Source organism: Azospirillum sp. A1-3 (genome assembly GCF_023806445.1).
Taxonomy (GTDB): Bacteria; Pseudomonadota; Alphaproteobacteria; order Azospirillales; family Azospirillaceae; genus Azospirillum.
The window spans coordinates 2298377-2408405 of record NZ_JAMSLU010000001.1 but is presented as its reverse complement, the minus strand read 5'-3'; the positions used below and the strand labels follow the sequence as shown (position 1 = coordinate 2408405).

Annotated in this window: 107 protein-coding genes and 3 tRNA genes (2 of these 110 cut by a window edge); 49 read left to right on the top strand and 61 right to left on the bottom strand. The window is 67.8% G+C overall.

From position 1 onward, the window contains the following. The 6 genes from M5E06_RS11570 to M5E06_RS11545 form a co-directional block, all read left to right on the top strand. A protein-coding gene (locus M5E06_RS11570) for a hypothetical protein (RefSeq protein ID WP_252138264.1) crosses the window boundary here: on the top strand, window positions 1–124 show its final stretch. The gene continues 293 nt to the left of window position 1, outside the view; 124 of the gene's 417 nt are visible here — the last part of the coding sequence; the start codon falls outside the window, past its left edge; it ends in the stop codon at window positions 122–124. Continuing rightward, window positions 121–519 (top strand): hypothetical protein, encoded by a 399-nt coding sequence (locus M5E06_RS11565; RefSeq protein WP_252138263.1) that lies wholly within the window; start codon window positions 121–123, stop codon window positions 517–519. The genes M5E06_RS11570 and M5E06_RS11565 overlap by 4 nt, the downstream gene beginning before the upstream one ends. Continuing rightward, on the top strand, window positions 498–2090 hold the full coding sequence (locus M5E06_RS11560) for a portal protein (protein ID WP_252138262.1): 1593 nt from the start codon (window positions 498–500) through the stop codon (window positions 2088–2090). The genes M5E06_RS11565 and M5E06_RS11560 overlap by 22 nt, the downstream gene beginning before the upstream one ends. Continuing rightward, a complete protein-coding gene (locus M5E06_RS11555; RefSeq protein WP_252138261.1) occupies window positions 2083–2367 on the top strand; it encodes a Bbp19 family protein in 285 nt (94 codons plus the stop codon). The genes M5E06_RS11560 and M5E06_RS11555 overlap by 8 nt, the downstream gene beginning before the upstream one ends. Window positions 2368–2412: 45 nt before the next feature. Beyond that, a complete protein-coding gene (locus M5E06_RS11550) occupies window positions 2413–3195 on the top strand; it encodes a capsid assembly protein (protein ID WP_252138260.1) in 783 nt (260 codons plus the stop codon). Window positions 3196–3428: 233 nt separating this feature from the next. Beyond that, window positions 3429–5810 carry a putative bifunctional diguanylate cyclase/phosphodiesterase gene (locus M5E06_RS11545; protein ID WP_252138259.1) on the top strand — a complete coding sequence of 794 codons (2382 nt, stop codon included), beginning with the start codon at window positions 3429–3431 and terminating at the stop codon, window positions 5808–5810. On the opposite strand, the gene M5E06_RS11540 is transcribed toward M5E06_RS11545, so the two are convergent. Both M5E06_RS11540 and M5E06_RS11535 read right to left on the bottom strand, forming a co-directional pair. Further along, window positions 5796–6350 (bottom strand): metallophosphoesterase family protein, encoded by a 555-nt coding sequence (locus M5E06_RS11540; RefSeq protein WP_252138258.1) that lies wholly within the window; start codon window positions 6348–6350, stop codon window positions 5796–5798. The genes M5E06_RS11545 and M5E06_RS11540 overlap by 15 nt on opposite strands. A 72-nt stretch (window positions 6351–6422) precedes the next feature. Beyond that, window positions 6423–6659, bottom strand: a complete 237-nt coding sequence (locus tag M5E06_RS11535) for a DUF4170 domain-containing protein (protein ID WP_085090438.1) — start codon at window positions 6657–6659, stop codon at window positions 6423–6425. A gap of 240 nt (window positions 6660–6899) precedes the next feature. Here M5E06_RS11535 and M5E06_RS11530 point away from each other — a divergent pair, with 240 nt between their 5' ends. Together M5E06_RS11530 and M5E06_RS11525 are read left to right on the top strand one after the other, a co-directional pair. Next, window positions 6900–7598, top strand: coding sequence for a cytochrome b/b6 domain-containing protein (locus tag M5E06_RS11530; protein WP_252138257.1), 699 nt, complete (start codon window positions 6900–6902; stop codon window positions 7596–7598). A gap of 228 nt (window positions 7599–7826) precedes the next feature. After that, window positions 7827–8969 (top strand): cytochrome-c peroxidase, encoded by a 1143-nt coding sequence (locus M5E06_RS11525; protein ID WP_252138256.1) that lies wholly within the window; start codon window positions 7827–7829, stop codon window positions 8967–8969. Between the two features lie 67 nt (window positions 8970–9036). On the opposite strand, the gene M5E06_RS11520 is transcribed toward M5E06_RS11525, so the two are convergent. After that, on the bottom strand, window positions 9037–9474 hold the full coding sequence (locus M5E06_RS11520) for a c-type cytochrome (protein ID WP_149197760.1): 438 nt from the start codon (window positions 9472–9474) through the stop codon (window positions 9037–9039). Between the two features lie 383 nt (window positions 9475–9857). Here M5E06_RS11520 and M5E06_RS11515 point away from each other — a divergent pair, with 383 nt between their 5' ends. After that, window positions 9858–11060 (top strand): aspartate transaminase, encoded by a 1203-nt coding sequence (locus M5E06_RS11515; RefSeq protein WP_109155111.1) that lies wholly within the window; start codon window positions 9858–9860, stop codon window positions 11058–11060. Between the two features lie 71 nt (window positions 11061–11131). Here the strand turns inward: M5E06_RS11515 and M5E06_RS11510 are convergent, their stop codons facing one another. Next, entirely contained in the window at window positions 11132–11680 is a 549-nt protein-coding gene (locus tag M5E06_RS11510) for an NADPH-dependent FMN reductase (protein ID WP_252138255.1), read from the bottom strand. 327 nt (window positions 11681–12007) lie between these two features. On the opposite strand from M5E06_RS11510, the gene M5E06_RS11505 reads away from it, so the two are divergent. Next, window positions 12008–12205 carry a hypothetical protein gene (locus tag M5E06_RS11505; protein ID WP_109076115.1) on the top strand — a complete coding sequence of 66 codons (198 nt, stop codon included), beginning with the start codon at window positions 12008–12010 and terminating at the stop codon, window positions 12203–12205. Between the two features lie 90 nt (window positions 12206–12295). Here M5E06_RS11505 and M5E06_RS11500 read toward each other — a convergent pair whose 3' ends face one another. Continuing rightward, entirely contained in the window at window positions 12296–13057 is a 762-nt protein-coding gene (locus M5E06_RS11500) for an SDR family NAD(P)-dependent oxidoreductase (protein WP_252138254.1), read from the bottom strand. A gap of 190 nt (window positions 13058–13247) precedes the next feature. Here M5E06_RS11500 and M5E06_RS11495 point away from each other — a divergent pair, with 190 nt between their 5' ends. Next, complete coding sequence (locus tag M5E06_RS11495; RefSeq protein WP_252138253.1) at window positions 13248–13664, top strand: YkvA family protein; 417 nt, start codon at window positions 13248–13250, stop codon at window positions 13662–13664. Here the strand turns inward: M5E06_RS11495 and M5E06_RS11490 are convergent. The 6 genes from M5E06_RS11490 to M5E06_RS11465 form a co-directional block, all read right to left on the bottom strand. Then, window positions 13661–14605, bottom strand: a complete 945-nt coding sequence (locus M5E06_RS11490; RefSeq protein WP_252138252.1) for a DMT family transporter — start codon at window positions 14603–14605, stop codon at window positions 13661–13663. The two genes, M5E06_RS11495 and M5E06_RS11490, sit on opposite strands and share 4 nt — an antisense overlap. Before the next feature lie 269 nt (window positions 14606–14874). Further along, window positions 14875–15834: a bifunctional Delta(1)-pyrroline-2-carboxylate/Delta(1)-piperideine-2-carboxylate reductase gene (lhpI, locus tag M5E06_RS11485; RefSeq protein WP_252138251.1), complete on the bottom strand. Its 960-nt coding sequence runs from the start codon at window positions 15832–15834 to the stop codon at window positions 14875–14877. A gap of 84 nt (window positions 15835–15918) precedes the next feature. Beyond that, complete coding sequence (locus M5E06_RS11480) at window positions 15919–16320, bottom strand: lipopolysaccharide assembly protein LapA domain-containing protein (RefSeq protein ID WP_252138250.1); 402 nt, start codon at window positions 16318–16320, stop codon at window positions 15919–15921. A gap of 49 nt (window positions 16321–16369) precedes the next feature. Next, window positions 16370–16651: an integration host factor subunit beta gene (gene ihfB / locus M5E06_RS11475; RefSeq protein ID WP_085090428.1), complete on the bottom strand. Its 282-nt coding sequence runs from the start codon at window positions 16649–16651 to the stop codon at window positions 16370–16372. A gap of 267 nt (window positions 16652–16918) precedes the next feature. After that, window positions 16919–18193: a pentapeptide repeat-containing protein gene (locus M5E06_RS11470; RefSeq protein ID WP_252138249.1), complete on the bottom strand. Its 1275-nt coding sequence runs from the start codon at window positions 18191–18193 to the stop codon at window positions 16919–16921. A gap of 6 nt (window positions 18194–18199) precedes the next feature. Beyond that, window positions 18200–19150: a hypothetical protein gene (locus M5E06_RS11465; protein WP_252138248.1), complete on the bottom strand. Its 951-nt coding sequence runs from the start codon at window positions 19148–19150 to the stop codon at window positions 18200–18202. A gap of 235 nt (window positions 19151–19385) precedes the next feature. Here M5E06_RS11465 and M5E06_RS11460 point away from each other — a divergent pair, with 235 nt between their 5' ends. Beyond that, complete coding sequence (locus M5E06_RS11460; protein WP_109155103.1) at window positions 19386–20528, top strand: Do family serine endopeptidase; 1143 nt, start codon at window positions 19386–19388, stop codon at window positions 20526–20528. Between the two features lie 26 nt (window positions 20529–20554). Then, complete coding sequence (locus M5E06_RS11455; RefSeq protein WP_252138247.1) at window positions 20555–21325, top strand: hypothetical protein; 771 nt, start codon at window positions 20555–20557, stop codon at window positions 21323–21325. A 53-nt stretch (window positions 21326–21378) separates the two neighbouring features. On the opposite strand, the gene M5E06_RS11450 is transcribed toward M5E06_RS11455, so the two are convergent. Further along, on the bottom strand, window positions 21379–21630 hold the full coding sequence (locus M5E06_RS11450) for a YMGG-like glycine zipper-containing protein (protein ID WP_109074618.1): 252 nt from the start codon (window positions 21628–21630) through the stop codon (window positions 21379–21381). Between the two features lie 459 nt (window positions 21631–22089). On the opposite strand from M5E06_RS11450, the gene M5E06_RS11445 reads away from it, so the two are divergent. Then, a complete protein-coding gene (locus M5E06_RS11445) occupies window positions 22090–22353 on the top strand; it encodes a hypothetical protein (RefSeq protein ID WP_252138246.1) in 264 nt (87 codons plus the stop codon). Between the two features lie 137 nt (window positions 22354–22490). After that, window positions 22491–22709 (top strand): hypothetical protein, encoded by a 219-nt coding sequence (locus tag M5E06_RS11440; protein WP_109074616.1) that lies wholly within the window; start codon window positions 22491–22493, stop codon window positions 22707–22709. A gap of 12 nt (window positions 22710–22721) precedes the next feature. Here M5E06_RS11440 and M5E06_RS35525 read toward each other — a convergent pair whose 3' ends face one another. Further along, a complete protein-coding gene (locus M5E06_RS35525) occupies window positions 22722–22853 on the bottom strand; it encodes a hypothetical protein (RefSeq protein ID WP_256379249.1) in 132 nt (43 codons plus the stop codon). A 183-nt stretch (window positions 22854–23036) separates the two neighbouring features. On the opposite strand from M5E06_RS35525, the gene M5E06_RS11435 reads away from it, so the two are divergent. Continuing rightward, entirely contained in the window at window positions 23037–24716 is a 1680-nt protein-coding gene (locus M5E06_RS11435) for a sensor histidine kinase (protein WP_252138245.1), read from the top strand. Window positions 24717–24793: 77 nt separating this feature from the next. On the opposite strand, the gene M5E06_RS11430 is transcribed toward M5E06_RS11435, so the two are convergent. From M5E06_RS11430 to M5E06_RS11420, 3 genes are all read right to left on the bottom strand, one after another. Further along, entirely contained in the window at window positions 24794–25261 is a 468-nt protein-coding gene (locus M5E06_RS11430) for a Dps family protein (RefSeq protein ID WP_109074614.1), read from the bottom strand. A gap of 180 nt (window positions 25262–25441) precedes the next feature. Beyond that, window positions 25442–27154 (bottom strand): methyl-accepting chemotaxis protein, encoded by a 1713-nt coding sequence (locus tag M5E06_RS11425; RefSeq protein WP_252138244.1) that lies wholly within the window; start codon window positions 27152–27154, stop codon window positions 25442–25444. Between the two features lie 50 nt (window positions 27155–27204). Then, window positions 27205–27687, bottom strand: coding sequence for a cache domain-containing protein (locus M5E06_RS11420; RefSeq protein ID WP_109155097.1), 483 nt, complete (start codon window positions 27685–27687; stop codon window positions 27205–27207). Window positions 27688–28337: 650 nt separating this feature from the next. Here M5E06_RS11420 and M5E06_RS11415 point away from each other — a divergent pair. Then, window positions 28338–30377, top strand: coding sequence for an elongation factor G (locus M5E06_RS11415; RefSeq protein ID WP_252138243.1), 2040 nt, complete (start codon window positions 28338–28340; stop codon window positions 30375–30377). A 51-nt stretch (window positions 30378–30428) separates the two neighbouring features. On the opposite strand, the gene M5E06_RS11410 is transcribed toward M5E06_RS11415, so the two are convergent. The 4 genes from M5E06_RS11410 to M5E06_RS11395 form a co-directional block, all read right to left on the bottom strand. Further along, window positions 30429–31664 (bottom strand): argininosuccinate synthase, encoded by a 1236-nt coding sequence (locus M5E06_RS11410; protein WP_252138242.1) that lies wholly within the window; start codon window positions 31662–31664, stop codon window positions 30429–30431. Window positions 31665–31725: 61 nt separating this feature from the next. After that, a complete protein-coding gene (locus tag M5E06_RS11405) occupies window positions 31726–32910 on the bottom strand; it encodes an MFS transporter (protein WP_252138241.1) in 1185 nt (394 codons plus the stop codon). Between the two features lie 34 nt (window positions 32911–32944). Next, window positions 32945–34321, bottom strand: a complete 1377-nt coding sequence (locus tag M5E06_RS11400; RefSeq protein WP_252138240.1) for a protease — start codon at window positions 34319–34321, stop codon at window positions 32945–32947. Window positions 34322–34456: 135 nt separating this feature from the next. Continuing rightward, on the bottom strand, window positions 34457–34948 hold the full coding sequence (locus M5E06_RS11395; RefSeq protein WP_252138239.1) for an SH3 domain-containing protein: 492 nt from the start codon (window positions 34946–34948) through the stop codon (window positions 34457–34459). 287 nt (window positions 34949–35235) lie between these two features. Here M5E06_RS11395 and M5E06_RS11390 point away from each other — a divergent pair, with 287 nt between their 5' ends. Next, the gene (locus tag M5E06_RS11390; RefSeq protein WP_109051890.1) at window positions 35236–36225 is read left to right on the top strand and encodes a 2-hydroxyacid dehydrogenase; all 990 of its coding nucleotides are present in this window, start codon (window positions 35236–35238) and stop codon (window positions 36223–36225) included. Window positions 36226–36277: 52 nt separating this feature from the next. Here M5E06_RS11390 and M5E06_RS11385 read toward each other — a convergent pair whose 3' ends face one another. The 4 genes from M5E06_RS11385 to M5E06_RS11370 form a co-directional block, all read right to left on the bottom strand. Next, a complete protein-coding gene (locus M5E06_RS11385) occupies window positions 36278–36736 on the bottom strand; it encodes a MarR family transcriptional regulator (protein WP_109075192.1) in 459 nt (152 codons plus the stop codon). Window positions 36737–36859: 123 nt separating this feature from the next. After that, a complete protein-coding gene (locus M5E06_RS11380) occupies window positions 36860–38386 on the bottom strand; it encodes a lysozyme inhibitor LprI family protein (protein ID WP_252138238.1) in 1527 nt (508 codons plus the stop codon). An 85-nt stretch (window positions 38387–38471) separates the two neighbouring features. Then, window positions 38472–39116: a PAQR family membrane homeostasis protein TrhA gene (gene trhA / locus M5E06_RS11375; RefSeq protein WP_252138237.1), complete on the bottom strand. Its 645-nt coding sequence runs from the start codon at window positions 39114–39116 to the stop codon at window positions 38472–38474. A 176-nt stretch (window positions 39117–39292) separates the two neighbouring features. Next, entirely contained in the window at window positions 39293–39562 is a 270-nt protein-coding gene (locus M5E06_RS11370; protein WP_085090410.1) for a ribbon-helix-helix domain-containing protein, read from the bottom strand. Between the two features lie 143 nt (window positions 39563–39705). On the opposite strand from M5E06_RS11370, the gene M5E06_RS11365 reads away from it, so the two are divergent. Continuing rightward, window positions 39706–39903, top strand: coding sequence for a hypothetical protein (locus M5E06_RS11365; protein WP_252138236.1), 198 nt, complete (start codon window positions 39706–39708; stop codon window positions 39901–39903). Window positions 39904–40040: 137 nt separating this feature from the next. Next, window positions 40041–40655 (top strand): Hint domain-containing protein, encoded by a 615-nt coding sequence (locus M5E06_RS11360; protein WP_252138235.1) that lies wholly within the window; start codon window positions 40041–40043, stop codon window positions 40653–40655. Window positions 40656–41140: 485 nt separating this feature from the next. Here the strand turns inward: M5E06_RS11360 and M5E06_RS11355 are convergent, their stop codons facing one another. The 3 genes from M5E06_RS11355 to M5E06_RS11345 form a co-directional block, all read right to left on the bottom strand. Then, window positions 41141–42031, bottom strand: coding sequence for a LysR family transcriptional regulator (locus tag M5E06_RS11355; RefSeq protein ID WP_109075197.1), 891 nt, complete (start codon window positions 42029–42031; stop codon window positions 41141–41143). Window positions 42032–42287: 256 nt separating this feature from the next. After that, window positions 42288–43754, bottom strand: coding sequence for a DHA2 family efflux MFS transporter permease subunit (locus M5E06_RS11350; RefSeq protein WP_252138234.1), 1467 nt, complete (start codon window positions 43752–43754; stop codon window positions 42288–42290). Window positions 43755–43875: 121 nt separating this feature from the next. Continuing rightward, window positions 43876–44667: an enoyl-CoA hydratase/isomerase family protein gene (locus M5E06_RS11345; RefSeq protein ID WP_252138233.1), complete on the bottom strand. Its 792-nt coding sequence runs from the start codon at window positions 44665–44667 to the stop codon at window positions 43876–43878. A 188-nt stretch (window positions 44668–44855) separates the two neighbouring features. Here M5E06_RS11345 and M5E06_RS11340 point away from each other — a divergent pair. The 4 genes from M5E06_RS11340 (at window position 44856) to purH (ending at window position 50069) form a co-directional block, all read left to right on the top strand. Continuing rightward, window positions 44856–44930: transfer RNA gene (locus tag M5E06_RS11340), tRNA-Gly, on the top strand. Between the two features lie 135 nt (window positions 44931–45065). Continuing rightward, a complete protein-coding gene (locus M5E06_RS11335; protein WP_252138232.1) occupies window positions 45066–46361 on the top strand; it encodes an RsmB/NOP family class I SAM-dependent RNA methyltransferase in 1296 nt (431 codons plus the stop codon). 165 nt (window positions 46362–46526) lie between these two features. Continuing rightward, entirely contained in the window at window positions 46527–48194 is a 1668-nt protein-coding gene (locus M5E06_RS11330; RefSeq protein WP_252138231.1) for a heparinase II/III family protein, read from the top strand. A gap of 270 nt (window positions 48195–48464) precedes the next feature. Continuing rightward, on the top strand, window positions 48465–50069 hold the full coding sequence (gene purH / locus M5E06_RS11325) for a bifunctional phosphoribosylaminoimidazolecarboxamide formyltransferase/IMP cyclohydrolase (protein ID WP_109155175.1): 1605 nt from the start codon (window positions 48465–48467) through the stop codon (window positions 50067–50069). A 149-nt stretch (window positions 50070–50218) separates the two neighbouring features. On the opposite strand, the gene M5E06_RS11320 is transcribed toward purH, so the two are convergent. The 5 genes from M5E06_RS11320 to M5E06_RS11300 all read right to left on the bottom strand — a co-directional run bounded on the left by M5E06_RS11320 (window position 50219) and on the right by M5E06_RS11300 (window position 54786). After that, on the bottom strand, window positions 50219–51115 hold the full coding sequence (locus tag M5E06_RS11320) for an RNA polymerase factor sigma-32 (RefSeq protein WP_109152257.1): 897 nt from the start codon (window positions 51113–51115) through the stop codon (window positions 50219–50221). A 282-nt stretch (window positions 51116–51397) separates the two neighbouring features. Then, on the bottom strand, window positions 51398–52381 hold the full coding sequence (locus M5E06_RS11315) for a metallophosphoesterase family protein (protein WP_252138230.1): 984 nt from the start codon (window positions 52379–52381) through the stop codon (window positions 51398–51400). A 189-nt stretch (window positions 52382–52570) separates the two neighbouring features. Next, entirely contained in the window at window positions 52571–53071 is a 501-nt protein-coding gene (locus tag M5E06_RS11310; protein WP_014248912.1) for a CarD family transcriptional regulator, read from the bottom strand. 352 nt (window positions 53072–53423) lie between these two features. Continuing rightward, window positions 53424–53756: a ferredoxin FdxA gene (gene fdxA, locus M5E06_RS11305; protein ID WP_085090756.1), complete on the bottom strand. Its 333-nt coding sequence runs from the start codon at window positions 53754–53756 to the stop codon at window positions 53424–53426. A gap of 85 nt (window positions 53757–53841) precedes the next feature. Next, window positions 53842–54786 carry a LysR family transcriptional regulator gene (locus M5E06_RS11300; protein ID WP_252138229.1) on the bottom strand — a complete coding sequence of 315 codons (945 nt, stop codon included), beginning with the start codon at window positions 54784–54786 and terminating at the stop codon, window positions 53842–53844. Between the two features lie 193 nt (window positions 54787–54979). Here M5E06_RS11300 and M5E06_RS11295 point away from each other — a divergent pair, with 193 nt between their 5' ends. Further along, on the top strand, window positions 54980–56209 hold the full coding sequence (locus M5E06_RS11295; RefSeq protein WP_252138228.1) for a YbfB/YjiJ family MFS transporter: 1230 nt from the start codon (window positions 54980–54982) through the stop codon (window positions 56207–56209). 118 nt (window positions 56210–56327) lie between these two features. Further along, window positions 56328–56738: a CBS domain-containing protein gene (locus M5E06_RS11290; RefSeq protein WP_252138227.1), complete on the top strand. Its 411-nt coding sequence runs from the start codon at window positions 56328–56330 to the stop codon at window positions 56736–56738. Between the two features lie 55 nt (window positions 56739–56793). Here the strand turns inward: M5E06_RS11290 and M5E06_RS11285 are convergent, their stop codons facing one another. Continuing rightward, complete coding sequence (locus M5E06_RS11285; RefSeq protein WP_252138226.1) at window positions 56794–57513, bottom strand: TerC family protein; 720 nt, start codon at window positions 57511–57513, stop codon at window positions 56794–56796. A 188-nt stretch (window positions 57514–57701) separates the two neighbouring features. After that, window positions 57702–57938 (bottom strand): hypothetical protein, encoded by a 237-nt coding sequence (locus M5E06_RS11280; protein ID WP_252138225.1) that lies wholly within the window; start codon window positions 57936–57938, stop codon window positions 57702–57704. Between the two features lie 344 nt (window positions 57939–58282). Here M5E06_RS11280 and nhaA point away from each other — a divergent pair, with 344 nt between their 5' ends. The 4 genes from nhaA to M5E06_RS11260 all read left to right on the top strand — a co-directional run bounded on the left by nhaA (window position 58283) and on the right by M5E06_RS11260 (window position 62347). Beyond that, window positions 58283–59485 carry a Na+/H+ antiporter NhaA gene (nhaA, locus tag M5E06_RS11275; protein ID WP_252138224.1) on the top strand — a complete coding sequence of 401 codons (1203 nt, stop codon included), beginning with the start codon at window positions 58283–58285 and terminating at the stop codon, window positions 59483–59485. 162 nt (window positions 59486–59647) lie between these two features. Then, the gene (locus M5E06_RS11270) at window positions 59648–60085 is read left to right on the top strand and encodes a DUF4112 domain-containing protein (RefSeq protein WP_252138223.1); all 438 of its coding nucleotides are present in this window, start codon (window positions 59648–59650) and stop codon (window positions 60083–60085) included. Between the two features lie 68 nt (window positions 60086–60153). Next, window positions 60154–61566 (top strand): oxygen-independent coproporphyrinogen III oxidase, encoded by a 1413-nt coding sequence (gene hemN, locus M5E06_RS11265; RefSeq protein WP_109075212.1) that lies wholly within the window; start codon window positions 60154–60156, stop codon window positions 61564–61566. Window positions 61567–61906: 340 nt separating this feature from the next. Further along, window positions 61907–62347 (top strand): SH3 domain-containing protein, encoded by a 441-nt coding sequence (locus M5E06_RS11260; RefSeq protein ID WP_252138222.1) that lies wholly within the window; start codon window positions 61907–61909, stop codon window positions 62345–62347. 30 nt (window positions 62348–62377) lie between these two features. Here the strand turns inward: M5E06_RS11260 and M5E06_RS11255 are convergent, their stop codons facing one another. Then, a complete protein-coding gene (locus tag M5E06_RS11255) occupies window positions 62378–63502 on the bottom strand; it encodes an ISAs1 family transposase (protein WP_252138221.1) in 1125 nt (374 codons plus the stop codon). Window positions 63503–63718: 216 nt separating this feature from the next. Between M5E06_RS11255 and M5E06_RS11250 the strand changes: the two genes are divergently transcribed. Beyond that, a complete protein-coding gene (locus M5E06_RS11250) occupies window positions 63719–64663 on the top strand; it encodes an ImuA family protein (RefSeq protein WP_252138220.1) in 945 nt (314 codons plus the stop codon). Between the two features lie 7 nt (window positions 64664–64670). On the opposite strand, the gene M5E06_RS11245 is transcribed toward M5E06_RS11250, so the two are convergent. Continuing rightward, entirely contained in the window at window positions 64671–64853 is a 183-nt protein-coding gene (locus tag M5E06_RS11245) for a hypothetical protein (RefSeq protein WP_149197804.1), read from the bottom strand. Window positions 64854–65274: 421 nt separating this feature from the next. Between M5E06_RS11245 and M5E06_RS11240 the strand changes: the two genes are divergently transcribed. Further along, window positions 65275–65910 (top strand): DTW domain-containing protein, encoded by a 636-nt coding sequence (locus M5E06_RS11240; protein WP_252138219.1) that lies wholly within the window; start codon window positions 65275–65277, stop codon window positions 65908–65910. Window positions 65911–66187: 277 nt separating this feature from the next. Beyond that, window positions 66188–66769: a tyrosine phosphatase family protein gene (locus M5E06_RS11235; RefSeq protein WP_252138218.1), complete on the top strand. Its 582-nt coding sequence runs from the start codon at window positions 66188–66190 to the stop codon at window positions 66767–66769. A 97-nt stretch (window positions 66770–66866) separates the two neighbouring features. On the opposite strand, the gene M5E06_RS11230 is transcribed toward M5E06_RS11235, so the two are convergent. The 3 genes from M5E06_RS11230 to M5E06_RS11220 form a co-directional block, all read right to left on the bottom strand. Further along, a complete protein-coding gene (locus tag M5E06_RS11230) occupies window positions 66867–67502 on the bottom strand; it encodes a 2OG-Fe(II) oxygenase (RefSeq protein ID WP_109152268.1) in 636 nt (211 codons plus the stop codon). A gap of 78 nt (window positions 67503–67580) precedes the next feature. Further along, window positions 67581–68237, bottom strand: a complete 657-nt coding sequence (locus tag M5E06_RS11225; RefSeq protein ID WP_252138217.1) for a 2OG-Fe(II) oxygenase — start codon at window positions 68235–68237, stop codon at window positions 67581–67583. A 160-nt stretch (window positions 68238–68397) separates the two neighbouring features. After that, window positions 68398–69387: a mitochondrial fission ELM1 family protein gene (locus M5E06_RS11220; protein ID WP_252138216.1), complete on the bottom strand. Its 990-nt coding sequence runs from the start codon at window positions 69385–69387 to the stop codon at window positions 68398–68400. A 152-nt stretch (window positions 69388–69539) separates the two neighbouring features. On the opposite strand from M5E06_RS11220, the gene M5E06_RS11215 reads away from it, so the two are divergent. Continuing rightward, on the top strand, window positions 69540–70106 hold the full coding sequence (locus M5E06_RS11215) for an Lrp/AsnC family transcriptional regulator (RefSeq protein ID WP_085090385.1): 567 nt from the start codon (window positions 69540–69542) through the stop codon (window positions 70104–70106). Between the two features lie 33 nt (window positions 70107–70139). Here M5E06_RS11215 and chrA read toward each other — a convergent pair whose 3' ends face one another. Next, window positions 70140–71441, bottom strand: a complete 1302-nt coding sequence (chrA, locus tag M5E06_RS11210) for a chromate efflux transporter (RefSeq protein ID WP_252138215.1) — start codon at window positions 71439–71441, stop codon at window positions 70140–70142. 167 nt (window positions 71442–71608) lie between these two features. Here chrA and M5E06_RS11205 point away from each other — a divergent pair, with 167 nt between their 5' ends. Then, window positions 71609–72538 (top strand): dienelactone hydrolase family protein, encoded by a 930-nt coding sequence (locus M5E06_RS11205; protein WP_252138214.1) that lies wholly within the window; start codon window positions 71609–71611, stop codon window positions 72536–72538. A gap of 101 nt (window positions 72539–72639) precedes the next feature. Here M5E06_RS11205 and greA read toward each other — a convergent pair whose 3' ends face one another. Together greA and carB are read right to left on the bottom strand one after the other, a co-directional pair. Further along, on the bottom strand, window positions 72640–73113 hold the full coding sequence (gene greA / locus M5E06_RS11200; protein WP_085090382.1) for a transcription elongation factor GreA: 474 nt from the start codon (window positions 73111–73113) through the stop codon (window positions 72640–72642). A 96-nt stretch (window positions 73114–73209) separates the two neighbouring features. After that, window positions 73210–76458, bottom strand: coding sequence for a carbamoyl-phosphate synthase large subunit (gene carB / locus M5E06_RS11195; RefSeq protein WP_252138213.1), 3249 nt, complete (start codon window positions 76456–76458; stop codon window positions 73210–73212). A 262-nt stretch (window positions 76459–76720) separates the two neighbouring features. Here carB and M5E06_RS11190 point away from each other — a divergent pair, with 262 nt between their 5' ends. From M5E06_RS11190 to M5E06_RS11175, 4 genes are all read left to right on the top strand, one after another. Continuing rightward, the gene (locus tag M5E06_RS11190) at window positions 76721–77563 is read left to right on the top strand and encodes a PAS domain-containing protein (RefSeq protein ID WP_252138212.1); all 843 of its coding nucleotides are present in this window, start codon (window positions 76721–76723) and stop codon (window positions 77561–77563) included. Continuing rightward, window positions 77547–77954, top strand: a complete 408-nt coding sequence (locus M5E06_RS11185; RefSeq protein ID WP_252138552.1) for a hypothetical protein — start codon at window positions 77547–77549, stop codon at window positions 77952–77954. The genes M5E06_RS11190 and M5E06_RS11185 overlap by 17 nt, the downstream gene beginning before the upstream one ends. A 122-nt stretch (window positions 77955–78076) precedes the next feature. Continuing rightward, complete coding sequence (locus M5E06_RS11180) at window positions 78077–78331, top strand: type II toxin-antitoxin system Phd/YefM family antitoxin (protein ID WP_252138211.1); 255 nt, start codon at window positions 78077–78079, stop codon at window positions 78329–78331. Next, window positions 78331–78747 (top strand): type II toxin-antitoxin system VapC family toxin, encoded by a 417-nt coding sequence (locus M5E06_RS11175; protein ID WP_252138210.1) that lies wholly within the window; start codon window positions 78331–78333, stop codon window positions 78745–78747. The genes M5E06_RS11180 and M5E06_RS11175 overlap by 1 nt, the downstream gene beginning before the upstream one ends. Window positions 78748–78815: 68 nt before the next feature. On the opposite strand, the gene M5E06_RS11170 is transcribed toward M5E06_RS11175, so the two are convergent. From M5E06_RS11170 to M5E06_RS11150, 5 genes are all read right to left on the bottom strand, one after another. After that, window positions 78816–79433: a cytochrome c3 family protein gene (locus M5E06_RS11170; protein ID WP_109152276.1), complete on the bottom strand. Its 618-nt coding sequence runs from the start codon at window positions 79431–79433 to the stop codon at window positions 78816–78818. Then, window positions 79430–79951 carry a nitrate reductase cytochrome c-type subunit gene (locus tag M5E06_RS11165; RefSeq protein WP_252138209.1) on the bottom strand — a complete coding sequence of 174 codons (522 nt, stop codon included), beginning with the start codon at window positions 79949–79951 and terminating at the stop codon, window positions 79430–79432. Before M5E06_RS11165 ends, M5E06_RS11170 begins: the two co-directional genes overlap by 4 nt. Window positions 79952–79965: 14 nt before the next feature. Next, window positions 79966–82467, bottom strand: coding sequence for a nitrate reductase catalytic subunit NapA (gene napA / locus M5E06_RS11160; RefSeq protein ID WP_252138208.1), 2502 nt, complete (start codon window positions 82465–82467; stop codon window positions 79966–79968). 72 nt (window positions 82468–82539) lie between these two features. Next, window positions 82540–82806 (bottom strand): chaperone NapD, encoded by a 267-nt coding sequence (locus tag M5E06_RS11155; RefSeq protein ID WP_109075228.1) that lies wholly within the window; start codon window positions 82804–82806, stop codon window positions 82540–82542. A 9-nt stretch (window positions 82807–82815) separates the two neighbouring features. Further along, window positions 82816–83010: a periplasmic nitrate reductase, NapE protein gene (locus M5E06_RS11150; protein WP_109075229.1), complete on the bottom strand. Its 195-nt coding sequence runs from the start codon at window positions 83008–83010 to the stop codon at window positions 82816–82818. Between the two features lie 256 nt (window positions 83011–83266). Here M5E06_RS11150 and M5E06_RS11145 point away from each other — a divergent pair, with 256 nt between their 5' ends. Both M5E06_RS11145 and M5E06_RS11140 read left to right on the top strand, forming a co-directional pair. After that, the gene (locus M5E06_RS11145) at window positions 83267–84010 is read left to right on the top strand and encodes an MgtC/SapB family protein (RefSeq protein WP_252138207.1); all 744 of its coding nucleotides are present in this window, start codon (window positions 83267–83269) and stop codon (window positions 84008–84010) included. A 196-nt stretch (window positions 84011–84206) separates the two neighbouring features. After that, window positions 84207–86222 carry a sensor histidine kinase gene (locus M5E06_RS11140; RefSeq protein ID WP_252138206.1) on the top strand — a complete coding sequence of 672 codons (2016 nt, stop codon included), beginning with the start codon at window positions 84207–84209 and terminating at the stop codon, window positions 86220–86222. Window positions 86223–86232: 10 nt separating this feature from the next. On the opposite strand, the gene M5E06_RS11135 is transcribed toward M5E06_RS11140, so the two are convergent. From M5E06_RS11135 to msrA, 5 genes are all read right to left on the bottom strand, one after another. Further along, on the bottom strand, window positions 86233–86847 hold the full coding sequence (locus M5E06_RS11135; RefSeq protein WP_252138205.1) for a pyridoxamine 5'-phosphate oxidase family protein: 615 nt from the start codon (window positions 86845–86847) through the stop codon (window positions 86233–86235). Beyond that, window positions 86844–87344 carry a DinB family protein gene (locus M5E06_RS11130; RefSeq protein WP_136704635.1) on the bottom strand — a complete coding sequence of 167 codons (501 nt, stop codon included), beginning with the start codon at window positions 87342–87344 and terminating at the stop codon, window positions 86844–86846. Before M5E06_RS11130 ends, M5E06_RS11135 begins: the two co-directional genes overlap by 4 nt. A gap of 26 nt (window positions 87345–87370) precedes the next feature. Then, window positions 87371–89296 carry a DNA translocase FtsK gene (locus tag M5E06_RS11125; RefSeq protein WP_252138204.1) on the bottom strand — a complete coding sequence of 642 codons (1926 nt, stop codon included), beginning with the start codon at window positions 89294–89296 and terminating at the stop codon, window positions 87371–87373. Continuing rightward, complete coding sequence (locus tag M5E06_RS11120) at window positions 89293–89826, bottom strand: PAS domain-containing protein (protein WP_109154671.1); 534 nt, start codon at window positions 89824–89826, stop codon at window positions 89293–89295. Before M5E06_RS11120 ends, M5E06_RS11125 begins: the two co-directional genes overlap by 4 nt. A 196-nt stretch (window positions 89827–90022) precedes the next feature. Next, on the bottom strand, window positions 90023–90664 hold the full coding sequence (gene msrA, locus M5E06_RS11115; RefSeq protein ID WP_109073319.1) for a peptide-methionine (S)-S-oxide reductase MsrA: 642 nt from the start codon (window positions 90662–90664) through the stop codon (window positions 90023–90025). Between the two features lie 196 nt (window positions 90665–90860). On the opposite strand from msrA, the gene M5E06_RS11110 reads away from it, so the two are divergent. Next, window positions 90861–91322: an RNA polymerase sigma factor region1.1 domain-containing protein gene (locus M5E06_RS11110; RefSeq protein WP_109073320.1), complete on the top strand. Its 462-nt coding sequence runs from the start codon at window positions 90861–90863 to the stop codon at window positions 91320–91322. A 6-nt stretch (window positions 91323–91328) separates the two neighbouring features. Here the strand turns inward: M5E06_RS11110 and M5E06_RS11105 are convergent, their stop codons facing one another. The 6 genes from M5E06_RS11105 to M5E06_RS11080 all read right to left on the bottom strand — a co-directional run bounded on the left by M5E06_RS11105 (window position 91329) and on the right by M5E06_RS11080 (window position 97375). Continuing rightward, window positions 91329–92171 (bottom strand): TrmH family RNA methyltransferase, encoded by an 843-nt coding sequence (locus M5E06_RS11105; protein ID WP_252138203.1) that lies wholly within the window; start codon window positions 92169–92171, stop codon window positions 91329–91331. Between the two features lie 33 nt (window positions 92172–92204). Next, entirely contained in the window at window positions 92205–92783 is a 579-nt protein-coding gene (locus tag M5E06_RS11100; RefSeq protein ID WP_109073322.1) for a YqaA family protein, read from the bottom strand. A 120-nt stretch (window positions 92784–92903) separates the two neighbouring features. Beyond that, window positions 92904–93287 (bottom strand): winged helix-turn-helix domain-containing protein, encoded by a 384-nt coding sequence (locus M5E06_RS11095; RefSeq protein WP_252138202.1) that lies wholly within the window; start codon window positions 93285–93287, stop codon window positions 92904–92906. Between the two features lie 135 nt (window positions 93288–93422). Then, entirely contained in the window at window positions 93423–94406 is a 984-nt protein-coding gene (locus M5E06_RS11090) for a glucokinase (protein ID WP_252138201.1), read from the bottom strand. Between the two features lie 38 nt (window positions 94407–94444). Next, on the bottom strand, window positions 94445–95854 hold the full coding sequence (gene otsA / locus M5E06_RS11085) for an alpha,alpha-trehalose-phosphate synthase (UDP-forming) (protein ID WP_109154677.1): 1410 nt from the start codon (window positions 95852–95854) through the stop codon (window positions 94445–94447). 582 nt (window positions 95855–96436) lie between these two features. Then, window positions 96437–97375 (bottom strand): N-formylglutamate amidohydrolase, encoded by a 939-nt coding sequence (locus M5E06_RS11080; protein ID WP_252138200.1) that lies wholly within the window; start codon window positions 97373–97375, stop codon window positions 96437–96439. Between the two features lie 194 nt (window positions 97376–97569). Here M5E06_RS11080 and M5E06_RS11075 point away from each other — a divergent pair. Continuing rightward, a tRNA-Val gene (locus M5E06_RS11075) sits at window positions 97570–97644 on the top strand. 170 nt (window positions 97645–97814) lie between these two features. Next, window positions 97815–98669, top strand: a complete 855-nt coding sequence (locus M5E06_RS11070) for a transporter substrate-binding domain-containing protein (RefSeq protein WP_286208647.1) — start codon at window positions 97815–97817, stop codon at window positions 98667–98669. Between the two features lie 159 nt (window positions 98670–98828). On the opposite strand, the gene M5E06_RS11065 is transcribed toward M5E06_RS11070, so the two are convergent. Beyond that, a tRNA-Ala gene (locus M5E06_RS11065) sits at window positions 98829–98904 on the bottom strand. A 163-nt stretch (window positions 98905–99067) separates the two neighbouring features. Then, the gene (locus M5E06_RS11060; protein WP_109073328.1) at window positions 99068–99457 is read right to left on the bottom strand and encodes a TIGR02300 family protein; all 390 of its coding nucleotides are present in this window, start codon (window positions 99455–99457) and stop codon (window positions 99068–99070) included. Between the two features lie 382 nt (window positions 99458–99839). Here M5E06_RS11060 and aroA point away from each other — a divergent pair, with 382 nt between their 5' ends. The 3 genes from aroA to rpsA all read left to right on the top strand — a co-directional run bounded on the left by aroA (window position 99840) and on the right by rpsA (window position 103789). Then, window positions 99840–101189, top strand: coding sequence for a 3-phosphoshikimate 1-carboxyvinyltransferase (aroA, locus tag M5E06_RS11055; protein ID WP_252138199.1), 1350 nt, complete (start codon window positions 99840–99842; stop codon window positions 101187–101189). A 4-nt stretch (window positions 101190–101193) separates the two neighbouring features. Continuing rightward, window positions 101194–101892: a (d)CMP kinase gene (gene cmk, locus M5E06_RS11050; protein ID WP_252138198.1), complete on the top strand. Its 699-nt coding sequence runs from the start codon at window positions 101194–101196 to the stop codon at window positions 101890–101892. A gap of 190 nt (window positions 101893–102082) precedes the next feature. Further along, window positions 102083–103789 (top strand): 30S ribosomal protein S1, encoded by a 1707-nt coding sequence (rpsA, locus tag M5E06_RS11045; RefSeq protein WP_042694362.1) that lies wholly within the window; start codon window positions 102083–102085, stop codon window positions 103787–103789. A gap of 380 nt (window positions 103790–104169) precedes the next feature. Here the strand turns inward: rpsA and M5E06_RS11040 are convergent, their stop codons facing one another. Then, window positions 104170–104622 carry a PRC-barrel domain-containing protein gene (locus tag M5E06_RS11040; RefSeq protein WP_252138197.1) on the bottom strand — a complete coding sequence of 151 codons (453 nt, stop codon included), beginning with the start codon at window positions 104620–104622 and terminating at the stop codon, window positions 104170–104172. Window positions 104623–105381: 759 nt separating this feature from the next. On the opposite strand from M5E06_RS11040, the gene M5E06_RS11035 reads away from it, so the two are divergent. After that, window positions 105382–109122, top strand: a complete 3741-nt coding sequence (locus tag M5E06_RS11035) for a vitamin B12-dependent ribonucleotide reductase (protein WP_252138196.1) — start codon at window positions 105382–105384, stop codon at window positions 109120–109122. 254 nt (window positions 109123–109376) lie between these two features. Continuing rightward, window positions 109377–110029, top strand: partial view of a putative bifunctional diguanylate cyclase/phosphodiesterase gene (locus M5E06_RS11030; RefSeq protein ID WP_252138195.1) — the beginning only. 1603 nt of this gene lie beyond the right edge of the window; 653 of the gene's 2256 nt are visible here — the first part of the coding sequence; it begins with the start codon at window positions 109377–109379; the stop codon falls past the right edge of the window.

Genomic DNA, 110029 nt, shown 5'->3' with positions numbered 1-110029 from the left:
CCAGAGTGCGCCGGAGCCGGATCGCTTCCGCGAACAGCGCGCCCATTCCCTGTGGACCGAGGCCTTCGCCGTCATCGCCCCCGCCCTGCGTGAGAAGGGCATTGTCCGGGGCATCGCCCGATGACCGCCACTCCCTGGACGGCGGCCTGGGTGGTCTACCGCGGGGAGGCGCCGCTGTGGTGGCTGCGTCTGCTGAAGCCGGGCTTCCGCCATTGCCTGGCGTTGCTGACCGACGGGCGGCGCTGGGTGGCGGTCGATCCGCTGGCGGGCTTCACCGACGTGGCCGTGCTGGACCTGCCGGCCGAGTTCGACCTGCCGGGCTGGTACCGCGCCCAGGGGCTGACGGTGGATTCCGCGCCGTTGCGCCGCCCGGCCGGCCCCGCCCCCTGGGGACCCTTCACCTGCGTCGAGGCGGTCAAGCGCCTGATCGGCCTGCGCGCCCGCCGGGTGCTGACCCCCTGGCAACTGCACCGCCACCTGACCGGAGGATACCGCGCATGCCCGCATCCGCAGCCGTGAAACCGCCCGCCCGCCGGAAGAGTGACCTGTCGGAGCCCGAGGCCCTGCTGGAGCGCTACCGTGCCGCCCGCGAACGGCGCACCGTGTGGGAAAGCCATTGGCAGGACTGCTACGACCATGCGCTGCCCAACGGCCGGCCCTTCCGTGGCGGAGGCACGCCGGGCGAACGCCGGGTCGACCGCCTGTTCGACGGCACCGCGCCCGACGCGGTGGAGCAATTGGCGGCCAGCCTGCTGTCGGAACTGACGCCGCCCTGGTCGCGCTGGTTCGGCTTCCAGCCCGGCCCCACCCTGACGGGAGCGGAGCGCGATCGCGTCGCCCCGCTGCTCGACCGTGCCGCCGGCATCGTCCAGGCCCATTTCGACCGCTCCAACTTCGCGGTGGAGATCCATCAGGCCTTCCTCGACCTCGTCACCGTCGGCACCGCCAGCCTGCTGATGGAGGAGGCGGCCCCCGGCGCGCCCTCCAGCCTGCGCTTCACCGCCGTGCCGCTGGCCGAAGCGGTTCTGGAGGAGGGACCGGACGGCCGGCTCGACGCCACCTTCCGCCGCAGCGAGGCGACGCTGGCCCAGATCCTCCAGCGCTTTCCCGGAGCCGACCTGCCCGACGAACTGCGCAAACAGGCCGCCGACGATCCCGACAGCCGCTTTCCGCTGGTCGAGGCGGTGCTGCCCGACGGTGCGGCCTATCGCTGGGGCGTGGTGCTGGACAGCGGGCTGGCCGAACCGTCCTGGCTGGCCCAGGGGCGCTTCGCCCAGTCCCCCTTCGTCAATTTCCGCTGGCTGAAGGCGCCGGGCGAGACCTATGGCCGCTCGCCGGTGATGAAGGCGCTGCCCGACATCAAGACCGCCAACAAGGTGGTGGAACTGGTGTTGAAGAACGCCTCCATCGCCGTCACCGGCATCTGGCAGGCCGACGACGACGGGGTGCTGAACCCCACCACCATCCGGCTGGTGCCCGGCACCATCATTCCGAAGGCGGTGGGATCGGCCGGGCTGACGCCGCTGGCCAACCCCGGCCGGTTCGACGTGTCGCAGCTGGTTCTGGACGATCTGCGCGGGCGCATCCGCCACGCGCTGCTGGTCGATCGGCTGGGGCCGGTGGAGTCGGCGCGGATGACCGCGACCGAGGTGCTGGAACGCTCCGTCGAGATGGCGCGGCTGCTTGGCGCCACCTATGGCCGGCTGCAGGCGGAGCTGATGACGCCGCTGGTGCTGCGGGCGGTGTCGATCCTGCGCCGGCGTGGCGAGATCCCCGATATCACCGTCGATGGCCGGCTGGTGGAGTTGCAGCACCGCTCCCCACTCGCCCAGGCGCAGGCCCAGCGCGACGTGCAGGCGGCGCTGCGCTGGCTGGACAGCGTCAAGGCGCTGGGACCGGAGGCGGAGGCGACGGTGGACGCGGCGGCGACCGCCCACTGGCTCGGCGAGGCCTTCGGCGTGCCGGCCAAGCTGATGCGGGCGGAGGTCGCCGCACCTGCGGCCGCTCCTGCGGCCACCTCCGTTGTCGTCCCTCAGCCTTCGCCGGCGCCTGCCGTGGCGACGGCCGATGCCGGAGTCGGCAATGGCTGAGCGTCCAACCGGCGAACAAGCCGGCTGGGACTGGCTGGAGGCTTCGCCCTCCGCCAGTCCGGACCCCGCCACGGCGACCGACGCCGATCCGGCGCCCAGCTTCGCCCGCTGCTTCGCCGGGGGTGACGGCTTGCGGGTTCTGGCGGTGCTGCGGGCGATGACGCTCGACCGCGCGCTCGGTCCCGACGCGCCGGAGGCGGCGCTGCGCCACCTCGAAGGACAGCGCCAGCTGGTCGCCACCATCCTCGCGCTGGTCGCGCGCGGGCGGGCGGGCTGACCGGCGGTGCTGCCGCTCTCCTCTTTCCCTTCCCTGCAGGAGTTGATGATGGCCGACACTCTGCTGACCGAATCCGCCGCGATCAATGGCGCTCCGCCGCTGCCGATCCCGGAGAAGTTCCGCGATCCCAAGACCGGCGCGCTGCGCGTCGAGGCTCTGCTGAAATCCTATCTGGAGCTGGAACGCCGCCTGTCGTCGCAGGGGCGGTTCGGGCAGGCGCCGCCGGACGCCGGGACCGAGTCGGCCCCCGAAGCGGCTCCCTTCGATCCGGCCAGCCTCGACCCGGTGCAGCTTCGCCGGCTGCTGGGTGCGCCGGAGACGCCGGACGGCTACAGCATCGCCTGCGACCATGGCCTGTTCCAGCCCGATCCGGAGATCAACGGCCGCCTGCACGAGGCCGGCTATACCCCGAACCAGGCGCAGTTTCTCTACGATCTCGCCGCCGAACGGATGATCCCGCTGATCCAGACCATGGCCGCCGAGTTCCAGGCGGAACGCGAGGTCGAGCGGCTGGTCGCCCGGTTCGGCGGCGAGGAGCGCTGGCGCGAGGTGTCGCGGCAACTGCTGGCCTGGGCCGGCAAGACCCTGCCGCCGGCCGCGGTGGAGGGGCTGGCGACCACCTACGAAGGTGTCATGGCGCTCTACGCGATGATGACCGGCAGCGAGCCCGCCGCCCTGTCGATGGCGGGCAACCGCCCGGCCGGTGGAGAGGGCGAGGCCGAACTGCGCACCCTGATGCGCGACCCGCGCTATTGGCGGGACCGCGATCCGGCGGTGATCGCCCGCGTCACCGAAGGGTTCCAGCGCCTCTACCCCGGCCAGCGCTGAGTTGAGCCGTTGTCGGCCGCCATCCCCGCCAGCACAAGGCGAGTGGCGGCCGACGCCAAGTGCGCGGACAGGGACAAAGCGCCGCAGCATGCAACCTTCGTATAGGTTGGACAGGTGTCTGTTGCGCGTGCGAAGAAAAATTGCATTGCACGACTGAAACGAAGTCGTCACTTTTCCCTGTGCATGACTAACCGTCCGTTTATCGAACGGATAAGAGAGCGACGCCAGGCCCGATGACGCTGCGCCGCAAGATTCGCTGGCTGACCTGGATCGGCCTGATCGGCTGCCTGATGGCGGCGATTCCCGCGCTCTACCTGCTGCGGCAGGGCATGATCGCCGAGCGGGGGCAGGTCGCTGCCGCCCTGGTGGAGTCGGCGGGCTTGCTGCTGCGCGATCTGGAACGGTCGGCCTCCTCCGGCGCGATCTCCGGCGACGAGGCGCGTGACCGCGCGCGGACGGCCCTGCAGGCGCTGTCCGCCAAGCCCTTTCATGTCAGGATTTTCACGGACGGCATCGTGCCGCCGGGCTGGCCGGCCATCGACCGCGCGGTGACGGCGCAGGGACGGTTCGAGCCCTGGGGCTGGGCCATCGCCACCGCCGGCGACATCGGCGACCTCGACCGCGATTTCCTGATCGAGGCGTCGGGTTTCCTGCTGTTCCTGGCGGCCTTGCTGGTGCTGAGCTGGCCGGGGTCGCGCTTCCTGTCGCAGCATGTCGTCGGGCCGTTGGAAGCGCTGTCCGACCGCATGCGCCTGCTGACGGAGGGGCGGACCGACATCGACATTCCCGGCTGCGACCGCCGCGACGAATTCGGCGCGATGGCCCGCGCCATGGAGTTCTTCCGCCGCGCCGCCATCGCCCTGATCGAGCGGGACGAGCGGCTGGCCGGCATCATGAACAATGTCGGCGAGGCGATCCTGCTGGTCGACGCCCGCGGCCGGATCGAGGAATACAACCCCGCCGCGGTGGCGCTGTTCGGCGTGCCCGCCGGGGATTTGCGCGGCCGGCCGCTGTCCGCGCTGTTCGCCGCCGCCGACCGCGCGCGGATCGATGCGCTGCTGGCCGGTATGGCGGCGGAGGCGGACGTTTCGGAGCCGGTGCGGGAAGAGGCACTGGGGATCGAGCGCGCGGGAAGCGGCGAACGGATCGACGCCTCGCTCAGCGTCTCGCCGCTGGTGGTGCAGGGGCGGCGCGGCTTCGTCTGCGCACTGGCCGACGTGACCGAACGGCTGCGCCATGAACGCGAGCTGATGCGTCTGGCCACCCGCGACCGGCTGACCGGCTTGCCCAACCGCGCGATGATCGAATCGCTGCTGGAGGCGGCGGTGGAGCGCAGCCGCCGTTACCGGCGCCCCTTCGCCGTGCTGTGCCTCGACCTGTCGCGCTTCAAGCTGATCACCGACACGCTGGGCCATCAGGCCGGCGACGCGCTGCTGCAGGAGGTGGCGCGGCGGATCGTTGCCTCCGTGCGCGCCGCCGATCTGGTCGGCCGCATCGGCACCGACGATTTCGCCGTCGTGCTGGAGGAGATCCGCGATGCCGACGAGGCGGCGGCGATCGCCGGGCGCATCCTGGACGCCTTCGACGCGCCGGTCACCCTGCCGGGCTGCGAGCATTACGTCCGCCCGGCGGTCGGCATCGCCGTCTATCCGACCGACCTCGCCGGCGAAGAGGCCGCCGAGGGACGGTGGGATGGCGACGACCCGCAGGCGCTTCTGCGCTCGGCCGAGACGGCGCTCTATGCCGCCAAGCGGATGGGCGGCCGCCGCCATGCCTTCTTCCGCCCCGAACTGGCCGAACAGGCGCGGCGCCAACTGGCGCTGGATGGCGATCTGCGGGCGGCGCTGGCGCTGAAGCAGTTCCGCCTGCATTACCAGCCCAAGGTGTCGCTGATCGACTACTCGCTGGAAGGCTTCGAGGCTCTGCTGCGCTGGGAGAAGCCGGGGGAGGCGTCAGAGCGGGGAATCATGATCCCGCCCGGCGAGTTCATTCCGGTGGCGGAGGAGACCGGCTTCATCGTGCCGCTGGGCGATTGGGTGCTGGACGAGGCCTGTCGCCAGATGCGCGAATGGCTGGATGCGGGGATGGAGCCGGTGCCGGTCGCCGTCAACATCTCGCCCAAGCATCTGCGCAACCGCAGCGCCGAGGATTTCCAGCGCATCATCGACCGCCACGGCCTGCCGCCCGGCCTGATCGAACTGGAGATCACCGAGGGCGCAGTGATGCAGGACATCGACCATGCGCTGGCCGTGCTGGCGGCGTTGAAGGCGATGGGCATCCGGGTGGCGGTGGACGATTTCGGCACCGGCCATTCCAGCTTGAGCTATCTGAAGCGGCTGCCGATCACCACGCTGAAGATCGACCGCTCCTTCATCAACGGCGTGCCGAACGAGCGCGAGGATGCCGGCATCGTCTCCACCATCATCGCCATGGCCGACATGCTGGGCCTGCATGTGGTGGCCGAAGGGGTGGAGAAGACGGAGCAGGCCAATTTCCTGCGCCACCACAACTGCACCCAGGTCCAGGGCTGGCTGACCGGCCGCCCGGTGCCGGCCGAGGCCGCCTGCCGCCTGTTGATGGAGCGGCTGCGTCAGGCGGCGCTAGGGGCTGCCTGACGCGCCGCCTGAAGCCGGGCCTGAAGCCGGGATCGCCTTCCGCCGCGGGCGGGGAACCATCAGTTCGGCCAGCGTGACCGGACGGAAATTCCAGACATCGACGCCGACGTCGATCTGCCGGGGCTGCGGCTTCAACTGGCCATGGCTGTGGCCGTGCAGGTTCAGCGCCCGCCGGTGCATGCCGTTCCAGGTGCGGAAGGCGTAATGGCACATGACCAGATCGACCCCGTCCAGCGTCAGTTCGGCGTAATGCCCGACGCTGGCCCAGCCGGGTAGCGTCAACGTTGCGGGGCCGTCGTTGTTGCCGGCGATCAGATGCTTGGTGCCGTTCAGCCGGCCGAGCAGGGCGGCCATGGCCTCGGGCTTCATGTGCAGGGCGAAGTCGCCGAGGTGCCAGACCACGTCGTCGGGGCCGACGGTGGCGTTCCAGTTCGCCTCCATCGCCGCATCCATCTCTGCGGTGGATTCGAAGGGGCGGCGGAAACGGCCGCGGGCGCCGCCATGGCCGAAATGGGTGTCGGAGGTGAAGTATACGGTCATCGACCGGTCAACGCCGGCGCGCCGGGGGCGGTTCCCGCACCGGGACCCCGCCGACGGCGCGCCGGGCGGTCCTCAATGCTTGTGGTCGTCCGCCGCCGGGTCGAGGAAGCGGTGCAGGTGGACGATGTAATAGCGGGTGTGGGCATCGTCGATGGTCTGACCGGTGGCACCGCGCCATGCCTTGTAGGCGTCCTCATAGCTCGGGAAGATGCCGACGATGTGCAGCTTCGACGGATCGACGAACTGGTCCGTGTCCGGACGCACGAGTTCGCCGCCGAACACGAGATGGAGGAGCTGTTTGTCGGGCATGACCTTTGTCCTTGTAGCCGGGAGTGATTGGGGAGTTATGGCTGTCTTTGCGCCGGTAAGCCGGCTGATGCGTCGCATTCTCATATCCGCCGTCCGGGCGGCGCTTCAAGCCTGTTGACAGGTCCACCGACCTTTGCCACCACGGAACCGCGGCGTTTTCAGGATCAGCATAAAGAATCCGTCCATTTGCCGCAGATGACGGACGCCGGAAACACGGCCGAACACTGCGAGGATCGAGCGATGCCAAGTGGTCATACCGCGACTCGGGAGAAACACGGGCGCGAGCTGCGTGTCTGGGACCTGCCGACCCGCCTGTTTCATTGGGCACTGGTCGCCGTGGTGGCGGTCGCGATTCTGTCGGCCGAGCTTGGTGTGCTTGATGTTCATATGTTGGCGGGTGAAACAGTTCTGATTCTCGTGCTGTTCCGGCTGGTCTGGGGCGTGGTGGGCAGCCAGACCGCGCGCTTCGCCGATTTCGTGAAGGGGCCGGGCGCCATCCGCGACTATCTGAGGCGGTCGCGTGCGGGCGGGGGGGCTGCCCTCACCCTGGGCCACAACCCGCTGGGCGCGCTGATGGTGGTGGCGCTGTTGCTGGTCCTGCTGGTCCAGGCGGGCAGCGGGCTGTTCACCAGCGACGACATTCTGGTTGACGGCCCGCTGGTGCCGATGGTCTCCGGCGCAACGGTGGCGCTGCTGAGTTCGCTGCACCGGCTGCTCGCCAACGGCATCTTCGTGCTGGTCGGTCTGCATGTGGTCGCGGTGTTCTTCTATCTGCTGGTCAAGCGCGACAACCTGATCCGTCCGATGGTCACCGGCCGCAAGGTCCTGCCGGCGCGGCTGGCGGCGACGGAGCCGCGGCGCGCCCCGGCGGCGCTGGCGTTGGCGGTTCTGGCTGCGACCGCCGGGCTGGTCTTCCTGGTGCTACGGGCCGCTGGTTGATCCTGCCGGCCGGCGGGGAGCCGTACCTCCGCGGCATATACCGATGGATCGTGCGACAATGCGCCGTCTGGGGCTTCACGTCTTCTAATCTAGAATAACTCCAGATTGATCCGCACGAAACGTCACGAAACCAATGAGGCCGGCCCGATTTCCGGGATCGATCGACCTTTGCCTGAATGAAGCTTCAGGTTGCGGTGAGAATGTAGGCCGGCCGGGAGACCGCCAGTCATGCACGCACAAACCGGACAAAGCCCGACCGCAGCGCTGAAGGGGCTGCTGGTCGCCACCGCCGCCGCTCTCGGCATCCTGTCCGCCACCGCAGGCGCGGCGCCGGCCGCCGAATCGACAGCATCCGGGGCCGCATCTGGGGCCGCAACTGGCGCCGCTGCCGGTGGTGACACCCTGATGGGCCGCGCGCGCGAGCTGTTCAAGCCGCTGCCCGCCACCTTGCCCGTGGTCCGCAACAATGCGGTCACTCATGAGAAGATCGAACTGGGCAAGATGCTGTTCTTCGACCCGCGCCTGTCGGCCAGCGGCGTTTTCTCGTGCAACAGCTGCCACAATCTGGGGCTCGGCGGTGTCGACGGGCTGGAGACGTCGGTCGGCCATGGCTGGCAGAAGGGGCCGCGCAACGCGCCGACCGTGTTGAACGCGGTGCTGAACGTCGCCCAGTTCTGGGACGGCCGGGCGGAAGACCTGAAGGCCCAGGCCAAGGGGCCGATCCAGGCTGGGGTGGAGATGAACAGCACGCCCGACCGCGTGATGGCGGTGCTGAACAGCATCCCCGCCTACAAGGCCAAGTTCGCCGACGCCTTCCCCAACGAGAAGACCCCGGTCAGCTTCGACAATGTCGCCATGGCGATCGAAGCATTCGAAGCGACGCTGACCACCCCCGCCGCTCCCTTCGACCAGTATCTGGAGGGCAAGGCCGATGCGCTGACCGACACGCAGAAGGCCGGTCTGGAGCTGTTCATCGACAAGGGCTGCGCCGGCTGCCACAACGGCGTCAATGTCGGCGGCCACGATTACTTCCCCTTCGGCGTCGTGACCAAGCCGGGGGCGGAGATCCTGCCGCCGGGCGACAAGGGCCGTTTCGCCGTCACCAAGACGGCCGACGACGAGTATGTCTTCCGCGCGCCCACCCTGCGCAACGTCGCGCTGACCGCGCCCTATTTCCATTCCGGCAAGGTGTGGGACCTGCGGCAGGCGGTTGCGGTGATGGGGTCGAGCCAGCTCGGCGCCACCCTGACCGACCAGGAGATCGACAAGATCACCGCCTTCCTGACCGCGCTGACCGGCCAGCAGCCGCGCGTCGACTACCCGCTGCTGCCGGCCAGCACGCCGGCCACGCCGCAGCCCGTCTTCAAGTAAGGGCTCGCCAAAGAAAAAGCCCCTCCCCACGCCGGTGGGGAAGGGCTTTTCGTGTCAGGCCAGCCGCTTATTCGGAGCGGTAGCGCTGGTGGCAGGCCTTGCAGCTGTCGGCCATGGCGCCGAACGCCTTGCCGGTGGCGGCCTTGTCGCCGGAAGCGGCAGCGACCTTCAGCGCGTTGGCTGACGCCTGCAGGTCATGCGCCTTGGCGGTGAAATCCGGGAAGTTGGCCCAGATCACTTCCTTGGCCGCCGTCTTGCCCTTGTCGGAACCCGGCGGGAACAGGGTCGGGATCTTGGCGGCGAAGGCATCGATGCGGTCGGTGACCGGGCCGATGGCGGCGAGGTCGCCCTTGCCCACCGCGTCCTTGATCTCGCCCATCGCCTTCTTGTAGTCCTCGAACCCGGCCTTGCGGGTCTGGATCACGTCCTGGGCCAGAGCAGCGCCGCCGGTCAGCATCAGCGCGGCCGACGCCGCAAGCACGATACGGGAAAACACGGTTCTCATCCCTTCTTTGAATTTTGTCCCCCACGCCAGACGTTACACACCGCCATGCTGAAGCTGTCAAGTGAAGTGGGGGTGACGATGCCGCTCCGTCATGGTGTTCATTTGTGTTGTAAGAAATAATGCTGCGACGGGTTGGATTCGGGATTTGCCGGTGGCGACACCTTGACCCTTGAATGGTTGGGAACGCCCATGACTGCGGCCCGGTACGGCGCCGCCACAGGGCGGAAAAACCGCTGAAGCGCGCGGTTTTCACCGCCCGACCGGCCTTGCAACCGGGGTGGAGCGGAAGTAAGGTCCCGCCTCGCGCCTTCCACCCGGAGGGGCAGACGTCTCAACGACGTCTCCGCCACACCGTCTCCATAGCCCTGAGGGGGCCCATCGCCATGTCGATCATCGCGTCCCGCCTGTCCCGCATCAAGCCGTCGCCGACCATCGCCGTGACCAACAAAGCCCGCGAGCTGAAAGCGGCCGGTCGCGACGTCATCGGCCTGGGTGCCGGCGAGCCGGATTTCGATACCCCCGACAACATCAAGGCCGCCGCTATCAAGGCGATCGAGGCCGGTGACACCAAGTACACCGCGGTGGACGGCACCCCCGCCCTGAAGAAGGCGATCTGCGCCAAGTTCGAGCGCGAGAACGGCCTGAAGTACACGCCGGAGCAGATCACCGTCGGCGTCGGCGGCAAGCAGGTGCTGTACAACGCCCTGATGGCGACGCTGAACCAGGGCGACGAGGTCATCATCCCGGCCCCCTACTGGGTCAGCTATCCGGACATGGTGGAACTGGCGGAAGGCACGCCGGTCTTCGTCTCCTGCCCGGCCGAGCAGGGCTTCAAGCTGCAGCCCGCCGACCTGGAAAAGGCGATCACGCCGAAGACCAAGTGGCTGATCCTGAACTCGCCGTCGAACCCGTCGGGCGCCGCCTATACCCGCGCCGAGATGAAGGCGCTGACCGACGTGCTGGTCAAGCACCCGCATGTCTGGGTGATGACCGACGACATGTACGAACACCTGCTGTATGACGGCCTGGAATTCGTCACTCCGGCCCAGGTCGAGCCGTCGCTGTACGACCGCACCCTGACCGTCAACGGCGTGTCGAAGTCCTACGCGATGACCGGCTGGCGCATCGGCTATGCCGGCGGCCCGAAGGAGCTGATCAAGGCCATCGGCGTCATCCAGAGCCAGTCGACCTCCAACCCGACCTCCATCGCCCAAGCCGCCGCCGTCGAGGCGCTGAACGGTCCGCAGGACTTCATCAAGGAGCGTGGCGAGGCCTTCCGCCAGCGCCGCGATCTGGTGGTGTCGATGCTGAACCAGGCCAACGGCATCAGCTGCCCGAAGCCGGAAGGCGCCTTCTACGTCTATCCGTCCTGCGCCGGCACCATCGGCAAGACCACCCCGGACGGCAAGGTGATCGAGACCGACGAGGATTTCGTCACCTACCTGCTGGAGTCGGAGGGCGTCGCCGTCGTCCAGGGTTCGGCCTTCGGCCTCGCCCCGCACTTCCGCATCTCCTACGCGACCTCGACGGAAGCGCTGGAAGAGGCGTGCAAGCGCATCCAGCGCGCCTGCGGCAACCTGCGCTGATCGCCGCGGTGACCGAGTAAGGAAAAGGACCGGTATCCCATGGGGTGCCGGCCCTTTTCCTTTGTGGCGCGCTACTTCGCGGTGAGCATCCTGTCGATGGCGCCCAGCGAGAATTTCAGCACCGCTTCGTCGGCCAGCTTGCCGTCCTTGATCTTGTCGGCGACACCGCCGATCACGACCTGCGGGCCGGCCGTCAGCTTGGCGGGAAGCGCCAGCAGCGTGTCGTTCACCTGCTGATGCGCCCGCACGCCGCCGGTGAAGGCGGGAGAGTTGGAAATGACCAGTACCGGCTTGCCGATCAGCGCCGACTTGCCATAGGGGCGCGAGGCCCAGTCGAGCGCGTTCTTCAGCACGCCCGGCATGCCGTAATTGTATTCCGGCGTGACGATGACGACGCCGTCGGCCTCGGCGATGGCCTGACGCAGGGCATGGACCTCCGCCGGGGCGTCGGGCTTGTCGATGTCCTGGTCGTAGAGCGGCAGGCGCAGGTCGCGGATGTCCATGCTGACACCGGCCGGCAGGGCGTCCTGCAAGCCGCGCAGCACCGCCAGCGAGTTGGAGTTGCTGCGCAGGCTGCCGGGCAGGCCCAGCAGTTTTGCACGCACCGTTGCATCGGTCATGAAGCGGTTGCCTTTCCTCAATTTTCGACGGGCAGTCCTGTAGGCCGCTGCCCACCCCGACCTGGGCAATGGATCCGATGGCGTTGACATGGTCGGTCCAAGTGCAGCTTTCCAATAGGTCTCGGCTTTCCAACAGCTCATGGCCGAATTTTCGATACGACAGGACCTATGTGAGCGTCCGGTCCGGCTGTGACCATCTTGGGATCCGACTGTTGACGGAGGGGACGGCTACCTAATTAGAGGGTACACAAAGGATGGTGCGCGCAACTGGGCGTGCCCATCGGTTTTGGCCGTTTGTGTGGTCGGAACGGACATAGGGGAGGCAACATGGCGACGCGGCGACTGGATCGGGATGACCACGTCCGTAAACATCTGGCGCTGATGCTGCAGGAATGGCAGGAGCAGACCGGCCGCGACATGGCGACCGCCACCGCCGACCAGCGGCTTCAACACTGCACCACTCTGCTGATCGACCTGCTGGGCGAGGCGGAACGGGCGGACGAAGCCGCCATGGCCCAGATCTGACGCCTGTTCTGAAGTTTGCTCTAAAGCCTGCTTTAAGACCGGGGGGGAGCGGCCCCGCGACCGGGCCGCTCCGTCACATGATCGACGCTCTTACTGCGGCGCCATGCGGATGGCGCCGTCCAGGCGGATGACGTCGCCGTTCAGCATCTCGTTCTCCAGGATGTGCTGGACGAGGCGGGCGTATTCCTCCGGCTTGCCGAAGCGCTTGGGGAAGGGGACCGTCGCGGCGAGGCTGTCCTGAACCTCCTGCGGCATGTTCAGCAGCATCGGCGTGCCGATCAGGCCGGGGGCCACGGTCATCACGCGGATGCCGTGGCGGGCGAGGTCGCGGGCGGCGCAGATGGTCAGAGCGACGATGCCGCCCTTCGACGCGGCATAGGCGGCCTGCCCGATCTGCCCCTCATAGGCGGCAACGGAGGCGGTGTTGACGATCACGCCGCGCTCGCCGCTGTCCAGCAGATCCAGCTTTGCCATGTCGGCCGCGGCCAGCCGCAGGATGTTGAAGCTGCCGATCAGGTTGACCTCGATCACCGAGCGGAAATTCTCCAGCGGCATCGGACCGTCGCGGCCGACGATGCGCTGGGCCGGGGCGATGCCGGCGCAATTCACCGCGATGCGGGCCGGGCCATGGGCGGAGCGCGCCTGATCGATCGCCCGCTCGGCGGAGGCGCTGTCGGTGACGTCGCAGACCAGACCCAGCCCGCCGATCTCGTGCGCGGTCTTCAGAACCGCGTCCTCATTGACGTCCAGCACGGTCACCTTGGCGCCGAGACCGGCCAGATGACGCGCCGTCGCCGCCCCCATGCCCGAGGCGCCGCCGGTGACGATGGCGGACAGACCCTGGATGTTCATGGCATCTCCTCCTTAATTGCGACCGGTCCGCGCATGGCGCCGGTCTTGTGTCCAACAGGATGCGATCGCACTTGTTGTTTACCAGATGGCTCGGTTACCAGATGGTCGACCAACCATACCACACCGTATGGTGGGAGGCATCATGCCGACGATGGCGCCGTCTGCCGTTTCCGAAAGGGTTTCAGCATCCATGACAGCATCGTCCGTCTCTCCGTCCCTTGGCACCGGCACCGCACTGACGGTTCCCGATCCCGATCGGGTCGAGCGCGACGAACGGCTGGTCCGCCGCCGTTTCTGGCAGAAGCTGCGCGCCAACCTGCACCGCATTCCTTTCCTGGAAGACCTGCTGGCCGCCTATTTCTGCGCGACCGATCCGGCGACGCCCTACCGGGCGAAGGCGATCCTGCTGGGGGCGCTGGCCTACTTCGTGCTGCCGGTGGATGCGGTGCCCGACTGGCTGCTGATTGCCGGCTTCACCGATGACGCGGCGGTGCTCGCCGCGGCCGTGCAGACGGTGCGCGCCAATCTGACCCCGGCCCATTGGGGGCGGGCGAAGGAGGTTCTACGTGCCGAAACCGGTGCTGACGACCCAGGGACGACCGGTTAGGCGCGCCGCGACTGCTCCTGCGCCATTCTGCGTCCGTCGGCCGCGTCTCGGTGCATGGTGTAGAGGGCGGAGCCGGCGATCACCAGGGCACCAACCCACCCCCACGGATCCATCGTCTGGCCGAAAGTGATCCAGGCGACGATGGCGGTGAAGGGCAGCCGGGCATAATCGTAGGGCATCATCGCCGAGGATTCGGCCAGCGACAGTGCCTTGGTCATTGCCAACTGTCCCAGCGTCAGCAGGCCACCGAGCAGTGCCAGCCCGCCCAGCACGCTCCAACTCGGCCATGTCCAGACGAACAGCGCCGGCACCAGTGCCATCGGGGTGACCAGCAGGCCCAGGAAGGTGACGATCACCGACGCGCTGTCCCTGCGGCTGAGCAGCCGCATCTGCAAGACGGCGGCGGCGGCGGCGACGCAATGGACGAACAGCGCCAGAAAGGCCAGATCGACCGGCGCCGCACCCGGCCTCAGCACGATCATCACTCCGGCAAAGCCGACGCAGACCGCGGCCCAGCGCCGTGGCCGCACCCGCTCGCGCAGGACCAGCGCAGCTCCGGCCGCGACGAACAGGGGGATGGCGAAGCTGACCGCCGTCGCGGTGGGCAGCGGAATCCGGGAGATCGCGTAGAACCATGCGGTCATGGCGCAGAGCGTGGTCACCGCCCGCGTCACGTAGGGCCCCAGCCGCCGTTCCGCCAGAACCGCCCGGCAGGCGGGCGCCCCGACCGTCAGCGCCCAGGGCAGCATCCACAGCAGGCTGAACAGGTTGCGGAAGAACACGACCTCCAGCGGGTTCATCACCGTCGCGGCCCAATGCACGGCCGTATTGCCGATCCCGAACAGCAGCGCCGACAGCAGCATGTATCCGGCACCGAGCAGAAGCTGGTTGGTCGGTACCCGCATGCGTGGGCCGGCGTCCATGGGGGAGGTGACGGTCACGATCAATCGTCCCTGACAAGCCGTTTGCGTATGATCCGGTCCAGCGCGTCGCTTGCGCAGTTAGCGCAAACATCGAGCCGTTCGGAATACCGGCAGCCGGCGCGGAGGCAGTGATGATCCTCTGGAGAAAATCACATGGACGCAAGTAAAATGTCGGGAAGGAACGCCGCATACTCCCTTATGACGTGTGTGAATCCGGCCGGCATGAAACCGTTCGAGGCGGGTCTGATCGGGCTTGATCGGGCCGGTTCGGCGGATCAGGTCCCGGCTCAGCGGATCGAGTCGTTGTGCAGCACCATCTCGGTCGCCAGACGGGCGGCGCACAGGTCGGCCAGGGCGGTGCCGACCGCCTTGAACAGGGTGATCTGGTCGTAGAAGCGCCGGCCGGCCCGTTCGCCGCGGCTCAGTTCGAACAGGTCGCCGGCGATGTCGTCGGGGTTCAGCGTGCCGGAAGACACCGGCTGTGCGATGTCGCCGGCCACGGTCGGCGTGCGGTCACGGCTGTCGACGAAGACGCGGGCGCGGCGGATGCAGTCGTCGTCGGCCTCGCGCATGTCCGGCGTCACGCCGCCCAGCAGGTCCAGATGCTGGCCGGGCTGCAGCCAGTCGCCGCGGATCAGCGGCTCGCGCGCCGTGGTGGCGCAGGCGACGATGTCGGCGCCGCGCACGGCCCCTTCCAGGTCGGCGGTCGCCTCGATGCGGAATTTCGGCCGGTGGAAGCGGGCGGCGAGCTTGCGCGCTTTCTGCGGATCCCGTCCCCAGACCAGCACATGGCGGATCGGCCGCACCGCGGTGTAAGCCTCCACCAGTTCCAGGGCGAGCGGGCCGGTGCCGACCACCAGCATCCGCTCCGCATCCGGCCGCGCCAGATAGGAGGCGGCGAGCGCCGAGGATGCTGCGCCGCTACGCCGGCCGAGCGTGGCGGAGGAGTCCATCAGCACCTGCGGCACGCCGGTCTTGCCGTCGACCAGCAGATAGACGCCCTGGGTCTGCGGCAGGTCGCTGCCGGCATTGTCGGGAAAGACGCTGTCGATCCGCACCCCGATCGCCTGATTGACCTCCCAGGCGGGGGTGATCAGCAGCGCGGCGTCACCGGTACCGTAGGTCTCGACGCGGTGCTGATGGGCCGGCGGGGACTCCACGCCGGCGCGGAAGGTCTGCCGCAGGCGCTCGATCAGCATGCGGTGGTGCAGAACGGATCGAAGCTCGGCGCCGCTGACGGTGCGCATGGAACCCCCTTCCGCCGACCGGCATCCTGTCCCGCCCCCGAACTGTACAAGCGCGGGGAGGGGGAGCCCTGCGACTGGCGACGCTCAGTGGACGGTCGGCGCGTTGTTCTCGGCGACCGGGGCCGGCAGGGCGGAGCCGGGCAGAGTGCCGGAGACCGGGCCGGAAACCGGGCGGGTGCTCTCGGCCAGACGCTTTTCGGCGGCGGCGGCGCGGGCCTGCGCCTCCTTCAACTCACGCTCCAGATACAGGACGCGGTTGCCCTCGCGGCGGGCGCGGCGGCGATGGCGGCGCTGGCTGTTCCAGACGACGAAGCCGCCGGCCAGGAAGCCCAGCACCAGCGCCACCAGCGTGGCCAGATAGACCGGCGTGGCGAGCGTGAAGGGCAGCGGCCACAGCGACAGCGTCACGATCCCGCGGTTGGAGATCGCGAACAGGATCGCGACGAGGGCCACGGGAATGGTGACGATCCAGGAAATATGGCGCAAGGCGAAGGTTCCTTGAGAGATACGGCAGGGAGAATGGCCGGGCCGGCGCTCACTCCGTGTTCAGACGCTCGCGAAGCTGCTTGCCGGTCTTGAAGAAAGGAATGCATTTCTCGCCGACGTCAACCGATTCTCCGGTCCGGGGGTTGCGACCCGTGCGCGCGTCCCGCTTCTTGATGGAGAAGGCGCCGAAGCCGCGCAACTCCACCCGGTCGCCGCGTGCCAGCGCTTCGGTGATTTCGTCGAAGATGGTGCCGACGATCTTCTCGATGTCGCGCTGGTACAGGTGCGGGTTCCGCTCCGCCAGCCGTTGGATCAGTTCCGACTTGGTCATGATCGTTGACGTTCCCCCATTCGATGCGGGCGCTTATGGTCGGGCCGCGCCGCGCTTGGACAGCAGCGTGCCACCGGCCGCATGAGGCGTCAAGCCCCACCCGCCGTGCTAAGCCGTTACGACACAATCGTTTTTCCGGACGGTGGCAGGCGTTCTGCCCCCAATGATCCGGTGTCGGCAGATGGTATGCGCAGCAATCTCCGGCATGGATCGTGACGGAAATTTGAAAGCAATCAACGGCTTCGCGAAAGAAAACCCGATGCAGGTTCAGGCGCCGCCCAGCCGCGTTCCCTCCAGGATGGCTCCCTCCAGCACCGCCGACGAGCGGTCGCAGCCGGTCAGGTCGGCCAGGGTCAGGTCGCTGCCCTTCAGGTTGGTCTGCATCAGCGAGGCGCCGGCAAGCCGTGCCCGCACCAGCGACGCACGCATCACCTTGGCCCCGGCGCTGACCAGCAGCATGCCCAGATTGGCGCCGTCCAGCCGGCTGTCGATCAGGATGGCGCGGTCCAGCTTCACCCCGCGCAGGTCGGCGCGGCTGAGATCGGCGGAGCGCAGGTCGGCGCCGTCGAACTGGGCGGCCTGCAACTGGGCGCCGTTCAGCCGGGCGTGGCGCAGCCGGGCGCCGCTGCCCTTGGCCAGCGTCAGGATCTTGCCGGTCAGGTCGGCTCCCTCCAGGTTCAGCCCGGTCAGGTCGAGCTGGCAGCCCTGCTTGCCGCTGGTGCCCAGCCAGATCATGTGCTGGCGCAGCATGCTGTCCAGCTGGTCGACCGGCAGGGCCGGCAGCTCGTCGGCCGTCGTCTCCTCGGGTTCGGGCTCGGGCGCCGGAGCCGGGGGCGGTGTCTGCCGGGCAGCAACGGCCTGCTCGTCGGTGCGGATCGCCTGTTCCAGCCCGTCCTGATCCAGGCTGGCCCCGTCGAGGATGGCGCCGCGCAGGTCGGACCCGTTGAGGTCGGCACCGCGCAGGTCGGCGCCGGAGAAGTTGGCGTCGCGCAGGTCGGTTCGGTCCAGCCGGGCGCCGGCCAGCCGGGTGTTGGTGAAGTCGGCCGCCCGCGCGAAGCTGCCCGACAGCTTGGCCCGCGCCATGTCGGCGTTGGTCAGCCGGGCCGACGCCATGTCGGCCGGACCGGGGTCGAAGCCCACCACCTTCAACTCGCCGGCGCTGTTGCGGTTGACCATGCTGCCGTCGCGCAGGTCGACCTCCACCATGGTGGCGCCGTCCAGCTTGGCGCCGCGCACGTTGGCGCCGCGCATGTCGGTGCGGAACAGCCGCGCTTCCGACAGGTCGGCCCCGCGCAGGTCGGCGCCATAGAGGTCGGCATGGTCCAGCACCGCGCCGCGCAGGTCGGCGTCACGCAGGATGGCGCCGGCCAGATGGGCGCCGGTCAGGTTGCGGCCCGCCAGCGACAGGCCGGACAGGTCGAAGAAGGGCAGGTTGGCGCGGGCGCCGTTCGGGCGTCCCTCGGCGAATCGGACATGGCGCTCGCACACGCGGTCGAGCTGGTCCTGGGTCAGGCGGATGCGGGATTTGCCGTCTTGCGCCATGGCCGGTCACGCGAACAGGGCGTCGATGTCGGCCTGGGAGATCCCGCCGCCGCCGTCACCGCCAGTCGGGGCGGCGGGCGGCGGCGGCGGGGGCGGCTTCGCGACGGGGGGGGGCGGAGGGGGAGGAGGCGGCGGAGGTGGGGAGGGCGCCACGTCGGCTGGCAGCGGCTCCGCCCGTTCCGCCACCTCCGGCACGCTGTCGAACAGCGCGTCGATGGCGTCCTGGCTGACCTCCGGCCCGCCCAGCTGCGGACCGTTCAGCAGATGGGCGTCGGGGCGGGTGTCGCCCAGCTTGCGGTGCGAGGCCACCTCGCCATGGTGCTGCTCGGGGGCGACGGCCAGCCGCTCGACGCCCCAGATTTCGATCATCGTGTTCACGCGCTCTTCGATGTAGCGCAGCGTGTTGACGACCTTGGTGGTGCGCTGACCGGTGATGTCCTGGAAGGAGCAGGCAGTCATGATCTCGATGCACCACGCCTCGATCGCGTCGATCCGTTCGGCCAGATCGGCGTCGTCGCGCGGGATCGACATGGTGATTTCCTGAATCTTCTCCGTCGCGTTCAGGATGTCGGTGGTGGCGCGTTCGGTGGCGGCGACGATCTCGTCCAGCTCGCCGGTCGCCGCCTCGATGCGGTTGGACCCGGTGTCGGTCGCCTTCAGGGCCGCGATGTCGCTGCGCGCCTCGCGCACCACCTGGGTGATGGCGGTCAGCTCCTGCTGGATGCGCGGGTCCTCGCCGGGGGCGAAGGACGTGAAGGCGCTGGACGAGGTGCCGCTCAGCCGGTCGACCTGACCTTCCAGCCTGTCGACCAGCCGGTGGAACTCGTCGGAGGCGACGACACGGCTGCGCCGGTCGCGCATGCGCAGGAAGGCCCGCCCCCGCGCCGTCTGCGACAGGGCCTCTTCCATCTGCAGATACTCTTGCTCGGTCAGTTCGAGCAGTGACCCGCCGCTCATAGCGCTCAACCCGTTTTCGACAGCCGCGCCTCCCCGGCATGTCCGGGGGCTGCGCCGACCTTGTCCTATACCACCCAATTTCTTTACCGGGAGTTTCCGCCGTCGCCGCGCTATCATCGCCGCAACGGGGCGGCCGGAGGGTGGACAACCTTGAACCGCCTTCCTTTTTGTCCCAAATCAGCCCGATCCAGCGACGATCTCGACAAGAAATTCCCAGGAAGAAAGGAATAAGGCCATGAAGAGGGCGGTGCGTCCGGTGGTGTTTGCTGCGGCGGTCGGACTGGCGGCGGTGACCGGCGGCGCGCTGGTCGCCCCGGCCGACTCGGCGCTGGGCCGGCTCGGTTCCGCCATTGGCCTCGGTGCCTCGCCCGCGGCGGCGGCACTGCCTCTGGGCGCGGTCGGCGGCGGCACCATCGCCCCGATGCTGGAGCAGGTGACGCCGGCCGTCGTGAACATCTCGGTGCTGAGCCAGGCGCCCCAGGCGGAAAATCCGCTGCTGCGCGACCCCTTCTTCCGCCGCTTCTTCAACATGCCGGACCAAATGCCGCAGTCCCGTCCGCAGGTCAGCGCCGGGTCGGGCGTGATCATCGACGCCCGCAACGGCTATGTCGTCACCAACAACCATGTGGTGGAGAACGCGCAGGAGATCGCCGTCACCCTGAAGGACCGCCGCCGCCTGCGCGCCAAGCTGATCGGCCGCGACGCCGCCACCGACATCGCCCTGCTGCAGATCAAGGCCGACGGGCTGACCGCGCTGCCGCTCGGCGACTCGGACCGCTCACAGGTCGGCGACTTCGTCGTCGCCATCGGCAACCCGTTCGGGCTGGGGCAGACGGTGACCTCCGGCATCGTCTCGGCGCTCGGCCGCAGCGGGCTGAAGATCGAGGGGTACGAGGACTTCATCCAGACCGACGCCTCGATCAATCCCGGCAATTCCGGCGGCGCGCTGGTCAATTTCCAGGGCGAGCTGATCGGCATCAACACCGCCATCATCGGCCCGGCCGGCGGCTCGGTCGGCATCGGCTTCGCCGTACCGGTCAGCATCGTGCGGTCGGTGATGGAACAGCTGCGCGAGTATGGCGAGGTGCGGCGCGGCCGGCTGGGCGTGGCCATCCAGGACCTGACGCCCGACCTTGCGGAAAGCATGAGCCTGAAGGGCGACGAAGGCGCGCTGATCGCCAAGATCGAACGGGGCTCGCCGGCCGACAGCGGCGGCTTGCGCAGCGGCGACGTGGTGATCGCGGTCGACGGCCGGCCGGTGCGCAGCGCCACCGACTTCCGCAACCGCATCGGTCTTCTGCGCGTCGGCACGCCGGTGCAGTTGACGGTGATGCGCGAGGGCGGGCAAAAGTCCGTCACCGTCCGCACCGCCCGCTGACCATCAAGGAGCCTCCCCGTACCGGCATGATGCGTTCCAATCCACCCCGCCGCCCGGCAGCCCCGCCGGCGCCCACGCCCGGCCGCAGCGCGGCCCAGAGGCAGCGCGAGATCGCGACGTTGCTGATGCGGCTCGACGCCATGCTGAAGCAGTCGGCGGAGTTGGCGCAGACGGCGCGCGAGCGGGTGTCGGTCGGCGGGCTCGCCCGCTATCGCCGCTTCAGCCGGCGGGTGCGCGACTTCTTCGCGCTGGCCGCCCTGACGCAGGAGCGGCTGGATGCGGCACCGGAGGAGATGGAGGATCTGATCGATCCCATGACCACAGCGCTGGAGCGTCTGCACGCCCGCATGGTGGTCCAGTTCGTGGAGGGCAGCGCCGGCTTCTTCGCCAGCTTCGCGCGGGTGAAGGCGCTGCCCATCGGCACCCACGAGATGTGCGGGTTGGAACTGCGCGGCGTGCTGGAGATCCGCAAGTTCCTCGACGATCCGCTCTATGAGGGGGAGCGGGGACAGGCGCTGCGCGCCGAGGCCGACCGCATCGCCGCCCTGATCCGCCGCGTGATGGATCGCATTCCGCCGCTGCCCGATTTCGGCGACGAACCCAGCATCGGCCCGCGCGGCACGCTGAACAGTCCGTTGAAGGGACCCAACGCCCATATGCCGCCCGGCCGCGCCGCCGCCCGACCGGCTGCGGCCCGGCCGGCCAACATGCCGCCGCCCGCTCCACCGGCGCCGAACCCCAGCACCGAAGTCCGTTCGCTGAGCCTCGACCAGTTCGAGGACGACGAGGAGGAATAGGAAGGGAAGGGGGCCGGATCGACGGTCCTGCCCCCTTCCCTAACGGCCCCTTTTTAACGGCGGTGCTTGCCCTCATCCGCCGTCAATGCGCCGACCGCGGCGCCGGCGGCACCGCCCAGCAGACCGCCATAGATCGCGCTGCCGCCGGTGACGGCGCCGATGGCCGCACCGCCCGCCGCACCGATGGCGCCGCCGGTCAGCGCGCGGTTCTCGCGATGATTCAGGTTCGAACAGCCGCCGAGCAGGGTCGCGCCGATCAGCAGCGCCGTCGCCCCGGTGGTGAATGTCCGCGTGGTGGTCTTCATCGGTCTCTTCCTTCAAGCATAGGCACGGCAACATGAGGGACCGCCGCCGATGCCGCGTCGTCGGGCAAGGCTGGACGGTCAAGCTTATGTTTGGTGCGCGCCGCCGTCCGGTGCTGTGACCATTTCGAGGTATTCGCCCTATCCGGCCGGAGCATCCCCCCGCCTTTGGAGTTCCAAAGTCGCGGAAGATGGCGGCGAAGTTCAGGTGGCCGGGACCGCCAAAGTATGCGGGCGTCAATTTCCTTTATTTTGCTATGGTTACCTAATTGTTTAACAAGACTGCCTCAATTGTGTGCGAGTCATTACAAAGAGACGCAAATTTCACGATGAAAAATCATTGTGGATTGTCTAGTACGTCCTTTCGGCTCCGAAACATGAGCATTTGGGACACAGAGATCGGCTGTAGGCGTGGGTGCATGGACACTCCGCAGCAAAAAGCCGGCACAGGGAAGACCAGAGATGACGATCAGCGACAGGGACTTGAACAGGGGCGGACCAGCTCGCCTGCCATCCGCAACGCCGCCCAATGCACAAATAGGGCGCATCATCGAAATGGCGTTCACCGGCTTGTGGGTGATCCGGCGGCAGGGCGCCTTGGCGGAAGTCGGCGGGCGGCTCTCCTGGCCCGACCGCGCTTCGTTGGAACGCGCGGCGGCGGAAGCCGGCATCCCGCTGTCCGGCGACATCATCCACACCGGCCGACTCAATGCCAACCATCGATAGGAGACGGTCCATTCTCCTTCCGGGGGATGGGAAAGCGACGAACGGACAGTTGCGCGGGTGACAGGCTTCTTCCAATATCCGAAGGATCGTCGGCCGTCAGAACTGGACGTTCCGCAATCTCCGCTTCATTGGGGCCTATGGAAGACATCGACCGCCAAAGAACGCTTGCCTATTTCGAAAGGCTGGGAAAAGAGCGGGTTCGACTCTACACCGCCATCGATTGCGAGCGTTATCTCGGTGACTGGCAGGTCCGTGAATTGGCCGACCAGTGGCTTGACGCCAAGAATGCGGAAGACAGGCCGCGCTTGCTGGGCCGGCCGTTGTGGCGGCGGCTGTTGGCCGACCGCCGTCCCTGACCGTTCTTCCCTTCAACCCCGCTTCGGAATTGGCTCCGGCCGTCCGGTCACCCGTCGGGCCGGCGTGACATCGAAGGCGTAGAGGGCGGCGATGCCTCCCCCGTCCGGCCGGATGGTGTGATAGGCCGTCCCGTCGATCCGCATAAAACCTACCCCTCCTCGCCGCTTCAAGCTCCGCCCCCGCCCTACCAAGGCGGGATGACTTTGTCGGCACCTCACAATAGGTGGTGGCCGCTGCCGCTTCAACACGGGTAGCGTTTGGCGGAACCGTCACCCGCCGGGCGGTGTTACCGTTTCCGGCTAAGCAAGAAGTGGCCGTATCCCCACATGGTTTCCGAAACGATGCCGTTGCGCGCGCTGCGTTCCCATTCCTCCCCGCTCTACCGGCTGCCCGGTTCGGCGCTGGTCCTGATTGCCTGCACCGCCGCGGTTCTGCTGACCATCGGGCTGTCGGCGGTCTTCGCCTGGCGTGACCGCGACGAGGCGGTCCAGCAGGCGACCGGCGTCGCCGGCAACATTGGCCTGCTGGCGGCGGAGCATGCCGCCCGGCTGATCGAGTCGGGGGACCTGCTGCTGACCCAGACGGCGACGCTGGCCGGTCCGGCCGGGACGCCGCTGCCCGACGATGCGGCGACGCGCGACCGCATGGCCCTGCTGGCGGCCAGCGCCCCCCATGTGGTCGGGCTGGAGATCCGCGACCCGTCGGGTGCGCTGCGGCTGTCGAGCCTGCCCGAGGCGGCGCCGGGCGGCGCCCGGCCGGCATTGAAGCCGGACGGCATGGCCATCGGTATCGGGCGGATGGGCGGGCAGATGGCCGGAGGTTCGGGCGGACGGTCGGTCATCACCCTGGCGCGCCCCCTGCCGGGTGCGGCAGGCGGCGCGCCGCGGGGCTGGGCGGTTGCCGGACTGGACGCGCGGGCCTTCCGCGACGTCTACCGCTCGCTTGACGTCGGCTATGGCCACAGCATCGCCATCCTGCAGCCGGACGGCACTCCGCTGCTGCGCGAGCCGGAGGGTGGCGGCATCATAGGCGGCAATGCGGGAGACGATACCGCCAGCCATGCCGACGACATCGTCGTCACCCGCCCGGTGGGCGACACCGGCCTGTCGGCCATGGTGACCATCGCCACCGGCAGCGTTCTGCGCCGCTGGAGCGAGCGGCTGTGGATCTACGCCGCCTTCGCCGCTGCGGCTTGCGCCACGGTCGCGGTGATCGGCGCCCTCGCCATCCAGCGAGCCCGGCGCGAGCGCGAGGCCGAGGACGCCCTGCAGCACGCCTACGACACGCTGGAGGAGCATGTCCACCAGCGCACCGCCCAGCTGGAGCGCGCCAACGCCCAGTTGGAGGCGGCGGTGACCGACAAGGAGGTCCTGCTGAAGGAGGTTCAGCACCGGGTGAAGAACAACCTTCAGGTCATCTGCAGCCTGTTGCGCCTGCAGGCGGCCCGTATCGACGAGCAGGCCCGCCGCGGCTTCGACGAAAGCCTGCGCCGCATCCAGACCATGAGCCTGCTGCACGAGCTGCTCCACCGCTCCGACGAGCCGGCGCACATCAACTTCGCCGACGCGCTGCGCCAGATGTGCGACGGGCTGGTCCGCTCCGACAATCCGACCGCCGCCCGGCTGGAGCTGGAGGCGCAAGACTGGATCGTCGACGCGGACCGCGCCACGCCGCTGGCCATCGCCACCAGCGAGCTGGTGTCGAACGCGCTGCTGCACGCTTTTCCGCACGGGCATCCCGGCACCGTCCGCGTGATGCTGGAGCGTGACGAGGCCGGCATGCGGCTGATCGTGCGCGACGACGGCGTCGGGCTACCCGCCGGCATGCCGAGCCAGCACAAGCGTCCCGGGCGCGGCGGTTCCAGCAGCGGCCTCGGCCTGAATCTGGTGCAGGCGCTGTCCCACCAAGCCGGCGCCACGCTGAAGATCGAGCGTGATGGCGGCACCATCTTCACCCTGACCATTCCCGAACAGCCGGCTCGCCAGCGCGCCAAGACGGCGGCGTAGGAGGGCACGTAAGGCTCCCTCTCCCGGGGCGGGAGAGGGCGATTCGGCCGCGATTTGTGCTGCGGCCGGTCCGGCGACTACTCCAGCATGCTGCGCAGCATCCAGGCGGTCTTGTCGTGGATCTGCAGGCGCTGGGTCAGCAGGTCGGCGGTCGGCTCGTCGCTGCCCTGCTCGGCCAGCGGGAAGACGCTGCGGATGGTGCGGGCGGCGGCCTCGTGGCCTTCGACCAGCTGGCGGATCATGTCGTTCGCCTTGGGAACGCCCGCCTCTTCCTTGATCGAGGCCAGCTGCGCGAACTGCGAGAAGCTGCCCGGCGCCGGATAGCCCAGGGCGCGGATGCGCTCCGCGATCTCGTCCAGCGCGGTCCACAGCTCCGTGTACTGGGTCATGAACATGGTGTGGAGCGTGTTGAACATCGGCCCGGTGACGTTCCAGTGGAACGAATGGGTTTTGATGTAGAGCGCAAAGGTGTCGGCCAGAACCTTGTTCAGCCCCTCGGCGATGGATTTGCGGTCTGCGTCCGAGATCCCGATGTCGATCTTCATTCTTCGATCCTTCTTGTTGGGTCCTGCATTATACCCCGGCATCGGCGCAGCCGTCAGCGGCCGCCGCCCCGCGGTCCCGGGACAACAGCTTGGGCGCAGGCGGATCGTTTCAAGTCTGATGCGACCAAACTTCACGCCCCATCGTCGAGGATGGGTGATGCGACTCCGGCCAGTTTCCCCTCAGCCCGCCCGCAGCCGGCCGATGAAGTGCGTCACCTCGCGGTTCAGCGTCGATGCCTGACCGTCCAGCAGTTCGGCGGCGCGCAGGACCTCGCCCGCCGCGGTCCCGGTCTCCCCGGCGCTGGTCGATACCGTCGCGATGGTCTGCGAGACCTCGGCGGTGCCGGCGGCGGCCTCCTGCACGTTGCGGGTGATCTCCTCCGTCGCGGCGGCCTGCTGTTCCATGGCACCGGCGATGGAGCCGACGATCTCGTCGATGCCGACCACCGTCTCGCCCACCCCCTTGATGGCGGCGACGGCGGCCCCGGTCACCTGCTGCATCGAGGTGATCTGGGTCCCGATCTCCTCGGTCGCCTTGGCGGTTTGGGTGGCGAGGCTCTTCACCTCGCTCGCCACCACGGCGAAGCCCTTGCCGGCCTCGCCCGCCCGCGCCGCCTCGATCGTCGCGTTCAGCGCCAGCAGGTTGGTCTGGGCGGCGATGGAATTGATCAGGCCGACGATCTCGCCGATGCGGTTGGCGGCGTCGGACAGGCCGACGACATGGGCGTTGGTCTCCTCCACCGCCCGCACGGCGCCGCGCACCATGTCGAAGGAGCGGCGGACCTGACCGCCGATCTCGGCGATGGAGGCCGACATCTCTTCCGTCGCGGCGGCAGCCGTCTGGACGCTGCTCCCCGCCTGGGCGCTGGCGGCGGCGACGGTGGCGGCCTGCCGGTTGGCGCTGTTGGCGCGTTCCAGCATGCCGGCGGCGTTGCTGCGCACCTGATGGGCGCCGGCCCCCACCTGCTGCACGACCTCCGCCACGCGGGCCTCGAACAGGTCGGCCAGTTCCCGGATGGCGCGGTGCTTTTCCGCCTCGGCCTCCGTCTTCTGGCGCTGCTGGTCGGCGGTCAGCCGCTCCACCTCGCGCGCGTTGGTCTGGAAAACCTCCAGCGCGCGGGCCATGGCGCCGATCTCGTTGCGCATCCAGCCGCCCTCGACTGCGGTGTCGAGCTTTCCGGCGGCCAGATCGGCCGTGTTGCTCGACAGCCGCTGCAGCGGCCGGGTGATGGACCGCGCCAGCAGCAGCCCGGCCGCCATCATCGCTGCCAGCAGACCGGCCATCACCAGCGCGAAGTCGCGGCGGGCGGAGGCCGCGGCATCGCGGGTGGCCTGGGTGGCGGCGGCGGTGGAGCGGCCGATGGCCTCCTGCGTCTCCATCACCTTGGCGGTCAGGGCGGCGAACTGGTCGTCGGTGTGGGCCATCATCGGGATGCCGATCAGGCGGTCGATGGCCGCCATCTGGTTCATCTCTTCGACCGCCTTGGCATAGGCGCCGACCCGCGCCGACACCTCGTCCAGCATCGCCCGCTCCGTCTCGGCCAGCGGCAATGCGCGCAGTTCCGCGATGCCTGTGCGCGCCTTGCCCAGGTTGGCGGCGATGGCGTCGCGCATGGCCTGCAACTTCGCCTCTTCGATGCCGGAGCCGGACAAGGCCAGATGCCGCGACACGTCGCTGTGGATGACGTAGGCGATGGCGACCAGCCGGTCGATCCGGCCCAACCGCTCCGCCGCCTCACGGTGGATGCCGTCCACGGCACCCAGCGCCTGCTCCGACTGGCGGTCGGCCAGCACCAGCGCCGCCACCGTCAGGACGATCCCCATCAGGGGAGCCGCGAAGACCCGGCCCGCCACCGACAGGCCCGACAGACGCGCAAAGACACCGCCGTTCATGCTCACCCCCAACAGCTCTGCCGGTCGATCACCGCCCTATGCGGCAGCATTCACTTGTAGATGCCGACATAGGCGACCAGATCCTGGCCGGGCACGCGCTTCACGTAAGTGATCTTCGGTTCGATCTTGTTGCTGGCGGGGTTCAGCCAGCGATACTCGACCCAGCCCTCGTCCTTCTCCTTGGCGACGGCCAGCACGTCCTGGACGATGAAGCGGCCGTCCGGGTCCTTGACGTTGATGACGCTCTGGCCGACACCGGCCGGGCGCGGCGGATACACCTTCCAGACGCCGGCGAAGTCGATGACGTTGACGTAGATCTCGCCGTGCTTGAACGGGCCTTCGGCGTTGAAGGTTTTGGCGGCCTCGTCCAGACCCTGTGCGGCGATCAGGTCCGCCGCCTTCAGGGTGATCGACTTGGCGTCCTCCTGCGTCGGCTTGGCATCCTGGGCGACGGCGGAAGTGGACAGAGGGACCGAAACGGCTGTCCCGACGGCAATCAGGACGACCGCCAGCAAACGAAACCACAGGCGCATGTGCTTTTTCCCCAAGGAGTGGGGGCGGACGGCGGACGCCGGGCGCCCCATCGATTGTTATCCGGCCGTCATCGCCTTAATCGCGCGGCCATTATCACCGGAGGCTACTAGCAGAAGGTTTCATGCGTTTGTCCGCTACATTTCGGCGCGCTCATATTGCGTTGCAACATAGCAATATTACGAACGATTTATCGTATGACGCAGCTGTAGGCCGTATTCCGTTCAGTTTGAACGCCTTAGACGGTCGGTTGGCGCTGTCGGAGGCGAGCGGATGGGCCGGGTGCCGTTCGTTGCGGCCAATCGACGCATTGGCCGAGCGGCCGCTTCGCGCGTGACGGTTTGCCGCCCCTTTTTTCCATCGACAGCCGCGCCGTTCGGGTGGAGCATCGGAGGTCCGATGCGGGCGCTCCGCCGGCCCCGGACCCGATGCGCGTTTCCGCCACGCGTCCGCCGCCCCCCGATCCGGACGTGCCTGTCTTCTGGAAGTGCCAGTTTCTGGAAGTGCGAGTTTTCAAACGGACTTGTCTGAAGAGCCACACGCGAACGGGCCGCCCCGGCGGCCGGCGCCGGCGGCCCAACTCCGGCCCAGATGGTGATCGGGGGGGCCCGTCCCCGGTCACGACAGCCCGAAGCTTCCACGGGAGGTGTGAATGCCGCATACGCAAATCCGGACGGCGCGCTGCGCGGCGCTGGTCGGCCCCTATCTCGCCGGCAAGACGACGCTGCTGGAAAGCCTGCTGTTCGCCGCCGGGGCCGTCACCCGCAAGGGCAGCGTGCGCGACGGCAACGCCGTGGGCGACAATTCGCCGGAGGCGAAGGCCCGGTCGATGAGCACCGAGCTGAACGTCGCCTCCTTCGACTACCTGGGAGAGCGCTGGTCGATCCTGGACTGCCCCGGCTCGGTGGAGCTGACGGGGGAGGCGCAGGCGGCGCTGATGGCCGCCGACATCGCCGTCGTGGTGGCGGAGGCCGCGCCGGAGAAGGCGGTGCTGCTGGCCCCGCTGTTCAAGATGCTGGACGACCACCGCATCCCGCATCTGCTGTTCATCAACAAGATCGACTCGCTGGGCGACCTGCGCGTGCGCGACGTCGTCGCCGCCTATCAGGAGGTCTCGGCCCGCAAGCTGGTGCTGCGCGAGGTGCCGCTGCGCGAGAACGGCCAGATCACCGGGTTGGTCGATCTGGTCAGCGAACGCGCCTGGCGTTTCAACCCGCACAAGCCGTCCGATCTGGTGGCCCTGCCCGACAGCGCCCGCGACTGGGAGGCGGAGGCGCGGCAGGCGATGCTGGAATCGGCCGCCGATTTCGACGACGGCCTGCTGGAAAAGCTGCTGGAGGACATGGCCCCCGACAGTGCCGAGTTGTACGAAACGCTGGCGCACGAACTGGCCGACGACCTGATCGTCCCCGTCTTCTTCGGATCGGCGGAGAATGACAACGGCATCCGCCGCCTGCTGAAGGCCCTGCGGCACGAGGGACCGGAGGTTGACACCACCGCGGCCCGCATCGACCTTCCCGCCAATATGGCGGTGGCGGCGCAGGTGGTGAAGACGATGATGGGCTCCCATGCCGGGAAGCTCAGCCTCGCCCGCGTCTGGCGCGGCACCGTCACCGACGGCATGACGCTGGGTGGCGAACGGGTGTCCGGCATCTTCCAGCTTTTCGGTCGCGACCAGACCAAGGTGCCGCAGGCGGTCGTCGGCGACCTCGTGGCGCTCGGCCGGCTGGAGAAGGCGGCGACCGGCGACCGGCTGACCGAAAAGGCCAATCTCGGCCCGCCCGCCGACTGGCCGGCCGCCGCCCCGCCGGTGCATGGTCTGGCGCTGCGCGCCGAGAACCGCAACGACGAGGTGAAGCTGTCCGCCGCCCTGCAGAAGCTGCAGGAGGAGGACCCGTCCCTGACTCTCGACCAGTCGGCCGAGACCGGCGAACTGGTGCTGTGGGGGCAGGGCGACGTCCATCTGAAGCTGGCGATGGACCGGCTGCGCAGCCGCTTCAATGTGGCGGTGAAGGGCCAGCCGCCGCAGGTCCCCTATAAGGAAACGATCCGCAAGGGCACCAGCCATCACGCCCGCTTCAAGCGCCAGACCGGCGGCCACGGCCAGTTCGCCGACATCCATGTCGAGGTCCGGCCGCTGCCGCGTGGGTCGGGCATCCAGTTCGAGGATGCGGTGGTCGGCGGCGCCGTGCCGCGCCAGTACATCCCGGCGGTGGAGGCCGGCGTGCGCGAGGCGGCGGTGCGCGGGCCGCTGGGCTTCCCGGTGGTGGATTTCGCGGTGGCGCTGACCGGCGGCCAGTTCCACGCCGTCGACAGCTCCGACATGGCCTTCAAGACGGTGGCGCGGCAGGCGATGGCCGACTCGCTGCCGGCTTGCGAGCCGGTGCTGCTGGAACCGATCCTGACCGTCACAATCGCGGTGCCCAGCGCCTTCACGCCGAAGGTGCAGCGTCTGGTCAGCGGCCGGCGCGGCCAGTTGCTGGGCTTCGACGCGCGGCCGGGCTGGCCCGGCTGGGACGAGGTGAAGGCGTGCATGCCGCAGGCCGACATGCAGGATCTGATCGTGGAACTGCGGTCGCTGACCTTCGGCGTCGGCAGCTACAGCGCCGAGTTCGAACGGCTTCAGGAGGTGGTCGGCAAGGCGGCCGACCGGGCCGTGGAAATCCGCCGCGACATGCTGGCGGCACAGTAAACGGAGGAACGCTCCACCGCCCAACCGGCGGGCGGTGGAGCAACTCCCCTATCAGCCGATCTTCTGCTTGGCCATCGCGCCCAGACGCAGGCGGAGCGCGTTCAGCTTGATGAAGCCTTCCGCGTCCTTCTGGTTGTAGACGCTGTCCTGCTCGAAGGTCACATAGTCCATGCGGTACAGCGAGTTCGGCGACTTGCGGCCGACGACCGTGACGTTGCCCTTGAACAGCTTCAGGCGGACCGTGCCGTTGACCAGCGACTGGGTCTGGTCGATCAGCGCCTGGATTGCCAGACGCTCCGGGCTCCACCAATAGCCGCAATAGATCAGTTCGGCGTAGCGCGGCATCAGCTCGTCCTTCAGGTGCCCGGCACCGCGGTCGAGGGTGATGCTCTCCATCGCGCGGTGGGCCACCAGCAGGATGCTGCCGCCCGGGGTCTCGTAGACGCCGCGCGACTTCATACCGACATAGCGGTTCTCGACCAGATCGAGGCGGCCGATGCCGTTCTCGCCGCCCAGGCGGTTCAGTTCGGTCAGCAGGGCCGCCGGGGACAGCGCCTTGCCGTCGATGGCGACCGCGTCACCGTTCTTGAACTCGACCTCGATGTAGGTCGGGGTGTCCGGCGCCTTTTCCGGGGCGACGGAGCGGGTGTACATGTCCTCGTCCGGCTCGACCCACGGATCCTCCAGCGCCTTGCCCTCGTACGAGATGTGCAGGAGGTTGGCGTCGGTGGAGTAGGGGGCCTCGCCGCGCTTGTCCTTCGCGATCGGAATCTGGTTCTTCTCGGCGTAGTCCAGCAGCGTGGTGCGGCTGTTCAGGTTCCACTCGCGCCACGGCGCGATGACCGTGATGTCGGGCTTGAGCGCGTAATAGCCCAGCTCGAAACGGACCTGATCGTTGCCCTTGCCGGTGGCGCCATGGGCGACGGCGTCCGCGCCGACCATGTTGGCGATCTCGATCTGGCGCTTGGCGATCAGCGGCCGGGCGATCGAGGTGCCGAGCAGGTAGGTGCCCTCATAGAGCGTGTTGGCGCGGAACATCGGGAAGACGAAGTCCCGCACGAATTCCTCGCGCAGGTCGTCGATGAAGATGTTTTCCGGCTTGATGCCCAGAAGCTCGGCCTTCTTGCGGGCGGGCTCCAACTCCTCGCCCTGGCCGAGGTCGGCGGTGAAGGTCACCACCTCGCAGGAATAGGTCTCCTGCAGCCACTTCAGGATGACCGAGGTGTCGAGGCCGCCCGAATAGGCGAGCACCACTTTCTTGATCTGTTTGCCGGACGCGCCGCTCATTGGACTGCTCTTGCAGTAGAGAAAGGTAAGGTGGCGACCGTACGGCCTTTCCCGCCCGCCTTCAAGCCCCCGTGCCCAGTTGGGTGCCATCCGGGCGGCCTTCCACCGTCCTATGGCGCACCGCCGTCGCGGCGAAGGCTAGACAGGCGCCGGCGGCGAAGAAGGCAAGCCCGTGCCGGGTCAGTTCCATCGCCGCCCCGGCCAGCACCGGCCCGGCCAGTGCGCCGACGCCCCACATCAGCCCCATGGCGGCATAGATCCCCACCAGTTCCGACCCCTGGAACCGGCTGCCGACGATGGCCAGCATGATGGTGTAGACGCCGACGAAGGCGCCGCCCCAGACGAACAGCAGCGCGTAGGTCGCGACCTCGCTCATCAGCGCGACCGGCCAGACCAGCGCCCCCAGCGCGGCGCAGACCGCCAGCGCGATCACCAGCGTCAGCCGGTCCATCTTGTCGCCCAGCCAGCCGATGGGAAGCTGCAGCAGGATGGCGCCGATCATCATGCAGGACATCAGGCTGGTCGCTCCCGTCTCCGACCAGCCGAGCTTGGTGGCGTAGATCGCCAGGAAGGACAGCCCGGCGGTCTCGATGGCGGCGTTCAGCACGATGGCGCCGATGGCGACCGGGGCCAGCCGGATGAAATGCAACGGCCCCTCGCGCGACGGCCGCTCGAACTCCGGCGCCCGGATGCGGGGGGAGGCGACCAGCAGCGCCGCGGCTGCGGCGACGCCGGCACCGGCCAGATAGGGCAGCGCCCCGCCGGACCCCAGCAGCGACAGCATCAGCGGACCCAGCGCGAAACCGGACGACAGCGCCGCGGTGTAGACCGCCATGGCACGGGCGCGGGTGCCCTCGCTGCTCAGGCTGTTGGTCCAGGTCTCCGACAGGACGAACAGGGTTTCCGACGCGGCCCCCAGCAGGATGCGCAGGGGAAACCAGATCCAGATCGGGGTGGCGGGGAACAGGGCCAGCAGAACCGCCGCCCCCGCCAGCGCCAGGATGACCAGCCGGCGGATGCCCAGCCGCGCCACGATCCGCGGCAGCAGCACCGCCATCGCCAGGACGCCGAGCGCATGCATCGCCGCGTTGGCGCCGATGGTCAGGTCGCTCAGATTCTGCCGTGACAGATCCAGCGCGATTAGGGCGGCGCTGAGGCTGTAGGTCAGCCCGAACATCATCGCCGTGGCGATCACCGCGGCGCGCGACAGCAGGCCGCCGTCATCCGCTGTCGGCTCCGATGTCATGCCTGCTCCTTTTCCAAAAGTGTTTGGGTATCGGTCATGACGGCTGCGTATCCGGCCGGCCATCCATGCTGCCGTCCATGCCGGCTTCCGGCGAACGGGCGGTGCCGCGCAGCTGTCCGAGAAAGCCGCCGAGCCGGCGGTGCCAGGATCGGTCGGGGCGGTCGACGACGCGGGCCAAGGCCGCCGCGTAATCCAATACGAAACCCGGCGTCCAGCTCATCGCATCGGCACGGCTGCGGATCAGGGAGGCGACCCAGATATCGGGATCCATCAGCAGGCGCAGCAGACGCACCCAAGGGAAGCGGCTGGCCAAGGCACCTTCCAGCGTCGCGTCCAATGCGGCGGCTACGACGACCGAACAATTCCGGTTGGACAGGTTGTAGGTGCTGTCCTGCCGGTATCCGGCCCAAAAGGCCCGCAGACGCCAGCGATCGTAGGTCCACAGCTCCACGGTCGAATCGGCGGGGCACCAGTCGGCGATCTCTTCCTCGTAGGACGGCAGGAAGCGTCCGGGCACGTCGTTTTCGGTTCCGCTGCGCAACGCGGTCACGAAGCTGACGCCGGACTGGTCGATCTCGTTGGCCGGATAGTGGCTGATATACAGGTCGGGCGCCAATTCCAATGCGGAGTGGCCGGTGGACACCACGCCGTTGCGGTCGATGGCGGCGATGTAGCGGTCGATCACCAGCCGCCTGTCCAGCGGCGCGGTGGCGGAGGCGACCGGGGTCCACACCCGCACCACCAGCGGCCGGTCGTGACGGCCGGCCGGCTCCGGACTGTCGCCCACCAGAACGGGGGCATTGTCGTACCAGCCCCGGCCGGAAAAGATCGGCAGGTTGAGGATTGCCGCCTCTTCCTCCAGGTTGCGCAGCATCACCCCCAGCCGCAGCAGAAGCCAGCCCGACAGGCCGATGAACAGTCCGATGCACAGAGGCGTGTTGCGGTCGGAGGGCAGCGGCCATTCCGTCATCATCATCGCCGCCAGCGCCAGTTCCGCCAGCCCGCAGAGGATCAGGAGCCGCCAGTTCCGCACGCGGAACACCGCTGCGGCAGCCGCCCGGTTCGCCCCGTCGAGCGCCAGGACGATGGAGAGCGGCAAGGCCAGCGCCCAGCCGTTCAACAGCGGCGAGGCCAGCAACAATCCGCCGGCAAGGATCGCCAGCACCGACCGTGCCAGGGCGAAACGCCGGTTTGCCCCCAAGGACGCGGACAGGGCCATCAGCAGGCTTACGACGCCGGCCGCCGTGAAGACCAGTCCCAGGAAGCTGTAGATCAGCTGGGTCAGTCCGAGGGAGGCATTCAGTGCCAACGCCAGCCCCAACCCCATCGACAGCAGGCCGAGCACGGCGATCACATACCAGTGGGACCGAAAGGCCCGAGGGCCGATCAGCAGAAACGCAAGCTTCAGCATCGCATTGCCGGAATCGCGAGAAGCACGGATCTGTGCATCTCTCGACTGGTGAGCCTGTAACCGGTTGCTGTCAACGCTGGTATCGGTGCCGGATACCGGTCTGTCGATGCGATGATTACCGAACGATGCGGTCCGCTACTCGATCTTCTCGCCGGGATAGGTGCCCCAGAAATCGGTGCGCTTCATCCAGCCGCGATAGCCCTTCACCTCGACCTCGCACCACTCGTCGCGGCACTTCTTCAGCGACCCGACGACGCCGGGTTCGGCGCGCGCCACCACGGCGCTGTCGCCGCGCGGCGACTCAAAGATCGCGCGGGTCTGGCCGACGATCAGGATGCCGCGGCGGCCGGACAGCGCGCTCTGGTGAACCCAGCCTTCAGCCCCCTCCCAGTCGCGGATGCGGCGCCAAGTGTCGAATTCCTGGATGATCTCAACCGGCATGTCCTTGCGCTTGAAGACCCATTCGATGGGATAGCTGCCGTTGGGGCCGGAGCGCAGGTTCACCTCGCCGACGCGCACGGTGACGAAGCGGGGGATCGGCAGGCCCGACGCATGGGTCGGATCCTTGCTCTCCGCGGCGAACGCCGCGCCCGCGCCCGGAATTGCGCCGCCCGCGACAAGCCCCATGCCCACCCCTAGAACGAGGGCCAGGGAGGCGAGGACGGAGCGGCGGACAGGCATGGCGGCACCGAAGCTGACGAGGGAAAAACCGGGCCGCACTATAGAGACCACCCGTTCGATTGGGCAAGCGCCGCCACCCCCGATCCAAAGTTGTAATCTCCCTCCCGCAGGCCGGCCTTTCGCGACGGACTTCTGGACAGTCCCACGACCGCTTGGTATGGCAACCATGGACCGGAGCAGCCCGTGCCGGGACCTCGATGCGGGCGGGCCGGGGCAAGGGAGGACCAGCACCGATGACCGACAAGAAGAAGCCGCTCGTTGTCGTCACCCGCAAGCTGCCGGACGTCATCGAGACGCGGATGATGGAGCTGTTCGACACCCGGCTCAATCCGGACGACGTGCCGCTCACCCCGGCCCAGATGCAGGATGCGATGAACATCGCCGAGGTGCTGGTGCCCACCGTCACCGACCGCATCGACCGCGCGCTGATCGAAGCCGCCGGACCGCAGCTGCGGCTGATCGCCTCCTTCGGCACCGGCGTCGACCACATCGACCTGAAGGCGGCGCGCGAGCGCGGCATCGTCGTGACCAACACCCCCGGCGTCCTGACCGAGGACACCGCCGACATGACCATGGCGCTGCTGCTGGCCACCGCGCGCCGCGTGGCGGAGGGCGAGCGGCTGGTCCGCTCCGGCCAATGGACCGGCTGGGGGCCGACCACCATGCTGGGTCACCGCATCAGCGGCAAGCGGCTGGGCATCCTGGGCATGGGCCGCATCGGCTCGGCGCTGGCCAAGCGGGCGCGCGCCTTCGGCATGTCGATCCACTACCACAACCGCCGCCGCGTCCATCCGGAGCTGGAGCAGGAGCTGGAGGCGACCTACTGGTCCAGCCTGGACCAGATGCTGGCGCGGATGGACATCGTGTCGATCAACTGCCCGCACACGCCGGCCACCTATCACCTGCTGTCGGAACGCCGGCTGAAGCTGCTGCGTCCGCACTGCTACATCGTCAACACCTCGCGCGGGGAGGTGATCGACGAGGTGGCGCTGACCCGCATGCTGTCGAAGGGCGAGATCGCCGGCGCCGGCCTGGACGTGTTCGAGCATGAGCCGGCGGTCAACCCGAAGCTCCTGCGGCTGGACAATGTCGTCCTGCTGCCGCACATGGGCTCCGCCACCATCGAGGGCCGCATCGACATGGGCGAGAAGGTGGTGATCAACATCAAGACCTTCACCGACGGCCACGCCCCGCCCGACCGCGTGCTGGAGGCGCTGCTGTAAGGGACGGATCCCTTCCCCTTTCGGGCGATATCCGGATCGGGGATGGGACCGCTCAGGATGCGGAGGCTTCCAGTGCGGCGGCCTCCCGCGTCGGTACATCCTGCAATGCCGCCTCCAGCCTTGCCTTGGCGGCGGCGGCCAGTTCCTCGTCGGCCTGGATGCGGGCCATGTCCTCCGGCGCGACGGCGCCGGCGGCGATCACCAGCTCGGCGAAATCGGACAGATAGACGCTGCCCTTCACGGTGCGCTGGACCAGCACGTTGCGCTTGTCCTCCGCATCGCGCTTGCGCTTGACGAAGCCCAGCACCGACAGGCGGTCGAGCGCGCGGGTCACCGCCGGCTTGGAAATGTTCAGCAGGGATGCCAGACCGCGCACCGTGTGCGGCGGGTCGGTCAGATAGACCTGGAGAAGGATCGCCAGCTGCCGCGCCGACAGGTCCGGCGCGTCCTTGCGGACGCTGGCGACCAGCGCGGTGCGCCACAACCCGAGCGCCTTGAGGTTCCGTGCCATGCCTCCCCCCGGAAAGCCGCGCCCGGTTCCGCAACCGCAGCACGCGCCGCGAAGTGTCGCCTACCCGAACGATGCAGGCAAGACTTTCGCGTTCCCGGGAGAAGGTACGGCGCCCGGATCGGTCTATTTCCCCTCGCGTTTCAGCACCACCGGCTTGGCCGTGCCGGTGACCAGCAGATTGCCGCCGGCGAGCGGGACGATGGTCAGGCTGCCGCCGGCCGACACCGGAGCAAGGCTGATCGCTTGGCGGGCTGCATTCGGGGCGGGCTTGACGTCCTTCGGCACCTCCTTGGGGTCGAAAGGCGCGTCCTCCCCCTGGCCGGCGACGTCATAGCCGCCGCACTCGCTACCGACGCAGATGGAGGTCTCGTCGATGCGCGCCTTTCCGGCGGGACCGGTGAAGGGCGTGTCCTCGGACCCGCCGCCGCTCCAGCTCCAGCTGCCGCGCAGCCAGTCGGGGAGGCGGGTGTCCTTCTGGAGTTCCAGATTGTCGGTGATCAGGCCGACGCTGCCGCTCAGCCCCTGCGCGGCCACCGCCTCGGCCACCCGGCGGGCCTCCGGCTTGGCCATGCCGTAGCGGGCGGCGATCTGCGGCGTCCAGGCGGTCACCGCCGCGTCCACCGCCTTGCGCAGGCGATCGCCCCAGCCGGGCGCGATCCAGCGCGGGTTGGACCAGCCGGCGGTGTCCTTGACCAGCGTTGCCAGTTCCGGCGCATCGGCGACGAACAGGCGCGGATCGACCGCCGACTTCATGCGGTCGATGCCCATCTGGCGGTAGGCCGCGAAGCGGATGGTGCCGGTGCGGTTGGAGGCCGCCTCCAGCATCGGCGCGAACAGCTCGTCCACCGCCTTCCAGTCCGGGGACGCGAGCAGGGCGTTGTCATCGGGGCAGGCGGGATAGGCGCCGAAATTGTCGCGGCTGCTGCCATAGAGCGGCTCCATCGCCTTCCAGGCCGCCGCCCCCCGCTTTTCCATCACCGAACAGGGCCAGGCCATCTCCACATCGTCGCTGACGACGCGGAGTGCGGTGAGAAAGCCGTCGTCGGTGGCGAGATCGACGCCGGAGGCGGTTTCACGGGCATAGGAATCATCGATGCCCGCGATGGCCTCCCGCAGCAGCGCCTCGGCCCTGGTGCGGTCGGGGGAAGGACCGAAGCGCAGCAGATAGGCGCTCCATCCCTTGCCCAGCCCGCCGCGGATCTCGGCCAGCCGCTTGGCGGCGCCGGCCGGGTCGGCGGCGATGCCGTCGATGATGGAGGTCAGCGCGGCGACCACCTTGGGCACCGACTCGGACAGGGCCGTGCGCCGGGCGTCCAGCACCGGGCCAAGGCAGGTGCCGGGGGAGGGCGCCGCCGCACACTGGTTGCGCTGGGCCAGCCATGCCCGCTGCTCCGTGCGCAGCCGCTCGCGGTCGGCGGTGCCCGACAGATCCTGCAAGGTTTTGTAGGCGTCGGCGATCTCGCGGTCGGCATCGGCCAGTTTGGGATCGGCACAGATCGCCTTTTCAACCGGCGTGGCGGCCGCCTTGCAATCGAAGGACGGCTCGGCCCGCGCGGTGCCGACCGTGCCGGTCATGAGAACCGCGGTCACTAAGGCCAGTGCCGCGCTGGCCGGCGACAGGTGGAAGGATGGTCCCATGTTGGCCATCATGTCTCCCTTGAATCGTGATCCGCGGAAGATACGGAATCGGCGGCCGCTTGTCCTCTGCGGCTCCGGCATTTCAGAGAAACGCCCGTCAAAGGAACGCCACTGTGATCGCGGCGAAGTGGCAACTGGCGGCGGTCAGCACCAGCAGGTGCCAGACCGCGTTGTTGTAGGGCATCCGCTCCATCAGGTGAAAGACGACGCCGACGGTGTAGACCAGCCCGCCAGCGATCAGCAGCCACAGGGCGGGGGCCGACAATGCCGTGCCCAAGGGTTCCAGCGCGGTGACGACCGCCCAGCCGAGCCCGAGATAGAGCGCCAGCCCCAGCCGGTTGAAGCGGCCCGGAAAGCGCAGCTTCAACGCGGCGCCGAAGGCGGCCCCGCCCCACACGGCGCCGCCCAGCCCGATCCCCTGGCCCAGCCCCAGCGTGAAGGGCGTGTAGGTGCCGGCGATCATCACGAAGATCATGGCATGGTCGATCCGCCGCAGCAGCGCCTTGCCCAGGCCGGGCGGGGCGAGGTTGTAGGCGGCGGACGCCGTCAGCATCCCCACCAGCCCCAATCCGTAGATAGTAAGCGCCAGCGCCGTGTGGACCGGAACCGCCCCGGAGAACACGCCGGCGTTCAGCAGCCAGACGAAGCCGGCGACACCCGCCGTTACCCCAATGGCATGAACGGCCGCATCCGCCCGCCGTTCGGCGGCGCTGTAGAAGGGAAACTGATCGGCATCCGGCATCGGCATACCATCTCGGTCGACGCAAGGAGGATGGCCGCCGGAATGGGGGCCTGCGTCGAACATGGTGTGCCGGCCGCGGCAGCGCCACCGGTCCTGTCCGATGGTCGGGCCCCGGCGGCCGGTGCTTCGGCGAACCGCTTATGCGGGATAGATCTTATGCGGGACGGACCGGGTGGTTATTCCGCCGCGAAGGCCACGGCTGCGGGCGCGCGGTGGCGGGGCATCGGCTCCGACAGGCTGGCGGCCTTGCGGAAATAGCACAGCGCATAGACGCGGACGCAGCCGGTGAGATTGTCGCAGTCCTGGCGTTCGGCATCGATCTTCGACACCAGTTCGCTCATCGTCATGTTCTCGCGGGCGCAGATTTCCTCGAGCGACTCCCACTCCACCGGCATAAGCTTCATGCTGGTCCGCTTGCCGTTCACCCTGATATTGCGCATGTGCATGGGGGAGCCCTCCGTTGCCGATGCATAAATGGGTATGTGAAACGGCGGGATGCGTGCTGTGAAGTTTTTCACAGGGAATGGGGGCCTGTCGGGTTGGAGTTCTATCAAACGGACAAGCGGGTACCACGGGATCGGAGGTCGACATGACACAAAGCGACGCCTTGCGGGCGATCATAAACGAAGCCGCATCAGCACGTTCAGCCCTGTGCGAGAACGAGCTGGTGATCCGGCTGGACAATATCCTCGCCCTTGCTCGGGCGGCGCTGGAGGAGCAGGAACCGGACGAAATGCCGCAGTCGTCCACCGGCGCATCTGCGACAATTGGTCACCGGCAGTCATAAATCCGCACAACTTCGCCGCCCCGCGGATTGCTTAACGGAGTAACCTTTTCGGAGTACGCCACCGCCGTGCCGGGCATCGTGAAGCTTGGCACGGCCGGTGGAGGACTCATCGAAATGACATGGGGCTTTTCAATACAATGACTCCCCCTCCCACTCCGACCTGCATTCTCCGCGGCACCTACGTCCGTTCCATGCTTGGCGACGTGCCAGTCGAAAGCCTGAAGATCGGCGATCTGATCCAATCGTCTGTGACCGGCGAGTTCCGTTCGATCCGCTGGATCGGCCGCCGCCTGCTGGCGGGGTCGTCCTTAGACACCGACCATTTGCGCAAGGTTCACCTGCCGGTCCGGATCGCCCGCGGCGCCATCGCCCGGGACCTGCCCGCCCGCGACCTCTACATCTCCCCCAGCCATGCGCTGCTGATCGGCGAGTATGGTGTATCGGCCCGCCTGCTGATCAACGGCTCGTCGATCCGGCAGGTCGATGCGATGGAGGAGATCGAATATTTCCACATCGAACTCGACAGCCATGACGGCATGTATGCCGAGGGGCTGCCGGTCGAGACCTATCTCGAAGCGGACAACCGCCAAGCCTACGACAATGCCGCCGAGTATGAGGCGCTGTATCCGGGAGACGATCCGCGCGTTCAGGAGCCCTGCGTGAAGATCGACATTCCGCTGGCTGCGCTGGAGCGGATCCGCACCAAGGTGAACGACCGGGCCGAGCAGATCGAGTTGGTCGAGACGGCTTGAGGGGCAGGCTGTCGAGCATGAACAGGGGGCCGTCCCATGGGGCGGCCCTTTGTGCGTCGACACCTTGGCCATGAGGTGTCCGTCGCCGTAGGGTAGTGGAAATGCGGTTTGACCGTTCCCCCGGTGTGGCCCAGACCCTACCCACATAAAAAAAACCGCCGCTAACCCATTGGATTAGCGGCGAGTTGAACAGGGAGGCTTCACGTCTGGGAGACGCTGGGTCCAAGGACCCAACCCCGGAGGGGAGACCTCCGGGACGAAACATCGGATGCTGCGTCGCAACATCCAACGATCAAAATTTGACCATTCTGCTGCCAACTTTCCAGGCACAAATATATAAATCTACCATGCAAGACTCGCATGGCTTCAAAATATCCTTAGGAAGCTAATAAAAATGCCGAAATCGACGATGCCGCTCCGCAAAGTCGGAAGGACATCGTCGATTTCGGCAATTCTCTTACGGGATCACTGAAAATTGTTTGAGGTCAGAACGGAGTTTCTGCCACTTTTTTAACCAGGAAGTCGCGGAAGACCGCGATGCGCTTGGAATGGCGCAATTCTTCGGCATAGACGAAGTAGGCGTCGACCTTCGGCCCGTCGACGTCCGGCAGGATCCGGGTCACGTCCTTGGAGAAGCTGTCGACCAGGAAGTCCGGCAGCGCGCCGATGCCTAGCCCGCTCTCCACCGCGCGATAGATGGCGTAGACGCTGTTGACCTGCAGGATCGGCTTCCGGTTGGGCGAGGGGTCGCCGACCTCCATGATCCAGTTGACGTTCGGAATCGGCGCCCGCACGTCGGGCGGATAGGTGATCAGGTCGTGATTGTCCAGCTCGGCCGCCGTCTTGGGCGTGCCCTTCTTCTTCAGGTAGCTCTGGCTGGCATAGAGGTGGAAGCGGATCGACATCAGGTGCCGCTGGATCAGGTCCGGCTGGCGCGGCGTGTTCATGCGGATGGCGATGTCCGCCTCGCGCATCGCCAGGTCCAGTTCGTCGTCGTCGATCAGCAGCGTCAGCTGGATGTCGGGGTAGATCGACATGAACTCGTTGATGCGCGGCGTCAGCCAGGTCGATCCGAAGGCGACGGTCGTCGTCACCCGCAGCGGTCCCTTGGGATGCTCCCGGCTTTCGGTCAGCATCGCCTCGGTCATCGACAGCTTGGCGAACACGTCGCGGGCGGTGCGGTGAAGCAACTCGCCCTGTTCGGTCAGGATCAGCCCGCGGGCGTGGCGGTGAAACAGCGGAACGCCCAGGCTTTCCTCGAGCGCGCTGATCTGGCGGCTGACCGCCGACTGGCTGAGGTTCAACGTCTCGCCGGCATGCGTGAAGCTGCCGGCTTCGGCCACCGCGTGGAATACCCGCAGCTTGTCCCAATCCATCATGCTGTCCCGCCCCGATGCGCAGCCGCCCGGAGCCTCCCGTTTATCTTGAGGACGGCGCATGGCCGCCATGCATGTTTATAGCGGGAACGCGCCCGGAACGCACGCGCTAGTAAAAGCGACTCGCACGAAAATTAATCATGATCGCCGGAATTATTCTCATCCGAAGTCACAGCGATCCGGGCATATCCGTATAATGGATGGGGGTGTTTGCGATGCTCGGAAATGGGACGGCGGCCATTCGCCCCCAACTTTGCTAATCCGCGGCGTCGGTCAGGGCGGCGGCCTTGACCGTCGCGTTGCGGGCGGCGTCACGCTGCGTTTCGGGGCGCGCTTCCGGGCGGTGGCCGCCGATGTGCCCGCTGATCTCGTCGCCGGCATCGGCGGGAAGGCGCCAGAAGGGCAGGCTGGAGGCGCAGGCCATCAACCCCACCGTCAGGAAGGCGGGAACGAAGGTGGCGGGGGTCAGGGCGCCGCCGCTCCACTGGGTGGTCAGGTGCAGCGCGGTGGCGCCGACGGCGACGCCCAGGCTCAGCGACAGCTGCTGCATCACGCTGGCCAACGTGTTGGCGCGGCTGGTCATCGGCTGCGGCACCTCGGCATAGCTCAGCGTGTTCATCCCGGTGAACTGCAGCGAGCGGAAGAAGCCGCCCACCAGCAGCGCGCCCAGGATCACCAGATGCGGCGTGTCGGGGCGGAAGGCGCCGTAGCTGGCCAGGATCGTGCCGCTGACCAGCGAATTGAGGGTCAGCACCAGACGGAAGCCGAAGCGCCGCAGGATCGGGCCGGCCAGCGCCTTCATGGTCAGCGCCCCCGCCGCACCGGCGAAGGTCAGCGCGCCCGACTCGAAGGCGGTCAGGCCGAAACCGATCTGCAGCATCACCGGCATTAGGAAGGGCACCGCGCCGTTGCCGATGCGGAACAGCGTACCGCCCAGGACCGAGGCGCGGTAGGTCGGCAGCCGGAACAGCGACGGGTCCAACACCGGCCGCACCACCCGGCGGGCATGGCGCAGATAGGCCAGCGTCGCCAGCAGCGCCACCGCCAGCAGGATCGCCACCGCGCTGGCCGGCAGCAGGTCGCGCCCGATATTCTCGAAGCCGAACATGAAGGCGGCCAGCGCGACGGCGCTCCACAGGAAACCGCGGGCGTCGAAGGGGTCGCGCTGCTCCTCCTTCAGGTTGGGGATCAGCGCCAGCACCAGCGCGATGCCGACCAGCCCGATCGGCACGTTGATGAAGAAGATCCAGCGCCAGGAGGCATAGGTGGTGATCGCGCCACCCACCAGCGGCCCCAGCGCCGGCCCGATCAGCGCCGGCAGGGTCATCCGCGCCATCGCCGTCACCAGCTGGTCCTTCGGCACCGTGCGCAGCAGGATCAACCGGCCGACCGGGACCATCATCGCGCCGCCGATGCCCTGGAGGATGCGGGCAGCCACCAGCTCCACCAGCCCGTTCGACAGGCCGCAGGCGATGGACCCCGCCATGAAGACGGCGATGGCGCTGGCGAAGACGGTGCGGGCGCCATAGCGGTCGGCCGCCCAGCCGCTGACCGGCAGGAACACCGCCAACGCCAGCATGTAGGAGGTCATCGCCAGACTGAGCCGCAGGGGATCCTCGCCCATCGACTGCGCGATCCCCGGCAACGCGGTGGCGATCACCGTCGAGTCGAGGTTCTCCATGAACAGGGCGCAGGCGATGATCAGCGGGGTGACGCGCGACATGACGGACCGTCAGGCAGGGAACGGAGCCCTACGAATGTGAGACGTTCCGCCGCATTGACCATCGCACATGCGAAAGCCCTGCCATGCGTAAGCGCGCTTTGCCCCACAAATCAACGAGGGATCAACGCCCGGTAAACACCGGCTTCCGCTTCTCCAGGAAGGCGCGGTAGCCCTCGCGGAAGTCTTCGGTGCCGAAGCAGCGGTAGCATTCGGCGATTTCGACCTCGGTTAGCGGCGCCGGGTCGGACAGGCGGCGGACATAGCGCTTGTGCAGGGTGGCGGCCAGCGGCGCGCCGGCGGCGATGCGCTGGACGGTGGCGGCGATTTCCGCCTCGAAGCCCTCATCCGCGACGACCCGGTGGACGAGGTTCTTGTCCTTGGCCTCCGCCGCGCCGAAGACGCGGCCTTCCAGCAGGATCTCCAGCGCGGCCGGGCCGCCGGCGACATCGGCGACCAGCTTCAGCTCCGTCGGCCCCATGGAGATGCCGAGCCGGCTGACCGGCACGCCGAAGCGACTGCTCTCCGAACAGACCCTGAGGTCGCAGGCCAGCGCCACTGCCAGACCGATGCCGCAGCAGGGACCGTCGATGGCGGCCAGAACCGGTTGGCGCAAGGCACGCAACCCATCCAGCCCCTCGTCCATCAGGTCGCCGTAGCTGGCTCCCTGTTCGGGGCTGTTGCGCTCGCTCTCGAACTCCGAGATGTCGGCGCCGGGGGAGAAGGTGCGCGACCCGTTGGAGCCGGGGCCGCCGCGCATCACGACGACGCGGGTTCCCTCGTCGGCCTCAAGCGCCGTCAGGTGGCCGATCATGGCGTGCCACATCGGCTTGTCGAAGGCGTTCAGCTTGTCCGGGTTGGACAGGGTCAGGGTCGCGACCGCTCCATCGCGGGTCAGGGTGATGGTGCCGGCCATGCCGCAATCTCCATCCGTTGCCGTATGGTTGCGTACCATAGCGCGCCTCCGCAGGGACGCAAGCCACCCGGTGCCGCAGCGCAGCAGGGGAGGGGAAAGCCGTCGCGAAAAAAGTGAGGGGAGGGTGAATTTTCCTCTTGCGGCGGAGGCCGCGTTTCCGTAGAAAGCGGCTCCCGGACGACGGGAGCGCGGGCGTAGCTCAGGGGTAGAGCACAACCTTGCCAAGGTTGGGGTCGAGGGTTCGAATCCCTTCGCCCGCTCCAGTTCTCCGGTAGAGAAGCGAAGACCTAAGGGCCGGGCGGCAACGCACCGGCCCTTCGCTTTTTCGGCCCCCACAGCCCGGAATCACCAGCCATCCCGTATCGACAGTGGCCGTCCGGCGCGCTAGATCCATAGACATGACCGACACTTCCCTCGCCGCCCGCGGCGTTGCGCTCGACTTGCTGCGCGACGTGCTGCGCAAGTCCGTTCCCTTCGACGACGCGTTCGACGCGCATCCCGAACTGGCGGCGCTGCAGCCGCGCGACCGCGGCTTCGTCCGCCTGCTGGTCGCCACCGTCCTGCGCCGGCTGGGCCAGATCGACGAGATGATCCAGGCCAGCCTCGCCAAGCCGGGCCTGCCCAAGGCGGCCATCCACGACATGCTGCGGCTGGGCACGGCGCAGCTGGTGTTCCTGAACACCCCCGCCCATGCCGCCGTCGACACCGCGGTGGAGCTGGCCGCCGCGCGTAACGCCGCTCCCTACAAGGGGTTGATCAACGCCGTGCTGCGCCGCATCGGGCGCGAAGGGGCGGAGATGGCGGCGCGGCAGGATGCCGGGCGGCTGAACACGCCGGACTGGCTGTGGCTGTCCTGGCGCTCCGCCTACGGCACCGCCCGCACCCGCGGCATCGTCGAGGCGCACCTGCACGAGGCGCCGCTCGACATCACGGTGAAGTCGGATCCGGAGGGCTGGGCCGAGCGGCTGGGTGCCACCCTGCTGCCAACCGGCTCGCTGCGTCGTCCGCCGGGCGGATCGGTGACCGAACTTCCCGGCTTCGAGGAGGGGGAATGGTGGATCCAGGACCTCGCCGCCTCGCTGCCGGCCAAGCTGTTCGGCGATCTGCGGGGCAAGCGGGTGTTCGACCTGTGCGCCGCCCCCGGTGGCAAGACGGCGCAGCTGGTGGTGCAGGGCGCGCAGGTCACCGCCATCGACCGCTCGGCCCGCCGGCTGGAGCGGGTGACGGAGAACCTGAAGCGCCTGCGTCTGGAGGCCGAGGTGCTGGCCGCCGACGCCGCCACCTGGGAGCCGGAGGAGCCGGCCGACGCCGTGCTGCTCGACGCGCCCTGTTCGGCTACGGGTGCGATCCGGCGCCATCCCGACATCCTGCGCGTCAAGACGCCGGACGACATCGCCAAGCTGGCCCGCGCCCAGTCGCGGCTGCTCGCCCGCTCGGTCGAGTTGGTCAGGCCCGGCGGCACGCTGATCTACTGCACCTGCTCGATCCAGCCGGAGGAAGGGGAGGCGCAGATCGCCCGCCTGCTGGAACAGGACAGGCGGGTGGAGCGTTGGCCTGTGACCGCCGACGAACTCGGCGGCCTGTCGGAGCCGATCAACGAGGTTGGGGAGGTGCGCAGCCTTCCGGGCATGCTGGCCGACCTCGGCGGAATCGACGGCTTCTTCGTGGCGCGCCTGCGCCGACGCCCGGACTGAGGCCCTATGCGGTCCGCACCGCGGGATAAATCCCAGGCCCGTCTTGCGGTGCGGGCGGCGAATTGATACGACACGACCTATGCTTTCGTCCGTGTTCTCCCGCACCGCATTATCACCCTCCGCCGGCCGCCGACGCCGCTCGCGGTCCTGAAGGAGTCGGCGCAGATGGGCGACGGGAACGGACGGTTTCGCAGCGGCATGGCGCGCCTTGCCTATGGGAATCCCCTCTACGCCCTGATGCTGGGCGGCAAGGCGCCGGGGGCGCTGGCGGTGATCCCGCCCGATCCCTGGCCCGGCGACACCGAGAACGGCAACGCCATGCTGGCCGGGCGGATGAACTTCGCCGGGCAGCCGATCATGGTTGATCCCAACGGTGCGCCCAATTGGCGGCCCCAGGGCGCCAGCGCCGGCTGGCTGCGCGCCGCCCATGGCTTCGAATGGCTGCGCGACCTGCGGGCGGTCGGCGGCGACACCGCGCGGCGCCGGGCGCGGGTGCTGGTGTGGTCGTGGCTGGACCAGAATGGCGGCTGGCACGGGCAGAGCTGGGCGCCTGACGTGCTGGGTGTGCGGCTGGCCAGCTGGATCGGCCTGCATGACTTCTACTGCGCGTCCGCCGACGACGAGTTCCGAGCCCGCGTGTTCGAGAGCATGGCCCGCCAGTTGCGCCACCTGCTGCGGGTGGCGCCGGCCAAGCTGGACGGCGAGCGTCTGATCGGCGCCATCAAGGGCCTGCTCTATGGCGGCTATTGCCTGCCCGACCAGGACAAGGCGGCGCGCGAGGCGCTGCGCCTGCTCGACAAGGAACTGCCGCGCCAGATCCTGCCCGACGGCGGCCATGTGGAGCGCAACCCGTCGATCCAGATGCGGGTTCTGCGCGAACTGATCGACATGCGCGCCGTGCTGCGCGTCGCCCGGGAGGAGGTGCCGGAAAGCCTCCAGCACGCCATCGACCGCATGACGCCGGCCCTGCGCTTCTTCCGTCATGTCGATGGCGGGCTTGCCCTGTTCAACGGCGGGCGGGAGGAGGAACCGGCGCTGATCGACACGGTGCTGGCCCAGGCCGACGCCCGCGGCCGTCCGCTGAAAAGCGCGCCGCACACCGGGTTCGAGCGGCTGCTCGCCGGGCGCACGCTGGTGCTGCTCGACACCGGCGCGCCGCCGCCGGCCGGGCTGGACCGCACCGCCCATGCCGGCACCCTGTCAATGGAGGTCTCCGTTAACAAGGAGCGGCTGATCGTCAATTGCGGCAGCCACCCGTCCCAGCGCGGCCCCTGGCGCGCGGCGCTGGCCGGGACGTCCGCCCATTCGACCATGGTGGTCGCCGACACCAACTCGTCGGAAGTGCTGGAGAAGGGCGGGCTGGGCCGCCGGCCGACGAATGTCAGCTGCGAGCGGCAGGAATCCGACGGCGCCATGCTGGTTGTCGCCAGCCACAACGGCTACAGCAAGGGCTTTGGCCTGCTGCACCGCCGCCGCGTCTATCTGGCCGACAATGGCGAGGACCTGCGCGGCGAGGACACGCTGGAGCCGGTGATCGGCGCCACGCCGCAGCCGCAGCCCTACGCCATCCGCTTCCACCTGCATCCCAACGTGCAGGTCGTTCCCGTTCAAGCACAGGGTAATGGGGGCAACGATCAGGTGCTTCTGCGCCTGCCCAGCGGCAATGCCTGGCGGATGCGGGTGACCGGCGCCGTGCTGGAGGTGGCGGAGAGCGTCTATCTCGGCAGCGGGGACGAGCCGCGCCGCACCCGGCAGATCATGATGCAGGGACAATGCGGCCCCGAAGGGCTGACGGTGAAATGGGCCTTGCGCCGCGAGCGCAAGGCGGCGTAAATCCCGCCCATCCGCGGTGGCCGGGCCTATTCCTTTCGGAAGGGGCGTGGAAACACGGATGAACACGGGATTTGGGGCACGGACGACCACGGGACTCGTCACGCCGTGCTTATCCATGTCCGGCCGGACCGGCAATGTGCGGGCGGACGGGGATAAGCACGGCTGAGCAGCATTTCCGTGGCCGTCCGTGCTTTTCTTCTTCCGTGCTTGTCCGGGTCTCCCCGGTTGCCTGCGGCCAAACGCACCACCCGCAGCGATCAGGATGACGCCATGAGCCCGCCCAAAGCCAACCATGCCCCCGCCCCCGACAAGGTCCGCATCACCCGCGCCCTGATCTCCGTGTCCGACAAGGCCGGTCTGGTGGAGCTGGGCAAGGCGCTCGCCGCCCGCGGCGTCGAGATCCTGTCGACCGGCGGTTCGGCCCAGCGTCTGGCCGAGGCCGGCGTCCCGGTCAAGGAGGTCTCCGACCACACCGGCTTCCCGGAGATCATGGACGGCCGCGTCAAGACGCTGCACCCGCGCGTCCATGGCGGCATCCTGGCCCGCCGCGACATCCATGCCGACGCGATGGCCCAGCACGACATCCCCGGCATCGATCTGGTGGTGGTCAACCTCTACCCGTTCGAGGCGACGGTCGCCAAGGGCGCGGCCTATGACGACTGCGTCGAGAACATCGACATCGGCGGGCCGGCGATGATCCGCGCCGCCGCCAAAAACCACGACTTCGTCGCCATCGTCACCGAGCCGTCCGACTACGAGGCGGTGCTGGACGAGCTGGCGACCCATGACGGCTGCGTCACGCTGGCCCTGCGCCGCCGGCTCGCCCAGCGTGCCTATGCCCGCACCGCCGCCTATGACGCCGCCATCTCCACCTGGCTGGCCGGCCAGTTGGGCGAGACCTTCCCGCCGCGCACCACCCTGTCGGGATCGCTGGCCCAGACCCTGCGCTATGGCGAGAACCCGCACCAGCAGGCGGCCTTCTACGTCACCGGCGAGAAGCGTCCGGGCGTCGCCACCGCCGTCCAGCTGCAGGGCAAGGAGCTGTCCTACAACAACCTGAACGACACCGATGCCGCCTTCGAGCTGGTGGCGGAGTTCGAGCAGCCGGCCGTCGCCATCATCAAGCACGCCAATCCCTGCGGCGTGGCGCAAGGCGCCAACCTGCTGGAGGCCTACAAGTCGGCCCTGCTGTGCGATCCGGTCAGCGCCTTCGGCGGCATCATCGCCGTCAACCGCAGCCTGGACGCCGAGACGGCCGAGGAGATCTCCAAGCTGTTCGCCGAGGTGGTGATCGCCCCGGATGCCGACGAGGCCGCCCGCGCGCTGCTGGCGACCAAGAAGAACCTGCGCGTGCTGCTGACCAAGGACGTGCCGAACCCGGCCGAGCCCGGCATGATGATCAAGCAGCTGTCGGGCGGCTTCCTGCTGCAGAACCGCGACAGCGGCCGCGTCAACCCGGCCGAGCTGAAGGTCGTGACCAAGCGCGCGCCGACCGAACAGGAACTGGCCGACCTGCTGTTCGCCTTCCGCGTCGCCAAGCACGTCAAGTCGAACGCCATCGTCTACGCCAAGAACGGCGCCACGGTCGGCGTCGGCGCCGGCCAGATGAGCCGTGTCGATTCGGCCCGCATCGCCGCCATCAAGTCGGCCGAAGCCGCCAAGGCCGCCGGCTTGTCGGAGCCGCTGACCAAGGGGTCGGTGGTTGCGTCGGATGCCTTCTTCCCGTTTGCCGACGGCCTGCTGGCCGCGGCGGAAGCGGGTGTGACCGCGGTGATCCAGCCGGGCGGCTCGATCCGCGACGCCGACGTGATCGCCGCCGCGGACGAGAAGGGTCTGGCGATGGTGCTGACCGGAATGCGGCACTTCCGGCATTGATGGTGTGACGGGGTGGGGACGTTAGACCCCCACCCTAACCCTCCCCCGCTGGGCGGGAGAGGGAACTCCGCCGCCCTTTAACAAGGGTCCTGGCTCCCTCCCCCGCCCAGCGGGGGAGGGCTGGGGTGGGGGCAAGCGACGCTTGAACCTCACGCCTCCGCCAGCAGGTCGTCGGAATCCTCGACCCGCTTCAGCATCGACTGCCGCAGCTTCAGCAGCGCCCGATGCTCCAGCTGGCGCACGCGCTCCTTGCTGACGCCCAGTTCGCGACCCAACTCCTCCAGCGTGGCGCCTTCTTCGCGCAGGCGGCGTTCGCGGATGATGGTGCGTTCGCGCGGGCTCAGTTCGCCCAACGCCTCCGCCAGCCATTGCGAACGGGTGTTGGCGTCGCGCATGCCGATCACCACGTCCTCGGGTGAGGGGCGCTGGTCGGCCAGGAAATCCTGCCAGTCGTCGTCGGAGCCGTCGGCCACCGGCGTGTTCAGCGACTGGTCGGAGCCGGACAGGCGCATCTCCATCGCCTCGACCTCCGACACCTCGACCTGCAGTTCGCCGGCGATCCACTCGCGGCCTTCCTTGGTCAGGCGCGCGCCGCTGCCGTTCTGGGTGGCGCTGTCGATCTTGGCGCGCAGGCGGCGCAGGTTGAAGAACAGGGATTTCTGCGCGGCGGTGGTGCCGGTCCGCACGATCGACCAGTTGCGCAGGATGTAGTCCTGCATGGCCGAGCGGATCCACCAGGCGGCGTAGGTGGAGAAACGCACCTCGCGGTCGGGTTCGAAGCGGCTGGCCGCCTGCATCAGGCCGACATTGCCTTCCTGGACGAGATCGCCCATCGGCAGGCCGTAATTGCGGAAGCGCGACGCGGTTGCCACCACCAGACGGGTATAGGCCCGGACCAGTTGATGCAGCGCCCGTTCGTCATGGCCCTCGCGCCATTTTCGGGCAAGGTCGAATTCATGGTCGCGCGACAGCAACGGTTCGCGCATGGATGCCTTGATGAAGCTCAGATTAGCACGCTGAGTCTCCGGATCGTCGATGTATGCCATCCGTCCCTTCCTTCCCGTCTGGGCGGCATCGTGTTCCTTCGCATATCCCCGTACTACCGGGTCTTCGCCGCTTGCCGCCTGCCCCCGGTCGATGCCGTCGGGTTAGACAACAAGCATGAGCGCGCCCTGTTGCGGAATCATACGCAGGTGTAGGGGGAACGGATCACAAGGGACGGAGGATTTTTGCCGGCGGCCCATGAGGCGGCTGCCGGAAGGACTGCCGGACCTGTACGAAGGAAAGGGGCGGGCGGGCTGAAGGGTCAGGCTGGACCTAAGGATGGGTCACGCTTGGAAAAGGTCCAGCATCTCGCCGAAAGAATCGAAACAGGCGCAAACGAGGTGACCACCACGGCCGCAGCCGCCGTCCAGCGTCACCGTCACCGGTCCGACATCCACACCGGGGCTTTCCGGCGTCCAGCCGGGATCGTAGCCGCGCACCAGACGATTGAAGCCGCCATAGGGTTGCTCCAGCCGCGCGAAGCCGGCGCTGCCCCACCAGAAGGCGTCGCCCTGGCCGGTCAGCGGGCGCCGGGGATCGATGCCGGAATTGACCAGCAGCAGGCTTCCGCCCCCCCGGCTGGTGCCGGTCCAGCCATCGCCGTCGGAGGCCCCATCAGGTGCCCCGTCATTCGCGGCCCCTTCATTCGCAGCAGTGTCATTCGCGGTCCCGCCGGTGTAGGCGGCGCGGCGCAGGGCGTTGAACAGCTGTTCATGCCCCGGCCTTGCGGCCACCGCCTGCCGCAGCTCGCGCGTCCAGCGGCCCAGCATCACCGCACCGCCGCGCGCCCCCGCCATGCCGGCATCCAGATTGCCGCCATAGGCGGCCAGCGTCGGCGCCACGCCCTGGCGCAGCATCCAGTCCAGCACGGTGCGGGGATCGGGAGCGAAATGGAGTTGCAGCAACTTCTGCCACATCTCCTCCTGCTGGCCGCGCAGATAGACGATGTCCGACGCGATCATGCCCGGCATCGCCAGCAGGGCGATGCGGAAGGCCAGCAGCCGGTCGATGGTCTCCACCACCCGGTCGCCGAAGCCGATCATGTTGCCGAGATAGACCAGCCGGTCGCCGGGGCGGAATCGCTGACCGATGGCGTGATGGATCAAATCCAGCCGGTCGGGTTGCGCATGGATGGCGCCAATGGCCCAGACGCGGCGCGGCCGGCCGAGCGAGGCGAAACGGCTGCCATCCTCGACGGCGCCGACGATGCTCGCGGCATGACGGCTGGCCTGACGGTTGGGAAGAGCAAGGCGCGGCGGCAGACCCAAACTGGATTCCCTTCGACATCGGTCGCGAAGTCGTTCCGGCGGCGTCTGCCGGAAGGCGGCGGGAGTTTAGGCGTGTCATGCCACGGAAACAAAGGCGAAAAACGAGACGGGCGCGCGGCGTGACGTAGCAGCCGCGCGCCCGTTCGTGTCACGGACGTATAGGAGGAGCCTGGAACCCAGGCCCTGGAATCAGGCCGCCTTGGACAGCACCGACTCCAGACGCTCCGTCGCCTTGGTCTCGTCGATCTTCTCGACGGCGGCCAGTTCGCGGGCCAGACGCTCCAGGGCGGCCTGATAGATCTGGCGCTCACTGTAGGACTGGTCGGACTGGTCGGCGCCGCGGTACAGGTCGCGCACCACCTCGGCGATGGACACCGGATCGCCGGAGTTGATCTTGGCCTCATACTCCTGGGCGCGGCGGCTCCACATGGTGCGGCGGACGCGCGACCGGCCCTGCAGCGTCTCCAGCGCGACCTTGATGCGGTCCTTGGAGGACAGGCGGCGCAGGCCGGCGTTGCGGGCCTTGGTGACGGGAACCTTGAGCGTCATGCGCTCTTTCTCGAACGTGATCGCGTAGAGTTGAACCTCGAGTCCGGCGATGCTGTGGGTCTCGATCCCTTCGACCCGACCGACGCCATGAGCCGGATAAACGACGAAGTCACCGGCTTCGAAGTCAAGCTTGTTCGACATTTGGATTGGCTCTCACTTCTCGCGATCACGCCATTTTGCCGTCCCGGTGGAAGGGACGAAAAAGGACCCCGGACAGTTATGGCGCCGTGGGGATGGGACCCATCCACGACGATCACAAAAGCCACAGGTCCTGGAACATAGGGAAAACCGGCAATGGCGCGGAGGCCGGCTCCGGTCGCGCATTATAGCGATGTTACGCCCGAGTTACAAAGGGAACGCGCAATCTACCGGGCGGAAATCGTTCATCGCCCGGCCATGGCCGCCCCGTCGATTTTGCATAGCAACATCGGCGGGATCAATCGGTTGATGCAGCCCGACTCGGAATGGCCGGGCCGCATCCGCTGGTCCGGCCTCAGCCGCCCGCCTTCGGGGAGAAGTACTTCTCGAACTTGCCGTCGACGCCCTTGAACTCGTCGGCGTCGGGCGGCGCGTCTTTCTTGCGGGTGATGTTCGGCCACTGGCCGGAATAGTCGCGGTTCATCTCCAGCCACTTGGTCGCGCGGTCGTCGGTATCGGGAACGATCGCTTCGGCCGGGCATTCCGGCTCGCACACGCCGCAGTCGATGCACTCGTCCGGGTGGATGACCAGCATGTTCTCACCCTCGTAGAAGCAATCCACGGGGCAGACTTCGACGCAGTCGGTGTACTTGCACTTGATGCAGCCGTCGGTGACGACGTAGGGCATGATTCTTCTCCGCTGTTCCGGCCGGCGGTGCCGGCAGGAATGGGCACGCGCATGGCAACGGGCCGGATGGCCAACCCGCGCCTGCCTAGCATGCCGCAGACGAGCCGTTCAACCCTGCGCGTGATGTGGGCGACCCTGTCGCACCCGTGGCGGCCTTTTTCGAATGGACAACGGAAGCGGTGTCCCCGGAGAAGGCGTCCAGGAAGGCGCGCAGGCTGGCGGTCTCGATGGCATCGGTGCGGCGCACGAACTGCGTCGGCATGCGGCCCAGCGCTTGCGGCAGCGGCCGGGCGACCAGCAACTCGCGCCAGGGATCGCGCTCCACGACGGAGCGCGGGATGACGGTCACCCCCATGCCGGCGCCGACGCAGCCCAGGATGGCGTCCAGCGCCCCGAACTCCATGACGCGGAAGGGCACGCGTCCGGCCTCGCGCATCGCCATCTCCGCCCGGCCGCGATAGGCGCAGGCCCGACCGAAGGCGATCAGGGTGCGGCGGGCGGAGTCGGTGGTCAGCCCGGCGGCCGGTTCGGCCAGCACCAGCTCCTCGTCGAAGATGCGCCGGGCGATCAGGTCGGGATGGGCCACCTCGCCGCCGACGAAGGCGCCGTCGAGCCGTCCGGCCAGCACGTCGCCCAGCAGGGTCTCGGTCGGGCCGGGAGTGATGGTCAGCTCCACGTCGGGATGGTCGCGGTGGAAACGGGCCAGGATCGGCGGCAACCGCACCGCGGCGGTCGATTCCATGCTGCCCACCGCCAGCCGGCCGCCGCGCCCGGCCGCCTCCGCCACCGCGTCGCGGGCCTGGGCGACCAGCCGCAGCACCCGGTCGGCATAGCCGCTGAGTACCCGGCCGGCCGGCGTCGGCTCCATCCCGCGGCTGAGGCGCAGGAACAGGTCGACGCCCAAATCCTCCTCCAGCCGCTTGATCCGCGCGGTGACGTTGGACTGCACGCAGTTCAGCGCCTCCGCCGCCCGGCTGACGCTGCCGGTGTCGGCCACCGCCTTCACCACCCGCAAACCGGCCAGATCCATCGCACCATCTCCCCAACCGCCAATGCATGGCACCCATCACTGAAAGTGGAGCTTATCATCAGAACAATTCATTGGAAATGAGGGCAGTGCCGCGGCCATGATGAACTGCAAATCAATCGGCCGGCCGAACGGTTCGTTTTTCCGAACAGTTCCTGTTTCAACGAGCCGGCCGAACACCGAGGGGGCGTGGATCATGGTTCGGGTGCTGGTTGGCGGCCTGATCGGGCTTGCCATCGCAATGGGTGTCGCGCGCTTCGCCTTCACCCCGATCCTGCCGGCGATGCAGGAGGCCACCGGGCTGAGGGCCGACGGGGCGGGTCTGCTCGCCTCGCTGAACTATCTGGGCTATTTCGTCGGGGCGCTGGGGGCCGGTCTGGTGCCGCACGGGGGCATCCGGACCGCCGTGTTCCGACTGTCGCTGCTGGTCAGCGTTGCCACCACCGCGGCGATGGGGCTCGATCTGGGGGATGCCGGGCAGGCGATGCCGGTCTGGCTGGTCCTGCGCTTCCTGTCGGGGGTGTCGAGCGCCGGCATCTTCATCCTGGGCATCGCCATGGTGCTGGACACGCTGACCCGCGGCGGCGGGGAGCGGCTGGCCGGCTGGCTCTATACCGGGATCGGGGTGGGCATCGCCTCCTCCGGCCTGTTCGTCGCGCTGTTCGGCGGACGGCTGGGCTGGGATGGCGACTGGCTGGCCTTGGGGGCGATCTGTGCCGTGCTGGGGCTGATGCCCGGCCTCTGGGTGCGCGATCCGGCGCCGCAAAGCCATGCGGCGGTCGCCAAGGCGGAGGGGGCCGCCCCGGCGCGGGCGGGCGGACTGTCGGCGCCGCTGCTGCTGCTGACGGTCGCCTACTTCCTGGAAGGTGGCGGCTACATCGTGTCGGCCACCTTCCTGGTGTCGATCCTGAAGACCGATCCCGGCACCGCCGCGGTGGGCGAGGCCGCCTGGATGGTCGTCGGCATTGGGGCGATGGGCGCCGGGGTGTTCTGGGCTGCGGTCGCCCGGCGCACCAACAGCTGGTGGTCGCTGATCCTGGCGCATCTGACGCAGACGGTGGCCATCCTGCTGCCGATGACCGGATCGCCCACCGCGTCGGTGGTCTCGGCCCTGCTGTTCGGCGGCACCTTCGTCGGGATCGTGTCGCAGGCCTTCGCGCTGGGGCGCCAGCTGTCGGCCGGGGCATCGGCGCGGGTGGTAGGGGCGCTGACCGCCGCCTATGGGCTGGGGCAGATCATCGGGCCGCTGCCGGCCGGGCTGGTGGTGACGCGCACCGGCAGCTTCAACGCCGCGCTGCTGGGGGCCGCCGCCGCGGTGGTGCTGGGCACGCTGCTGCTGGTGCTGGGCATGGTGATCGCCGGGCGGCAGGCATCGGCGGGATCGGCCATGGCGACGCCCAATGCTTCGGTTCCAAAAGCTTCGTAAGTATTCGTAAGGTATGCCTGCGACAATCGGCGCCGCTTCTGCTGCGATGCCGTTGTTCTCCCCGATCGTCCGCTTTGGCTACAGTCTGGTCCGCAACAACTAGATCCTCGGGGAAGTCATGAAACGCAAGCTGGTTCCGGACGTCGTGAAGTCGCAGGAGCTGATCCTGGTGCCGGAGGATACCTCCGTCGCCACCGTGTCGAAGATGATGGCCGAAAAGAACATCGGCGCGGTTCTGGTGGTCGATCACGGCGCCCTGATCGGCATCGTCACCGAACGCGACCTGAACAACAAGGTGCTGTCCAAGGATCTCGACCCGTCAGCGGTGGAGGTGGGGACGGTGATGACCCGCAACCCCGACAGCCTGCCGCCCGATGCCGACGCGGTCGACGCGCTGAAGCTGATGCACGACAAGCATTACCGCCACCTGCCCATCACCCAGGGCAAGCGCGCGGTCGGCATCGTGTCGATCCGCGACCTGTTCAAGGTCGCCTACGAGCACATGATGGCCGACCGCGCCGGGGCGTGAGCGGGAAGGGGGGCGCCGGGAAGGGCGCCCCCTCTTTGCCGCCCCCTCTTTGCCGTCAGTGCCCCGCGCTCTGCTTGCGCCGGGCCAACAGGTTCAGCGCCTCCACCAGGGCGGAGAAGGCGATGGCGAAGTACAGGTAGCCCTTGGGAATGTGGAAGCCCAGGCCGTCCGCCACCAGCGCCACGCCGACCAGCAGCAGGAAGGACAGCGCCAGCATCTTCACCGTGGTGTGACGGTTGACGAAGTCGCCGACCGGGCCGGAGGCGAACAGCATCACCGCCATGGCGATGACGACGGCGGCGATCATCACCGGCAGATGGTCGGACATGCCGACGGCGGTGATGACGCTGTCGAGCGAGAAGACGATGTCCAGGAACATGATCTGGACGACCACCGAGGTGAAGGTGGCGTGCTTGGGTGCCGACCCGCTCTCCTCATGGCCTTCGACGGTGTGGTGGATCTCCAGCGTGCCCTTGGCCAGCAGGAACAGGCCGCCCAGGATCAGGATCAGGTCGCGGCCCGACACGTCCCAGCCGGCGACGGTGAACAGCGGCTGGGTCAGCTGCGCCACCCAGGCGATGGAGGCCAGCAGCGCCAGGCGGGTCAGCAGCGCCAGCGCCAGGCCGACGCGGCGCGCGCTGTGCTGCCGTTCGGGCGGCAGCTTCGACGCCATGATCGAGATGAAGATGATGTTGTCGATGCCCAGCACGATCTCCAACGCGGTCAACGTCAGAAGGCTGGCCCAGACATTCGGGTCGGCGAGAAGGTCGAGCATGAAGGGGCGGGGCTCCGGCGGTCAAATGGGTGCAGTCGACAGGCTGCACGCCGGCACCGCAGGGCACCAGCGTGACCGCGACCACATGAGGTCGGCCGCGGTCCGCTGCAAGAGGGACCAGTTCCATTTTTCCGCCATTCTTCCCCCGTCTTGACGCCGCCTTGCCGCTGATCCGGGGGCGGTGCGTTTCACCTCCAGGAGGCTGCGGCCCGCGGTCCGCCCGCCGTGGCGGGGAGGCGGCCGAAGGGGGCCGGCTCCACCTCGTGCCGCTCGACGGTCTGCCGGGTGGCCGTCCTGCCGTTCCAGGCGCGCCGGCGGACCGCCATCTGAAGCCGGCAATCCTGGGAGCAATAGAAGGGCGCCGGACCGCGGGCGGACGTGCGGACGAAGGGCCTGCCGCAGCAGGCGCAATAAAGCGTGGTCATGGTCGTTTCCTCCGGAACGGGCGGCCGTTTGCCGGCCTGCCCCGAGCCTTGCGGTGATCGCCTTGCAGGTGATCGCCCTTCGGCTCTGCTGATGCTGTTGGGTGAATTGTGTCGGCTGCCCTCAGACATCGCCAGCGATCAAAAGACATAAGCCCGACCGGCCTCAAGTATTCGGCGTCAAAATTCGGAGCAGCAGCAGCAGCTTAGATGCACGTGCGCGTCAATTCGCCGCGATGCTCTGCCGATCGTTGGCGTACGCATTTTTTCGACATCCGTGTCTTCCAACGGAAGCCTGACGGTGCCATTTGTTCCTTTCGACCAACAGACCGGAAAGACGAGACGCGATGACGCTTGGACGCCTCGCCACCTTCCTGAAAACCGAAAGCGCCAGCGGCGTGGTCCTGATGATTGCGGCGGTGCTCGCCCTGTTGTGGGCGAACTCGCCGGCGGCCCCGCTGTACGACACGATCCTGGCAACGAAACTGGCGGTGACGGCAGGGGGCGTCGGTTTGGACAAGCCGCTGATCCTGTGGATCAACGACGGGCTGATGGCGATCTTCTTCCTGCTGGTCGGGCTGGAGATCAAGCGCGAGGTGCTGGAGGGCGAATTGTCCAGCCCGGCCAAGGCGATGCTGCCGGGCATCGCCGCGCTGGGCGGCATGGCGGTGCCGGCGCTGGTCTATTGCCTGTTCGCCCAGGCCGAACCGGGTGCCCTGCAGGGCTGGGCGATCCCGGCGGCCACCGACATCGCCTTCGCTCTCGGCGTGCTGGCCCTGCTGGGCAACCGCGTGCCGGGCAGCCTGCGCGTCTTCCTGCTGGCGCTGGCGATCATGGACGATCTGGGCGCCATCGTGATCATCGCCGTCTTCTACAGCCACGGGCTGGTGCCGATGGCGCTGGGGCTGGCGGCGGCATCGGCCGTCGGGCTGTGGCTGCTGAACCGGGCCGGGGTGCGTTCGCTGACGCCCTATCTGCTGCTGGGGCTGGTGCTGTGGGTGTGCGTGCTGAAATCGGGCATCCACGCCACGCTGGCCGGTGTGGTGCTGGCCTTCGCCATTCCGCTGCGGGTCAAGGGTCCCGACGGCAAGCGGGCGGAGGATGCGCCGCTCTATTGCCTGGAGCATGCGCTGCACCCGTGGGTCGCCTTCCTCATCATGCCGGTCTTCGCTCTGGCCAACGCCGGCGTGCCGCTGGACGGCATCACCCCCGCCAGCCTGCTGGAGCCGGTGCCGCTGGGCATCGCGCTCGGCCTGTTCGTGGGCAAGCAGGTGGGCGTGTTCCTCGCCGTGTGGATCGCCGTGCATATCGGCGTGGTCGAGCGGCCGGCGCGGGCCAGCTGGGGTCAGGTCTACGGCGTCGCCGTTCTGACCGGCATCGGTTTCACCATGAGCCTGTTCATCGGGACGCTGGCCTTCGCCGACCCGGAGCATGCGGTGGCGGTGCGGCTGGGCGTGCTGACCGGCTCGCTCGCCTCGGCGCTGGTCGGTTACGGGCTGCTCCATGTCGCCGGCACAAGGCGGGCGCGGGCGGCGGCGCGGGCGACCTGATGCCGATCGGCGAAGGTTATCGTCAAAGATAGTCGCTCATGGTATCTGTTGGGCGCGCGAACTTTGTTCCGGGAAGGCGGAACCCGCGGGCGTGCTGGCCGGTTCTTCCTTGGTGGGGAGTCGCGCGGCAGGCGCGGGACCGACAGATCGGGGGGACATGCGATGATCGACGCCATCCGCACACGCCGGCGCACCGTTGCCGAAGATCCCCCGCCGGGCGGGTCCGGCAGCTCGATCCCCATCGACTTCCAGCGGCTGGAGCGGCTGCGCCGCCTGTCCCGCCTGATGGACAGCCGCTGGCACATCCCCTTCACCCGCATCCCGGTCGGGCTGGATGGCATCGCCAGCCTGGTGCCGGTGGCGGGCGACACCGCGACCGCGCTGGTTTCCGCCTACATCATCATGGAGGCCGCCCGCTTCGACCTGCCCAAGACGCTGGTGGCCCGCATGGTCTTCAACGTCCTGCTGGACTGGGCCGGCGGGTCCGTCCCGGTGCTGGGCACGGTGTTCGACATCGCCTTCAAGGCCAACCGGATGAACCTGAACCTGCTGCACGAGCATCTGGAACAGCGTCTGGCCGCCGCCGCGGCGAAGCGCTGAAAAGGCGGTCCCTGCGATCTTGACGTGGATCAAGGCGGGGGTGGGGGGACTGCGGCACTCTGTCGCTCATGAACGCCATCACCGCCCTGGCCGTAAAGCCGGCCCCCGCCCCGTCCCGTTCCCACGGTGTCGATCCCGCGCTGCTCGCCAAGTATGACGGGTTGCGGGTGCCGCGTTACACCAGCTACCCGACCGCGCCGCACTTCACCCCCAAGGTGAACGGCGACGTCTATGGCGGCTGGCTGGAGGCGATCGATCCCGCCCGCTCGGGTTCGCTCTACCTGCACATTCCCTTCTGCCAGAAGATGTGCTGGTACTGCGGCTGCCACACCAAGATCGTCGCGCGCTACGAGCCGATCGCCGAGTATCTCGGCCATCTGCGGCGCGAGATCGCCATGGTGGCGGAGCGCGTTCCCGGCCGGCTGGCGGTGCGCCACATCCATTTCGGCGGCGGCACCCCGACCATGATGGCGCCGGACGATTTCGAGGCGATCATCGCGCTGCTGCGCACCCGCTTCGACGTCGCCGCCGATGCCGAACTGGCGGTGGAGATCGACCCGCGCACCTTGACGGCGGAGATGTCCGCGGCGCTGGGCCGCGCCGGTGTCAACCGCGCCTCGCTGGGCGTGCAGGATTTCGACGAGACGGTGCAGCAGGCGATCAACCGCGTCCAGCCGCGCGCCGTCACCGAACAGGCGCTGGCCTGGCTGAAGGAGGCCGGGATCACCAGCGTCAACCTCGACCTGATGTACGGCCTGCCGCATCAGTCGGTGGAGAGCGTCACCCGTTCCGCCGAGATCGCGCTGGAGATGGCGCCGGACCGGCTGTCGGTCTTCGGCTACGCCCATGTGCCGTGGATGAAGACCCACCAGAAGAAGATCGACGAGGCGGCGCTGGCCGGTTCGATTGGCCGGTGGGAGCAGTTCGCCGCCATCGGCGACACGCTGGCCGCCGCCGGCTACAGCGCCATCGGTCTCGACCATTTCGCCCGTCCCGGCGATGAACTGGCGGTGCAGCAGGAGGAGGGGCGGCTGGGCCGCAACTTCCAGGGCTACACCACCGACGACGCCGAGGTGCTGCTGGGCTTCGGTTCCTCCTCCATCGGCGCGCTGCCGCAGGGCTATGTGCAGAACGCCGTACCCTTCGACCATTACGCCACCGCCATCGAGGAAGGCCGCCTACCCACCGGCAAGGGCATCGCGCTGACCACGGACGACAAGGTGCGGCGCGACCTGATCATGCGGCTGATGTGCGACCTGTCGGTCGACACCGCCGCCATCGCCCAAGCTCACGGCTTGCCTGAGTCGGCCTTCGACGCGGAGTTGGAGGGGATGGCCGATCTGGTCGCCGACGGTGTCGCGGTGGTGGAGGGCCGGCGCGTCCATGTGCCGGAGAGCGCCCGCCCCCTGATGCGCATCGTCGCCGCCCGTTTCGACACCCACCTGTCCAAGGGCGCCGGGCGGCACAGCCGGGCAGTCTGAGGCGGATTCGACCTTCCCCAACCGCTCCGACTTTGTTCAAAGGAAAAGGCGACCGGCGCCACCCGCCGGTCGCCTTTCCCCGTGCCGCGCATCCGAACCCACAAGGCTGCGCGGCAACCCCGGTGATGCCGGGCGTCTGGGCCGGGCATCCCGATGGAAGATACGCAGGGCAGCTCCGGGTTCCTGCGCAGCCCGTCCCAAAAAGCGCATAGCGACGTTGGGTGCGCTGCGGTGGCGAAATGGCCCCCGCCTCCTGTATGGTCGCGCCGAAGGTCCACGGCTCCCCCGTACCCTTCCCGCAAATCACCGATCCATATCAAGGTGAGCGATGATCCGGCGTGTGCGTTCCCTTCCGCTGATGGTGGCCCTGGCCACGCTGATGGTTCCCGGCTGCATGCCGTACCAGCGGATTCCGAATCCGCCGACCGTGCGCACCGCGCCCGATACCGGGGCGGGGCTGGAACCGATCTATGGGGAATGGCAGGTGGACAAGCCGACTCCGCTCCGCGCCCAGCCGTCCGCCGGTGCGGGCGTCGTCGCCACGCTGGGGGCAGGGCAGGCGGTGACCACGCTGGGCCGGGTGCACAACAGCGATTGGGTGGCGGTGAAGGCCGGCGGGTCCACCGCCTATGTCCGGCTGCATCTGCTCAGCCTGAAGAGCAATACGCCGCGCGGCAGCCGCGGCACCTCCACCACCCTGGAGAAGCCGGTCGACAATGCCGGCCCGACCATCAAGGCCGCCCCGCGCAGCAAGATCGGCGTCACGCCCATCGGCAATTGACCTGAGAGCACGGGAATCGCTTGAAGACATTCATGTCTTTCCATGAATGAGAGCGCCGAGGTAATCGGTTGACCAAGCAGCCATTTTCCGACGCACCTTGAGGGAATTTCGATCCTGGGGGGCTTTGAGGAGGTTGATGGCCATCCGTTTGACCAGGGCCATATTCCTAGGGCCAAAGCGGCTGCGGACGCGGGCGTGATCGTCGCCGAACACCACGTCGAGCACCCAGTGCAGAGCGTTCTCGATGCCCCAGTGCCCGCGCACCACGGCACCGAATGCGGCGGCGTCGAGCGGGCGCGAACTGAGGTAATAGCGCCGCGACTGGCTGAGGGCGCCGTTGCACTCGACGCTGGCTTCAATCAGCGCCACCGCCGCCAACTGCGGCCAATCATGCCGGCCCTTCAGCCATGCCACATCGTGCAGCACGTAATGACGGCGCACTTCGATGCGCCCGTGGTCGCCGTCGGTGGTCTGCGCCACCACCAGTCCGAAGTCGCCGTGTAGCCGGCGCTCCTCGAAAGCACGCCGCACGCTGGCGTGCAGGCCACGCTGGTTGGCCTTGAGCGCCAGCACATAGTCTGCACCTTGTCCGACGATCTGCTCGGCCAACTCGCGCTGACAGCCGATGGCGTCGATGGTCACCAGACAGCCAGGCAGAGCCACCCGTTCGAGCAGGCGCGGCAACGCGGTGATCTCGTTCGATTTGTCGGCCACCGCTTCCTGCGCCAGAACCAGACGCTGCCGACTGGCCCAAGCCGAGACCACATGCAGCGGGCGCGCTCCGGTGCGCCGGCTGCCCGAGCGCCGCATGGTCTTGCCATCCAGCGCGACGATCTCCGGGGCGCCGCCACACACCTCATCCACCCAAGCGGCGAAACACTCTTCGAACAGATCGGCGTCGAGCGCGTTGATCACGTCGTTGAGCGTGTCATGGCTGGGAACCCCGCGGGTGAACGGTGCGAAGCCGCGCAGAAAGCCGAGATGCTGACGTCCCCAGGCAGCCATCTCGACGAAATCGTCACAGCCGCTCAACGTGCCGCACAGCACCACCAGCAATACCTCGCGCAACGGATACACCACTTTGCACGCTTGGCGAGGGTCCTCCAGACCGCTCAGATGCCACAGAACTCCACGAACCGCTTCTTCTCCCTCCATCCAAACCTCCCTCCATGCGGAGGTTCCTATGAATCACAACCGCGTCACCACGGGAATCCTACAAGCGATTTCTTCAAGCGATTGCCCTGGACCTGAGAGGTCGGCGAGCCTTCGGGCAATCGGTCACAGGACAAGACAGGAGTCGCAGACTCCCCCTCGACATGGCTCCATGATAGAGCATATCAGGAACATATGCCTGTCGAGCGGAGTCGAGTCATGCCTGTCCTGTCGTCCCCTTCCCCGTCCGCGGAGGCTGCGCCGCGTGATCGTGCCGGCGTGCTGGCCGACCTGCGCGCGCGCATCCGGCGGATCGAGGGGGCGGGCGGGGAGGGAGGGAAGATCCTGCCGTTCGGCATCGACGCGGTCGACGGGCATCTGCCCGACGGCGGGCTGCCGCTGGGCTGCCTGCATGCGGTGGCGGCGGAGCATCCGGGGGCGGGCACCGGTTTCGCCGCGGCGCTGCTGGCCCGGCTGGCGACGCCGAGAATGCCGGCGCTGTGGATCCTGCGCGGGCGCGACCTGTATGCCCCGGGGCTGGCGGCCTATGGGCTGACGCCGGACCGGCTGGTGGCGGTGCGGGCGGTGCGGCCGGTCGATGCGCTGTGGGCGATGGAGGAGGCGCTGCGCTGCTCCGCCCTGTCGGCGGTGCTGGGCGAGCTGGAGGGGCTGGACCTCACCGCCAGCCGGCGGCTGCAACTCGCCGCCGAGTCGTCGGGGGTGACCGGCTTCCTGCTGGACGTGGGCGCGGGTTTGGGTGCGTCGGGTGGACGCAACCGGCTGGCGGAGGGCCGGCGGGCGGAAGGGCTCAGCGCCGCGGTGACCCGCTGGCGCTTGGATGCGGCACCCAGCCTGGATGGGGAGGAGGATGCGGCCCCGCGCCCGGCCGGAGGCCCGCCGGGACTGGGAAAAGCGCGCTGGTCCGTCGCGCTGGAACGGTGCCGGGGCGGTCGCCCGGGCCACTGGACCCTCTCCTGGGACGGGGAGGGCTGGCGCGACGTGGGGCAAGAGGATGGAACCGGCCTTGGGCAGGCCGCGCGAAGCGACTCGGGGCTATGGCCGGTCCGGCACTCGATGGCCCTGCACTCGATGGCCTCGCACTCGATGTCCGACAACCGACAGGGTCGTTTGTCGGATCACCGCAAACCGGCTATCGCGCGCTAGTGCCGAATCAGTAGTTGGTGGCCCAATCGGGCTCGCGGCGGGCGGGTTGCTCCGATCCGTCCGGCTCGGTCATCCAGCGCGGGTCGTCGGCATCCAGCGGTGCGTAAAGCGGCAGCTGGCGGGCGAATTCCGCGCTGTCGGCATCGCGGCGCTGCTTCAGCAGGCGGTCGGCAAGGTGGGCGGGCAGCATGGCAGGTCTCCTTCTGAGCGCCGGATGGCACCGTGGATCAGCCTGACTAAGGCCGGTCCTGGCCCACCCGTCGTCCTGTTTGCCTGGATAATAACTACGCAAGTTCCAGGCCAGCTGTTAAGCGCGTCACACGAGTTCCATGACACACGACTAAGTCTCTACAAACGGTTTATACGAAGCCACTCGAACCCACATGAACCGGTATGACACGAGGGACACTGTCGTACACGCCGTGGCGGCCATCGCCCTTCGATCGGGCATCGCCGCCGTACCGTGTGAGATGTGTTCCCTTCCGTGCCGTTCCAACCCATATTCGGGGCCAATCCTCTTCAAGGAATGCGTACCTCCCATGCACAGCGCCCCCGTACCCGATTCTTGCCCGACCTGCCTAAAACCTAATCATCTGTGCGTTTGCGAGGCAGTGCAGCCGATCAAGAACGGCGTGTTCCTGCTGATCCTGCAGCACCCGCAGGAGAAGCGGGAAAATCTGGGCACCGCCCAGATCGCCCATCTGCAGTTCGCCAACTCGATGGTGAAGGTCGGGCTGAGCTGGCCGGGGCTGAAGCGCATCCTGGGGCGGGAGGTCGATCCCAAGCGCTGGGGCGTGCTGTATCTCGGCCCGGTGAAGGACGGCGGCGCTCCCCGGCCGGAGGTGGCGGTGGTCGACAAGGACGGCCAGCCGCTCCGCGACAGCGCCGACATCCTGGAGGATCTGGAGGGCGTCATCGTCCTGGACGGCACCTGGAGCCAGGCCAAGACCCTGTGGTGGCGCAATGCCTGGCTGCTGAAATGCCGCCGCATCGTGCTGAACCCGCAGTTCCGCTCACTCTATGGGCAGGCGCGCAAGGAGCCGCGGCGCGACAGCGTCTCCACCCTGGAGGCCGGCGCCTTCCTGCTGTCGCGGCTGGAGGGTGACCAGACCATCATGGACACCGCGCTGAAGCCCTTCTCGCTGCTGCTGAAGAAGCTGCGCACCCGCCGCCCGCGTCCGACGCCGCCGTCTGCTGAAGACGCCGGCCCGGCCGTTTCCGACGGCGAGGGGAGCGACGAGGCCTGAGGGTCTTATCCGCCGCTGCAACCAACCGGCGGCCGCACCGTTGTAACGGGTGAGAGGGCCGGCTCCGGCCGGTCGGATCGCCCGTTGCAACGACGGAAGGAGAGGCTTCGTGCGCGGTATTCTGCTGTGGCTGGTCGGCATTCCGATTCCCGTCATCCTCCTGCTCTATCTGTTCAACGTTCTTTGACCTGACCGCCGGGTTGACGGCGCTGCGGCACCGGGTGCCAAATGCGCTTCCCCAGCCCTCCGTTTCCTTCCTCCGCAATCGAACGAGAGAATGATGGCCAGCGATTTCGTGCCTTTCGGCCTGACCGTCTGCGGTCTCAGCGAGCTTTGCAATTTCGGCGGCGGCAAGGTCAGCCACGTGCTGTCCATCCTCGACCCCGAGATGACGGAGCCGAGCGAGTTCGGCGATTACGGCGAGCATGAGCGGCTGGAACTGCGCTTCCACGACATCATCGAACCGACCCGCGGCCAGATCGCACCGGAACGGTCGGATGTGGAACGCATCCTGGCCTTCGGCCGCGACCTGCTGGCCGAGCCGGTGGATTGCCGCCATCTGCTGGTCCACTGCCATGCCGGCGTATCGCGGTCCACCGCTGCGCTGACCATGATCCTGGCCCAGGCGCGCCCCGACCTTCCGGCGGCCGACGCGGTGGGGACGGTGGTGGGCATCCGCGCCCAGACCTGGCCCAACCTGCGCATGATCGAGTTCGCCGACGATATCCTCGGCCGCAACGGTGATCTGGTCGCCGCCGTCCGCCAGCGTCACCGCACGCTGGGCAAGCAGCGCCCGGAACTGGTCCAGTTCATGATCGACAATGGCCGCATCCGCGAGGTCGAGGATCTGATCGACTGAGAAGGGATGCGGTCCTTCGGAGTTTCACGTCTTTCGGCCGTCATCTCCGCCTTCGCGGGGATGACGGCGGATAATCGGCCCTAAAAACCCACCGTCCTCAATAGCCTGCCGACTGCTGGCCGCCGAAGACGCCCTTTGCCCAGGCGCCGATGCGGTGGCGCCACTGTTCGTGCCAGATATAGACGCTGCCCTTGACCCAGTTCATCTGGATCGCGCGGCGCTGGCCTTCGAAGGGATAGTGGCCGTGCCAGGAGGTGTCGCTGCGGCGGAAGCACATCAGGGTGCCTTCCTCCGGCGGGACCTCGGCGGCGTAATCCTCCAGGTTCTGGGAGCGCAGGATGCGCAGGCGGCCGCCGGTCGCCTCCCAGGGCGGGTTCATGTAGATCAGCACGGTGATGACCTTGCTGGCCGAATCCGGATGGATCTTGCCGTCGGTCGGCCGGCACATGCCGCGCGCCGTGAACATGGTCGGATACTTCGACAGATCCAGACCGAACTTGTCGGAGAAGGCCTTGCAGACCTCCGGCCCCTTCAGTTCGGCGATCATCCGGTCGAAGCTCGGCCCCTGCGGGAAGACGCCCAGCGGGATCGAACCGGGCTTGTCGACCTTGGGATAGTCGCGGTGCAGCTCTTCAAGAAACTCCCGCTTCACGAAACCCGGAACGCACAGAAAATCATAGGGATCGTGCTGCAGGGGGGTGGCGCGGAATTTGTCCAGATCAAGCATGGACATGGCTATGGAACTCCCAAAGAGCGTGCCGACGATGGCTTTGCCCCCCAAAACCGGCGTCACTTAACCACGACGGAAGTTTTATGCAACAGGTTTGTCTGGGAAGCACAACTCTTGCCGTGCCCGCCATTCGGGGCCGACATAGTTGACGATGATCGATTTGCGCACGCCGTCGATCGGACGTTTCTCGAACCCATGCCAAGTATTGCTTCCGGGGATGAAGATCAGCCCCTCGTTGAAGGCGTAGGGCGCGCGGGCGACGACCGTCCGGCTCTCGTCCAGCACGTCGGTGCCCCAATGCGAGCAGTTCGGCCCCTTCGAGAGATAGATCAGCATCGTGTATTTCTTGACGCCGATGTCGGTGTGCGGTTCCAGCCAGAAGCCGTCGGTGTCCTGGCAATATTCGATGCGCAGGCTGGTGCCGGTCAGGTCGACGTTGCAGGTCTTCTGGATGGCGTCCACGACCGGGCGGCTCTGGAAGGCCTGGGCCACCGTCTCGCACACGGCATATTTGGCGCGGTTTTCCTCACCGAAATAGGTGCGCGACGCATTGTTGGTCTCGCGCTTGCCATAGGTGTCGGACACCGGCGGCGGCCCCCAGGGCAGGTCGGCGATGGCGTCGGCGGACTCCTCCGGCAACGCCTCGGTCAGCAGCCAGTGATTGTACGGCTGGTCGAACGGCCGGCTATTTTCTAGGCAACGCAGGAAGGAGGCGGAAACGGCGTCGGGGGTGGTCATGGCGGCGGGTTCCGGATGGAAGGACGGCCCCGGACCGTGCTTTTCGGAGACGGCCGGTTCGCCAGCGCTTATGACATGGCCCACGGCGGAACTCTGCCCCCAAACCGGTCTTGCCAGCGGGGTGCGCGCATTGGTCGCGCCGCACCCCGCCGGCTTGTCGCTACAGACCGAATCGCTTGCGGTGGGCGGACAGGCGGCGGCGCACCTCGTCGGCCACCACCTCCGTCTCGTTCAGCGGCGGATAGCTCCACTGGTCCAGCGACCCGTCGAAGGGCCGCGTGATGCCGTCCTGGTACAGCCCGTCATGGAAGGCACGGAACTTGGGCGATCCGCCCTCCAGCTCGATCACATAGACCGGCTTGCCGGTGGAGCAGGCCTCCGACGTCATCGACACGCTGTCGCAGGTCACCACCACCGCATCCGCCAAGCCGAGATAGGCGAAGTAAGGATTCTCGCCGGTGCCGTCCCACACCTCCGCCGGCAGGCCGGACAGGCGGGCGCGCAGGATCGCCTCGTTGTCGGCGCCGGTCCGGCGCGACGGGGTGACCATCAGCCCGGCGCCGTGGGTGCGCGTCAGGTTGGCCAGCCTCTCGGCCACGTCGCCCATGATTGTGGGCGTCAGGCGGTAGACGCCGTTGTCGCCGCCGATCAGCACGGCGATGCGCGGGTGCGGCAGATGGGCCAGCTTTGGGGCGAATCGCTCTGCCGCGTCGGCCAGGATGGCGGGCGTCACCCGGTGCAGGGCGCCGCGGGTCACCAGCACATTGTCGCCGCGCAGCTTGTCGTGGCGCGGCACGACGACGAGGTCGAAATGCCGCGGGTTCATCACCGGATCCTGGATCTGGACGGTGAAGGTCCGGCCGCCCGACTGGCGGCGCACCGCCAGCGAGACGGCGATGGACTGCCGCCCGGTGCCGATCAGGATGTCGGGCCAGGGCGGCTCCACCGGATCGCCTTTCGGACCGGCGGCGAAGCGGTTGCCGATGCGCCAGTAGGGGGTCAGCTGGCGCCAGGGCGTGCGCAGGTGGACGCGCTTGACGACCGGCGTCAGGCCAAGCGACTCCGCCAGGCCGATGCACTGGTTTTCCATGCCGGCCTTGCCGTCCGACACGACCCAGCAGGTAAGGGGCCAGCAGGTCAAAGGTTGCATGAGAACTCGGATCGTTGTGGCTGCGAAGGGGATTGCGGCGAAAAGACCGTTATCCGGGTTGCTCGCCCTTGCGGGGGTTTCCGTCTTGGCGTAGACACCATGCCCGTGTAATATCCTTTCTCCAAATCACCCCCGGAGCGACCGAGTAAACCATGCGGCGGGTCAAACTCGACCGAATTGACCGTCGGATTCTGCGCGATCTGCAGAACGACGGCCGGATGACCAATGTGGAGCTTGCCCGACGTGCCGGCATCTCCGCTCCGCCCTGCCTGCGCCGCGTCCGCGCGCTGGAGGAGGCGGGATTCATCCGTGGCTACCACGCCGACGTCAACCCCGATGCACTCGGGTTCGGCGTCACGGTGTTCGCCCAGGTCGGCCTCAGCAGCCAGGCCGAAGCGGACCTAAAGAAATTCGAGGAGCTCGTCAACAGCTGGCCGCTGGTGCGTGAGTGCAACATGCTGGCCGGCGAATATGATTTCATCCTGAAGATCGTGGCGGAGGACTGGGACGACTACCAGCGCTTCCTGACGACCAAGCTGACGGCGGCCCCCAACGTCGCCCATGTGAAGTCGGCGCTGTCGATCCGCACCAGCAAGCATACCCCCGGCGTTCCCATCGACGTCGATTCGCCCGACATCCCGGAAGGGACCGAGGACGACGAGGACGAGGATTTCGTCGAGGACGAGGCCGAGACGCCCGCCCGCGCCACCCGGCGCTGAGCGGGGTCAGGGGCTCGCCTTACAAGGAAGATGCTATAGGGAAGATGCGGCGAGCGCCTGGAGCAGGCCCGCCGCGGCTCCCCCCAGCACCACCCAGTGGATCGCCATGTTGCGGCGGGTCAGCGCATAGAGCCCGGCCAGCATGATCGCCCAGGTCCAGATCATGTGCCCGTCCGTCCGGCCGTCCGGCAGCAGCACAGCCACCCCCAGATAGACGCCCAGGTTCAGGATCACCCCCACCACCGCCGCGGCGATGGCGGCCAGCGCCCCCGTGGCCAGACGGTTGTGGATCAGCCGCTCCACATAGGGCGCGCCGGCGAAGATGAACAGGAAGCAGGGCAGGAAGGTGACGTAGGTCGTCAGCGCCGCCCCCAGTGCTCCCGCCAGCGCCGGTGACAGCGCGCCCGGCCGGTTCCAGCCGGCGAAGAAGCCGACATATTGCGTCACCAGGATCAGCGGCCCCGGAGTCGTCTCGGCCAATGCCAAGCCGTCGACCATCTCGCGCGGGCTGAGCCAGCCATAGGCGTCCACCGCCTGCCCGGCGATGTAGGGCAGCACGGCATAGGCGCCGCCGAAGGTGACGAGGGCAGCCTTGGTGAACAGCGCCGCGACGCCGCGCCAGGGGTCGCTCCCGAAGGCCAGCAGGATTGCTCCGACCGGAACCAGCCACAGCAGGACGAACAGGCCCGCAAGGACCGCCAGCCGGCCGCGTCCCGGCGCCGCCTCCGCCGGGTCGGCATCGCTGTCGGTCAGCGGATGCGGGTGGGCGAACCAGTGGCGGCCGGCATGCGCGGCCACGCCGCCGATCACCGCTGCGGTGCCGATCACCAGCGGGAAGGGCAGGTGCAGCGCGAACAGCGCCAGGAAGGCGGCGCCGGCCATGGCGACGGCTGCCGGCCCCTTCAGCGTGCGGCGGCCCATCCGCCAGACCGCGGCGGCGATGATCGCCACCACCGCCGGTTTGATGCCGTCGAACAGCGCAGCGACCGGTCCGGCGTCGCCATGGGCGGCGGCGATCCAGGACAGGGCGAGCAAGACCAGCGCTCCCGGCAGCACGAACAGCCCGCCCGCCACCAACCCGCCGCGCACGCCATACATCCGCCAGCCGATGTAGGTGGCGAGCTGCTGGGCCTCCGGGCCCGGCAGCAGCATGCAGAAGTTCAGCGCGTGCAGAAAGCGGGTCTGGTCGATCCAGCGGCCGCGGTCGACCAGCTCGCTCTGCATCATCGCGATCTGCCCGGCCGGCCCGCCGAAGCTGGTCAGCCCCAGCCGCAGCCAATAGAGGCAGAAGGCGCCGAAGGGCGGGGTGGGGGAGCGGGATTCGGATTCGGTCATGGCCCCGCACCCTAGCGCAAACGTCGCCGCAAGGCAGCCGCCGACACCTAATCCCGGCGATGGAGACAATTGCGGGCCGCCCATGGTCTTCCGCATCGCAGAGGATTAATATTGCAACCGCGAGCGCCGCCGTCGTGGCTGGCGCCGGACGTCGGGGACGTTGCAGAATGAAGGCTTCCGCCCGCGGTCGCGCGGCTGTGTTGGGCGCGGCGCTGTGTGCCGGTGTCGGGGTGATGGTTCTCGGGCAATTGGCGCTGGCGGGGCCGGCGCAGGCCGCCGTCGGCGTCCATGCCGAGGAGATCGTGCGCTTTCCCTCCGCCGACGGGGATCTGACCGGCGGGGCGCCGACGATGCTGAGCGGCCGGCTGCTGCGGCCCGCTGGCAACGGTCCGCATCCGGCGGTGGTCATGCTGCATGGCTGCGGCGGTCTCTATGCCCGCAACGGCCGGGTGTCGCCGCGCCATGTCTGGTGGGCCACCCACCTGCAGCGGCAGGGCTTCGAGGTGCTGATGGTCGACAGCTTCGGGCCGCGCGATGTGGAGGAGGTCTGCACCACCGCGCTGAAGGACCGCACCGTCCGCGCCACAATGGAGCGCAAGCGCGACGCCTGGGGGGCGCTGGCCTTCCTGCGCAAGCGGCCGGACGTCGATCATGAGCGCATCGGCCTGATCGGCTGGTCGCAGGGCGCCAGCACCGTGCTGGCCGCCTATAGCGCCGGCGAGGATGGACCGGCCGGGACGGAGGAGGGCGGCTTCCGTGCCGCCGTGGCCTTCTACCCCGGCTGCAAGGCGCCGTTGAGCAACGAGGACTGGCAGCCCGACGGTCCGCTTCTGCTGCTGGCCGGCGGCAAGGACGATTGGACGCCGCCGCAGGCCTGCATTGATCTGGCCGGCCGCGACGGGGTCAAGGACAAGGTCGATCTGGTGGTCTACCCCGACGCCTATCACGGCTTCGATGCGCCGGACGCCCCGGTGCGCAAGCGCCAGGATCTTGCCACCGTCCCCGGCGGCACCGCCCACGTCGGCACCAACGAAGACGCCCGCTCGGATGCGATCCAGCGGGTGATGGAGTTTTTCAAAGAGAAGCTTGGGGGGTGAGGGGCGGCGGCCCCTTACCGAGAATCCACTCTGTGCATCCCCCTCACCCCGACCCTCTCCCCGAAGGGAGAGGGGGGATTTTGGGGGAGAGGGTTACACCCTCAACGGAACTCGACCGAAACGATCTCGTACAGCTTGGAGCCGCCGGGGGTGGAAACTTCCACGCTGTCGCCGACGGCCTTGTTGATCAGGGCGCGGGCCAGCGGCGCCTGGATCGACAGAAGGCGGTTCTTGATGTCGCTCTCGTCCTGGCCGACGATCTGATAGGTCGTCTCCTCGTCCGTGTCCTGGTCGGCCAGGGTCACGGTCGCACCGAACTTCACGGTGTTGCCGGTCAGCTTGGCCGGGTCGATGACCTCGGCCCGGCTGATCTTGTCCTCAAGCTCCAGCACGCGGCCTTCAATGAAGCTCTGACGTTCGCGCGCCGCGTGATACTCGGCGTTTTCCGAAAGGTCGCCATGTTCGCGGGCTTCCGCGATGGCTTTGATGACCGCCGGGCGTTCGGTGATCTTAAGGTGCTTCAATTCCTCCTGGAGGCGGTTGAAGCCCGCCGCTGTCATCGGAACTTTTTCCATGTTCGGTCCATCACCGCTTGCAGTCGTTCGACCTGTCCAAAGCGACATCAAGGACGAAGACGGCGCGGAGGAGGTCCGCCGCGCCGTCGTCCGTCCTTAATACGATCCGCTAAGGTACGACTGCAACGGGGCGACTTCAAGGCTGCCGTTCCGGAGTGCGGCAATCGCTTCCACTGCCGCGCGTGCTCCCGCTACGGTGGTGTAATACGGAATGTTGTAGGTCAGCGCGGTGCGACGCAGGCTGAAGCTGTCGGCCAGCGCCTGGGCGCCTTCCGTGGTGTTGATGACCAGATGCACGTCGCCGTTGATCATGGAGTCGACGATGTGCGGTTGGCCTTCCACCACCTTGTTGATGGTCTCCGCCGGCACGCCGGCATCGCTCAGCACCTTGGCGGTGCCGGAGGTGGCGAGAATGCGGAAGCCCATCTCGTGCAGCTTCTTGGAGATCACCGCCAGCGCCGGCTTGTCGTGGTCCTTGACCGAGACGAAGACGCTGCCCTTGACCGGCAGGGTGACGCCGGCGCCGAGCTGCGCCTTGGCGAAGGCCAGCGCGAAGTTGTGGTCGAGGCCCATGACCTCGCCCGTCGACTTCATCTCCGGACCCAGCACGATGTCGACGCCGGGGAAGCGGGCGAAGGGGAAGACCGCTTCCTTGACCGCGGTGTGCGGCGGGGTCGGGCCGTTCAGGGTGAAGGAGGACAGCTTCTCCCCCGCCATGACGCGGGCCGCAATCTTGGCGATGGCGGTGCCGGTGGCCTTGGCGACGAAGGGCACCGTGCGGCTGGCGCGCGGATTGACCTCCAGGATGTAGACGGTGCCGTCCTTGACCGCGAACTGCACGTTCATCAGACCGACCACCTTCAGCGCATGGGCGAGCGCGTCCGACTGGCGGTTGATCTCGGCGATGATGTCGGGGGGGAGCGTGTAGGGCGGCAGGGCGCAGGCGCTGTCGCCGGAGTGGATGCCGGCCTCTTCGATGTGCTCCATCACGCCGGCGACATAGACTTGCGCGCCATCGCAGACGACGTCGACGTCTACCTCGATGGCGTCCTGCAGGTAGCTGTCGATCAGCACCGGGTTCTTGCCCGACACCTGCACGGCAGTGCCCATGTAGCGCTGCAGACCGGCCATGTCGTGGACGATCTCCATCGCCCGGCCGCCCAGCACGTAGGACGGACGGATGACGACCGGGAAGCCGATGCGGGTGGCGACGGCCTCCGCCTCTTCCAGCGAGCGGGCGAGGCCGTTGGCCGGCTGCTTCAGGTTCAGTTCATGCAGCAGCTTCTGGAAGCGCTCGCGGTCCTCGGCCAGGTCGATGGCGTCGGGCGAGGTGCCCAGGATCGGGATGCCGGCGGCCTCCAGCGCGGCGGCGAGCTTCAGCGGGGTCTGGCCGCCGAACTGCACGATGCAGCCCAGGACGTTGCCCTTGCGCTGCTCGACCCGCACCAGCTCCACCACGTCCTCGGCCGTCAGCGGCTCGAAATACAGGCGGTCGGCGGTGTCGTAGTCGGTGGAGACGGTCTCCGGGTTGCAGTTGACCATGATGGTCTCGATGCCGGCCTCCTGCAGGGCGTAGACGGCATGGACGCAGCAATAGTCGAACTCAATGCCCTGGCCGATGCGGTTCGGACCGCCGCCGAGGATGACGACCTTCTTCGCTTCGGTCGGCTCGGACTCGCACTCCGCCTCGCCGGTCCCGTCGGTCTCGTAGGTCGAGTACATGTAGGGGGTGGCCGAGGCGAATTCGGCGGCGCAGGTGTCGATGCGCTTGTAGACCGGGGTGACGCCGGCCATGCGCCGCGCCGCGGCGACCGCCGCCTCGCTGGTCTTGGCCAGTTCGGCCAGGCGGGCGTCGGAGAAGCCCATCTGCTTCAGCTTCAGCCAGCCGGCCTTGTCGGTCGGCAGGCCGCCGTCGCGGATCGCCGCCTCACGGTCGGTGATCTCCTTGATCTGCTCAAGGAACCACGGGTCGTACTTGGAGACGGCCTGCACCTCGTCCACCGAGAAGCCGTGGCGGAAGGCCTGGGCGATGACCAGCAGGCGGTCGGGCGTCGGGGTGGCCAGCGCGCCGCGGATGGCGGTGCGGTCCGGGTTCTCCTCCCCGCCGATCTTCAGCTCGTTGAAGCCGGTCAGGCCGGTCTCCATCGAGCGCAGCGCCTTCTGCACCGACTCCTGGAAAGTGCGGCCGATCGACATCGCCTCGCCCACCGACTTCATCGAGGTGGTCAGCAGCGGCTCCGACCCCTTGAACTTCTCGAAGGTGAAGCGCGGCATCTTGGTGACGACATAGTCGATCGTCGGCTCGAAGCTCGCGGGCGTGGTGCCGGTGATGTCGTTGGTCAGCTCGTCCAGGCGATAGCCGACGGCCAGCTTGGCGGCGATCTTGGCGATCGGGAAGCCGGTGGCCTTCGACGCCAGCGCCGAGGAGCGCGACACGCGCGGGTTCATCTCGATCACGATCAGGCGGCCGTTGGCCGGGTTGACCGCGAACTGGACGTTCGAGCCGCCGGTGTCCACCCCGATCTCGCGCAGCACCGCGATCGAGGCGTTGCGCATGATCTGGTATTCTTTGTCCGTCAGCGTCAGCGCCGGGGCGACCGTGATCGAGTCGCCGGTGTGGACGCCCATCGGATCGATGTTCTCGATGGAGCAGACGATGATGCAGTTGTCGGCGCCGTCGCGCACGACCTCCATCTCATACTCCTTCCAGCCCAGCACCGACTCCTCGATCAGCACCTCGCCGACCGGGCTGGCGCGCAGGCCGCCGCGCACGATGTCCTCGAACTCCGCCCGGTTGTAGGCGATGCCGCCGCCGGTGCCGGCCAGCGTGAAGCTGGGACGGATGATGGCGGGCAGGCCCACCAGTTCCAGCGCCTCCATGCCCTCGTCCAGCGTGCGGACCATGCGCGACTTGGGCGATTCCAGGCCCAGCTTGTCCATGGCGTCGCGGAACAGGATGCGGTCCTCGGCCTTGGCGATGACGTCGCGCTTGGCGCCGATCATCTCAACGCCCAGACGCTCCAGCGTGCCGTCGTCGGACAGCGCCATCGCCGTGTTCAGCGCGGTCTGGCCGCCCATGGTCGGCAGCAGGGCGTCGGGACGCTCCTTCTCCAGGATCTTGGCGACGACGGCCGGGGTGATCGGCTCGATGTAGGTGGCGTCGGCCAGACCGGGGTCGGTCATGATGGTGGCCGGGTTGGAGTTGACGAGGATGACCCGATAGCCTTCCTCGCGCAGCGCCTTGCACGCCTGAACGCCGGAATAGTCGAACTCGCAAGCCTGTCCGATGACGATCGGACCCGCGCCGATGATGCAGATGGATTTGATGTCGGTGCGTTTGGGCATGGGTCCGCTTCTCTGAAGTGTGGTCAGCCGAAAACCCCCCGGCGCCGGAGGACCGGAGACGGAGAGCGGGGATGGGCATGTCGTGCAAGGCCCCCTTATAGGGGGTTCCGGGCCGGGGGGGAAGGGGTGGCATGGATGCCACCCTCGCATGACTGAATCTCGGGCAGGACAGTTCCGGCCCATGCGGCCCTTGAACCGATGGGGAAAGGGACGCATCAATTCCCATTCTCCCGTTTCGCATACCCTTTGGAGATACGCCCCGATGAGCCACGCATTCGCCAAGGACAGCCGCGCCTGCGCCGCCTGCGTCTCGTGGGGTGGGGAGCGCGCGCTGTCGGAGGACAACACGCTGGTGTACGTGGCCCGCCACGGGGTGGAGGGCGAATGCCGCACCGCCAGCAGCCAGGACTACCGCCGCATCACCAAGGGCTATCACACCTGCAGCGCCTGGGCGCCGCTGCCGATGCTGAAGAAGCATGGTGGGCGGATCGGCCACACGCCGGCGGGACAGGCGCACACGCTGGTCACCGCCGCGGCCTCGCGGCCGATGCCCCAACAGGTTTCGCAGGCGTCTTCCCAGTTGGTGCCGCCCGCCGCCGCCTTCGCCGCGGCCCCGGTCGTCACCCCGGTGATCGACGCACCGCCGCCGCCCTGCCGGGCCGACGTGATCGATGTGGAGCAGACGCCGCAGGTCCGCATTCTCTACACCCACTGGGTGAGGCTGAAGCGCAAGCGCCGCATGCCGCTGGCGACCGAGATCGACACCGCCCAGGTGCGGGAGAGCGTGCCGCGCATCGCCCTGATGGAGCCGACCGCCGATGGCAGCGACTTCGTCTACAAATCCTGCGGCCGCGCCCTGCAACGCCGGCTGGCCGAACGGCCGACGACGCGGCGGGTGAGCGACTGCCATCCGGAACAGGCGGCGCAGCGCTGGCTGTCCGACCTGCGCGCCTGCCTGGAAAGCGGTGAGCCGCGCTGCCTGCTGGTGCGTGACGACCCGATGCTGCCGGGGGCGAAGTTCGTCGAGCTGCTGCTGCCGCTGGCTGATGTCGAAGGCGGACCGGCGACCCGCGTGCTGGCCTACCGCCATGTGCCGGGTGGCTGAGGGGGCGGCGATGGGCGAGGAGAAGGATGGGGCGAAAGAGGGGCCGAAGGGAGAAGGACCAGGGCCGGAGATCGTCGGCGTCTGGCCGGCGGCGGTTTGGATCATCGTCGGCGCCGGGCATTACCTGAACGACCCCGACCATTTCGCCGGCTGGAAGGGAGCGCTGTACTTCGTGCTCGGCACCGGGGTGGTGGCGCTGGTCGGCGGCATCGCCAGCCTGTCGGCCCGCCGCACCGTCGCCGGTATCCAGGAACGCCTGCTGAAGGAGGTTCGCCACCGCCGTGACCTGACCACCTGGGCCATCGCGCTCGCGCTGCGCGGGCTGGTGGGTTTGGGCGAGGCGGTGCTGGTGACGCTGCTGGCGCTGTCGGTGGTGGCGATGCTGGGGTGAGTGAAGATTTGATGTAGGTATGTAGCTACATCGGACTTGTGCCGACTTGGGTCTACCTCTATCCTCTTCGCTACGGTCGTCTGTGTCGATGCGCGAACAGCGGTTGTCAGAAGGGGGACACCATGGGGCGCATGATTTCCAGCCGTGAGTTCAATCAGAACCCGAGCGAGGCCAAACGAGCGGCTGAGGACGGGCCTGTGATCGTTACCGATCGCGGCGAACCGGCCTTTGTCCTGTTGCGCTATGACACGTATCGCCGCCTGTCCGGTGAGGGGGGCTCGCTTTTGGACCTGCTGCGGCAGGATGGAGATGAAGCGGATTTTGATTTCGACCCGCCGAAGCTTCAGACCATAGCCCGCCCGGTGGATTTGGACTGATGTATCTGTTGGATACCAATGCGGTGACGGAGTTGCGGCGGCCGGCACGTGCCAATGCCGGCTTGGTGACCTGGGCTTCCAAAGTGATGCCGGCCGACCTGTTCATTTCGGCAATCACCCTGTTCGAGATCGAACGTGGCGCCGGTTTGGTGGCGCGAAAGGATCCCGCCCATGGCGCGGCGTTGCGCGGGTGGATCGATGGCCACATCGTGGTCGCGTTCCGGGGGCGGGTCCTGCCTGTCGATGCCGACGTGGCCCGACGTTGCGCCACATTGCATGTACCGACTCCGCGCCCCGAGCGTGACAGCATGGTTGCCGCAACGGCACTGGTTCATCGTCTGACGGTGGTGACGCGGAACACCAGGGATTTCGAGCCGATGGGTGTTGCGTTGCTCAATCCCTGGACTTTCGACTGACACGTTTCCCGTGAAACGCAAACAGCCCCGCTCCTTCCGGAGGCGGGGCTGTTTCCTTACTTAGACGCTTACTTCTGGCTGGTCTTCATGCTCCAGCCGGGCTCCACGCCATGCATGTCGGGCAGGCGGTGGGCGATGCCCTTGTGGCAGTCGATGCAGGTGTTCTCGCCGGTGAACAGATAGGTCTCGTGCATCTTCGCGGCGCGCGGGTTCTGCTTGGTGATGTCCATCGAATCGGCGCTGTGGCAGTTGCGGCATTCCAGCGAGTTGTTCGCCTTCAGCCGCGCCCATTCGTGCTCGGCCAGTTCGCGGCGCTTGTCGAGGAACTTCTCGCGCGTGTCGATGGTGCCGAAGATCTTGCCCCAGACCTCCTTCGACGCCTGCATCTTGCGGGCGATCTTGTCGGTCCACTGGTGCGGGACGTGGCAGTCCGGGCAGCTGGCGCGCACGCCCGACCGGTTGGTGAAGTGGATGGTCTGCTTCAGCTCCTCATAGGGATTGTCACGCATCTCGTGGCAGCTGATGCAGAAGGCTTCCTTATTGGTGGCCTCCAGGGCGGTGTTGAAGCCGCCCCAGAAGACGACGCCGGCGATGAAGCCGCCCAACGTGAGAAAGCCCAGGCTGAAATGGACGCTGGGACGGGCGAACAGCCGCCACAGGCACAGCACTGCGTCGCGGATTTTCATTTCTGGCCGCCTTGGGCATGGCCCAGGACCGAGTCAAAGTCTTGGAAGCTGTTGGGAACGATCGGCTGGGCGTCGGTCTGCGGCACATGGCACTGGGTGCAGAAGTAGCGGCGCGCCGCCACCGTGCCCAGCGTCTGGCCGTCACGGTCCTGGAAATGGGTGACCGACAGCATCGGCGCCTGCGAGCCCGCCGTGTTGCGGCGGTCGTGGCAGGTCAGGCACTTGTTGATGTTCAGGTCGATCTGATAGTCGCGGACGGCATGCGGGATCAGCGGCGGCTGGTCGGCGTAGTTGCGCACGCGCTTCTGGTCGTCGGTGATCTCGCGGTGGGTCGCCTCGGCCGGCACGTCCAACGTGATCGGGTGGTTGGTGGAGGGGACCTTGATCCCCCCCACCGTGCCGGTGCCGCTGGAAACCGCGGGCTTGTCGGCGGCCACGCCGCTGGTGGCGACGCCGATGGTCAGGGCCGGGATGCCGGCCAGCAGGGCCAGCGCGGCAATCAGGAAACGGGTCTTCATGATGCCGGCACTCCTCAGGCGTTCACGACGGGCGTGATCTTGACCGCGCATTTCTTGTAGTCGGTCTGCTTGCTGATGGGATCGGTGGCGTCGAGCGTCACCTTGTTGATGAGGACCGTCTGGTCGAAGAAGGGAACGAAGACCAGGCCGCGCGGCGGCTTGTTGCGTCCGCGCGTCTCGACCCGCACCCGCACCTCGCCACGGCGGGAGGTGACGCGCACCTCCTGGCCACGCCGGACGTTCAGCTCCTTGGCGTCGTCGGGGTGCATGAAGACCACGGCATTCGGGAAGGCCTTGCGCAGTTCGGGAACCCGCATGGTCATCGACCCGCTGTGCCAGTGCTCGATCACGCGGCCGGTGCTGAGCCAGAACGGATAGTCGGCATCGGGCGCCTCGGCCGGCGGCTCGTAGGGCAGGGCGAAGACGTTGGCCTTGCCGTCCTTGTTGCCGTAGAAGCGCATGCCCTCGCCCGCCTTCACATACGGGTCGGAGCCCTCGCGGTAGCGCCACTTGGTCTCCTTGCCGTCCACCACCGGCCAGCGCAGGCCGCGTTCCTGGTGGTACTGGTCGAAGGGCGCCAGATCGTGGCCATGGCCGCGGCCGAAGGCGGCATATTCCTCGAACAGGCCCTTCTGGACGTAGAAGCCGGCTTCCTTGGCCTCAAAGTTGTTGTAGTTCGAGTCGAGGTCGGACAGCGGGAAGCGGTCGACCTGACCGTTGCGGAACAGCACGTCGTAGAGGGTCTTACCGCGCAGCTCCGGCTTCTTGTTCAGCAGCTCTTCCGGCCAGACCTCTTCCACGGTGAAGCGCTTGGAGAACTGCATGATCTGCCACAGGTCGGAGCGTGCGCCGTCCGGCGCGTCGACCAGCTGGCGCCACAGCTGGGTGCGGCGCTCGGCGTTGCCGTAACCGCCCTCCTTCTCCACCCACATGGCGGTGGGCAGGATCAGGTCGGCGGCCAGCGCCGTGACGGTCGGGTAGGGATCGGAGACGACGATGAAGTTCTCCGGGTTGCGGTAGCCGGGGAAGGTCTCCTTCGCCGTGTTCGGGGCCGTCTGCATATTGTTGTTGCACATGACCCAGTAGGCGTTGAGCTTGCCGTCCTTGAGCATGCGGTCCTGCTGGACGGCGTGATAGCCGACCTTGTCGGGGATGGTCCCCTCCGGCAGCTTCCAGATCTCCTCGGCGTGCTTGCGGTGCTCGGGGTTGGTCACCACCATGTCGGCGGGCAGCCGGTGGGAGAAGGTGCCGACCTCGCGCGCGGTGCCGCAGGCCGACGGCTGGCCGGTCAGCGAGAAGGGACCGTTGCCGGGCTGCGAGATTTTGCCGGTCAGCAGGTGGATGTTGTAGCAGAGGTTGTTGGCCCAGACGCCGCGGACATGCTGATTGAAGCCCATGGTCCAGAAGGACACGACCTTCACCTTCGGGTCGGCGTACAGCTCGGCCAGCGCCTCCAGCCGGTTCTTCGGCACGCCCGACAGCTCGTGGGCCTTGTCCAGCGTGTAGGGTTCGACGAACTTGGCGAACTCCTCGAAGCTGATTGGGTCGGAGTCGTTGGCCTTGTCGGCGTTCTTCGCCTTCTTCTCCAAGGGATTGTCGGGACGCAGGCCATAGCCGATGTCGTCACGGCCGCGCTTGAAGTTGCAGTGCTTCTCGACGAATTCCTTGTTCACCCGGCCGGTCTTGATGATGTGGTTGGCGATGTAGTTCAGGATCGCCAGATCGGACCCGGGGGTGAAGACCAGGCCGATGTCGGCGAGGTCGAAGCTGCGGTGCTCGTAGGTCGACAGGACGGCAACCTTGCAGCCGGGGTGGCTGAGGCGGCGGTCGGTGACGCGCGTCCACAGGATGGGGTGCATCTCCGCCATGTTGGAGCCCCACAGCACGAAGGCGTCGGCCTGCTCCATGTCGTCGTAGCAGCCCATCGGCTCGTCCATGCCGAAGGTGCGCATGAAGCCGGCCACCGCCGACGCCATGCAGTGGCGGGCGTTCGGGTCCAGGTTGTTGGAGCGCAGGCCGGCCTTCATCAGCTTGGACGCGGCATAGCCCTCATAGATGGTCCACTGGCCGGAGCCGAACATGCCGACGGCGGTCGGACCCTTCTTCTTCAGGGTCTCCTTCCACTTCTGCGCCATGATGTCGAAGGCGGCGTCCCACGTGATCGGCTCGAACTCGCCGTCCTTGTCGAACTTGCCGTCCTTCATGCGCAGCAGCGGCTGGTTCAGCCGGTCCTCGCCATACATGATCTTCGAAAGGAAATAGCCCTTCACGCAGTTCAGGCCGCGGTTCACCTCGGCCTTCACGTCGCCGTGGGTGGCGACCACGCGGCCGTCCTTGACGCCGACCATCACGCTGCAGCCGGTGCCGCAGAAGCGGCAGGGGGCCTTGGACCAGTTCAGCTTGGCGCCTTCACCGGTCAGAATGTTGGCGGCGGATGCAGGCAGCGAGATTCCGGCCGCCGCGGCGGCGGCAGCGGCGGCTTGCGCCTTCAGGTATTCGCGGCGGGACAGGAACATGGCAAGGAGACTCCAGTCTTGGAGGAAATTCGGTCTGAAGAGCGGATGCGGCGCGCCCGGATGGCGGTGCCGTCAGGCGGCGTCGATCGCGTCCGCGGGTTCATAGTGGTGGTAGACCATGGTGGTGCTGTGCACGCCGGGGACGGCGTTCAGCACGGCGATGCGGTCGACGACCTCGGCCGCGCTGGCGGTGACCAGGGTCACCACCGCCTTGCCGTTCTCCGCCGCGCACCACTCCAGCCCGGCGACGGAGGCCGCCGCCTCGCGCACCGCGTCGGTGCGGTCGGGGCTGTGCTGGATGACGAGGCTGGAGATGTGGACTTCGGGGGCGCGGGGCATGTCGGGGACTCAGTGGGTGAGGAGCTGGTACATCCAGATCGAGAAGCCGTAGGCGGAGACGGTGCCGACGGCGATCACCGGCCAGACCAGGAATGCCAGCGACAGGAACATCAGCCCTTCGGCCCGGCGGGTCGGGGCCGGCGCGGAGTCGGTCGCCTTCCGGTCGGACGGATGGGACAGGACGGGGGAGGGGATGGGCCTCATGGCGGCACTCTCGGTCGGAGCGGGAACGGGTGGAGCCGGTCGCGGCAACCAGTCCTTCTGGTTGGTCCTTAGGTACCGGTTTTCGGCCCTGAGTATCGGTACTTTCCGGTGGGCTGGAATTGATACAGGTCAAGCGGAGCCGTACACGCCCTGTGACGGAATGGCGCCTTGCACCGCGCGGGCGCTCCGGCCCCGGCTGCGCTAGACTGGCGCCCTGGGCATGAACCGGAGGCTCCGGTTTGCGATAGGATGGACCATGGATTTGCTGCGCTCCTACTGGTCGTCGGCCGAACTGGTGACCAACGGGTTGATTCTCCTTCATCTTTTAGGGGCTTTGGCGGTCGGGCTGCTGCTGGGGTACGAGCGCAGCTATCACGGCCGGGCGGCCGGGATGCGGACCTATGGGCTGGTCTGCCTGGCGTCGGCCGCGCTGACGGTGGTCAACGCCTACCCGTCGATGTGGTATGGCGGCATCGGGACGCAGGGGGCGGCGCAGGGGGCGGCCCTGGCCGGGGATCCGACGCGGGTGATCCAGGGCATCGTCACCGGCATCGGCTTCCTCGGCGCCGGGGTCATCATGCGCGAAGGGCTGTCGATCCGCGGCCTGTCCACCGCCGCGTCGATCTGGGCGACCTCGGCCATCGGCGTCATCATCGGGCTCGGCTTCTATGCGGCGGCCGTCGCCGGAGCGGTGTTGTCCATTCTGGTGATGAGCCTGCTGCGGCCGATCGAGCGCCTGCTGCCCCACCAGTCGGTGGTCCATCTGACGCTGGTTTTCCCCCGCGACAAGGCGCCGCCGCCGGAGGCGTTGCGGGCGCAGGCCAAGGCGCACGGGTTCGAGGTGATCGACTGGGCCTTTCACCTCGCCAGCGGCAGCGGCCAGTTCGAATGCCAGCTGGTGCTGCAGGGAAAGGGCGACCCCGATCCGATGGCGCTGGTCGGCGCCCTCGCCTCGACCGACGCCGTCGTGGAGTTCAGGCTGTCCCCCTCGCGCATCTGAGCCGGTCTAAAAAAAGCACGGAAATTCAGGAAGACGAAATGCATACCAGCTTAATCTTTTCCTAAAACTTTAGCTTTATCGATGCCTTACGATGACGACGGACTTGAACAACGGCCGTGAGGACGGAAGCGGGAAAGGCTGTTTGCCGGCCCGGTGGACCGTCGGCGGCACACGCGACGAGGCTCCAGCGGCTTCGATGTCCGTTCGTCTTCGCCGGATCGCAAGGCTGTTCGTCCTGCTCTGGTCGGCCCTGTCGTGGTTCGCCGGTGCGGCGCATGCGGCGGGAGCGGCCGTGGAGCCATTGCTGCTTGGCCCCGCCACCACCAGCGCGACTCTGGCCAGCCATTTCGCCCGGCTGGTCGATCCCGACCGCAAGCTGGACTTTGCCGAGGTTCTGAAAGCCGATGCCGACGGCGGGATGGAGCCGCGGGAGGATTTCCGCGGCGCCGGCCAGACCCGCGATATCCATTGGTACCGCTTCGACCTGATGCGGGCACCCGGCGCCCCGGCGGACTGGCTGCTGGAGATGGGCGAAGCCTATATCGACCATCTCGACCTGTTCATTCCAAAGGCCATGGGGCCAAAGGCGACAGCAGCAGCAGGACGGCCGCAGGAGCCCGCCGCCTATCGGCTGGTCCGGCTGGGCGATTTCGTTCCCTTCAGCCAGCGGCCGATGAAGACCCGGCTGCACGCCCTGCCGCTGACCATGCCGGAAGGAAAGCCGGTCTCGCTCTATCTGCGCGTCGATTCGGTCAGCGCCATCCGCCTGTCGGCGCGGGTGTGGGCGCCCGCCGCCTATATCGGCCACCAGACGACCGATCTGCTGTTCCAGGGGCTTTTCCTGGGGGTGCTGGGCATTCTGGTCCTGGGCTATGTCGCGCTGGGCCTGCTTCTGCGCGACGGGGCGCTGCTGGCCTACACCGGCTATGTCGCCACCGTCTTCTGTTACTACCTGTTCGCCAACGGCATCGCCGCCACCCTGCTGCCGGACCTGCCGGGCTGGTTCATGAACATGATGGTGGGCAGCAGCGGTTTCCTGGGCTTTGCCGCGGCGCTGATCATGTGGGTGTACATCCTCGATCTGCGGACCCGAGCCCCCTGGCTGCGCCGCTGTTACCAGGGGCTGGCGCTGCTGGCCCTGCTGATGCTGCCGTCGACGGTTTCGCCGCTCTACGCCCTGACCAATCCGATCGTGACGGTGTCGGCGCTGATCGTGGTGGTGGTCGCGCTGGTGCTGACCGCGCGGATGGCCTGGCTGAACCGCGACGACCCGACTCCGCGCTTCTACCTCGCCAGCACTCTGGTGTCGCTGACCGGATTGACTATGGCGCAACTGATCCTGCGGGGCATCCTGCCTGCCGACTTCTTCATTGCCGATCCCTACCAAGTCGCTTCGATGCTGGCGGTGCTGGTGCTGGGCACCGGTCTGGCCCTGCGCATCGGTCGCCTGCAGACGGAGCGGCTGCGCGCCCGCGAGGAGTCGGCCTTCGCCACCAAGCGGGCGGAGGAGCAGCGCAGCTTCGTCGCCATGCTGTCGCACGAATTCCGTACCCCGCTGGCTTCCATCGACAGCGCCGCGCAGATGATCGAACTGTCGGGTGCGGTGGAGGCGCCATTGGCGCTGACCCGGCTGCTGCGCATCCGCAACACCACCCGCAAGATGGCCGAGCTGGTGGACCTGTTCCTGTCCGCCGACGCGCTGGACCAGGGGGCGCTGGCCCTGAAGCCGGAGCCGGTGGTGCTGGGCCAGCTGTTGGAGGAGGTTCGGGCCGGACTGACGGGGACGGAGGCGGAAGAGCGTCTGGAGTTGTCGGTGGAGGCCCCCGACCGCGCGCTTTTGGCCGACGCGCCGTTCCTGGGGGTGGCGATCGGCAATCTGGTACAGAACGCGCTGCGCTACTCGCCTCCGGAGACGCCCGTCCGGGTGAGCGCCGGCGATGATGGGGGCGGCATCGTCATCCGCGTCGCCGACCAGGGCCGCGGCATGAGCCCCGACGAGGTGGAGCGCATCGGTTCGATCTATTTCCGCGCCTCGTCCTCGCGTGGGACCAAGGGCTCGGGGCTGGGGCTCTACATGACGCAGAAGATCGTCGCCGCCCATGGCGGAACCCTGACGGTGGAGAGCGTGCGCGACGAGGGCTCGGTCTTCACCATCAGGCTGCCCGATGACGGCGGAAAGCTGCCGGCCGTCGACAGGCTCGCCGCGCAATAGCGGCGGCGGCTCAGTAGAGCGACTTCGAAATCCGCTCCGCCAGCGAGCGGTCATAGGCGTCGCCGCCCTCGCGCCCGGCACTGGCCTCCGCCAGCAAGGCCCCCACCGAGGGCAGGCTGCTCCGCGGCACCTGCGCTGCCGGATCCCAAAGGCGGGAGCGCAGCAGGGCGCGGGCGCACTGGAAGAACACCGTCTCGATGGTGACCACCAGCACCGACTTCGGCGCCTTGCCGTCGACGGCGAAGCTGTCGCAGAGCACCGGATCGGCATCGATCACGGCGCGGCCGTTGACTCGCAACGTCTCATTCAGGCCCGGCACCAGGAACAGCAGCCCGACTCGCGGATCGGCCAGGATGTTGCGCAGGCTGTCGATGCGGTTGTTGCCGCGGCGGTCGGGGATCAGCAGCGTGCGGTCGTCGGCAACCCGGACGAAGCCCGGCCCGTCGCCGCGCGGCGAGGCGTCAAGCCCGCTCGGCCCGCTGGTGGCGAGGACGAAGAAGGGCGATGCCTCGATCAGCGCGCGATAGCCGGGGGTCAGCGCCGGCACTTCTTTGGCGATGGAAGGGCCGGCCGGCTCGCCATAGAGGGCTTCAAGGGCGGCGAGATCGGTGATGAGGCGGCTCATTTCGACTCCAGCAGGAAATAGACGAAGTCGATCGACGGCGCGTCCAGCCCGAACTGGCTCAACAGCGTGTGCGCCTGCCCACGATGGTGGGTTTGGTGATTGAAGATATGGGTGACGATCTGAGCGAAGGGCAGCTCATAGGGCGTGCCGGCCATGCTGCGGTAGGAGAGGACCGACTCGAACCGCTCGGCCGGAGTCGCGGCGACCACGCGCAGGATGCGCTCGTCCTCCGCCTCGCGGGCGGCGCGCAGGCCGGCGAAGTCGTCGTAAAGGATTTCGTCGAGCGACGACGGCTTCGGCCCGCTGCCCTCGATCCGCTCCAGCCACACCCGGTCGGCGACCAGGATGTGGTTCAGCGTGCCGCGGAGCGAGCCGAAGAAGGCGCCGCGATCCTCGCGAAACTGGGCGTCGGACAGTTGGGCCGCCACCTCGTACAGGCGGCGGTTGGCCCAGCGGTTGTAGCGGGCGAGGGTCTCGAAATGGGGCTTGGGGTCCATGAGAAGCCTCTTACGGGGGGAGAGGATCAAACCCCCGCGCGCTTGGCCGACAGGCCGGCGTGGGACAGCAGAACCTCGCGCTTGCCCTGGTGGTTGGCGGGGCCGACCACACGCTCGGTCTCCATCCGCTCGACCAGACGGGCGGCGCGGTTGTAGCCGATCTGCAGCTGGCGCTGGATGAAGCTGACCGACACCTTGCCCTCGCGCACCACGAGGTTGACGGCCTGCATGTAGAGGTCGTCGCCGGTCGCGGCCGAACCGCCCTCCTCGTCCTCCACCGCGGCGGTTTCCTCCTCCTCCTCGGTGATGGCGGTGACGTAGTTGGGGGCGCCCTGGGCCTTGACGTACTGGACGATCTCCTCGACCTCCGAATCGGAGACGAAGGGGCCGTGGACGCGGGTGATGCGGCCGCCACCCTGCATGTACAGCATGTCGCCCTGGCCCAGCAGCTGCTCCGCCCCGGCTTCGCCCAGGATGGTGCGGCTGTCGATCTTGCTGGTGACCTGGAAGCTGATGCGGGTCGGGAAGTTGGCCTTGATGGTGCCGGTGATGACGTCGACCGAGGGACGCTGAGTCGCCATGATCAGGTGGATGCCGGCGGCGCGCGCCATCTGGGCGAGGCGCTGGATCGCCGCCTCGATCTCCTTGCCGGCGACCAGCATCAGGTCGGCCATCTCGTCGACGATGACGACGATGTAGGGCAGCGGCGTCGGTTCCGACGGCGTCAGGTCGAAGACATTCTCCGGCTCGCCCGGCGCCGGGGCGCGGCGCGGCATCTTCTCGCCGGCGGCGATCATCTCCGTCATGCGGGCGTTGTAGCCCTCGATGTTGCGCACGCCGAGCTTGGACATCGCCTCGTAGCGGCTTTCCATCTCGCGCACGGCCCAGCGCAATGCCACCACCGCCTTCTTGGGGTCGGTGACGACGGGGGTCAGCAGGTGCGGGATGCCGTCATAGACCGACAGCTCCAGCATCTTGGGATCGACCATGATGAAGCGGCAGCGCTCCGGCGGCAGCCGGTAGAGCAGCGACAGGATCATCGTGTTGATCGCCACCGACTTGCCCGAGCCGGTGGTGCCGGCGACCAGCAGGTGCGGCATGCGGGCGAGATCGGCCACCACCGGCTCGCCGCTGATGTCCTTGCCCAGCGCGATGGCGAGCTGCGCCGTGGTGTTGCGGAAGGCGTCGTGGTCGAAGCTTTCGCGCAAATAGACCATCTCGCGCACCGGGTTCGGCAGCTCGACGCCGATGACGCTGCGGCCGGGGACGATGGCGATGCGGGCGGTCACCACGCTCATTGAGCGGGCGATGTCGTCGGTCAGGTTGATGACGGTCGCCGACTTGGTGCCGGGGGCCGGCTCGAACTCGTACAGCGTCACCACCGGGCCGGGGCGGACGTCCATGATCTCGCCGCGGACGCGGAAGTTCTTCAGGACGGTTTCCAGCATCCGCGCGTTGCGGGCCAGCACCGATTCGTCATGCTGCTGGACCGGGCGCGGCGGCGGGTTCTGCAGCAGCGAGACGGCGGGCAGCGAGTAGACGGCGGGATACTCCACCGGCTCCGCCGGAGCGGCGGGCGCGCAGGGTGCCGCCGCCGGCATGGGGGCCGGAGCGGGGGCTGCGGCAGCCGGGGCGGCCTCGCACGGGGCGGCGGCGGGCGCTTCGGCCTCCGCCGGGTCGCGCGCCTCATAGGCCCATTCGACGCCGGACAGGAAGGCGAAGCCGGCGACCACCGCCAGCGCCTCGTCCGACAGGTTGGTGGAATAGACGGTGCCGGCGCGCGGCGTGCCGGGCAGAACCTCCACATCCCACATCACGCGGCCGTCGGGGCGCGGGTTGGGGACGAGGTTGAAGGGGCGGCCGTTCAGCGCGCACCACAGATTGAATTCGTCGGCGGTCACCACGCCCGCCTGGGTGGGCGGGGCGGCGAGATGCGGCATACGCGGGGTCATGCCGAGGCTCCCGGCTTCTGAACGGTGAGGGGGACTGGACCGGAGGAGGAGCCGCCCGGCAGGGGTGGGCGCGCCGCCAACTCGCGCGGCGTCATCTCGTAGGCGGCGACCAGCAGCTTGTCGATGCTGACCCCGTCGCTGGACATCGGCAGCACCAGCCGTTCGAAGCTGCGGGTGCGCCCGCCGAAGACGGCGGTGTGGACACGGGCGACGGGCAGCCGTTCGCGGCGCACCGTCTCGTATTCCGGCTGAAGCAATGCCCGCTGTTCGGGCGGCAGATCGTCCAGCGTGGCGCCCAGGCGCGACTGGCCGAAGGCGGCGGCCAGCGCCTTGCCGTAATAGGAATAGACGAAGGTGCCGGATTCCTCCCCGATCACCTCGAACACGGCGATGTTGTCCTTCCACGGCCGCAAATCGGCCGGGGCGATGCTGCTGGGGACCGGCGGACGGCCGGCGACGGATTTGGTGAGCCAGAATTCGAGCAGGCCGCTGAGATACGGCGTCGCCAGCTCGGTTCTTTCCTTGGTCATGACAATCGCAGCTGGACGGGCGGCGCCCCCGCGGGGTAACGCCGCCGGAGCTTTCAAGAGCCGCCCGAACCATACCCGCAAGGGCCGGTGTGGCGCAACCGCAAGGGCTAAGCCCGGCAGGGGCGCCGCACCCCGGCTTTTTACTGGCCGGCGTTTACCCGCGCTTCATCAGGCCGCGCCAATCACGCCGCGCCAATCACGCCGCGCAGGTGACGCCGGTGCCGCCCAGCCCGCAATAGCCGTTGGGATTCTTGGCGAGATACTGCTGGTGGTAGCCTTCGGCGAAGTAGAAGGGCGGGGCCTCGCGGATCTCGGTGGTGATCGGACCGTAGCCGGCCTGGGCCAGCCGCTCCTGATAGGCGGCCAGCGTCGACTCCGCCGCCGCTTGCTGGGCGGGGCTGTGGGTGTAGACGGCGGAGCGGTACTGGGTGCCGACATCATTGCCCTGGCGCATGCCCTGGGTCGGATCGTGCGATTCCCAGAAGACGCGCAGCAGATCCTCGACCTTCACCATCGCCGGGTCATAGACGACGCGCACCGCCTCGGTATGGCCGGTGCGGCCGGAGCAGACCTCTTCATAAGTCGGGTTCGGGGTGTGGCCGCCCTGATAGCCGACGGCGGTCACCCAGACGCCGGGAAGCTGCCAGAACTTGCGCTCCGCCCCCCAGAAGCAGCCGAGCCCGAGGTCGATGACCTCCAACCCCGGCGGATAGGGGCCGGTCAGGCGATGGCCGTTGACGTGATGCTGTTCGGGAACCGGAACGGGTTGGCTGCGGCCGGGCAGCGCCTCCTCCGGCGTCGGCAGCGTCGCCGGCTTGCGCAGAAAATGCCCCAGCATGGTCGAGTCTCCCATCAATGACGATCCTGTGGATCGATGACGATCCGTTGGAGGGACCACTTATGTCGGGTGGCGGGCCGACCGCGGCAAGGTGGCGCAGGGGGCGGAAGGCGGGAAGGGAGGTGTCGTGAACCTTCGGGCGTTTCCATGCGTTTGACCAGAGGACCCGCGAGGATCTTGAACAAGGAGAGCCATCATGGCCAGCAGCACAGACGACCGTCTCATCCAGTCGCTGATCGATCGTGGCCGCCGCAACGGCAACCGCCTGAGCGCCGAAGCGCTGGGCGAGATCCTGCCTGTCGATACCATGACCCCGGAGGAAACCGCCGCGGTGATCGAGCGGGTGGAGGCTGCCGGAGTCGAGGTCGAACTGGACGATTCCCGCCTGATGCGCGGCCGCCCCAATCCGGCATTGGCGCGCCAGCGCGGCGACTATCACCGCGGCGACGGCGTGGTGGATATGGCGAGCCCGGCGGCCCCGGCGGTGTCGGCTCCGGGTGCGGTTCCGTCGCGCCATGGCTGGGCCGACGACATCGCGGACGGCCATGCCGGCGGCCATCACGGCAATGCGCCGACCTGGAAGCGTGACGGCGTGGAACTGCTGCCGCTGGCTTCCATGGCCGTGGTTGCGGTGGTGCTGATCGCGGCGCTCGGTTGAGCCGGCTTACCCGGCGGCCAGCGCGTGGATGAGGATGGCGGCGGTGGCGGCGACGTTCAGCGACTGGACGCGCCCGCTGCCGGGAATGGTCAGCACCGCCTCGCAGGCCGCCAGAGTGGCCGGCGGGATGCCGTCCTCCTCGTTGCCCAGCACGACGGCCGGGGACTTCACACTCTGTTTGCCGCGCCAGCCGGTCAGCGCGTCGGCATCGACCGTCGGCCGGGTCTGGTCCAGCGCCGTCCCGAACACCCGGTGGCTGGCGCGCAGCCGCTTCAGCACGGCCGGCAGGGCGGGCGCCCGCTCCAGCGTCACCCACTCGAACCCGCCCTCCGCCACGCGATAGGCCGCTTCCGATGGCAGGGCCTGGCCGGGATGGTCGGAAACCAGGACGCGCGGCAGACCGAAGAAGGCGGCGGTGCGCAGGATGGCGCCCAGATTGTGCGGGTTGCCGACTCCGTCGAGGATCAGCAGCGGCTCCGCCGCCCGGCGCGCGGCCTCCGTATCGAACAGCGGCAGCGTCCGCGGCGCCATCAGCGCCACCACCCCGCCATGCAGGACCGTGCCGGCGACCTTCGCCAACTCGTCGGCCTCCACCATGCGGTAGGGCTTGCGGGCCGCCGCCATCGCCTTGCAGTAGGCGCCCACCGCCGGTTTCAGCCGCTCGTCGAAGAACAGGCGCTCCACCCGCTCCGGCTCATGGGCGAAGAGGGCGGAGACGGCGGCCAGCCCGGCGACGCGGAACAGCTTGCGCTGGTCGACGCTGTCGGGTGCCGGGACGGAGGGGGAGGGATGGGCGGCGGTCCGGGAACGGGCGCGGCTGGGTTGGGGCGGGCGCCCGCGCGGAGGCATGGAGGTCCTGTCTGTCTGGAAAGAGGTGGCGGCTTACAGCAGCTTCACCACCAGGAAGCCGCCGACCAGCGCCACGGCGAACACGCTGGTGACCAGGGTCAGTCGCTTTTCGATGAAGGCGCGGATCGGCGGACCGAAGAAATACAGCAGTGCCGCCACCAGATAGAAGCGGATCGACCGCGAGATGATTGAGGCGCCGATGAACACCCACAGCGGCAGATGCGCGACGCCGGCGGTGATGGTCAGCAGCTTGTACGGGATGGGCGTCATGCCCTTGATGATGAGGATCTCGGCCCCGTACTCGACGAAGGTGTGGCGCAGCTGCTCGAACTTGTCGGTCAGGTGATAGAAATCGATCACCCAGCGGCCGATCGTCTCGTACAGGAAATAGCCGATCATGTAGCCGGCGATGCCGCCGACGACGGAGGCCAGCGTGCAGATCGTCGCCAGCTTCCACGCCGCCTTGCGGTTGGCCATGACCATCGGCACCAGCAGCAGGTCCGGCGGCAGCGGGAAGAAGGAGCTTTCGGCAAAGGATACCCCGGCCAGCCAGGCGGTCGAATCCTTCGACGCGGCCTTGGCCATGGTCCAGTCGTAAAGACGCTTCATCATGAATGGTCCGCCCTTCGTCGCTGCCGTTGCGGTGCACAAGGCATCTTTTAGGCGCGACGGTCCCGGTGCGCCAGTGCCCAATTCGACCGCCCCCGGACAGGGTGAAGCCCTCCGGAGGCGTTAGCCCGTTCCGGCCGGACCTGTGCCGGGCTTTTCTTCGGGAGCTTCCTCCTTCAGCACCTCGTCCAGCCAGCGCAGGTGCGGCTCGGCGGCCTTGCGCGCCTGTTCCTGGGTCTGGCGGTAGCGGGCGACCACCTCCTGGCCCAGCGGGGTCAGGCCGGCGCCGCCGCCTTCCCGCCCGCCGACGCTGGTGCGGATCACCGGCTCGCGGAAGGCGGTGTTCATCGTCTCCACCAGGAACCAGGCGCGGCGAAAGGTCATGTCCAGCGAGCGCGCGGCGGCGGAGATCGAGCCGGTGCGGTCGATGGCCTCCAGCAGGGCGATCTTGCCGGGGCCGATGGCGCCCGACGGGTGCAGGAAGCGGACACGAAGGTCGGCGGGCATGGTGTTCCGTTGCGAATCCGAAAGAGATGGGAACAACCATGTGGGGTCCGCCCCACCGGTTCAAGCGGCAAGTGGGTCGATAGGGGAAGCCACCGATGGGGGGTACGATCCGCCGCACCCCCCGGCCGGTCGTTGCTACTCCGCCCCGGCGGCTTCGGCGAGGCCCAGGAAGGCGGGCAGATCGTGGGTGATGACGTAGGTGGGGATCGGGGCCAGGAAGTCGCGCATGCGGCCCTTTTCCGTGAAGCGCTTGCGGAAGCGGGAGTGGGTGAACAGCGTGCCCAGCTTCGGCACGATGCCGCCGGCGATATAGACGCCGCCGCGTGCGCCCAGCGTCAAAGCGAGGTTGCCGGCGACGGTGCCCAGCATGGCGCAGAACATCTCCACCGCCTCCACGCAATGGGGTTCGCTGCCGGTCAGGGCGTTGTCGGCCACCTGGGCGGGGGTGAGGGCGGCCGGTTCCCGCCCATCCAGGATCAATAGCGCGCCATAGAGGTTGACGAGGCCCGGCCCGGACAGCACCCGCTCGGCCGAGACATGGTCGAAGCTCTTGCGCAGCTGGCCCAGCACGGCGCTCTCGCGGTCGCTGATCGGCGCCATGCTGACATGGCCCCCTTCACCCGACAGCGCGGTCCAGCGGCCGTTGGCGCCCGGCACCAGACCGGACACGCCCAGCCCGCTGCCGGGCCCCAGCACCCCGACGACGGCCCCCGGCTGCGGCGCACCGTCGCCGATCGGGCGCCGGTCCTCGTCAGCCAGACGCGGCACCGACAGGGCGACGGCGGTGAAGTCGTTGATCACGACCAGCCCGTCCAGCCCCAGGGCGTCGCGCACCCGGTTGACGGAGAACTCCCAGACCAGATTGGTCATGGCGATGTGGTCGCCGGTGACCGGCCCAGCCACCGCGAAGGCGCCGCGCCGCGGCCGGCCGGGGGTGCCGACCGCCGCCAGCCCGACCGCCGACAGATAGGCGTTCGCCGCATCCTTGATCGAGGCGTAATCGGCGCAGCGCAGCACGCGGGTGTCGCGCACGATCCGGCCGTCGATCAGGCCGAAGCGGGCATTGGTGCCGCCGATGTCGGCGACAAGGATGGGAGCGGAGGAGAGGTCGGCGGCCATGGATCCGGATCTGCGCTGTTGATGGGCCAAGCGGATGCTCAGGTGACCGGAAAGTCATACGGTGCCCGGGTCAGCGCGTCCACATAGCTTTCACGCCACCAGCTGATGTCGTGCCGCCGCAAGGTCTGCATCAGGGCGGCATGGCGTTCCTTGCGCTCACCCAGCGGCATGGTCAGCGCCCGCTGCAGCGCGTCGCCGACGCCCTCGATGTCGAAGGGGTTGACGATCAGCGCCTCGCCCATCTCATGGGCGGCGCCGGCGAACTGGGACAGCACCAGCACGCCCGGATTGTCCGCGTCCTGGCAGGCGACATACTCCTTCGCGACGAGGTTCATGCCGTCGCGCAGCGGCGTCACCAGCCCGACATTGGCCAGCCGGTAGAAGCCCGCCAGTACGCGCTGTCCGAAGCTGCGGTTCAGGTAGCGGATCGGTTGCCAGTCGAACTCGGCGAATCGGCCGTTGATGCGGCCGGCCATCTCCGACAGCTCGCGGCGGATGGCGATGTATTCCGGCACATCCTCGCGCGAGGGCGGGGCGACCTGCAGGAAGGAGACGCGGTTGCAATGCTCCGGATAGCTTTCCAGCAGCTGTTCGAAGGCGGCGAAGCGCTGCGGCAGGCCCTTCGAATAGTCGAGCCGGTCGACGCCGATGATCAGGCGCCGGCCGACCAGACTTTCGCGCAGACGTTCGGCCTGCCGCGAGCGGCCGGCGGTGCGGGCCAGGCTTTCCAGCGCTTCGGTATCGATGCTGATGGGAAAGACCTTCGCCAGCAAGGTGCGGCCGAAGGCGCGGATCATCGCCGTCCCGTAGGCGCCGCGCTGTTCCACCGTGCCGTCGGTCTCGGTGCGGATATAGTCGCAGAAGCCGCGCAGGTCGGTGGCGGTGTGGAAGCCCACCAGATCATAGGCGCACAGTTCGCGGATCAGGTCGCGGTGGTTGGGCAGGGCGGTCAGCAGTTCCGGCGGCGGGAAGGGCGTGTGCAGGAAGAAGCCCATGCGCTGCGAACAGCCGCGGCGGCGCAGCTCGTCACCGAAGGGGATCAGGTGATAGTCGTGGACCCAGATCATGTCGTCCGGGCGCAGCAGCGGCTCCAGCTTGTCGGCGAAATAGGCGTTGACCCGCTCGTATCCTTCGCGCGTGCGCCGGTTTACCGAGATCAGGCCCAGCCGGTAATGGAACAGCGGCCATAAGGTCTGGTTGGCGAAGCCGTTGTAATATTCCTCGTGGTCGCGGCGGCCCAGATCCAGCGTGGCATAGGTCAGCTTGCCGGCCTCCGTCCGGGTCGGTTCCGCCTGGGACTCGCCATCGACGACCTTTCCGCTCCACCCGAACCAGATGCCGCCGGTCTTCTTCAAGGCCGCCAGGATGGCGACGGCGAGGCCGCCGGCCGCCTGTTTGCCCTCTTCCATCAGGGCCACCCGGTTGGATACGACGACGAGCCTGCTCACGATGTTCTTCTCCTTATTGGCCGCCGGCAGGGCGTTCCGCAGTCCGCGAAGTCCGGCTGTCCTGATGGACACCCTATGCGGGACCACTACGAAACGACCGTGAGCGGGCTTGGTTCCGAGCGCCGGCCGTCAAGCTCAAGACGCTGGTCCGAAGGTCCGGCGCTCCCTGTCCTTTGGGTCAGATCACTCCACGAAGGGTCATGGTGCGGCGCAACATGACTTGCTGAGGCGCTATCCGGTTCGCGATACCTCCAACTCCGGTTAACGCAATGTAATGAATAAGAAATTCTTTTTTGGGCTTGAAGCCGGGCGGCGCCGCGTTCATATTGTGCAGTGCGGCAACGGTCGCGCCTCGGCGTGGACGTTGGCGTAACGCACTTCTTGGGCGTTTCCTCCCTAGACTGAGGCCGCGGGTCCGCCCGCGGCCCTTTTTTTGTGCCAAATGCACCCGGAGCCGACGCGACAGCGCGCCGCCCCGGAAGAGGTCGCAGTGGTGCCAAGCCGAAGCTTGGCCCTGACGTGATAGGGCGAAACTGTGGCAGAGACGGGGCAATGGTCCCTTACGGGCGTCTCATCCGCGGATCAGCGCGGACCCAGCCCGTGGGGCGGCAGCAGGCCCAGCGTGTCGACCAATACCGTCATGTGGCGGGCGAGAACGTCCAGGTAGGGCAGGCGTGTCAGTGCCGCCTCGTCCATGTAGAGGTCGCGGGCGATTTCGATCTGAAGCGTGTGGATGCCCTGGCGCGGCCGGCCGTAATGGCGGGTGGTGTAGCCGCCGGCATACGGATTGTTGCGGCTGACGGCATAGCCCAGCCCGCACAGATACTCCTCCGCCGCGTCGATCACCGCCGGGGCGCAGGCGTTGCCGAAACAGTCGCCCAGCACGATGTCGGGATGGCTGGCGCCGCGCCCGCCGCCCCGCCGTCCATCGGTGGTGGCGCTGGCGGACGGCATGGAATGGCAGTCGATCAGCAGCACGTGGCCGAAGGCGTCGCGGGTTGCGTCCACCAACTGGCGCAGGGCGTTGTGATAGGGGGTGTAGCAGCGGCTGACCCGGTCCAGCGCCTCGGCGAAGCGCAGCTTGCCCTTGTAGATGTCCTCGCCGTTGGCGACCACGCGGGCGATGGTGCCCAGCCCCGCCGCCACCCGGGGCGAACGGGTGTTGACATAGGCCGGCAGCGGATCGGCGAACATCTCCGGGTCCAGCTCGTAGGCTTCGCGGTTGACGTCCAGATAGGCGCGCGGGAACAGGGCGCGGATCAGCGGCACGCCCAAGCCGGGAGCGAAGGCGAAGATCTCGTCGACGAAGCAGTCCTCCGACTTGCGCAGCGCGCGGGCATCCAGGCGGGATGAGGCGAGAAACGCGGCGGAATAAGCGTTTCCGCTGTGCGGCGACGCCAGCACGAGCGGCAGCCTCTGGCTCTGCGGGGCCAGGATTTCGAAGGCCGGGGCGTTTGGCGGCGAAGCGACGGCGGCCGGATCGGGGCCGGCGTCGCGCTGCGCGTCGAAGGAGGCGTCCATGGTCGAATGATGTAATGGACACCAGCCGCCGTGTCACGGGACCTCTGTCACGGGATCGGCCGCCGCTCTATCGCCGGCGGATAAAAAAAGCGGGTGGGGCCATGAAAGGGCTTGCGTGTCGGCAAGGAGGTCGGTATACACCCGCCCACGCCGGACGGAACGACGCAAAACGCTCCGCCACCGGCCGCTACAGTGGGCGGTTAGCTCAGCGGGAGAGCACTACGTTGACATCGTAGGGGTCACTGGTTCAATCCCAGTACCGCCCACCATTCTGAAGGCCGCGAACCGGAACGGGTTCGCGGCCTTCGCCGTTTTCGGGCTTCCGCGGCTTTTCGATTGTTGCATAGCTGAACTCTGCACATTCGGATCGCGGACTCTCGCCAGATCCTTCCCTGCACCGTACCATCCGGTCGGCAAACAAAGCATTGGGAGGATCTTCATGCCCGTCCATACCCTGCGCCGCAGCGGCCGGAGCCTTGCCGCCGCGGTCGGCGCGGTTCTGGTCTGTGCCGTCGCCGCCCTGTCGTCCACCGGAGCCGCAGCGCAGACCGCTCCCTCCGCCCAAGCGGCCGCCCACGCGACCGCCCAGGAGTCGCGGCTGGATGCGGTGATCTCGGCGGGCACGCTGCGCGTCGGCACCACCGGCGACTACAAGCCCTTCACCTACCTGAATCCGCAGACCCAGAAGTTCGAGGGCATGGACATCGACCTCGCCGAAGCCATGGGCAAGGCGCTGGGCGTCAAGGTTGAGTTCGTGAAGACGACGTGGGGCAACCTGCTGCCCGACCTGCTGGCCGACAAGTATGACATTGCCGTCGGCGGTGTTTCCGTGACGCTGGAGCGGCAGAAGAAGGCGCTGTTCTCCGATGCGCTGATGCGCGACGGCAAGACGCCGATCACCCGCTGCGAGAACAAGGACCGCTTCCAGACCGTTGCCGACATCGACAAGCCCGGCGTCCGCCTGATCGTCAACCCCGGCGGCACCAACGAGAAATTCGCCCGCGCCAACATCCACACTGCCCAGATCGAGGTGCATCCGGACAACGTCACCATCTTCGACCAGATCGTCGCCGGCAAGGCCGACCTGATGATCACCGATGCGGTGGAGACTCGGCTTCAGCAGAAGCTGCATCCGGAGCTGTGCGCCGTCCATCCCGACAAGCCCTTCGACTTTTCGGAAAAGGCCTTCCTGCTGCCGCGCGACATCGTGCTGAAGCTGTGGGTCGACCAGTGGCTGCACCAGGCCGTCGCCACCGGCCAGTATCAGGCGGTGTTCGACCGCTGGCTGAAGTAGCGGACGCTTGGGAATGCCGTCCCGCCGTCCGTAGGCGCGGCGGCATTCCCGTCCGGTCGGACAGCATTCGCAAGTACGGGAAAAACTGGCGGTTCAGCCGGGAGCATGGTCCAAAAGCATCAAGGGCCCGGCGATTGCTCGCCGAGCCCTTGATCGATTTGGTGGAGCCAAGGAGGATCGAACTCCTGACCTCTACAATGCCATTGTAGCGCTCTCCCAGCTGAGCTATGGCCCCTTTAACTCTGGGGGCCGGTCGTTTCCATCCGGCCTTGGTGGAGCGGGATAATAGTCAGGCGGTGGAGTGATGCAAGCGGAAAATTCGTCCCTTCGCGCTTTTTTTCACCACCCCGCATGACCTCCCGCACTCACCGGAAAGCAGTCTCCGGGAAGGGCGCCGGTCAGCGCTCCTCCTCGTCCTCGCCTTCGACATCGACGACCTCGTCCATGTCGTCCTCACCCAGTTCCGACGTGTCCTCGATCAGGACGTCGTCCTCATCCTCGGTGGTGTCGTCGGCTTCCTCGATGTCGTCGACGGACATGTCGTCCTCGACGTCCTCCAGTTCCGTGGTCTCGGTTTCAGCCTCGGCCTCTTCCTCGTCCTCCGCCACGGCCACCACCTTCTTGGTGTCGTCGGCCGGGGCCGGACGGGCCTTGCGGGACTTCAGCAGAGCCTCGGGATCGAACTGCGCGCCACAGCTCGGGCAGACCGGCGGGTCCTTGCGCATGTCATAGTAACGAGCGCCACAGCTCGGGCAGATGCGCTTGACGCCCCATTCGGGTTTGGCCACGCCACGTCCTCCGTCACAAAAATCAGGGGGTTCTCAAGAGGCGCCCTTTGCCATGCCCTGAGACGCTTGTCAAAAAAAAGATGAAGCGGCCGGGTGATCGCCGCGCCGCAGCGGCAGCGGGAAAGAGGTATCCCGCCCGGGCAGGGGTTGCCTTTACAGGGCGTTAACCATAACTGGCTAGAACGGACCTGCACAGTGTGCAACTCCTCCATTTGGTTTCCTCCTTGAACTCGGGGCCGCTTTCGGGCGGCCTCTTTTCATTTGTGCGCCGCACAAGCTCTGGTGGGGACGGAAAGGGGCCCATCCTCTCGCATCGGGGCGGGGGCTGTGATAGGAACGGCGGCCATAACCGCTTCCCGTTCCGATCCGAAGGACCCGTCCCATGACGCACGCAAGGCCGCTGCGCTCCACCACCACCGGCGCGATCCGGGGCAGCATCCGCGTGCCCGGCGACAAATCGATCTCGCACCGGTCGCTGATGCTGGGCGCCATCGCCGTGGGCGAGACGGTGATCCACGGCCTGCTGGAAGGGGAAGACGTCCTGCACACCGCGGCGGCCATGCGCCTGCTGGGGGCTCAGGCGGAGCGTGAGGACAACGGCCAGGGGGCCGGGGTCTGGCGCGTGCGCGGCGTCGGGCTGGGAGCGTTGCAGGAACCGGCGCAGGTTCTGGACATGGGCAACAGCGGCACCGCCGCCCGCCTGCTGATGGGGCTGGTCGCCGGCCACCCGATCACCTGCGTCTTCACGGGCGACGCCTCGCTGAACAAGCGGCCGATGGCCCGCGTCACCAAGCCGCTGGAGGAGATGGGCGCCCGCTTCGTCGGCCGTTCCGGCGGACGCCTGCCGCTGACCGTGGTCGGCAGCGGCGATCTGGTCCCGATCACCTATCGCCTGCCGGTGGCCTCCGCCCAGGTCAAGTCGGCGATCCTGCTGGCCGGCCTCAACACCGCCGGCGCCACCACGGTGATCGAGGCGGAGCCGACGCGCGACCATACAGAACTGATGCTGCGCCATTTCGGCGCAACCGTGACGACCGAACGCCTGGAGGACGGCGCGCTGGCCGTCACCGTCATCGGCCAGCCGGAACTGACCGGCCGGACCATCCATGTGCCGGCCGATCCCAGCAGCGCCGCCTTCCCGGCGGTCGCCGCCCTGCTGCGGCCGGGCTCGGAGTTGCTGCTGAACGACGTCGGCATGAACCCGCGCCGCACCGGCCTCTACGACACGCTGGTGGAGATGGGCGCAGATATCGCCTTCGAGAACCGCCGCGACCAGGCGGGCGAGCCGGTGGCCGACCTGCGGGTGAAGCACAGCGCCCTGAAGGGCATCGTGGTGCCGGCCGACCGCGCGCCGAGCATGATCGACGAATACCCGGTCCTGGCCGCCGCCGCCGCCTGTGCCGAGGGCACCACGGTGATGCTGGGCCTGAAGGAGCTGCGGGTGAAGGAGAGCGACCGCCTCGCCATGGTGGCGGAAGGCCTGACCCGTTGCGGCGTGTCGGTTGAGGTCGGTGCCGACGACAGCCTGACGGTGCACGGCACCGGCAAGCCGCCGAAGGGCGGCGCCACCGTCCTCACTGCCATGGATCACCGCATCGCCATGAGCTTCCTGGTGCTGGGCATGGCGACGGAAGAGCCGATTTCGGTCGACGACGGCGCCTTCATCGACACCAGCTTCCCCGACTTCGTCGGTCTGATGAACGGGCTCGGCGCGAAGATCAGTGAGGCGTGAGGCGATGACGCAGCCGCTTTCCAATCAGGAGACCCCGACCAGGGCGGTCGTCGTCGCCATCGACGGCCCGGCCGCCAGCGGCAAGGGCACCCTGTCGCAGCGCATCGCCGATGCCTTCGGCTTCGCCCATCTCGACACCGGCGTGCTGTACCGCGCGGTCGGCGTGTCGGTCCTCAGGGCCGGCGGCGATCCGGCCGACAATGCCGCGGCGGCGCGCGCCGCCTATGAGTTGCACCCCGAGCACCCGATCCTGCAGGAGGTGGCCCTGCGCACCGACGAGGCGGCGCAGGCGGCCAGCAAGGTGGCGGCGGTGCCGGAGGTGCGGGCGGCGCTTCTCGACTTCCAGCGGCGCTTCGCCTCCCATCCGCCGGGCGGCGCGCCGGGGGCGGTTCTGGACGGGCGCGACATCGGAACGGTGGTCTGTCCCGATGCCCAGGCCAAACTGTTCGTTACCGCTTCAGTGGAGGTCCGGGCCGAACGGCGACTCAAGGAGTTGCAGAGACGGGGGATTCCGGCTATATCCTCCGATGTCCTGGAGGACATGAAGGCTCGTGATGCGCGCGACAGCCAGAGAGCGGTGGCCCCGCTCCGTCCGGCTGTCGACGCTTTTGTGCTTGATACGTCCGCTCTCGATGCCGATCAGGTGTTCTCGATGGCGGTCGACCACATCGGTTCGAAAACCGGTCTGAAGCCCACGGCCTAAAGCCGCCGCTTCCGACTTCCGTTGACGGGCCGCCGGTGGCGGCGCGGGCGGGTCCGACGCCCTCCATGGAAAACCATCAACCAAGTCGCCGGGCGTGGTGCCCGGCGCGGCGGTTCGGTCGAGGTCCCACCCGTTTTGCCGCGGGAGGGACCGGAACGGGGCCGCTTTCGCGCCACCTTTAGGAGTTTCAATGGCACAGTCACTGGCCCGCACGGTCGAAAAGGAAAGCTTTGCGTCTCTGCTCGAAGAGTCGCTGGGCGCGGCCGAGTCGCTCGAAGGTACGGTCGTCAAGGGACGCGTCGTCGCCGTCGAGAACGACATGGTCACCATCGACGTCGGTCTGAAGTCGGAAGGCCGCGTCGCGCTGAAGGAATTCGCCGTTGCCGGCCAGCCGCCCGAGCTGAAGGCGGGCGACACCGTCGAGGTCTACCTCGAGCGGATGGAAGACAAGAACGGCGAGGCGATGCTGAGCCGTGAGAAGGCGAAGCGCGAAGAGGCCTGGGCCCTGCTGGAGAAGTCGTTCAACGACCAGACCCGCGTCACCGGCGTCATCTTCGGCCGCGTCAAGGGCGGCTTCACGGTCGACCTGTCGGGCGCCGTGGCCTTCCTGCCGGGCAGCCAGGTCGACATCCGTCCGGTCCGCGACATCTCCCCGCTGCTGGGCACCCCGCAGCCGTTCCAGATCCTGAAGATGGACCGCTCGCGCGGCAACATCGTCGTGTCGCGCCGCGCCGTGCTCGAAGAGAGCCGCGCCGAGGCCCGTTCGGAACTGGTGGCCAACCTCAAGGAAGGCCAGATCCTCCAGGGCGTCGTCAAGAACATCACCGACTACGGTGCGTTCGTCGACCTGGGCGGCGTCGATGGCCTGCTGCACGTCACCGACATCGCGTGGCGCCGCATCAACCATCCGTCGGAAGCCCTGCAGATCGGCCAGACCGTCACGGTCCAGGTCATCCGCTTCAACCCGGAAACCCAGCGCATCAGCCTGGGCATGAAGCAGCTCGAAGCCGACCCGTGGGAAGGCGTCGAGGCCAAGTATCCGGTCGGCGCGAAGTTCAAGGGCCGCGTCACCAACATCACCGACTACGGCGCCTTCGTGGAGCTGGAGCCGGGGATCGAGGGCCTGGTCCACGTGTCGGAAATGTCCTGGACCAAGAAGAACGTCCATCCGGGCAAGATCGTGTCGACTTCGCAGGAAGTCGAGGTCATGGTCCTGGACGTCGATCCGCAGAAGCGCCGCATCAGCCTCGGCCTGAAGCAGTGCCTGGACAACCCGTGGGAGACCTTCACCGACAAGTTCGGTCCTGGCACCGAGCTGGAAGGCGAAGTCAAGAACATCACCGAGTTCGGTCTGTTCGTCGGCCTGCCGGGCGATATCGACGGCATGGTCCACATGTCCGATCTCGACTGGAACAAGTCGGGTGAAGAGGCGATCGCCGAGTACAAGAAGGGCGACCGCGTCAAGGTCAAGGTTCTCGACGTCGACGTCGAGAAGGAGCGCATCAGCCTCGGCATCAAGCAGCTGGCCAGCGATCCGTTCGAGTCGGCCACCGCCGGCCTGAAGAAGAACGAGGTCGTGACCTGCACCGTGACGCAGGTGACGGACGGCGGCATCGAAGTGACCGTCGGCGAGGGCTACACCGGCTTCATCCGCAAGTCGGACCTGTCCCGCGACCGTTCCGAACAGCGCCCGGACCGTTTCGCCGTCGGCGAGAAGGTCGACGCCAAGGTCACCCAGATCGACCGCGCTTCCCGCCGCATCTCGCTGTCCATCAAGGCCCGCGAGATGGAGGAAGAGAAGCAGGCGATGGCCGAGTTCGGTTCGTCCGACTCGGGCGCCTCGCTGGGCGACATCCTGGGCGCCGCTCTGAAGCGCAAGCAGCAGAACGACGAGTGATCGGCTGATGCCGTCCTCCCCTGCGGCAACGTGGGGGAGGGGGCATAGCGATCTCCCGGAAGGGTAAGAGAAAGGCCGCGTCCCGGTTGGGGCGCGGCCTTTCTCTTTGTGGGCTGATGATGGACGGTTAGGTGCAGTGGTGTCGGGCAAGATCGACACGGATTTCACGGATTTGAGCACGGATTTCACGGATGTGGCGTTGCCGGTCCGTCTCTGGTCAAGCAGCGGTATCGTCGATGAACTAGGATCGAACTTGCATCATGGTCGCTGGTCGGCGGGGGACGCGTTTCCCAAGCCAAAGAAAAATCCGTGTAATCCGTGCCTAAATCCGCGAAATCCATGTCAAACCTTGCGTGCTCATCCTCGACTTTTCCAGCCGCTTACCGCCGCGGCTCCGGGCTGCGGGTCAGCGAAGTGATGCTGTCGTCGTAGCGGAATTCCGGCATGTCGCGGACACTGGCGGCGGTCACCTCGCGCAGACGGATCGCCTCGCTGCCGCTGCGCAGGTCGGCCAGGGTCAGGTCGGCCGCGATGTCCTTGCCGCCGAAGCCCAGAATGCCGCCCGAGTGGATGACGATGTATTGGGCCTCGCCCTTGTCGTCGAGAATCACGTCGGTGACGGTGCCGATCTTCGACCCGTCGGCACCGACGACACTGCGGTTCATCAGCTGGTCGACGCTGGGGCCGGTCTTGCGTTCCACCGCGGCGCCGACGGCCGGAGTCGAGCCGTCGATGATGACCGTCTGTCCGACGGCCCCTTGCGGAGTCGCCATGCCGACCAGCAGTGTCACCGCGGGCAATGCAAACCACATCTTGTGGGTGATCTTCAGCATGGACGCCTCTCCTCCCCCAGGATCGCGTGGGATCCACCTTGGCTCCATGCGCCTCAACCGGGATCGCATGAAATAGTTGCGGGGGCGCTGCCACTACCCCTCTTCCGTGCCGAACCTTTGGCGAGCCCGCGGCGACTCGGGGGTGGGAGAGGCGGGCCTTTTCGAGTCGCCCCTTGGATTCCGGCAGCTTGGTCCGAGTCGCCCCGTGGCGAATCGGTGGTGGGTACAACGGCATATTAGCAACAAGATGTTGATTTTCACCGCAAGGAAGCTCTGGCGGTCGGGCGCGTTTTGCGCTCTAATCGGGGAGTGCCGCGGTCATCTCCAGCCCCGGCGGCCATTTGAGTGCCTACAGTTGGTGCCTTCCGGCCGCGATGCGGCCCAGCCGCCGCCTCCTCAAAAATTTGCTTGGCGGGCGGGAACAGGATCCCCGGTAACGGGTTGAACACCACAAGATCAAGGTTTTGAGGGGTTCGGTCATGTCAACCACAATATCTAGCAGAGTGGGGCTTGCTTGGCCCCGTCGCGCTGGCTAGGATGCGGCCCACGTGACCCGGCCGGCCTCAAGCGGCGGCCCCGGTCCCGGCAGCACAGCGGCGACGGCGGACAGTCGGGCAAGAGGCCCCTGTTTGTACGGCGCCATCTGCATTGCCGGGCCGGACGGCGGATAGAACCGCCGGCCGCTTTCATCGGGACGGGTCGCACCACATTTCCATTCGAGCCCGCCGCGGCGTGCTCCAAGCAGGGGACAGTCTCATCATGCGGATCGAGCGTCGTTTCACGCACGAAGGTCAGGACGCCTACGCCAGCCTCGGTTTCCGCCAGGCGACCAGCGAGATCCGCAACCCGGATGGAACGATCGTCTTCCAGCAGACCGGCATCGAGGTGCCGGACAACTTCTCGCAGGTCGCCAGCGACATCCTGGCCCAGAAGTATTTCCGCAAGGCCGGCGTCCCCGCCGCGCTCCGCGCCGTGGAAGAGAACACCGTGCCGTCCTGGCTGTGGCGCAAGGAAGCCGACCAGGAAAAGCTGGCCGCGCTGCCCAAGGAAAAGCGTTTCGTCGGTGAGAACTCGGCCCGCCAGGTCTTCGACCGTCTGGCCGGCACCTGGACCTATTGGGGCTGGAAGGGCGGCTATTTCGACACCGAAGCCGACGCCCGCACCTTCTTCGACGAGATGCGCTTCATGCTGGCCGCCCAGATGGCGGCCCCGAACAGCCCGCAGTGGTTCAACACCGGCCTGCACTGGGCCTACGGCATCGACGGCCCGAGCCAGGGTCACTTCTACGTCGATTTCAAGACCGGCCTGCTGACCTCGTCCGCCTCGGCCTACGAGCATCCGCAGCCGCACGCCTGCTTCATCCAGTCCGTCGCCGACGACCTCGTCAACGAGGGCGGCATCATGGACCTGTGGGTGCGTGAGGCCCGCCTGTTTAAGTACGGTTCGGGCACCGGCTCCAACTTCTCCAAGCTGCGCGGCGAAGGCGAGAAGCTGGCCGGCGGCGGCAAGTCGTCGGGCCTGATGAGCTTCCTGAAGATCGGCGACCGCGCGGCCGGCGCCATCAAGTCGGGCGGCACCACCCGTCGTGCGGCCAAGATGGTCACGGTGGACATGGACCACCCGGACATCGAAGGCTACATCGACTGGAAGGTGAACGAGGAGCAGAAGGTCGCGGCGCTGGTGACCGGCTCCAAGATCTGCCAGAAGCACCTGACGGCGGTGATGGCCGCCGCCCAGTCGGGCCTGGACCCGAAGGAGAACAAGGAGCTCAAGAAGGCGATCCTCGCCGCCCGCAAGGATCAGGTGTCTGAGAACTACATCCAGCGCGTGATCCAGTTCGCCGGCCAGGGCTTCACCTCGATCGAGTTCAAGACCTACAACACTGACTGGGATTCGGAAGCCTACCTGACGGTCTCCGGCCAGAACTCCAACAACTCCGTGCGCGTCTCCAACGAGTTCGTGCAGGCGGTTCTGGACGATGCCGACTGGAACCTGATCGGTCGCACCAACGGCAAGGTGGTGAAGACCGTCCGCGCCCGCGACCTGTGGGACAAGGTCGGCTATGCCGCCTGGGCCTGCGCCGATCCGGGCGTGCAGTTCGACAGCACCATCAACGAGTGGCACACCTGCCCGGCCTCGGGGCGCATCAACGCCTCGAACCCGTGCTCGGAGTACATGTTCCTCGACGACACCGCCTGCAATCTGGCGTCGCTGAACCTGATGTCGTTCCGTCTGAAGGACGGCTCCTTCGACGTCGAGGCGTTCGAGCATGCCTGCCGGCTGTGGACCATCGTGCTGGAAATCTCCGTGCTGATGGCGCAGTTCCCGTCGAAGGAAATCGCCCAGCTCTCCTACGAGTTCCGCACGCTGGGCCTGGGCTTCGCCAATCTCGGCGGACTGCTGATGGCATCGGGCCTGTCCTACGACAGCGACGAGGGCCGCGCCTACTGCGCCGGCATCTCCGCCGTCATGACCGGCGTCGCCTATGCCACCTCGGCCGAGATGGCGCAGGAGCTGGGCACCTTCCCGGGCTTCGAGGCGAACCGCGACCACATGCTGCGGGTCATCCGCAACCATCGCCGCGCCGCCAACGGCGAGATGAACGGCTATGAGGGCTTGGCGGTCGAGCCGGTGCCCTTCGTCGCCGACCTCTGCCCGGACCAGGAGCTGGCTCTGGCCGCCGTCCGCGTGTGGGATGAGGCGCTGGAACTGGGCGAGGCCCACGGTTACCGCAACGCCCAGGCCACCGTGGTCGCCCCGACCGGCACCATCGGTCTGGTGATGGACTGCGACACCACCGGTATCGAGCCCGACTTCGCCCTGGTGAAGTTCAAGAAGCTGGCCGGCGGCGGCTACTTCAAGATCGTCAACCGGCTGGTGCCGGAAGCGCTGAAGACGCTCGGCTACACCCCGGACCAGATCGAAGAGATCGCGCTCTACGCCGTCGGCCACGGCACGCTGAAGAACGCCCCGGGCGTGAACCACGAGTCGCTGAAGGCCAAGGGCTTCACCGACGAACTGCTGGAGCGGCTCGAGGGCAACCTCGCCACCGCCTTCGACATCAAGTTCGTCTTCAACCGCTGGACCATCGGCGCCGACTTCTGCACCCAGACGCTGGGCATTCCGGCCGAGACGCTGGACGCTCCGGGCTTCGACCTGCTGAGCCACATCGGCTTCACCAAGGCGCAGATCGAGGCGGCCAACACCTTTTGCTGCGGCGCCATGACGCTGGAAGGGGCTCCCTTCCTGAAGGACGAGCATCTGTCGGTGTTCGACTGCGCCAACCCCTGCGGCCGCATCGGCAAGCGCTTCCTGTCCTGGGAATCGCACATCACGATGATGGCGGCGGCACAGCCCTTCATCTCCGGCGCCATCTCCAAGACCATCAACATGCCGAACACGGCGACGGTCGACGAGTGCAAGGACGCCTACCTGATGTCCTGGCGCCTGGGCCTGAAGGCGAACGCGCTGTACCGCGACGGCTCGAAGCTGAGCCAGCCGCTGCAGGCCGCCCTGCTCGACGACGAGGAGGATGGTGAGGCGGTCGAGGCGATGATCGAGGCGCCGGCCGCCGTCCGCGCCCAGATGGTCACCGAGCGCATCGTCGAGAAGGTGATCGAGCGGGTGGTGGAGCGGAAGAGCAGCTCGCGCGAGCGTCTGCCGCACCGCCGCAAGGGCTACACCCAGAAGGCCAATGTCGGCGGCCACAAGGTGTACCTGCGCACCGGCGAGTATGAGGACGGCCGCCTGGGCGAGATCTTCATCGACATGCACAAGGAAGGTGCCGCCTTCCGGTCGCTGATGAACAACTTCGCCATCGCGGTGTCGATCGGCCTGCAATATGGCGTGCCGCTGGAGGAGTTCGTGGAGGCCTTCACCTTCACGCGCTTCGAGCCGTCGGGCATGGTGACCGGCAACGACACCATCAAGATGGCGACCTCTGTCATCGACTACATCTTCCGCGAGATCGCCATCTCCTACCTGAACCGCACCGACTTGGCGCATGCCACGCCGGAGGATCTGGTGCCCTTCACCGTGGGCAGCGGCGACAAGCAGGGCGACCTGCCGGATACCCAGGTGCAGCCGTCCGACATCGTCCGCCGCATCGCGTCGACCGGCTATGTCCGCAACAACCTGCGCGTCTTGCATGGCGGCCAGACCCAGCGCGCCAGCGCCGCGGCGGCCTTCGCCGCCACCGGCACCGACACGGCGGCCGTGAGCGTCACCGCGTCGGCCGGCACCCAGGTTGCGGCCCAGGCAGCCATGTCCGCCAGCCCGGCGGTCGCCGCCGCCACCGTCCAGGGCCATGTCGCCGCCACCGCGGCCACCGGCACGGCCTATGGCGGCAGCACCAGCGACCAGCGCTTCGACCGCATCCGCGAGGCCCGCGCCCGCGGCTATGAGGGCGATCCCTGCGGCGAGTGCGGCAACATGACCCTGGTCCGCAACGGTACCTGCCTGAAGTGCGACAGCTGCGGGTCGACCACCGGCTGCAGCTGATCCTCCAGGGAGCGCTCCTCCGGGAGCCTAGCCGGACGATGAACGATGAAGGGGAGGGAGCGGGAAACCGCTTCCTCCCTTTTGCTTGTATACGAACAAAACCGCCGCGCGCTGTTTGGAACCATTCTCGTGTGGATGCAACAGGATGGCCGGATGATGAGGGGCCTTGACCGCGCCGCGTGTGTTCATGTTAGCTGACTCCCCCGGGGCGCCGGCGCGGCGTTCCCGAAGCATGTCCGGAGGGATCAGGGGTCATGGATTCGGCCGGGACCGCGCTGGACGACCGCCTGCCGTCCGATCGCTTGCTGCGAGCGACCGCTGCGCAATGGAGCGCGGCCTTGGTCTGGACATCGGCCGACGGCACCATCGTTGGCGCCAATCCCGGTTTCGCCCGGCTGGCCGGCATCCCCCTGGATGCGCTGATCGGCCGCCCGCTGCCCGGCCTGCTCGATTTCGGTGGCCGTGACTGGCAGGCGGTGTGGGATGGGGCGCAGGAAAACGACCATCCACCGCCCGGCACCGCTGCCTTGCGCGTTCCTCGCCGCGATCCGGTCCCGGTCGATCTGCACTGGCAGCATCTGACCGACGGCGACGACGTCCTGCTTCTGTGCGAGATGCGTGATTTCGACGAGCGCGAACGGGCGGAGGCGGTGGCACGCCTGCAGCAGAATGTCCTGGAACTGGTGGCCGCCGGCCGGTCGCTGAAGCAGGTCCTGGATTTCCTCTGCCGGCAGGTGGAGGCCTGCGCGCCGGAAGTCGCCTGTTCGGTGATGCTGCGTGACGACGAGAACCGCATGCGGGTCGCCGCGGCCCCATCGCTGCCCGTCGTCTATGCCAACGCCATCGACGGGCTGGCCATCGGTCCGGACGTCGGCTGCTGCGGCAGCGCGATGAGCCGGGGCGAGGC

Excerpts from the sequence above, each read along its gene's own strand:
- M5E06_RS11090 (WP_252138201.1), bottom strand. The coding sequence starts at position 94,406 with ATGGCCGCCGACCTCTCCTCCGCTCCCATCCTTGTCGCCGACATCGGC.
- M5E06_RS11400 (WP_252138240.1), bottom strand. The coding sequence starts at position 34,321 with ATGCTGAAGCTTGCGTTTCTGCTGATCGGCCCTCGGGCCTTTCGGTCC.
- M5E06_RS11225 (WP_252138217.1), bottom strand. The coding sequence starts at position 68,237 with ATGACCACCCCCGACGCCGTTTCCGCCTCCTTCCTGCGTTGCCTAGAA.
- M5E06_RS11280 (WP_252138225.1), bottom strand. The coding sequence starts at position 57,938 with ATGACCACGCTTTATTGCGCCTGCTGCGGCAGGCCCTTCGTCCGCACG.
- M5E06_RS11100 (WP_109073322.1), bottom strand. The coding sequence starts at position 92,783 with ATGATGAAGCGTCTTTACGACTGGACCATGGCCAAGGCCGCGTCGAAG.
- M5E06_RS11415 (WP_252138243.1), top strand. The coding sequence starts at position 28,338 with ATGCCGCATACGCAAATCCGGACGGCGCGCTGCGCGGCGCTGGTCGGC.
- lhpI (WP_252138251.1), bottom strand. The coding sequence starts at position 15,834 with ATGCGCACCGTCAGCGGCGCCGAGCTTCGATCCGTTCTGCACCACCGC.
- M5E06_RS11550 (WP_252138260.1), top strand. The coding sequence starts at position 2,413 with ATGATGGCCGACACTCTGCTGACCGAATCCGCCGCGATCAATGGCGCT.
- M5E06_RS11525 (WP_252138256.1), top strand. The coding sequence starts at position 7,827 with ATGCACGCACAAACCGGACAAAGCCCGACCGCAGCGCTGAAGGGGCTG.
- M5E06_RS11345 (WP_252138233.1), bottom strand. The coding sequence starts at position 44,667 with ATGGCCGGCACCATCACCCTGACCCGCGATGGAGCGGTCGCGACCCTG.
- M5E06_RS11540 (WP_252138258.1), bottom strand. The coding sequence starts at position 6,350 with ATGACCGTATACTTCACCTCCGACACCCATTTCGGCCATGGCGGCGCC.
- M5E06_RS11070 (WP_286208647.1), top strand. The coding sequence starts at position 97,815 with ATGCCCGTCCATACCCTGCGCCGCAGCGGCCGGAGCCTTGCCGCCGCG.
- M5E06_RS11515 (WP_109155111.1), top strand. The coding sequence starts at position 9,858 with ATGTCGATCATCGCGTCCCGCCTGTCCCGCATCAAGCCGTCGCCGACC.
- M5E06_RS11430 (WP_109074614.1), bottom strand. The coding sequence starts at position 25,261 with ATGAAGATCGACATCGGGATCTCGGACGCAGACCGCAAATCCATCGCC.
- M5E06_RS11395 (WP_252138239.1), bottom strand. The coding sequence starts at position 34,948 with ATGGGGCTTGTCGCGGGCGGCGCAATTCCGGGCGCGGGCGCGGCGTTC.
- M5E06_RS11205 (WP_252138214.1), top strand. The coding sequence starts at position 71,609 with ATGAAGGCTTCCGCCCGCGGTCGCGCGGCTGTGTTGGGCGCGGCGCTG.
- M5E06_RS11095 (WP_252138202.1), bottom strand. The coding sequence starts at position 93,287 with ATGCCCGCCGACCTTCGTGTCCGCTTCCTGCACCCGTCGGGCGCCATC.
- M5E06_RS11520 (WP_149197760.1), bottom strand. The coding sequence starts at position 9,474 with ATGAGAACCGTGTTTTCCCGTATCGTGCTTGCGGCGTCGGCCGCGCTG.
- chrA (WP_252138215.1), bottom strand. The coding sequence starts at position 71,441 with ATGACCGAATCCGAATCCCGCTCCCCCACCCCGCCCTTCGGCGCCTTC.
- M5E06_RS11135 (WP_252138205.1), bottom strand. The coding sequence starts at position 86,847 with ATGAGCCGCCTCATCACCGATCTCGCCGCCCTTGAAGCCCTCTATGGC.
- M5E06_RS11425 (WP_252138244.1), bottom strand. The coding sequence starts at position 27,154 with ATGAACGGCGGTGTCTTTGCGCGTCTGTCGGGCCTGTCGGTGGCGGGC.
- M5E06_RS11510 (WP_252138255.1), bottom strand. The coding sequence starts at position 11,680 with ATGACCGATGCAACGGTGCGTGCAAAACTGCTGGGCCTGCCCGGCAGC.
- M5E06_RS11320 (WP_109152257.1), bottom strand. The coding sequence starts at position 51,115 with ATGGCATACATCGACGATCCGGAGACTCAGCGTGCTAATCTGAGCTTC.
- M5E06_RS11495 (WP_252138253.1), top strand. The coding sequence starts at position 13,248 with ATGACAGCATCGTCCGTCTCTCCGTCCCTTGGCACCGGCACCGCACTG.
- M5E06_RS11435 (WP_252138245.1), top strand. The coding sequence starts at position 23,037 with ATGGTTTCCGAAACGATGCCGTTGCGCGCGCTGCGTTCCCATTCCTCC.
- M5E06_RS11110 (WP_109073320.1), top strand. The coding sequence starts at position 90,861 with ATGGCCAGCAGCACAGACGACCGTCTCATCCAGTCGCTGATCGATCGT.
- M5E06_RS11465 (WP_252138248.1), bottom strand. The coding sequence starts at position 19,150 with ATGAGCGGCGGGTCACTGCTCGAACTGACCGAGCAAGAGTATCTGCAG.
- M5E06_RS11155 (WP_109075228.1), bottom strand. The coding sequence starts at position 82,806 with ATGCCCCGCGCCCCCGAAGTCCACATCTCCAGCCTCGTCATCCAGCAC.
- M5E06_RS11330 (WP_252138231.1), top strand. The coding sequence starts at position 46,527 with ATGGGCGACGGGAACGGACGGTTTCGCAGCGGCATGGCGCGCCTTGCC.
- aroA (WP_252138199.1), top strand. The coding sequence starts at position 99,840 with ATGACGCACGCAAGGCCGCTGCGCTCCACCACCACCGGCGCGATCCGG.
- M5E06_RS11040 (WP_252138197.1), bottom strand. The coding sequence starts at position 104,622 with ATGCTGAAGATCACCCACAAGATGTGGTTTGCATTGCCCGCGGTGACA.
- M5E06_RS11460 (WP_109155103.1), top strand. The coding sequence starts at position 19,386 with ATGAAGAGGGCGGTGCGTCCGGTGGTGTTTGCTGCGGCGGTCGGACTG.
- M5E06_RS11165 (WP_252138209.1), bottom strand. The coding sequence starts at position 79,951 with ATGAAGACCCGTTTCCTGATTGCCGCGCTGGCCCTGCTGGCCGGCATC.
- M5E06_RS11105 (WP_252138203.1), bottom strand. The coding sequence starts at position 92,171 with ATGCCTCCGCGCGGGCGCCCGCCCCAACCCAGCCGCGCCCGTTCCCGG.
- M5E06_RS11535 (WP_085090438.1), bottom strand. The coding sequence starts at position 6,659 with ATGCCCGACAAACAGCTCCTCCATCTCGTGTTCGGCGGCGAACTCGTG.
- M5E06_RS11360 (WP_252138235.1), top strand. The coding sequence starts at position 40,041 with ATGACTCCCCCTCCCACTCCGACCTGCATTCTCCGCGGCACCTACGTC.
- M5E06_RS11450 (WP_109074618.1), bottom strand. The coding sequence starts at position 21,630 with ATGAAGACCACCACGCGGACATTCACCACCGGGGCGACGGCGCTGCTG.
- rpsA (WP_042694362.1), top strand. The coding sequence starts at position 102,083 with ATGGCACAGTCACTGGCCCGCACGGTCGAAAAGGAAAGCTTTGCGTCT.
- M5E06_RS11470 (WP_252138249.1), bottom strand. The coding sequence starts at position 18,193 with ATGGCGCAAGACGGCAAATCCCGCATCCGCCTGACCCAGGACCAGCTC.
- M5E06_RS11290 (WP_252138227.1), top strand. The coding sequence starts at position 56,328 with ATGAAACGCAAGCTGGTTCCGGACGTCGTGAAGTCGCAGGAGCTGATC.
- M5E06_RS11120 (WP_109154671.1), bottom strand. The coding sequence starts at position 89,826 with ATGACCAAGGAAAGAACCGAGCTGGCGACGCCGTATCTCAGCGGCCTG.
- M5E06_RS11250 (WP_252138220.1), top strand. The coding sequence starts at position 63,719 with ATGCCTGTCCTGTCGTCCCCTTCCCCGTCCGCGGAGGCTGCGCCGCGT.
- M5E06_RS11410 (WP_252138242.1), bottom strand. The coding sequence starts at position 31,664 with ATGAGCGGCGCGTCCGGCAAACAGATCAAGAAAGTGGTGCTCGCCTAT.
- M5E06_RS11385 (WP_109075192.1), bottom strand. The coding sequence starts at position 36,736 with ATGGCACGGAACCTCAAGGCGCTCGGGTTGTGGCGCACCGCGCTGGTC.
- M5E06_RS11445 (WP_252138246.1), top strand. The coding sequence starts at position 22,090 with ATGACGATCAGCGACAGGGACTTGAACAGGGGCGGACCAGCTCGCCTG.
- M5E06_RS11230 (WP_109152268.1), bottom strand. The coding sequence starts at position 67,502 with ATGTCCATGCTTGATCTGGACAAATTCCGCGCCACCCCCCTGCAGCAC.
- M5E06_RS11380 (WP_252138238.1), bottom strand. The coding sequence starts at position 38,386 with ATGATGGCCAACATGGGACCATCCTTCCACCTGTCGCCGGCCAGCGCG.
- M5E06_RS11140 (WP_252138206.1), top strand. The coding sequence starts at position 84,207 with ATGTCCGTTCGTCTTCGCCGGATCGCAAGGCTGTTCGTCCTGCTCTGG.
- M5E06_RS11390 (WP_109051890.1), top strand. The coding sequence starts at position 35,236 with ATGACCGACAAGAAGAAGCCGCTCGTTGTCGTCACCCGCAAGCTGCCG.
- M5E06_RS11150 (WP_109075229.1), bottom strand. The coding sequence starts at position 83,010 with ATGAGGCCCATCCCCTCCCCCGTCCTGTCCCATCCGTCCGACCGGAAG.
- M5E06_RS11145 (WP_252138207.1), top strand. The coding sequence starts at position 83,267 with ATGGATTTGCTGCGCTCCTACTGGTCGTCGGCCGAACTGGTGACCAAC.
- nhaA (WP_252138224.1), top strand. The coding sequence starts at position 58,283 with ATGACGCTTGGACGCCTCGCCACCTTCCTGAAAACCGAAAGCGCCAGC.
- M5E06_RS11370 (WP_085090410.1), bottom strand. The coding sequence starts at position 39,562 with ATGCACATGCGCAATATCAGGGTGAACGGCAAGCGGACCAGCATGAAG.
- M5E06_RS11175 (WP_252138210.1), top strand. The coding sequence starts at position 78,331 with ATGTATCTGTTGGATACCAATGCGGTGACGGAGTTGCGGCGGCCGGCA.
- hemN (WP_109075212.1), top strand. The coding sequence starts at position 60,154 with ATGAACGCCATCACCGCCCTGGCCGTAAAGCCGGCCCCCGCCCCGTCC.
- M5E06_RS11270 (WP_252138223.1), top strand. The coding sequence starts at position 59,648 with ATGATCGACGCCATCCGCACACGCCGGCGCACCGTTGCCGAAGATCCC.
- M5E06_RS11350 (WP_252138234.1), bottom strand. The coding sequence starts at position 43,754 with ATGTCGCGCGTCACCCCGCTGATCATCGCCTGCGCCCTGTTCATGGAG.
- M5E06_RS11185 (WP_252138552.1), top strand. The coding sequence starts at position 77,547 with ATGTGCCGGGTGGCTGAGGGGGCGGCGATGGGCGAGGAGAAGGATGGG.
- M5E06_RS11245 (WP_149197804.1), bottom strand. The coding sequence starts at position 64,853 with ATGCTGCCCGCCCACCTTGCCGACCGCCTGCTGAAGCAGCGCCGCGAT.
- M5E06_RS11235 (WP_252138218.1), top strand. The coding sequence starts at position 66,188 with ATGATGGCCAGCGATTTCGTGCCTTTCGGCCTGACCGTCTGCGGTCTC.
- M5E06_RS11080 (WP_252138200.1), bottom strand. The coding sequence starts at position 97,375 with ATGGACGCCTCCTTCGACGCGCAGCGCGACGCCGGCCCCGATCCGGCC.
- M5E06_RS35525 (WP_256379249.1), bottom strand. The coding sequence starts at position 22,853 with ATGCGGATCGACGGGACGGCCTATCACACCATCCGGCCGGACGGGGGA.
- carB (WP_252138213.1), bottom strand. The coding sequence starts at position 76,458 with ATGCCCAAACGCACCGACATCAAATCCATCTGCATCATCGGCGCGGGT.
- M5E06_RS11035 (WP_252138196.1), top strand. The coding sequence starts at position 105,382 with ATGCGGATCGAGCGTCGTTTCACGCACGAAGGTCAGGACGCCTACGCC.
- napA (WP_252138208.1), bottom strand. The coding sequence starts at position 82,467 with ATGTTCCTGTCCCGCCGCGAATACCTGAAGGCGCAAGCCGCCGCTGCC.
- M5E06_RS11220 (WP_252138216.1), bottom strand. The coding sequence starts at position 69,387 with ATGCAACCTTTGACCTGCTGGCCCCTTACCTGCTGGGTCGTGTCGGAC.
- trhA (WP_252138237.1), bottom strand. The coding sequence starts at position 39,116 with ATGCCGGATGCCGATCAGTTTCCCTTCTACAGCGCCGCCGAACGGCGG.
- M5E06_RS11215 (WP_085090385.1), top strand. The coding sequence starts at position 69,540 with ATGCGGCGGGTCAAACTCGACCGAATTGACCGTCGGATTCTGCGCGAT.
- M5E06_RS11170 (WP_109152276.1), bottom strand. The coding sequence starts at position 79,433 with ATGAAAATCCGCGACGCAGTGCTGTGCCTGTGGCGGCTGTTCGCCCGT.
- M5E06_RS11335 (WP_252138232.1), top strand. The coding sequence starts at position 45,066 with ATGACCGACACTTCCCTCGCCGCCCGCGGCGTTGCGCTCGACTTGCTG.
- M5E06_RS11365 (WP_252138236.1), top strand. The coding sequence starts at position 39,706 with ATGACACAAAGCGACGCCTTGCGGGCGATCATAAACGAAGCCGCATCA.
- M5E06_RS11190 (WP_252138212.1), top strand. The coding sequence starts at position 76,721 with ATGAGCCACGCATTCGCCAAGGACAGCCGCGCCTGCGCCGCCTGCGTC.
- greA (WP_085090382.1), bottom strand. The coding sequence starts at position 73,113 with ATGGAAAAAGTTCCGATGACAGCGGCGGGCTTCAACCGCCTCCAGGAG.
- M5E06_RS11285 (WP_252138226.1), bottom strand. The coding sequence starts at position 57,513 with ATGCTCGACCTTCTCGCCGACCCGAATGTCTGGGCCAGCCTTCTGACG.
- M5E06_RS11505 (WP_109076115.1), top strand. The coding sequence starts at position 12,008 with ATGGCGACGCGGCGACTGGATCGGGATGACCACGTCCGTAAACATCTG.
- M5E06_RS11560 (WP_252138262.1), top strand. The coding sequence starts at position 498 with ATGCCCGCATCCGCAGCCGTGAAACCGCCCGCCCGCCGGAAGAGTGAC.
- M5E06_RS11530 (WP_252138257.1), top strand. The coding sequence starts at position 6,900 with ATGCCAAGTGGTCATACCGCGACTCGGGAGAAACACGGGCGCGAGCTG.
- M5E06_RS11300 (WP_252138229.1), bottom strand. The coding sequence starts at position 54,786 with ATGGATCTGGCCGGTTTGCGGGTGGTGAAGGCGGTGGCCGACACCGGC.
- msrA (WP_109073319.1), bottom strand. The coding sequence starts at position 90,664 with ATGCTGGGGCATTTTCTGCGCAAGCCGGCGACGCTGCCGACGCCGGAG.
- M5E06_RS11500 (WP_252138254.1), bottom strand. The coding sequence starts at position 13,057 with ATGAACATCCAGGGTCTGTCCGCCATCGTCACCGGCGGCGCCTCGGGC.
- M5E06_RS11420 (WP_109155097.1), bottom strand. The coding sequence starts at position 27,687 with ATGCGCCTGTGGTTTCGTTTGCTGGCGGTCGTCCTGATTGCCGTCGGG.
- M5E06_RS11130 (WP_136704635.1), bottom strand. The coding sequence starts at position 87,344 with ATGGACCCCAAGCCCCATTTCGAGACCCTCGCCCGCTACAACCGCTGG.
- M5E06_RS11555 (WP_252138261.1), top strand. The coding sequence starts at position 2,083 with ATGGCTGAGCGTCCAACCGGCGAACAAGCCGGCTGGGACTGGCTGGAG.
- M5E06_RS11310 (WP_014248912.1), bottom strand. The coding sequence starts at position 53,071 with ATGTCGAACAAGCTTGACTTCGAAGCCGGTGACTTCGTCGTTTATCCG.
- ihfB (WP_085090428.1), bottom strand. The coding sequence starts at position 16,651 with ATGACCAAGTCGGAACTGATCCAACGGCTGGCGGAGCGGAACCCGCAC.
- fdxA (WP_085090756.1), bottom strand. The coding sequence starts at position 53,756 with ATGCCCTACGTCGTCACCGACGGCTGCATCAAGTGCAAGTACACCGAC.
- M5E06_RS11405 (WP_252138241.1), bottom strand. The coding sequence starts at position 32,910 with ATGACATCGGAGCCGACAGCGGATGACGGCGGCCTGCTGTCGCGCGCC.
- M5E06_RS11180 (WP_252138211.1), top strand. The coding sequence starts at position 78,077 with ATGGGGCGCATGATTTCCAGCCGTGAGTTCAATCAGAACCCGAGCGAG.
- M5E06_RS11545 (WP_252138259.1), top strand. The coding sequence starts at position 3,429 with ATGACGCTGCGCCGCAAGATTCGCTGGCTGACCTGGATCGGCCTGATC.
- cmk (WP_252138198.1), top strand. The coding sequence starts at position 101,194 with ATGACGCAGCCGCTTTCCAATCAGGAGACCCCGACCAGGGCGGTCGTC.
- M5E06_RS11255 (WP_252138221.1), bottom strand. The coding sequence starts at position 63,502 with ATGGAGGGAGAAGAAGCGGTTCGTGGAGTTCTGTGGCATCTGAGCGGT.
- M5E06_RS11565 (WP_252138263.1), top strand. The coding sequence starts at position 121 with ATGACCGCCACTCCCTGGACGGCGGCCTGGGTGGTCTACCGCGGGGAG.
- M5E06_RS11455 (WP_252138247.1), top strand. The coding sequence starts at position 20,555 with ATGATGCGTTCCAATCCACCCCGCCGCCCGGCAGCCCCGCCGGCGCCC.
- M5E06_RS11355 (WP_109075197.1), bottom strand. The coding sequence starts at position 42,031 with ATGGATTGGGACAAGCTGCGGGTATTCCACGCGGTGGCCGAAGCCGGC.
- purH (WP_109155175.1), top strand. The coding sequence starts at position 48,465 with ATGAGCCCGCCCAAAGCCAACCATGCCCCCGCCCCCGACAAGGTCCGC.
- M5E06_RS11440 (WP_109074616.1), top strand. The coding sequence starts at position 22,491 with ATGGAAGACATCGACCGCCAAAGAACGCTTGCCTATTTCGAAAGGCTG.
- M5E06_RS11125 (WP_252138204.1), bottom strand. The coding sequence starts at position 89,296 with ATGACCCCGCGTATGCCGCATCTCGCCGCCCCGCCCACCCAGGCGGGC.
- M5E06_RS11295 (WP_252138228.1), top strand. The coding sequence starts at position 54,980 with ATGGTTCGGGTGCTGGTTGGCGGCCTGATCGGGCTTGCCATCGCAATG.